The sequence below is a fragment of the Streptomyces lothianensis genome (genome assembly GCF_047779955.1).
GTDB lineage: Bacteria > Actinomycetota > Actinomycetes > Streptomycetales > Streptomycetaceae > Streptomyces.
The window spans coordinates 56,993-172,335 of sequence record NZ_JBLMKT010000072.1 but is presented as its reverse complement, the minus strand read 5'-3'; the positions used below and the strand labels follow the sequence as shown (position 1 = coordinate 172,335).

General features: G+C 71.8%; 95 protein-coding genes (2 of these 95 running past the window's edge). 66 read left to right on the top strand and 29 right to left on the bottom strand.

What is annotated here, in order from left to right:
- Together lysX and ACLF6P_RS25430 are read left to right on the top strand one after the other, a co-directional pair.
- A protein-coding gene (gene lysX, locus ACLF6P_RS25435) for a bifunctional lysylphosphatidylglycerol synthetase/lysine--tRNA ligase LysX (protein WP_415953258.1) crosses the window boundary here: on the top strand, positions 1-687 show its end. Its footprint begins 2,667 nt before the window's first position; the window shows 687 of its 3,354 coding nt (coding positions 2,668-3,354); its start codon lies off the left edge, out of view; the stop codon is at positions 685-687.
- Between the two features lie 106 nt (positions 688-793).
- Entirely contained in the window at positions 794-1,654 is an 861-nt protein-coding gene (locus ACLF6P_RS25430) for a polysaccharide deacetylase family protein (RefSeq protein WP_415953257.1), read from the top strand.
- A 94-nt stretch (positions 1,655-1,748) separates the two neighbouring features.
- On the opposite strand, the gene ACLF6P_RS25425 is transcribed toward ACLF6P_RS25430, so the two are convergent.
- The gene (locus ACLF6P_RS25425) at positions 1,749-2,426 is read right to left on the bottom strand and encodes a class F sortase (protein WP_415953256.1); all 678 of its coding nucleotides are present in this window, start codon (positions 2,424-2,426) and stop codon (positions 1,749-1,751) included.
- A gap of 333 nt (positions 2,427-2,759) precedes the next feature.
- Between ACLF6P_RS25425 and ACLF6P_RS25420 the strand changes: the two genes are divergently transcribed.
- Positions 2,760-3,245, top strand: coding sequence for a hypothetical protein (locus tag ACLF6P_RS25420; RefSeq protein ID WP_415953254.1), 486 nt, complete (start codon positions 2,760-2,762; stop codon positions 3,243-3,245).
- Between the two features lie 115 nt (positions 3,246-3,360).
- Here the strand turns inward: ACLF6P_RS25420 and ACLF6P_RS25415 are convergent, their stop codons facing one another.
- Positions 3,361-3,897, bottom strand: a complete 537-nt coding sequence (locus tag ACLF6P_RS25415) for a hypothetical protein (protein ID WP_415953252.1) — start codon at positions 3,895-3,897, stop codon at positions 3,361-3,363.
- Between the two features lie 380 nt (positions 3,898-4,277).
- Here ACLF6P_RS25415 and ACLF6P_RS25410 point away from each other — a divergent pair, with 380 nt between their 5' ends.
- The 3 genes from ACLF6P_RS25410 (at position 4,278) to ACLF6P_RS25400 (ending at position 8,585) form a co-directional block, all read left to right on the top strand.
- A complete protein-coding gene (locus ACLF6P_RS25410) occupies positions 4,278-5,288 on the top strand; it encodes an SCO0930 family lipoprotein (RefSeq protein ID WP_415953250.1) in 1,011 nt (336 codons plus the stop codon).
- Between the two features lie 325 nt (positions 5,289-5,613).
- Positions 5,614-6,426 (top strand): SAM-dependent methyltransferase, encoded by an 813-nt coding sequence (locus ACLF6P_RS25405; protein ID WP_415953249.1) that lies wholly within the window; start codon positions 5,614-5,616, stop codon positions 6,424-6,426.
- Positions 6,423-8,585, top strand: a complete 2,163-nt coding sequence (locus ACLF6P_RS25400) for a putative bifunctional diguanylate cyclase/phosphodiesterase (protein ID WP_415953248.1) — start codon at positions 6,423-6,425, stop codon at positions 8,583-8,585. Before ACLF6P_RS25405 ends, ACLF6P_RS25400 begins: the two co-directional genes overlap by 4 nt.
- Positions 8,586-8,672: 87 nt before the next feature.
- Here ACLF6P_RS25400 and ACLF6P_RS25395 read toward each other — a convergent pair whose 3' ends face one another.
- The gene (locus ACLF6P_RS25395; protein WP_415953246.1) at positions 8,673-9,566 is read right to left on the bottom strand and encodes a LysR family transcriptional regulator; all 894 of its coding nucleotides are present in this window, start codon (positions 9,564-9,566) and stop codon (positions 8,673-8,675) included.
- Between the two features lie 94 nt (positions 9,567-9,660).
- On the opposite strand from ACLF6P_RS25395, the gene ACLF6P_RS25390 reads away from it, so the two are divergent.
- From ACLF6P_RS25390 to ACLF6P_RS25380, 3 genes are read left to right on the top strand one after another with little or no spacing between them, the layout of a single operon-like run.
- Positions 9,661-10,386, top strand: a complete 726-nt coding sequence (locus tag ACLF6P_RS25390; protein WP_415953245.1) for a succinate dehydrogenase — start codon at positions 9,661-9,663, stop codon at positions 10,384-10,386.
- 2 nt (positions 10,387-10,388) lie between these two features.
- Positions 10,389-12,338, top strand: a complete 1,950-nt coding sequence (locus tag ACLF6P_RS25385) for a fumarate reductase/succinate dehydrogenase flavoprotein subunit (protein WP_415953244.1) — start codon at positions 10,389-10,391, stop codon at positions 12,336-12,338.
- Entirely contained in the window at positions 12,335-13,081 is a 747-nt protein-coding gene (locus ACLF6P_RS25380) for a succinate dehydrogenase/fumarate reductase iron-sulfur subunit (protein WP_415953242.1), read from the top strand. The genes ACLF6P_RS25385 and ACLF6P_RS25380 overlap by 4 nt, the downstream gene beginning before the upstream one ends.
- Before the next feature lie 98 nt (positions 13,082-13,179).
- On the opposite strand, the gene ACLF6P_RS25375 is transcribed toward ACLF6P_RS25380, so the two are convergent.
- From ACLF6P_RS25375 to ACLF6P_RS25365, 3 genes are read right to left on the bottom strand one after another with little or no spacing between them, the layout of a single operon-like run.
- The gene (locus ACLF6P_RS25375; RefSeq protein WP_415953241.1) at positions 13,180-14,034 is read right to left on the bottom strand and encodes a helix-turn-helix domain-containing protein; all 855 of its coding nucleotides are present in this window, start codon (positions 14,032-14,034) and stop codon (positions 13,180-13,182) included.
- Complete coding sequence (gene uvrA / locus ACLF6P_RS25370) at positions 14,031-16,412, bottom strand: excinuclease ABC subunit UvrA (protein ID WP_415953239.1); 2,382 nt, start codon at positions 16,410-16,412, stop codon at positions 14,031-14,033. Before uvrA ends, ACLF6P_RS25375 begins: the two co-directional genes overlap by 4 nt.
- A gap of 25 nt (positions 16,413-16,437) precedes the next feature.
- Positions 16,438-17,415: an MsnO8 family LLM class oxidoreductase gene (locus ACLF6P_RS25365; RefSeq protein WP_415953238.1), complete on the bottom strand. Its 978-nt coding sequence runs from the start codon at positions 17,413-17,415 to the stop codon at positions 16,438-16,440.
- Between the two features lie 174 nt (positions 17,416-17,589).
- Here ACLF6P_RS25365 and ACLF6P_RS25360 point away from each other — a divergent pair, with 174 nt between their 5' ends.
- On the top strand, positions 17,590-18,090 hold the full coding sequence (locus tag ACLF6P_RS25360; RefSeq protein ID WP_415953236.1) for a phosphatase domain-containing protein: 501 nt from the start codon (positions 17,590-17,592) through the stop codon (positions 18,088-18,090).
- A 147-nt stretch (positions 18,091-18,237) separates the two neighbouring features.
- Here ACLF6P_RS25360 and ACLF6P_RS25355 read toward each other — a convergent pair whose 3' ends face one another.
- A complete protein-coding gene (locus tag ACLF6P_RS25355; RefSeq protein ID WP_415953234.1) occupies positions 18,238-18,453 on the bottom strand; it encodes a dodecin in 216 nt (71 codons plus the stop codon).
- Positions 18,454-18,699: 246 nt separating this feature from the next.
- Between ACLF6P_RS25355 and ACLF6P_RS25350 the strand changes: the two genes are divergently transcribed.
- Positions 18,700-19,971 (top strand): extracellular solute-binding protein, encoded by a 1,272-nt coding sequence (locus tag ACLF6P_RS25350; RefSeq protein WP_415953233.1) that lies wholly within the window; start codon positions 18,700-18,702, stop codon positions 19,969-19,971.
- Positions 19,972-20,094: 123 nt separating this feature from the next.
- On the opposite strand, the gene ACLF6P_RS25345 is transcribed toward ACLF6P_RS25350, so the two are convergent.
- Positions 20,095-21,510 (bottom strand): amidase, encoded by a 1,416-nt coding sequence (locus ACLF6P_RS25345; protein ID WP_415953231.1) that lies wholly within the window; start codon positions 21,508-21,510, stop codon positions 20,095-20,097.
- Positions 21,511-21,863: 353 nt separating this feature from the next.
- Here ACLF6P_RS25345 and ACLF6P_RS25340 point away from each other — a divergent pair, with 353 nt between their 5' ends.
- Positions 21,864-23,300, top strand: a complete 1,437-nt coding sequence (locus ACLF6P_RS25340) for a benzaldehyde dehydrogenase (protein WP_415953229.1) — start codon at positions 21,864-21,866, stop codon at positions 23,298-23,300.
- A gap of 129 nt (positions 23,301-23,429) precedes the next feature.
- Here ACLF6P_RS25340 and trxA read toward each other — a convergent pair whose 3' ends face one another.
- Complete coding sequence (trxA, locus tag ACLF6P_RS25335; protein ID WP_415953227.1) at positions 23,430-23,849, bottom strand: thioredoxin; 420 nt, start codon at positions 23,847-23,849, stop codon at positions 23,430-23,432.
- A 148-nt stretch (positions 23,850-23,997) separates the two neighbouring features.
- Here trxA and ACLF6P_RS25330 point away from each other — a divergent pair, with 148 nt between their 5' ends.
- A complete protein-coding gene (locus ACLF6P_RS25330; RefSeq protein ID WP_415953225.1) occupies positions 23,998-25,434 on the top strand; it encodes a dihydrolipoyl dehydrogenase family protein in 1,437 nt (478 codons plus the stop codon).
- 109 nt (positions 25,435-25,543) lie between these two features.
- On the opposite strand, the gene ACLF6P_RS25325 is transcribed toward ACLF6P_RS25330, so the two are convergent.
- Both ACLF6P_RS25325 and ACLF6P_RS25320 read right to left on the bottom strand, forming a co-directional pair.
- The gene (locus tag ACLF6P_RS25325) at positions 25,544-27,898 is read right to left on the bottom strand and encodes a lysylphosphatidylglycerol synthase domain-containing protein (protein ID WP_415953223.1); all 2,355 of its coding nucleotides are present in this window, start codon (positions 27,896-27,898) and stop codon (positions 25,544-25,546) included.
- Between the two features lie 112 nt (positions 27,899-28,010).
- Entirely contained in the window at positions 28,011-28,352 is a 342-nt protein-coding gene (locus ACLF6P_RS25320; protein WP_415953222.1) for a tetratricopeptide repeat protein, read from the bottom strand.
- Between the two features lie 225 nt (positions 28,353-28,577).
- Between ACLF6P_RS25320 and ACLF6P_RS25315 the strand changes: the two genes are divergently transcribed.
- Complete coding sequence (locus ACLF6P_RS25315) at positions 28,578-29,708, top strand: methyltransferase (protein WP_415953221.1); 1,131 nt, start codon at positions 28,578-28,580, stop codon at positions 29,706-29,708.
- A 124-nt stretch (positions 29,709-29,832) separates the two neighbouring features.
- Positions 29,833-30,798: a pirin family protein gene (locus ACLF6P_RS25310; protein WP_415953220.1), complete on the top strand. Its 966-nt coding sequence runs from the start codon at positions 29,833-29,835 to the stop codon at positions 30,796-30,798.
- A gap of 305 nt (positions 30,799-31,103) precedes the next feature.
- Here ACLF6P_RS25310 and ACLF6P_RS25305 read toward each other — a convergent pair whose 3' ends face one another.
- On the bottom strand, positions 31,104-32,492 hold the full coding sequence (locus ACLF6P_RS25305) for a DUF6777 domain-containing protein (protein ID WP_415953219.1): 1,389 nt from the start codon (positions 32,490-32,492) through the stop codon (positions 31,104-31,106).
- Between the two features lie 168 nt (positions 32,493-32,660).
- On the opposite strand from ACLF6P_RS25305, the gene ACLF6P_RS25300 reads away from it, so the two are divergent.
- Positions 32,661-33,962, top strand: coding sequence for a streptophobe family protein (locus tag ACLF6P_RS25300; protein WP_415953217.1), 1,302 nt, complete (start codon positions 32,661-32,663; stop codon positions 33,960-33,962).
- A 17-nt stretch (positions 33,963-33,979) separates the two neighbouring features.
- Here the strand turns inward: ACLF6P_RS25300 and ACLF6P_RS25295 are convergent, their stop codons facing one another.
- Genes ACLF6P_RS25295 through ACLF6P_RS25285 form a run of 3 tightly spaced genes read right to left on the bottom strand, consistent with a single transcriptional unit; the run spans position 33,980 to position 38,257 of the window.
- Positions 33,980-35,014: a serine/threonine-protein kinase gene (locus ACLF6P_RS25295; protein WP_415953215.1), complete on the bottom strand. Its 1,035-nt coding sequence runs from the start codon at positions 35,012-35,014 to the stop codon at positions 33,980-33,982.
- Positions 35,014-35,895 carry an SH3 domain-containing protein gene (locus tag ACLF6P_RS25290; RefSeq protein WP_415953213.1) on the bottom strand — a complete coding sequence of 294 codons (882 nt, stop codon included), beginning with the start codon at positions 35,893-35,895 and terminating at the stop codon, positions 35,014-35,016. Before ACLF6P_RS25290 ends, ACLF6P_RS25295 begins: the two co-directional genes overlap by 1 nt.
- Before the next feature lie 10 nt (positions 35,896-35,905).
- On the bottom strand, positions 35,906-38,257 hold the full coding sequence (locus ACLF6P_RS25285) for an FHA domain-containing protein (RefSeq protein WP_415953212.1): 2,352 nt from the start codon (positions 38,255-38,257) through the stop codon (positions 35,906-35,908).
- A 305-nt stretch (positions 38,258-38,562) separates the two neighbouring features.
- On the opposite strand from ACLF6P_RS25285, the gene ACLF6P_RS25280 reads away from it, so the two are divergent.
- Positions 38,563-39,207, top strand: coding sequence for a hypothetical protein (locus ACLF6P_RS25280; protein WP_415953210.1), 645 nt, complete (start codon positions 38,563-38,565; stop codon positions 39,205-39,207).
- Positions 39,208-39,343: 136 nt separating this feature from the next.
- A complete protein-coding gene (locus ACLF6P_RS25275) occupies positions 39,344-39,955 on the top strand; it encodes a class F sortase (RefSeq protein ID WP_415953209.1) in 612 nt (203 codons plus the stop codon).
- A 381-nt stretch (positions 39,956-40,336) separates the two neighbouring features.
- Here the strand turns inward: ACLF6P_RS25275 and ACLF6P_RS25270 are convergent, their stop codons facing one another.
- The 5 genes from ACLF6P_RS25270 to ACLF6P_RS25250 all read right to left on the bottom strand — a co-directional run bounded on the left by ACLF6P_RS25270 (position 40,337) and on the right by ACLF6P_RS25250 (position 45,389).
- Positions 40,337-41,245 (bottom strand): potassium channel family protein, encoded by a 909-nt coding sequence (locus ACLF6P_RS25270; RefSeq protein ID WP_415953207.1) that lies wholly within the window; start codon positions 41,243-41,245, stop codon positions 40,337-40,339.
- Entirely contained in the window at positions 41,242-41,868 is a 627-nt protein-coding gene (locus ACLF6P_RS25265; protein ID WP_415953319.1) for a CBS domain-containing protein, read from the bottom strand. The genes ACLF6P_RS25270 and ACLF6P_RS25265 overlap by 4 nt, the downstream gene beginning before the upstream one ends.
- Before the next feature lie 198 nt (positions 41,869-42,066).
- A complete protein-coding gene (locus tag ACLF6P_RS25260; RefSeq protein WP_415953206.1) occupies positions 42,067-43,521 on the bottom strand; it encodes an MBL fold metallo-hydrolase RNA specificity domain-containing protein in 1,455 nt (484 codons plus the stop codon).
- Positions 43,522-43,533: 12 nt separating this feature from the next.
- Entirely contained in the window at positions 43,534-44,523 is a 990-nt protein-coding gene (locus ACLF6P_RS25255) for an Acg family FMN-binding oxidoreductase (RefSeq protein ID WP_415953205.1), read from the bottom strand.
- 185 nt (positions 44,524-44,708) lie between these two features.
- On the bottom strand, positions 44,709-45,389 hold the full coding sequence (locus ACLF6P_RS25250) for a response regulator (protein ID WP_415953204.1): 681 nt from the start codon (positions 45,387-45,389) through the stop codon (positions 44,709-44,711).
- Positions 45,390-45,617: 228 nt separating this feature from the next.
- On the opposite strand from ACLF6P_RS25250, the gene ACLF6P_RS25245 reads away from it, so the two are divergent.
- Positions 45,618-47,072, top strand: coding sequence for a glyceraldehyde-3-phosphate dehydrogenase (locus ACLF6P_RS25245; protein WP_415953203.1), 1,455 nt, complete (start codon positions 45,618-45,620; stop codon positions 47,070-47,072).
- A gap of 168 nt (positions 47,073-47,240) precedes the next feature.
- Here ACLF6P_RS25245 and ACLF6P_RS25240 read toward each other — a convergent pair whose 3' ends face one another.
- The 3 genes from ACLF6P_RS25240 to ACLF6P_RS25230 form a co-directional block, all read right to left on the bottom strand.
- On the bottom strand, positions 47,241-48,968 hold the full coding sequence (locus tag ACLF6P_RS25240) for a lectin-like domain-containing protein (protein ID WP_415953202.1): 1,728 nt from the start codon (positions 48,966-48,968) through the stop codon (positions 47,241-47,243).
- Between the two features lie 195 nt (positions 48,969-49,163).
- Positions 49,164-51,287, bottom strand: coding sequence for a COG1361 S-layer family protein (locus ACLF6P_RS25235; protein WP_415953201.1), 2,124 nt, complete (start codon positions 51,285-51,287; stop codon positions 49,164-49,166).
- 161 nt (positions 51,288-51,448) lie between these two features.
- Positions 51,449-53,431: an LPXTG cell wall anchor domain-containing protein gene (locus ACLF6P_RS25230; protein WP_415953199.1), complete on the bottom strand. Its 1,983-nt coding sequence runs from the start codon at positions 53,429-53,431 to the stop codon at positions 51,449-51,451.
- Positions 53,432-53,787: 356 nt separating this feature from the next.
- Between ACLF6P_RS25230 and ACLF6P_RS25225 the strand changes: the two genes are divergently transcribed.
- From ACLF6P_RS25225 to ACLF6P_RS25210, 4 genes are read left to right on the top strand one after another with little or no spacing between them, the layout of a single operon-like run.
- Positions 53,788-54,762, top strand: a complete 975-nt coding sequence (locus ACLF6P_RS25225) for a tellurite resistance/C4-dicarboxylate transporter family protein (RefSeq protein WP_415953198.1) — start codon at positions 53,788-53,790, stop codon at positions 54,760-54,762.
- The gene (locus ACLF6P_RS25220; protein ID WP_415953196.1) at positions 54,759-55,448 is read left to right on the top strand and encodes an ABC transporter permease; all 690 of its coding nucleotides are present in this window, start codon (positions 54,759-54,761) and stop codon (positions 55,446-55,448) included. The genes ACLF6P_RS25225 and ACLF6P_RS25220 overlap by 4 nt, the downstream gene beginning before the upstream one ends.
- A 19-nt stretch (positions 55,449-55,467) precedes the next feature.
- Positions 55,468-56,142, top strand: a complete 675-nt coding sequence (locus ACLF6P_RS25215; protein ID WP_415953194.1) for an ABC transporter permease — start codon at positions 55,468-55,470, stop codon at positions 56,140-56,142.
- A complete protein-coding gene (locus ACLF6P_RS25210; RefSeq protein WP_415953193.1) occupies positions 56,139-57,140 on the top strand; it encodes an ABC transporter substrate-binding protein in 1,002 nt (333 codons plus the stop codon). The genes ACLF6P_RS25215 and ACLF6P_RS25210 overlap by 4 nt, the downstream gene beginning before the upstream one ends.
- A 65-nt stretch (positions 57,141-57,205) precedes the next feature.
- Here ACLF6P_RS25210 and ACLF6P_RS25205 read toward each other — a convergent pair whose 3' ends face one another.
- A complete protein-coding gene (locus tag ACLF6P_RS25205; RefSeq protein ID WP_415953191.1) occupies positions 57,206-58,366 on the bottom strand; it encodes an ABC transporter ATP-binding protein in 1,161 nt (386 codons plus the stop codon).
- Between the two features lie 216 nt (positions 58,367-58,582).
- Between ACLF6P_RS25205 and ACLF6P_RS25200 the strand changes: the two genes are divergently transcribed.
- Both ACLF6P_RS25200 and ACLF6P_RS25195 read left to right on the top strand, forming a co-directional pair.
- Complete coding sequence (locus ACLF6P_RS25200) at positions 58,583-59,314, top strand: PIG-L deacetylase family protein (protein ID WP_415953189.1); 732 nt, start codon at positions 58,583-58,585, stop codon at positions 59,312-59,314.
- 63 nt (positions 59,315-59,377) lie between these two features.
- Positions 59,378-60,211, top strand: coding sequence for an enoyl-CoA hydratase/isomerase family protein (locus ACLF6P_RS25195; protein ID WP_415953187.1), 834 nt, complete (start codon positions 59,378-59,380; stop codon positions 60,209-60,211).
- A gap of 31 nt (positions 60,212-60,242) precedes the next feature.
- Here the strand turns inward: ACLF6P_RS25195 and ACLF6P_RS25190 are convergent, their stop codons facing one another.
- The gene (locus tag ACLF6P_RS25190; protein WP_415953186.1) at positions 60,243-61,130 is read right to left on the bottom strand and encodes an SDR family oxidoreductase; all 888 of its coding nucleotides are present in this window, start codon (positions 61,128-61,130) and stop codon (positions 60,243-60,245) included.
- A gap of 132 nt (positions 61,131-61,262) precedes the next feature.
- Positions 61,263-62,222: an NAD(P)/FAD-dependent oxidoreductase gene (locus ACLF6P_RS25185; protein WP_415953184.1), complete on the bottom strand. Its 960-nt coding sequence runs from the start codon at positions 62,220-62,222 to the stop codon at positions 61,263-61,265.
- Positions 62,223-62,307: 85 nt separating this feature from the next.
- Between ACLF6P_RS25185 and ACLF6P_RS25180 the strand changes: the two genes are divergently transcribed.
- From ACLF6P_RS25180 to ACLF6P_RS25135, 10 genes are all read left to right on the top strand, one after another.
- Positions 62,308-62,922 (top strand): helix-turn-helix domain-containing protein, encoded by a 615-nt coding sequence (locus tag ACLF6P_RS25180; protein ID WP_415953183.1) that lies wholly within the window; start codon positions 62,308-62,310, stop codon positions 62,920-62,922.
- A 161-nt stretch (positions 62,923-63,083) separates the two neighbouring features.
- Positions 63,084-64,106 (top strand): NADPH:quinone oxidoreductase family protein, encoded by a 1,023-nt coding sequence (locus tag ACLF6P_RS25175; RefSeq protein ID WP_415953182.1) that lies wholly within the window; start codon positions 63,084-63,086, stop codon positions 64,104-64,106.
- Between the two features lie 11 nt (positions 64,107-64,117).
- Positions 64,118-65,335, top strand: coding sequence for an acyl-CoA dehydrogenase family protein (locus ACLF6P_RS25170; protein ID WP_415953318.1), 1,218 nt, complete (start codon positions 64,118-64,120; stop codon positions 65,333-65,335).
- Positions 65,332-66,438, top strand: coding sequence for an acyl-CoA dehydrogenase family protein (locus ACLF6P_RS25165; protein ID WP_415953180.1), 1,107 nt, complete (start codon positions 65,332-65,334; stop codon positions 66,436-66,438). The genes ACLF6P_RS25170 and ACLF6P_RS25165 overlap by 4 nt, the downstream gene beginning before the upstream one ends.
- Positions 66,439-66,621: 183 nt before the next feature.
- Entirely contained in the window at positions 66,622-68,214 is a 1,593-nt protein-coding gene (locus ACLF6P_RS25160) for an ABC transporter substrate-binding protein (protein WP_415953178.1), read from the top strand.
- Between the two features lie 23 nt (positions 68,215-68,237).
- The gene (locus tag ACLF6P_RS25155; protein ID WP_415953316.1) at positions 68,238-69,203 is read left to right on the top strand and encodes an ABC transporter permease; all 966 of its coding nucleotides are present in this window, start codon (positions 68,238-68,240) and stop codon (positions 69,201-69,203) included.
- Positions 69,196-70,146 carry an ABC transporter permease gene (locus ACLF6P_RS25150; protein WP_415953176.1) on the top strand — a complete coding sequence of 317 codons (951 nt, stop codon included), beginning with the start codon at positions 69,196-69,198 and terminating at the stop codon, positions 70,144-70,146. Before ACLF6P_RS25155 ends, ACLF6P_RS25150 begins: the two co-directional genes overlap by 8 nt.
- Positions 70,147-70,244: 98 nt before the next feature.
- Positions 70,245-71,186, top strand: a complete 942-nt coding sequence (locus ACLF6P_RS25145; RefSeq protein WP_415953314.1) for an ABC transporter ATP-binding protein — start codon at positions 70,245-70,247, stop codon at positions 71,184-71,186.
- Between the two features lie 97 nt (positions 71,187-71,283).
- The gene (locus ACLF6P_RS25140; protein WP_415953313.1) at positions 71,284-71,940 is read left to right on the top strand and encodes an ABC transporter ATP-binding protein; all 657 of its coding nucleotides are present in this window, start codon (positions 71,284-71,286) and stop codon (positions 71,938-71,940) included.
- A 287-nt stretch (positions 71,941-72,227) separates the two neighbouring features.
- Entirely contained in the window at positions 72,228-72,422 is a 195-nt protein-coding gene (locus ACLF6P_RS25135) for a hypothetical protein (RefSeq protein ID WP_415953175.1), read from the top strand.
- Between the two features lie 30 nt (positions 72,423-72,452).
- Here the strand turns inward: ACLF6P_RS25135 and ACLF6P_RS25130 are convergent, their stop codons facing one another.
- The gene (locus ACLF6P_RS25130) at positions 72,453-72,812 is read right to left on the bottom strand and encodes a DUF779 domain-containing protein (RefSeq protein ID WP_415953174.1); all 360 of its coding nucleotides are present in this window, start codon (positions 72,810-72,812) and stop codon (positions 72,453-72,455) included.
- A 217-nt stretch (positions 72,813-73,029) separates the two neighbouring features.
- Here ACLF6P_RS25130 and ACLF6P_RS25125 point away from each other — a divergent pair, with 217 nt between their 5' ends.
- The 5 genes from ACLF6P_RS25125 to ACLF6P_RS25105 all read left to right on the top strand — a co-directional run bounded on the left by ACLF6P_RS25125 (position 73,030) and on the right by ACLF6P_RS25105 (position 78,909).
- Entirely contained in the window at positions 73,030-74,397 is a 1,368-nt protein-coding gene (locus ACLF6P_RS25125) for a hypothetical protein (RefSeq protein WP_415953173.1), read from the top strand.
- An 81-nt stretch (positions 74,398-74,478) separates the two neighbouring features.
- Positions 74,479-75,738, top strand: coding sequence for an AAA family ATPase (locus tag ACLF6P_RS25120; protein WP_415953172.1), 1,260 nt, complete (start codon positions 74,479-74,481; stop codon positions 75,736-75,738).
- Positions 75,735-77,063, top strand: coding sequence for a vWA domain-containing protein (locus ACLF6P_RS25115; RefSeq protein WP_415953171.1), 1,329 nt, complete (start codon positions 75,735-75,737; stop codon positions 77,061-77,063). Before ACLF6P_RS25120 ends, ACLF6P_RS25115 begins: the two co-directional genes overlap by 4 nt.
- Positions 77,064-77,138: 75 nt before the next feature.
- Entirely contained in the window at positions 77,139-78,071 is a 933-nt protein-coding gene (locus tag ACLF6P_RS25110) for a GNAT family N-acetyltransferase (protein WP_415953169.1), read from the top strand.
- A 154-nt stretch (positions 78,072-78,225) separates the two neighbouring features.
- A complete protein-coding gene (locus ACLF6P_RS25105; protein ID WP_415953167.1) occupies positions 78,226-78,909 on the top strand; it encodes a TOPRIM nucleotidyl transferase/hydrolase domain-containing protein in 684 nt (227 codons plus the stop codon).
- A gap of 68 nt (positions 78,910-78,977) precedes the next feature.
- Here the strand turns inward: ACLF6P_RS25105 and ACLF6P_RS25100 are convergent, their stop codons facing one another.
- Positions 78,978-79,787, bottom strand: a complete 810-nt coding sequence (locus ACLF6P_RS25100; RefSeq protein WP_415953312.1) for an endonuclease/exonuclease/phosphatase family protein — start codon at positions 79,785-79,787, stop codon at positions 78,978-78,980.
- A gap of 477 nt (positions 79,788-80,264) precedes the next feature.
- On the opposite strand from ACLF6P_RS25100, the gene ACLF6P_RS25095 reads away from it, so the two are divergent.
- From ACLF6P_RS25095 to ACLF6P_RS24980, 24 genes are all read left to right on the top strand, one after another.
- The gene (locus tag ACLF6P_RS25095; RefSeq protein ID WP_415953311.1) at positions 80,265-81,779 is read left to right on the top strand and encodes a xanthine dehydrogenase small subunit; all 1,515 of its coding nucleotides are present in this window, start codon (positions 80,265-80,267) and stop codon (positions 81,777-81,779) included.
- A 3-nt stretch (positions 81,780-81,782) separates the two neighbouring features.
- Entirely contained in the window at positions 81,783-84,263 is a 2,481-nt protein-coding gene (gene xdhB, locus ACLF6P_RS25090; RefSeq protein ID WP_415953165.1) for a xanthine dehydrogenase molybdopterin binding subunit, read from the top strand.
- A gap of 1 nt (position 84,264) precedes the next feature.
- Positions 84,265-85,065, top strand: a complete 801-nt coding sequence (gene xdhC, locus ACLF6P_RS25085; RefSeq protein ID WP_415953163.1) for a xanthine dehydrogenase accessory protein XdhC — start codon at positions 84,265-84,267, stop codon at positions 85,063-85,065.
- Positions 85,066-85,609: 544 nt separating this feature from the next.
- Positions 85,610-87,073 (top strand): sugar transferase, encoded by a 1,464-nt coding sequence (locus ACLF6P_RS25080; RefSeq protein ID WP_415953161.1) that lies wholly within the window; start codon positions 85,610-85,612, stop codon positions 87,071-87,073.
- Between the two features lie 100 nt (positions 87,074-87,173).
- The gene (locus ACLF6P_RS25075) at positions 87,174-88,502 is read left to right on the top strand and encodes a nucleotide sugar dehydrogenase (RefSeq protein WP_415953159.1); all 1,329 of its coding nucleotides are present in this window, start codon (positions 87,174-87,176) and stop codon (positions 88,500-88,502) included.
- Positions 88,503-88,608: 106 nt separating this feature from the next.
- Positions 88,609-89,838, top strand: coding sequence for a glycosyltransferase family 4 protein (locus ACLF6P_RS25070; protein WP_415953309.1), 1,230 nt, complete (start codon positions 88,609-88,611; stop codon positions 89,836-89,838).
- Positions 89,828-91,189 (top strand): YveK family protein, encoded by a 1,362-nt coding sequence (locus tag ACLF6P_RS25065; protein WP_415953157.1) that lies wholly within the window; start codon positions 89,828-89,830, stop codon positions 91,187-91,189. The genes ACLF6P_RS25070 and ACLF6P_RS25065 overlap by 11 nt, the downstream gene beginning before the upstream one ends.
- Positions 91,186-92,712, top strand: coding sequence for a Wzz/FepE/Etk N-terminal domain-containing protein (locus ACLF6P_RS25060; RefSeq protein ID WP_415953155.1), 1,527 nt, complete (start codon positions 91,186-91,188; stop codon positions 92,710-92,712). Before ACLF6P_RS25065 ends, ACLF6P_RS25060 begins: the two co-directional genes overlap by 4 nt.
- A 3-nt stretch (positions 92,713-92,715) precedes the next feature.
- The gene (gene asnB, locus ACLF6P_RS25055; protein WP_415953153.1) at positions 92,716-94,620 is read left to right on the top strand and encodes an asparagine synthase (glutamine-hydrolyzing); all 1,905 of its coding nucleotides are present in this window, start codon (positions 92,716-92,718) and stop codon (positions 94,618-94,620) included.
- Positions 94,617-96,815, top strand: a complete 2,199-nt coding sequence (locus ACLF6P_RS25050) for a bi-domain-containing oxidoreductase (protein WP_415953151.1) — start codon at positions 94,617-94,619, stop codon at positions 96,813-96,815. Before asnB ends, ACLF6P_RS25050 begins: the two co-directional genes overlap by 4 nt.
- Positions 96,812-98,785: an alginate lyase family protein gene (locus tag ACLF6P_RS25045; RefSeq protein WP_415953149.1), complete on the top strand. Its 1,974-nt coding sequence runs from the start codon at positions 96,812-96,814 to the stop codon at positions 98,783-98,785. Before ACLF6P_RS25050 ends, ACLF6P_RS25045 begins: the two co-directional genes overlap by 4 nt.
- Positions 98,786-98,820: 35 nt before the next feature.
- On the top strand, positions 98,821-100,359 hold the full coding sequence (locus ACLF6P_RS25040) for a right-handed parallel beta-helix repeat-containing protein (RefSeq protein WP_415953147.1): 1,539 nt from the start codon (positions 98,821-98,823) through the stop codon (positions 100,357-100,359).
- On the top strand, positions 100,352-101,620 hold the full coding sequence (locus tag ACLF6P_RS25035; protein WP_415953146.1) for an O-antigen ligase domain-containing protein: 1,269 nt from the start codon (positions 100,352-100,354) through the stop codon (positions 101,618-101,620). The genes ACLF6P_RS25040 and ACLF6P_RS25035 overlap by 8 nt, the downstream gene beginning before the upstream one ends.
- An 8-nt stretch (positions 101,621-101,628) precedes the next feature.
- A complete protein-coding gene (locus tag ACLF6P_RS25030; protein ID WP_415953144.1) occupies positions 101,629-102,840 on the top strand; it encodes a glycosyltransferase family 4 protein in 1,212 nt (403 codons plus the stop codon).
- Complete coding sequence (locus ACLF6P_RS25025; RefSeq protein WP_415953142.1) at positions 102,837-104,072, top strand: methyltransferase domain-containing protein; 1,236 nt, start codon at positions 102,837-102,839, stop codon at positions 104,070-104,072. Before ACLF6P_RS25030 ends, ACLF6P_RS25025 begins: the two co-directional genes overlap by 4 nt.
- Positions 104,069-104,863, top strand: coding sequence for a glycosyltransferase family protein (locus ACLF6P_RS25020; RefSeq protein ID WP_415953140.1), 795 nt, complete (start codon positions 104,069-104,071; stop codon positions 104,861-104,863). The genes ACLF6P_RS25025 and ACLF6P_RS25020 overlap by 4 nt, the downstream gene beginning before the upstream one ends.
- Positions 104,860-105,507, top strand: coding sequence for a PIG-L deacetylase family protein (locus tag ACLF6P_RS25015; RefSeq protein WP_415953138.1), 648 nt, complete (start codon positions 104,860-104,862; stop codon positions 105,505-105,507). Before ACLF6P_RS25020 ends, ACLF6P_RS25015 begins: the two co-directional genes overlap by 4 nt.
- A 4-nt stretch (positions 105,508-105,511) precedes the next feature.
- Positions 105,512-106,537 (top strand): NAD-dependent epimerase/dehydratase family protein, encoded by a 1,026-nt coding sequence (locus tag ACLF6P_RS25010; protein ID WP_415953137.1) that lies wholly within the window; start codon positions 105,512-105,514, stop codon positions 106,535-106,537.
- Entirely contained in the window at positions 106,534-107,850 is a 1,317-nt protein-coding gene (locus ACLF6P_RS25005) for a DUF4910 domain-containing protein (protein WP_415953135.1), read from the top strand. Before ACLF6P_RS25010 ends, ACLF6P_RS25005 begins: the two co-directional genes overlap by 4 nt.
- 5 nt (positions 107,851-107,855) lie before the next feature.
- A complete protein-coding gene (locus ACLF6P_RS25000) occupies positions 107,856-109,184 on the top strand; it encodes an MATE family efflux transporter (protein WP_415953307.1) in 1,329 nt (442 codons plus the stop codon).
- A 7-nt stretch (positions 109,185-109,191) separates the two neighbouring features.
- Entirely contained in the window at positions 109,192-110,139 is a 948-nt protein-coding gene (locus tag ACLF6P_RS24995; RefSeq protein WP_415953133.1) for a glycosyltransferase family 2 protein, read from the top strand.
- Positions 110,136-111,368, top strand: a complete 1,233-nt coding sequence (locus ACLF6P_RS24990; RefSeq protein WP_415953131.1) for a polysaccharide pyruvyl transferase family protein — start codon at positions 110,136-110,138, stop codon at positions 111,366-111,368. Before ACLF6P_RS24995 ends, ACLF6P_RS24990 begins: the two co-directional genes overlap by 4 nt.
- The gene (locus ACLF6P_RS24985) at positions 111,368-111,919 is read left to right on the top strand and encodes a dTDP-4-dehydrorhamnose 3,5-epimerase family protein (protein ID WP_415953129.1); all 552 of its coding nucleotides are present in this window, start codon (positions 111,368-111,370) and stop codon (positions 111,917-111,919) included. Before ACLF6P_RS24990 ends, ACLF6P_RS24985 begins: the two co-directional genes overlap by 1 nt.
- A 1-nt stretch (position 111,920) precedes the next feature.
- A complete protein-coding gene (locus tag ACLF6P_RS24980; protein WP_415953128.1) occupies positions 111,921-113,240 on the top strand; it encodes a glutamate-1-semialdehyde 2,1-aminomutase in 1,320 nt (439 codons plus the stop codon).
- Here ACLF6P_RS24980 and ACLF6P_RS24975 read toward each other — a convergent pair.
- On the bottom strand, positions 113,212-113,901 hold the full coding sequence (locus tag ACLF6P_RS24975; RefSeq protein WP_415953126.1) for a phosphatase PAP2 family protein: 690 nt from the start codon (positions 113,899-113,901) through the stop codon (positions 113,212-113,214). The two genes, ACLF6P_RS24980 and ACLF6P_RS24975, sit on opposite strands and share 29 nt — an antisense overlap.
- Before the next feature lie 311 nt (positions 113,902-114,212).
- Between ACLF6P_RS24975 and ACLF6P_RS24970 the strand changes: the two genes are divergently transcribed.
- The gene (locus tag ACLF6P_RS24970; protein WP_415953125.1) at positions 114,213-114,542 is read left to right on the top strand and encodes an SHOCT domain-containing protein; all 330 of its coding nucleotides are present in this window, start codon (positions 114,213-114,215) and stop codon (positions 114,540-114,542) included.
- A gap of 258 nt (positions 114,543-114,800) precedes the next feature.
- Positions 114,801-115,343, top strand: partial view of an HAD family hydrolase gene (locus ACLF6P_RS24965; protein ID WP_415953306.1) — the 5' portion only. The gene runs 192 nt beyond the window's last position; 543 of the gene's 735 nt are visible here — the first part of the coding sequence; it begins with the start codon at positions 114,801-114,803; its stop codon lies off the right edge, out of view.

Here is a 115,343-nt window from a genome sequence, read left to right as displayed (position 1 = left end):
GCCTACCAGGCCTTCGCCGACTACGACGTGATGCTCGACCTCACCCGCGAACTCATCCAGGGCGCGGCCACCGCCGCCTTCGGCACACCCCTCGCCCGCAGGACCGATGCGAACGGCCGGCTCGTCGAGCACGACATCTCCGGGCCCTGGCCCGTCAAGACGGTCTACGGGGCGATCTCCGAGGCACTCGGCGAAGAGGTCACCGCCGACACCACGACCGGCGCACTGCACCGGCTCTGCGATGCCGGCGGCGTCCCGTACACCGCAGAGATGGGCCGCGGCGATGTCGTTCTGGAGATGTACGAGCGCCTCGTCGAGGAGAGGACCGGGCTGCCCACCTTCTACAAGGACTTCCCCACCGACGTTTCCCCGCTCACCCGCCAACACCGCGGCGACCCGCGGCTCGCCGAGCGCTGGGACCTGGTCGCCTTCGGCACCGAACTCGGGACCGCCTACTCCGAGTTGACCGATCCCGTCGAACAGCGCCGCCGCCTCACCGCCCAGTCGCTGCTGGCCGCGGGCGGCGACCCGGAGGCGATGGAACTCGACGAGGACTTCCTCGACGCACTCGAATACGCGATGCCGCCCACCGGCGGTCTCGGGATCGGCGTGGACCGCCTCGTCATGTTCCTCACGGGCCTGACGATCCGCGAGACGCTGCCGTTCCCCCTTGTACGACGCCGCTGAGGCCTTCGCACCCTGGAGCGGTTCCAACAGGTGCTTCTGCCCGCGCCGCCACGGGGATGCCGTGTCGATGAAGCCCGTACGGCCTCGGCCGTGCGAGGTAATAGTCATGAAAAAGGAAGAACTGCTTCCGGGGCGCCGGGCGCTGCTGCGCGGCGCCGCGCTCGTCTCGCTCGCCGCGAGCGCGGGCTGCTTCGCCGGCAACCGGTCCGCACCCGCCACGTCCACCACCTCGGCCCCGGCCCCGGCGCCGGGCGCCCCCGCCCCCGCCGCCGCCCGTCCGCAGCAGCCCTCCGCGTACCGCCTCAGGCCCCTCACCGGCTACGGCGGCACGCGGCGTACCGGGATGCCCGCCGCGGTGCCCATCCGCTCCGCGCCCATCCTGCGGCTCGGCGGCCGCGAGCAGACGATGGTGCTCAGCTTCGACGACGGCCCCGACCCCCGCTACACCCCGCACATCCTGAAGATCCTGCGCAGGCACGACGTCCGCGCGATGTTCTTCGTCTGTGGCGAGATGGCCGTGGAATTCCCGGATCTGCTCCGGGAGATGACCGACGACGGGCATGTCATCGGCAACCACACCTGGAGCCATCCGCAACTTCTCAAGATCCGGCGCTCCGCGGTGCGCCGGGAGATCGAGTCCACCAGCGAGCTCGTGCACCGTACGGTCGGCAGCGCCCCGCTGTGGTTCCGTGCGCCCTACGGCGCGTGGAACCGTGCCGCCTTCGAGACCGGGGCCAGCCTCGGCATGGAGCCGCTGGCGTGGACGGCGGACTCGCTCGACTGGACCGAGCCGGGCACCCGCACCATCGTCAACAACGTGCTGCGCGGCGCCGGTTCGGGGGTCGTCGTCCTCAACCACGACGCCGGCGGAAACCGCAGCCAGTCCGTCCAGGCGCTGCGGATCTATCTGCCGCGCCTGCTCGACGAGGGCTACCGGTTCGGGCTGCCCAGGCGCAGGAACGTATAGAACGGTCCCCGCCTTTCCGGCGCAGGAGAAGGGGCCGGTCCCACGGAATTCCGTGCGACCGGCCCCTTCTTTCCCGCTTTCCGTTCCGCTGCGCTCAGGGCTTCTCCACCATCCGCGCGAACACCACGACATTCCCGTCGTAGCCGTTCTCCTTCGTGAATCCTCCGCCGCAGGTGATGACGCGCAGTTCCGGAGATCCCGTGGCGTTGTAGACCTTTCCGCCGGGGAAATCGGCCTTCGAGAACACCTCGATTCCGTACACCTCGAACATGACCACCTTTCCGTCCCTGCGGGTCACCTCGATGTGGTTTCCCTTCTTCAGGGAACCGAGCCCGTAGAACACCGCGGGCCCCTGATTGTTGTCGACATGGCCGACGATCACCGAGGTGCCCTTCTCGCCGGGCGAGACCGCACCCGTGAACCAGCCCGCCAGGTTCGGGTCCGCGGCCGGCGGGGCGTCCACCCAGCCGTCCGCGTCCAGGCCCACCGGCTGGATCGGCGCCTGCACCTGGATCTGGTCGATCCTGATGCGTTCCGGGATCGAGAACGGCAGCGGCTTCGGTGCGGAGCTGTGCGGCCGGTTCGCCGTCACCGTCCTGCCCGCCTCGGCCGCGGCCGCCGCGGCCGGCTGCGGCGGTCCCACGGCGAACTCGCCGGACCCGTTGCGGATCAGCGCGAGGCCGGTCAGCAGAACAAGAGCTATGACGCCCCAAGGCGCACGCTTCTTCTGCGTCTCCGCCTCCGCCTCCGGTGCGCCATGTGCCGAATCCATTCACATTCCCCTCTCGACGCGGCTGTTCCCACCACGCCGTACGCGCATGGAAGAACGCTAAGCGGATTGCGTATCCGCGGCGATCGGTCGGATGCGAACGGGTGGTGCCCGCGGGGCGCCTGCGCCATCCGAGTCGACTTGCCGAGAAGATTTCTGACGGTTCGTGACCTGCGAAGATGTCGATCACATGAAAATACGCTCGGCGTGTCGCTCACCGGTACGGCCCAGCCCCGAAATGCGGGCCCGCGCAGGGCGGCCGAGTCTCTGATCTGAAAGGCGCTCTCGCCGATTGACCGGGGAGCGTTCCCCGGGGCGTCTTTCGCGGAGGTCCACATGCGTACTACTCGTGCCCTGGCGGCCCTGGGCGTCGCCGGTGCTCTTCTCACACTCTCAGCACCGACGGCCGGCGCCTGGGACGGGAGCACCATCAGCGTCGACCCGACCGTCGCGGGCCGCGGAGCCCATGTCGCGGTGAACATCACCGCCCATGAATGCCGAAACGGCGGCACCGTGTCCTCGAACGCCTTCCAGAACGGCAGCGCGCCGCTGACCGGCACCTCCAACGGAGCCCACGCCAATGTGAAGGTCAGCCACAACGCCACGCTCGGCCGCCACAACGTCACCGTGACCTGCGGCGGCTCCTCGGTCACCAAGTCCCAGGCGCTGACCGTGATCGGTCCCGCCCAGGGCGGCACCGGCGGCTCCTTCCTCAGCCGCGCCACCCCGACCGACATCGCCATCGGCACGGGTCTGGTGACGGCCGCGGTCGCCGGCGGCGGCATGTTCTGGCTGCGCCGCCGTGGTGAGTCCAAGGCCTGAGCCACGAGGCCGGACACGCGTGCTCCGCCCCCGGGATCGCTGATCCCGGGGGCGGAGCACTGGCGTGGACAGGCGTATCACCGGCGTCCCCGTATGCAGGAGTGCTCGCCGTCCATCAGGAGTGCTCGCCGTCCGCGGGCCGCCGGCGCGAGAAGTGCAGCGCCGATCCCAGAGCGCCCGCGATGAGCGCGGCGCCCAGGGCGATCTCTCCGAAGTCGAGATCCCCGAAGCTGCCGCCGATACCGGCCTTCACGCCGTGATGGACCGGCGGATTCGTCGGTCGCCAGCCGCCGTTGTCGCGGGTGGCGATGGTCAGCTGGGTGGTGCCCGTCTCGTCCTTGCAGCGGAACTTCACCGTGTACGAGGCTCCGGGCTTGGCATCCCAGTCGACGACCGCGGTCGCGCTCGAGTCCGGCCGGATCGTGACGTCGTCGAAGACCGCGGAGGACACTCTCACGCGGCTCGGGCAGCCGTCGGCACGCAACGTCACCTGGCCGCCCGCCGCGACGGTGGACGGCGTGATGCTGAATCCGAACGAGGTGATGTCCTCATCGCCCGTCACCGCGGCCTGCGCCGTGGGCCCGGTGAGCGTCATGGCGCACAGGGAAGCGGGCGCCAGCAGGGCGAGCGGGACATTTCGTATTGCGTACATGGTCAAGTCCTCCGGGTCCCCGAGGAGCAGCCGCGGACTCTACCGCTGTTGCCGGAAATGCACCTCGATGCCCGAAACGCTAGGGATCCGCCCCCGCGGCCGCGATCGCAGTCGTACGAATGGGGCATTCGTCTGGGCCGTCGGGGGGACCTCGGGGCGTGTCGGGCGATGCAATTCGGCCATTCGACCCCGCCCGGGTTTCACGAGGTGCACGCGTCCGGTGCGACGCAGAGGGAACGCGCACGTCACAGGGGCGGCAGGGTCGCCCGGGGCAGGAAGTTCCGCAGTGCGTTGAACGCATCCGCCGCTGCTTTGCGTACCTAGGGCCATGCGCGGCGCATCCGGGCGGCGCGTCACCGAGCGTACCAGGGGAGTTCACCATGAGGACCTGGCGGAGCGCCACGATCGCGGCCACGGCAGCGGCCCTGTTGGTGCTGACGACGGCGTGCGGTCAGGGCGAGGAGAGCGGCGGGGCGAACAGCCGCCCGGCGGGCAATGCGGCGGCTGCCGACGGCGGGTACGGCGGCGCGTACGGAAGCGGCGACGGCGGCGCGGAGGGCGGATACGGCAGTGCCGGGGACGGCTACGGCGGATCCGGCGGCGAAGGAGCGGCCGGAGCCGAGCCCGCAGGGCGGCTCGCCGTGCGCACCGACGGGAAACTGGGTGAGCTGCTCACCGACAGCGCCGGCTTCACCCTCTACCGCTTCGACCGGGACACGGCCGACCCCCCGCAGTCCAACTGCGACGGCGACTGCGCGAAGGCCTGGCCCGTGGTCCTGGCCGAGGGCGCCGAACCACCGCCCGGCGTCGAGGCGGCGCTGATCGGCTCGGTGCGACGGGCCGACGGCGCCGAGCAGCTGACCGTCGACGGCCACCCCATGTACCGCTACGCCGAGGACAAGAAGCCGGGCGACAGCAACGGCCAGGGTGTGGGCGGCGCCTGGTACGCCGCGGCACCCGACGGGTCGAAGGCGGCGCCGGCGCCCGCGGTGGGCGAAGGTGCGGGCGAGGACGTGGCGGAGGCCGACCGTGCGGGGCTGTCGACCCGCAGGGACCCGGAGCTCGGCGAGATCGTCGTGGACCGGCGCGGCATGACCGTCTACCGCTTCACGAAGGACTCGGCCTGGCCCATGAAGTCGGCCTGCACCGGGGACTGCCTGGTGAACTGGCCGGTCGTCGAGCCTGTTGACAAGAGCGACACCGCGGGCATCCTCCGCAAGGGTTTCGTCACCTTCGAGAGGCCCGACGGCCTCAGCCAGCAGACCATCGACTGCTGGCCGCTCTACACCCACACCGCGGACAAGAAGCCCGGTGACACCAATGGGCAGGGCGCGGGCGGAACGTGGTATGCCGTCTCGCCCCAGGGCAAGCTGGTCGGAGCGCCCAAATAGCCTCAGGGGCACCTCAAGCGCTCCGTTCCTGACCGAAACCCGCAATACGGGCCGGTTCCTCCGCACCTCTCCGTGGTGCGGGAACCGGCCCGTATTGTTTGCCCGACGTCCTGCACCCGGATACCTGAATTCCATTGGCGCCGAACCACCGTGCAGGCGCCGGGAATTCATCTGCACGTGCAGCCGCAGGTGCACATGCCGGGGGCAGCGGCCGAGAACGGACGAGTGTTTTCCGCTTGGGGTCGACCCGTGGGCGGCGGATCAGTAGCCTCGCCTCGAACACCGGCTCGGTCACACGCCCGAGATGCCGAACAGGGAGAATCTGATGGAGCGACCCGCCTGGGCCCCGCGGGGCATCGACATTTCGGTGCCGAGCGTTTCGCGTATCTATGACTACTACCTGGGTGGTTCGCACAACTTCGAGTCGGATCGCGAAGCGGCCCGCAAGGCCATGGAGTTCATGCCGGGCCTGCCCAAGATCATGCAGGCGAATCGTGCCTTCATGCGGCGCGCCGTCGGCTACGCGGTGGAGCGGGGCATCACGCAGTTCCTCGACATCGGCTCCGGTATCCCGACGTTCGGCAACGTCCACGAGGTCGCACAGGGCCTGCACCCCGGCGCGCGGGTGCTGTACGTCGACCACGACCCGGTGGCCGTGGCGCACAGCGAGGCCGTACTGGACGGCAATCCGGACGCCGAGGTGCTCGCCGCGGACCTGCGGGGGCCCCAGGAGATCCTGGAGAGCCCCCAGCTGTCCGACCTGCTCGACCTCGACCGTCCCGTGGCGCTGATGCTCGTGGCGGTCCTGCACTTCCTCGAGGACGAGGACAAGCCCTACGAGGCGGTCGCCGCCCTGCGCGAGGCGCTCGCGCCGGGCAGCATGCTGATCCTGACCCACGCCTCCTACGACGGCATCCCGCTGTCGCAGGAGCAGGCCGGCGGGACCGTCGGGGTCTACAAGGACATCCGCAATCCGCTGGTCATGCGCGGACGGAGCGAGATCGAGCGCTTCTTCGAGGGATACGGGATGGCCGAGCCCGGACTTGTCTCCATGCCGCTGTGGCGCCCGGACGCACCGGTCGACCAGGAGGATCCGTTCGCCTTCTCCGGGTACGCGGGCGTGGGGCTGCTGACGTGACCGCAGCACAGGACCCGGCCGGGGCGGACGAACCGGACTCACGGCTGCGGCGGTTCGTCACGATATGGGGCCGCGCGGTGTTCCCGGTGACGGCGACCTCGCGCACCCGGGCCGAGTTCGAGAAGCAACTGCTTCCGCTGGCCGAGCAGTTGCGTGACGCGCTGACCGCCCGGAGCTTCGACCCGGCGGCCGGACGGCGCGTGGGTGCGGCACTCATCGAGGCGCACTGCACCGACCCCGAGGCGCTCGTGCAGACCCTTGACGTCGTCGACGCCTATCTCGTGCTCTACTGCGGCAGCGAGGAGGAGACGGAACGCGAGGCGCACCGGGCGCGCTCGGCGCGCCTGCAGCACGCCATGGCCGGAGGCTACGCCCAGGCGCTGCGCGAGCGGACCCGCGGCGAGCAGGAGGCCATCTCGCGAGCCGCGCTCACCGCGCGGCAGGCGGTCGCCGAGGCGCTGCACACCAGCGAGGCACGCTTCCGCGCCGTTTTCGAGGGCGCGGCCGTGGGCATCGGCATCGCCGATCTGGAGGGCAACATCCTCCAGGTCAACGAGGCGCTGAACGCGATGTTCGGCGCGGGCGGCAGGAGCGACTCGCTGCGCGGCCGCAAGGTCTCCGAATGGACGCACCCCGACGACGCACCCCACGTCTGGCGCCTCTACGAGGAACTGGTGCAGGGCCGCCGTGACCTCTACCGCGTGGAGAAGCCGTACTACCGCGCGGACGGCACGGTCCTGTGGACCAATCTGACGGTCTCGCTGCTGCGGGACGCCGAGGGCGAACCCCAGTACCAGCTGGCCCTGATGGAGGACACCACCGAACGCCGCCTCCTCAACCTCCGGCTGCGCTACGAGGCCACCCACGACGCACTCACCGGCCTGCCCAACCGCACCCTCTTCTTCGAACGCCTGGAGAAGGCCCTCGCCGCCGGCGGGGGACGCCGGTTCGGGCTCTGCTATCTCGACCTCGACGGCTTCAAGGCCATCAACGACAGCCTGGGGCACGCGGCCGGCGACCGGCTCCTGGTGGAGATCGCGGACCGCCTCCAGGCCTGTGCGACCCGGCCCGGCGAGATGGTGGCCCGGCTCGGCGGCGACGAGTTCGTGGCGCTGACCACCGGCGACGACACGGAGCAGGAGGTCGACGAGCTGGCCTCGCGGATCCTCAGCATGCTCGCCATCCCGGTCCGTATCGAAGGCCGTGAGCTGACCGTCCGCGGCTCCATCGGCATCGTCGAAGGGCCCGCGGGGGAGCGCAGCCCCGCGGAGGTGCTGCGCAGCGCCGACATCACGATGTACCGGGCCAAGTCCGCGGGCGGCAACCGCTACGAGACCGCCGACCCCGAGGCGGACGCCCGGACGATCACCCGCCACGGCCTGACGACCGCGCTGCCCACCGCGCTGGCGCGCGAGGAGTTCTTCATCGAGTACCAGCCGCTCGTGAACCTGCAGGACGGCAGCGTACGGGGAGCGGAAGCCCTGGTCCGCTGGTCGCATCCGCAGCACGGCGTGCTCAGCCCCGACCGTTTCATCCCGCTCGCCGAGCACACCGGCCTGATCGTGCCGCTCGGGCGCTGGGTCCTCGACCAGGCCGTGAACCAGGCCCGCGCCTGGCAGGAACGGCACGAGGACGCCGGTCCCCTGCGGATCAACGTCAACCTCTCCCCGCACCAGCTGCACTACCCGGGCCTGGTCTCCGACACCGTGGAGATCCTTCAGCGCTCCGGTCTGCCCCCGGGCTCGCTCTGCCTGGAGGTCACCGAGTCCGCCCTGATCGGTGCGGACGACGACCTCCTCAAGCCGCTGCGCCGGCTCGCCGAGATGGGCGTGGACATCGCCCTCGACGACTTCGGCACCGGCTATTCGAACCTGGCGAATCTGCGGCGCCTGCCGGTGAGCGTCCTCAAGCTCGACCGCTCCTTCACCCAGGGCATGCAGCGCTACCCGGTCGACCCGGTGGACCTGAAGATCGTCGAGGGCATCGTGGGCCTTGCCCACAGCCTCGACCTCTCGGTGACGGTCGAGGGCGTCGAAACCGGCGCCCAGGCCGAACAACTCCGCGAGCTCGGCTGCGACACGGCCCAGGGCTGGTACTACGCCCGCCCCGGCCCGCCGGACCGGCTGCACGAGCTGGCGCTGGTGGACGCGGTGGGCTGACTCGGCCCCCGCGGCGTCTGAGCAGATCCGACCGGAGGGTCGAATACGGGGAACCGGGGCGGAGCCCCGGTTCCCCCTCCCCCCGGTTCAACCCAGATGCCCGGTCAGCATCCGCTGCAGCTCACGAGCCGCCCGAGGCGGAGCCACATCGCTACGGTGGGCGAGGGCCACCGACCGATGCAGCCCGGGCCGCGTCAGCGGAGTGACCCGCAACCCAAGCCCCGCCCGCGTGGCCACCATCCGCGGCACGACCGCGACACCCAGCCCCGCCCGTACGAACCCGAGCACCGCGTCCATCTCCCCGCCCTCCACCGCGAACTCCGGCTCGAACCCCGCCGCACGGCACGCCCCGACCGTCAGCTCCCGCAGGTCGTAGCCGTGCCGGAACATCACGAGCGGTTCGTTCTGCAGGTCCGCGATCCGCACCGAGCGGCCGCCCCTGCGCCCCGGCGCGGGCACCGTCGGCGAGGAGACGACCACCAGGTCCTCGCGCAGCAGCTCCACCGTGGTCAGCGCCGGAGAGGGCGAGGGCAGCGGCAGCACGACCAGGGCGAGGTCGAGGGCGCCGCGCGCGAGACGGCGTACGAGATCGTGCGAGCCGCCCTCCTCGACCACGAGCCGCACCCCCGGATACGCGTCCCGGAAGCTCCGCAGGATGTCCGGCAGCAGCCCGGTGCACAGGCTCGGCGTCGCGCCGAGCCGTACCCGCCCCCGCCGCAGCTGCGCCAGCTCCTGCACCTCGAGGCGCGCCGTGTCCGCGTCCGCGAGGATCCGCCGCGCGAGCGGAAGAAGCGCCTCGCCCGCGTCGGTGAGGGCGATGTTGCCGCGCGCCCGGCTGAACAGCTCCGCGCCGAGCTCCCGTTCGAGGGTCTTGATCTGCTGGGAGAGCGAGGGCTGCGCCACATGCAGCGCCTCGGCGGCCCGGGTGAAGTGCCGGGTCTCCGCGACGGTGACGAAGTACTGGAGCTGCTGCAGCTGCATACCGCCAGCGTAGCCGCACGATAGGTGCAGCCTATGGAAATGAGCCGGATCATGTCTTGGACTGATGGCATATGTGGCCCCTACCGTCATCGGCATGTCTCTGGCAACGCGGCCCGACAAGGGCACCGCCCCAGGCGGGCGCCCCTCCCCGATGCGCTCCTTCTGGGACTCGACGATCGGCAAGAAGACCGTGATGGCCGTCAGCGGGCTCATCATGCTCGGCTATCTGGTCGCCCATATGACCGGCAACCTCAAGGTCTTCTTCGGCCCACAGGAGATGAACGACTACGCCCACTGGCTGCGCACCATGGGCGCGCCGGTCCTGCACCACGAGTGGGGTCTGTGGCTCGTCCGGATCCTGCTGGTCCTCGCGGTCGTCGCGCACGCCGTCTCCGCGTACCAGCTGAGCCGCCGTGACATCAAGGCCCGTCCCGCCAAGTACGTGCACCGGCGCAGGCGCGCGAGCTACGCGACGCGCACCATGCGCTGGGGCGGCATCATCCTCGCCCTCTTCATCGTCTGGCACATCCTCGACCTGACCACCGGCACCGTGCACCCGGGCGAGTTCGAGCACCTGCACCCGTACCAGAACGTCATCGACACCTTCTCGACCTGGTACGGCAACGTCGTCTACATCGTCGCCGTGACCGCCGTCGGACTGCATGTGCGCCACGGCTTCTGGAGCGCCGCCCAGACCCTCGGCGCGGGCAGCGCCCGCCGCGACAAGGCCCTCAAGGCGACCGCGAACATCCTGGCCCTGGTGCTGACCGTGGGCTTCGTCTCCGTCCCCGTCGCCGTCATGACCGGAGTGGTGAGCTGACCATGAGCACATACGCCAACTACGCGACGGGCGCCCCCGTCGCCGACACCAAGGCGCCCGAGGGGCCGGTCGAAGAACGCTGGGACACCCGCCGTTTCCAGGCCAGGCTCGTCAACCCGGCCAACCGCCGCAAGCACACCGTCATCGTCGTCGGCACCGGACTCGCCGGCGGTTCCGCGGGCGCGACGCTGGCCGAACAGGGCTACCACGTCGTCCAGTTCTGCTTCCAGGACTCCCCACGCCGCGCGCACTCGATCGCCGCACAGGGCGGCATCAACGCCGCCAAGAACTACCGCAACGACGGCGACTCCATCCACCGCCTGTTCTACGACACCGTCAAGGGTGGCGACTTCCGGGCCCGCGAGTCCAACGTCCACCGCCTCGCCCAGATCTCCGTCGAGATCATCGACCAGTGCGTGGCCCAGGGCGTGCCCTTCGCCCGCGAATACGGCGGTCTGCTCGACACCCGCTCCTTCGGCGGCGTCCAGGTCTCCCGTACGTTCTACGCCCGCGGCCAGACCGGCCAGCAGCTGTTGCTCGGTGCGTACCAGGCGCTCAGCCGCCAGATCGCCGCCGGCAACGTGGAGCTGCACGCCCGCACCGAGATGCTCGACCTGATCGTGGTCGACGGACGCGCCCGCGGCATCGTCGCCCGCGACCTCGTCACCGGGAAGATCGACACGTACCTCGCGGACGCCGTGGTCCTGGCATCCGGCGGCTACGGCAACGTCTTCTACCTCTCCACCAACGCCATGAACTCCAACGCGACCGCGATCTGGCGGGCCCACCGCCGCGGCGCGTACTTCGCCAACCCCTGCTTCACCCAGATCCACCCCACCTGCATCCCGCGCACCGGCGACCACCAGTCGAAGCTCACCCTGATGAGCGAGTCACTGCGCAACGACGGCCGGATCTGGGTGCCCAGGGCCAAGGGCGACACCCGCCCCGCCGCCGAGATCCCCGAGGACGAGCGCGACTACTACCTGGAGCGCATCTACCCCTCCTTCGGCAACCTCGTCCCCCGTGACATCGCCTCCCGTGCCGCGAAGAACGTCTGCGACGAGGGCAGGGGGGTGGGGCCGGGCGGACAGGGGGTCTACCTGGACTTCGCCGATGCCATCGAACGGATGGGCCGGGGAGCCGTCGAGGAGAAGTACGGAAACCTCTTCGACATGTACGAGCGGATCACCGCGGAGAACCCCTACGAGGTGCCGATGCGGATCTACCCCGCCGTGCACTACACGATGGGAGGCCTCTGGGTCGACTACGACCTGCAGACCAGCATCCCCGGCCTGTTCGCGATCGGCGAGGCGAACTTCTCCGACCACGGAGCCAACCGGCTCGGCGCCTCTGCCCTGATGCAGGGCCTGGCCGACGGCTACTTCGTCCTGCCGTCCACCATCAGCGACTACCTCGCCCGCAACCCGCACACCGCACCCGTCGGCCCCGAACACCCCGCGGTCCAGGAGGCACTGGCCGGGACGGAGGACCGGCTCAGCCTGCTGCTCGCCGTCGACGGCGACCGTACCCCGGACTCCTTCCACCGCGAACTCGGCGAGCTGATGTGGGAGTTCTGCGGCATGGCGCGTACGGAGGCGGGGCTGCGCAAGGCCCTCGAACGCATCCCGCAGATCCGCGAGGAGTTCTGGCGGCGGATCAAGGTGCCGGGCACCGGCGAGGAGTTCAACCAGTCCCTGGAGAAGGCCAACCGCATCGTCGACTACCTCGAACTCGCCGAGCTGATGTGCCTCGACGCCCTGCACCGCGAGGAATCCTGCGGCGGCCACTTCCGCGAGGAATCGCAGACCGCGGACGGAGAGGCCGAGCGCCGTGACGAGGACTTCTCCTATGCCGCGGCCTGGGAGTTCACCGACACGGGCGCTTCCCCCGTGCTCCACAAGGAAGAGCTGACCTTCGAATACGTACACCCCACCCAGCGGAGCTACGCATGAAGCTCACCCTGCGCGTCTGGCGCCAGCAGAACGCCGATGCCGATGGCGCGATGTCGACGTACGAAGTGGACGGGATCTCCCGGGACATGTCGTTCCTGGAGATGCTCGACACGCTCAACGAGGAGCTCATCCTCAAGGGCGAGGACCCCGTCGCCTTCGACCACGACTGCCGCGAGGGCATCTGCGGGGCCTGCTCGCTCGTCATCAACGGCGATGCGCACGGCCCCGAGCCGACCACCACCTGCCAGCTGCACATGCGCTCCTTCGAGGACGGCGACACGATCGACGTCGAGCCCTGGCGGGCCTCCGCGTTCCCCGTGGTCAAGGACCTCGTCGTGGACCGGACGGCCTTCGACCGGATCATCCAGGCCGGCGGCTACATCACCGCACCGACCGGCGCGGCACCCGAGGCCCACGCCACGCCCGTACCGAAGCCGAATGCCGACTTCGCCTTCGAACACGCCGAGTGCATCGGCTGCGGCGCCTGCGTCGCCGCCTGCCCCAACGGCTCGGCGATGCTCTTCACCTCCGCCAAGGTCAACCACCTCAACGTACTGCCGCAGGGCTCGCCCGAGCGGGAGAGCCGGGTGCTCGACATGGTCGGGCAGATGGACGAGGAGGGCTTCGGCGGCTGCACCCTCACCGGGGAGTGCGCGACCGCCTGCCCGAAGGGCATCCCGCTGCCGTCGATCTCGGCGATGAACAAGGAGTGGCTGCGCGCCCAGCGCAAGGCCGGGCGGTAGCTCCGGCAGGCTGTGACCTGACCTGACCTGACCTGACCTGACCTGACCCGGCCTGACCCGGCCCGGCCCGGCCTGAACGCCTCGGTCCGCGCGTCAGATCAGTTGCCGACCGCCCGCAGCGACCCCGGCCCGCGCCCGCCGAGCCGGTCGAGGGCGCGGGCGGTCGCCTCGTCGGCGGGCAGCCGGACGGTCAGGTACTGGCCGTCGGCCTCCGGCAGTTCGAGGGTCTCGTAGTCGAGCCGCAACTCGCCCGCCTCGGGGTGGACGAGCGTCTCCGTGCCGCTGCTCCGCGCCAGCCGACCGGATGCGGCGAGCCGCTCCGTGAACGCGGCGCCCACCGTGATCGTCAGCTCCTGGGCGAGCTCCAGCGTCTCCGGATCCTGCCGCGACAGGCCGAAACGCATGGCCTCCACCTGCTCGTCGGCCACCCGCTCCCAGTCGGGATAGGCCTGTCGGGCGCGTGGATCGGAGAGCAGGAAGCGGGGCAGGCTCGGCACCTCGGCGTCGAGGAGGCCGATCGGGCCCATGAGGCGCGCGTAGCCTCCCGTGTAAGCGGCCACCTCACCGACGTAGTTGACGACGACGGCCGGTGTGGGCTCCAGACGGCTCAGCAACGTCTGCACGGTGGCCCGTACTTCACGCCGCGGCTGGGCGCGGGCCGCGCACAGGAAGGCGGATTCGTCTCCCTTGAGGAGCCACCGCAGATGGATCCGTTCGTCCAGCGGCAGCCGCAGGGCATCGCACAGCGCGCCGAGCACCTGCGCCGAAGGGCGGCGGTCACGGCCCTGTTCGAGCCGGGTCAGGTATTCGACGCTGATGCCGGCGAGCAGCGCGAGTTCGCTGCGGCGCAGCCCCGGTGTACGGCGTCGGCCACCTTCGGGCAGGCCTACCTCGGCCGGTGTCACGGCCTCACGGCGGGTGCGCAGGAACGCGCCGAGTTCGTTGTCGCTCACCTGCCCGATCCTACGAGCCGCGCCGCCAGATATCCGGCGGTCCGGCTCCCGTCCGCCTGTGCCACCTCGGCCGGCGGCCCGGCCGCCACGATACGGCCGCCGTCCGTGCCGCCGCCGGGCCCCAGGTCGATCACCCAGTCCGCGCCCGCCACCACGTCCATGTCGTGCTCGACCACGATGACCGTGTTCCCCGCATCCACCAGCGAGTGCAACTGCCGCATCAGCACCTCGACATCGGCCGGGTGAAGGCCGGTCGTCGGCTCGTCGAGGACGTACAGCGTGTGACCGCGCCGGGCCCGCTGCAGCTCGGCCGCCAGCTTGATCCGCTGTGCCTCGCCGCCGGACAGCTCGGTCGCGGGCTGCCCGAGCCGCAGATGCCCCAGGCCCACGTCGAGCAGCGTCCGCAGGGTGCGGGCGGCGGCCGGGATCTCCGCGAGGAAGTCCGCGGCCGCCTCCACGGACAGATCGAGGACGTCGGCGATCGACCGCCCGCGGTAGGTCACCTGCAGCGTCTCGGGGTTGTAGCGGGCGCCCGCGCAGTTCGGGCACGGGGCGTACGTACTGGGCAGGAAGAGCAGCTCGACGGAGACGAAGCCTTCGCCCTGGCAGGTCTCACACCGCCCGCCCGCCACATTGAACGAGAACCGCCCGGCCTTGTAGCCACGCGCCTTCGCCTCGTCGGATGCGGCGAACACCTTGCGTACGACGTCGAAAAGCCCCGTGTACGTGGCGAGGTTGGAGCGGGGGGTACGCCCGATGGGCCGCTGGTCGACCTGCACCACACGGTCCACCGAACCCTCGACGCGCGCCGGGCCCGGCCCCGGCTCCCCGCGCAGCAGCGGCGCCAGCGCCTGGCCCACGAGCGTGGACTTGCCCGAACCGGACACCCCGGTCACGGCGGTGAACACCCCGAGCGGGAACTCGGCGTCGACGCCGCGCAGATTGTGCAGCTCCACCCCGGTGAGCTTCAACCATCCCGCGGGCGTACGCGGTTCACGTACGCGCGTCGTCCCGCGGACGAACAGGTGGTGTGCCGTCACGGACTGTGCGACGGCCTCCAGCTCGGCGACCGGACCGCTGTGCAGGACCCGCCCGCCGTGTTCCCCGGCGCCGGGCCCCACATCGACCAGCCAGTCCGCCTCGCGTACGACATCGAGGTGGTGCTCGACCACGAACACCGAATTGCCCGCGGCCTTCAGGCGGGCCAGCACCCCGAGCAGCGCCTCCGTGTCGGCGGGATGCAGACCGGCCGAAGGCTCGTCGAGGACGTAGACGACGCCGAACAGGCCGGAGCGCAACTGGGTGGCCAGGCGCAGGCGTTGCAGCTCGCCCGCGGACAGGGTGGGTGTGGGGCGGTCGAGGCACAGGTAGCCGAGGCCCAGTTCGGTGACGACGGCGATCCGGGCGAGCAGATCGGCGGTGAGGACCCGCACCGTCTCGTCGGAGCCATCGGCCGATTCGAGCAGTGCGGCGAGCCGGTGGAGGGGGAGCGCGGCGAGTTCGGCGATCGTATGGCCCGCGAAGGTGACGGCCAGAGCCTCGGGACGCAGCCGGCTGCCCCCGCAGGCCTGGCAGGGGGTGCTCTCCAGGAACCGCTCGGCCTTCGCACGCAGCGTCTGGCTCCTGGAATCCGCGAAGGTCTTCAGGACATGGTGCCGGGCGCTCATGTACGTGCCCTGGTACGGGCGTTGGATCCGCTCGGCATCGCGGACGGGATGCACCGTGACGACCGGTTGCTCCTCGGTGAACAGGATCCAGTCCCGTTCCTCCTGCTCCAGCTCCCGCCACGGCCGGTCCACGTCGTAACCGAGCGCGTCCAGGATGTCGCGCAGGTTCTTGCCCTGCCAGGCACCCGGCCACGCGGCGATCGCCCCCTCGCGGATGCTGAGCGAGGGATCGGGGACGAGCAGCGCCTCCGTGGTGCGGTGGACCCGGCCCAGGCCGTGGCAGGTGGGACAGGCGCCGGCGGCGGTGTTCGGCGAGAACGCGTCGGAATCCAGCCGCTCCGCGCCCGCCGGATGGTCGCCCGCGCGGGAGAACAGCATGCGCAGGGAATTCGACAGCGTGGTGACCGTGCCGACGCTGGAGCGCGAGGTCGGATTCGAGCGGCGCTGCTGCAGGGAGACGGCGGGCGGCAGCCCGGTGATCTCGCCGACCTTCGGCGCGCCGATCTGGTGGATCAGCCGACGGGCGTACGGGGCGACGGACTCGAAATAGCGGCGCTGAGCCTCGGCATAGACCGTGCCGAAGGCGAGGGAGGACTTGCCCGAACCGGAGACGCCGGTGAAGACGACGAGCTGATCGCGCGGAATGTCCACGTCGACGTGGCGGAGGTTGTGCTCGCGGGCGCCGCGGATACGGATGTACGGGTCGTGCATGGGGCTCTCCGGGGGTGGGCTCCCGTCATTGTCCCAGGCCGGCCAGGGTGCCGAGGCGGGTGAACGAATCGAGGAGCTCCGCCCTGTCGTACGTGGACGTCGTCACCATCACCTCGTTCGCACCCGTCCCCGTGATGACCTCCGCGAGCGCCGCCGAGACCTGAGGGGCCGTGCCGTACAGCTTGCCCTCCAGGCCCTGAGCGAACAGACCGCGCTCCTTCTCGCTCATCTCACGCGACAGCGTCACCGAGGCCGGCTCCAGGGCCGGGAAGACCCCGTGGGTGCGGGAGTACGCCATCGACCAGGCCTCGGGGACAAGGAGCCGACGGGCCGCCTCGGTGGTGTCCGCGACGGCCACCTCGCCCGCGATGATCACGTACGGTTCATCGGCCCAGACCGAGGGCTTGAAGCCGTCGCGGTAGCCCTCGATCGCCTTCCGCATCCGTTCGCGGCCCCGCAGGTCACCGATCACCAGCGGAAGCCCGGCCGCCGCCGCGATCCGCGCGCCCTCACCCATGGCAAGCACATACGGCGGTATGCGTCTGCCCTCCGCCGGATACGCGTGGACCTGGGGGTGTGCGGTCTGGGTGCCGGTGAGATAGCCGAGCAGCTCGTCGAGCCGGTCGGCGAAGTCCTCGGCATCGTCCATGCCGTGCCCGAGCGCCTTGCGTACACCGCCCGTGAACCCGAGGCTGCGGCCCAGACCCATGTCGATCCGGCCCGGATACAGCGCGTCGAGCACCCCGAACTGCTCGGCCACGACCAGCGGCCGGTGATTGGGCAGCATCACACCGCCCGTACCGACCCGGATCGTGGCGGTGGCCGCGGCGACGGCCGCCGCGAGCACCGTGGGGGCGGAGCCCGCCACACCCGGCACGCTGTGGTGCTCGGAGACCCAGAAGCGGTGGTAGCCGAGCGCCTCCACCCGCTGTGCGAAGGCCACCGTGTCCCGCAACGAGCGTGCGGGATCCTGGCCCGTCCGGGTACGGGAGCGGTCGAGCACGGAGAAACGCGTCCGTGCCAGGACGGAGGCGGCGGGATCGGCTGAGGCTGGGGCAGCGACCGGGGCTGAGGCATCGGCGGAAGTCACCTCCCGTACAACGCCGCCGGGCGTGGGAGATTCCCGGTGGGCGCCGGTGTCCGGCGGAACGCGCCGGACACCCCCTAGGGTGACCGCATGGCCGCCCCGCAGCACGCAGCACGACGTCCGGTCGCCGTCTTCGACCTGGACAACACCCTCGCCGACACCGCGCACCGGCAGCGCTTCCTGGCCCGCAGCCCCCGGGACTGGGCGGCCTTCTTCGCCGCCGCGCCGCACGACCCGCCGCTCGCACGCGGCATCGAGCTGGTCCTCGAGAGCGCCGAGGAGTGCGAGATCCAGTACCTCACCGGCCGTCCCGAGCGCTGCCGCGCCGCCACCGAGGAGTGGCTGGCCCGGCACGGGCTGCCCGCGGGCCGGATGCACATGCGGCGCGACAGCGACCGCAGGCCCGCCCGTGTCACCAAACTGGAGATTTTGCGCAGGCTGGCCCGCGGCCGCGAGGTGCGGATGCTCGTGGACGACGACGAGCTGGTGTGCGAGGCCGCGGAACGCGCAGGCTTCAAGGTCGTACGGGCGCGCTGGGCCCAGGACTCCCGGGCGCTGAAGGACGCGCAGGAGACCGAAGGCCGCACCTGAGCGCCGGGACCACGGCCACTTGGGCACCGGCGCCACGGTCGCCTGGGCACCGGCGCCACGGTCGCCTGGGCACCGGCGCCACGGCCGCCTGAGCACCGGCGCCACGGTTACCTGAACGCCGGCGCCACGGCCACCTGAGCGCCGGGACTACTGCGTGTCCTCCAGGCGGAAGCCCAGCTTCAGGCCCACCTGGAAGTGGGCGATCTCGTTGTTCTCGATATGGCCGCGCACCTGCGTGACCTCGAACCAGTCCAGGCCCCGCAAGGTCTGTCCGGCGCGTGCGATCCCATTGCGGATGGCCTGGTCGACGCCTTCGGTCGAGGTGCCGACGATCTCCGTGACCCGGTACGTGTGGTCCGACATGGCGGTCGCACTCCTCTCGGGGTGGTCACTCGGTCCACTCCACGGTGCCTGATCCCCGGGTGCCGCGCGAGACGGCGGCGCGCACGGAACGGCCTGGCTGCGTCTCAGATGTTGAGACAGGCCGCCCCGGACCCTTGACCGTCTCATTGGTGCAGACCAAACTCCAGGGCCACACCCGTTTGAGCGTTACCCGCGCTTTCCCCCACGTCGGGCCCCGTCATGTCCCCGTGCCGAAGGTGAAACCGCGTGAACCGCCGCACCCTTGCCCTGCCCCTCTCCCTGCTGACGCTCGCCTCGATGGCGACCGGCTGCGGCAGTCTGTCCCTCGGCGGCTCGGAGGACCGGGAGACGGTCACCGTGTGGCTGATGCAGAACAGCGCGAGCAAGGACTTCCTGGCGAAGTTCACGGAGGAGTTCGAGGCCGAACACAGCGACATCGACCTCGACATACGCATCCAGGAATGGAGCGGCATCGGCGAGAAGGTCGGCAAGGCCCTCGCGGACGACTCCCCGGACGCCCCGGATGTGATCGAGGTCGGCAACACCCAGGTGGCGCAGTACGTCGACCAGGGCGGCGTACTCGACCTCTCCCTCGAATCGCTGCGCGACCTGGGCATGAAGGACTGGCTGCCCGGTCTCGCCGAGCCCGGTGCGGTCAAGGGCTCACAGTTCGGTATCCCTTGGTACGCGGCCAACCGTGTCGTTCTCTACAACAAGGACCTCTTCGCGGACGCCGGCATCGACCGGCTGCCCCGCGACCGCGAGGAGTGGCTGGAGCAGACCGCACAGCTCAACTCGGACGGCAACCAGGGGATCTACCTGGCCGGCCAGGACTGGTACACGCTCGCCGGGTTCATCTGGGAGGAGGGCGGCGAACTCGCCGAGGAGGAGAACGGCGTGTGGACCGGCAGCCTCCACAGCCCCGAGGCGATCGCGGGCATGGACTTCTACCGGCGCCTGCAGTCGCTCGGCGACGGCCCGAAGGACGCCGACGAGCAGACCCCGCCGCAGGCCGAGGTCTTCGCGAAGGGCAGGGTCGCACAGATCATCACCGTTCCCGGCGCGGTGAAACTGATCGAGGAGACCAACCCCGAACTCGCCGGGAAGATCGGCTACTTCCCCGTCCCCGGCAAGAAGGACGGCCGCCCCGGCGCCGTCTTCACCGGAGGCTCGGATCTGGTGATCCCCGAGCGCACCGACCAGGAGTGGGGCGCGAAGGAGGTGGTCAAGGCGCTGGCCGGGGAACGCTGGCAGAAGGAACTCGCCACGACCATGTCCTACGTACCCAACAAAACCACGCTCGCCTCCGCCGTCGCCGCCAACCCGGGCGCCGCCGCGATGGCCGAGGGCGCGGCCCGCGGCCGGGCCACCCCCAACTCCCCGCGCTGGGCGGCCGTGGAGGCCGACAACCCGATCAAGCGCTACATGACCGAGGTCCTCATCGGCGCCAACCCGAAGCCGACGGCCCGCGAGGCCTCGGAGAAGATCACGGAAATCCTGGACCAGCGCGGCGAGTGAGGGTGACCGCCGACGCGGGTGGAGGCCGTCCGCCCCGGAGTCGGGCCATCCGCTGTCCGGCTGCGGGGGTGGGGCGAGGGCCCGGCCGCTGCCACGGGTCGGGCCGGCCGATGGGGGCCGGCCTCACCCGGGCCATTTCTCGTACCACTTGAGTTCGCGCTCCAGTTGGGCAGCGAGGGAGATCAGGCGGGGCTCGCTGTTCGCCGGGCCGAGGAGCTGGGCGCCGAGGGGGAGGCCGTCGGCGGTGAAGCCGGCGGGGACGTTCACCCCGGGCCAGCCCAGGACGTTCCACGTCCAGGCGTAGGGGCAGGCCGCGATCATCGCCTGGTCCGTGTGCAGGCCGCCCATCCGGGAGATCGTGCCGATGCGTGGCGGGGGAGTGGCCGTGGTCGGCGCGAGGACCACGTCGTACGAGGTGAAGAGCGCCCCCACCCGGCGCTGCAGCCGTGCCTCCGCCCACCGCGCGGCCCGCAGCGGAACGCCGCCGAGCAGCCGCCCGAGCCGGGCGGCCTCGCGGGTGCGGGGATCGAGCAGCGAGGGATCGGGTACCCGGTCCGCCCATTCGGCGATCCCGGCCGTTGCGCGCGGCACGAAGGTGAGGCCGATCCTGCCGTACGAGGGATCGGCTGCCTCGACGTGGTGGCCGAGGGCGGCGAGCCGTTCGCCGAGTGCGGTCACGGCCCTGCGCACCGCGGGGTGCAGCCGCTTGGGTGTGGCCGTGAACGGCATCTTCAGGGAGAGCGCGATGCGCAGCCGGCCGGGCTCGCGCCCGGCGGCCGCCGCGGCACCTATCGCGGGGGGTTTGTGCCGGTCGCCCTCGTGGCTGCCGCTCGCGCAGTCGAGCAGGAGCGCCGCATCGGCGACCGTGCGGGCGAGTGGGCCGTCGACCGTGATGCCCTGGAAGGCCTCCGCCTGAGGCCAGGAGGAGATCCGGCCGCGCTGCGGTTTGATGCCCACGAGATGCGTCCAGGCGGCCGGTATCCGTACCGAGCCCGCGCCGTCGGAACCGAGCGCGGCCGGTACCAGGCCCGCGGCGACGGCGGCCGCCGAGCCGCCCGAGGAGCCGCCCGGGGTGTGCCCCGTGTGCCAGGGGTTGCGGGTGTTGCCGAACGCGGGCCCTTCGGTGAACGGCCACTGGCCCAGTTCGCAGGTGTTGGTCTTGCCGACGATGACGGCGCCCGCGGCCCGCAGTCGCCGTACGGCCTCCGCGTCCTGCTCCTTGGCCGGGAAATCTCCGGCGCAGCCGAAGGCCGTGGGCTCACCCGCCACGTCCATGTCGTCCTTCACCGCGACCGGCACCCCCAGCAACGGCAGCCGCTCACCGGCCGCGAGGCGGGCGTCGGCCGCCCGGGCCTCGGCAACCGCGGCCTCGGTCCGTACCCGGCGGAAGGCGTTCAGGGAGGAGCGGGTGTCCTCGATCCGGGACAGGCACTCCTCGACGAGAGCGACGGAGGAGACCTCGCCGTCGGCCAGCGCCCGGGCGGTCCCGGCCAGGCCCGCGCCGGGTGTGTGCGGGCCTGCGCCGGTCGTGTGCGTCATGGGCCACCTCGGGGGTCGGATGCGCTTCGCGAGCACGTTACCCGTCGGTACGGATGCGGGGTAGGCATCACGGAGCCGAATCGGCCGTGGGGGCGGGCGGGCGGGTGGCAGGGCGTCGCGGAGCCGATTCGGCCGCGAGGTGGTCCCTCATCCGACCTGCCGTCAACTCCCCGACGCATGGGCACAGTTGTATGGCGAACATGCGTAGCAAGACCCCCCGATCCGGGGTCGCCGTGACTACGATGTTGCACGCTCAACCAGGTGGCGGTGCCCGCGGTTCGCGCACCGGGCACCACCGTCGGGTCCCCGCGTCGTACCCCGTCGGCGCCTCGTCGACAGAACGGAGCCAAGGCATGCCCCTGCTCGACCCGAAGACCTGGCAGTCCCGGCCGCTCGGCGGCGGCGAACACGCCGTCACCGAGCCCGCCACGGGCGAGGAACTCGCCACCGTGGACCTCGCAACGGCACAGGACGTGGCCACCGCCGCGGCGGCCGCCCGGGACGCCCAGGCGGACTGGGCGAGGACCCCGCACTCTGTGCGCGCGGCCGTCCTCCGCAAGGCCGGCGACCTGTTCACCGAGCACGCCGAAGAGCTCCGGGAGTGGCTGGTCCGCGAGTCCGGGTCGATACCGGGCAAGGCCGATTTCGAACTCCATGTCGCCGCCCAGGAGTGCTACGAGGCCGCCGCGCTCGCCTCCCGCCCCACCGGCGAGCTGCTGCCGAGCGAGGCACCTCGCCTGTCGTACAGCCGCAGGGTCCCCGTCGGCGTCACCGGCGTCATCGCCCCCTTCAACGCCCCGCTGATCCTGGCGATACGCTCCGTCGCCCCGGCTCTCGCGCTCGGCAACGCGGTCCTCCTCAAGCCCGACCCCCGTACGGCCGTCTGCGGTGGACTCTTCCTCTCCGCGGTCCTCGCCGAGGCAGGACTGCCCGAACACCTGCTGCACGTCCTGCCCGGCGGCCCCGACACCGGCCGCGCCCTGGTCGCCGACCCGCTGGTCCCCGTCATCTCCTTCACCGGCTCGACCGCCGCGGGCCGCGCCGTCGCCGAGGCCGCGGGCCGCCACCTCAAGCGCGTCCACCTCGAACTCGGCGGCAACTCCGCCCTGATCGTCCTGGAGGACGCCGACCTCGACGCGGTGATCTCCACGGCCGCTTGGGGCTCCTTCTTCCACCAGGGCCAGATCTGCATGACCACCGGCCGCCACCTGGTGCACGCCTCGCTCCACGACGCCTACGTGGAACGTCTCGCCGCCAAGGCCGATTCGCTGGCCGTCGGCGACCCGCACCGCGCGCAGGTCCACCTCGGACCGCTCATCGACACCGGCCAACTCACCAAGGTGCACGGCCTGGTGACCGCGAGCACCGCCCGCGGCGCACGCCTCGCGGCGGGCGGCAGCCACGAGGACCTCTTCTACCGGCCGACCGTTCTCGCCGACGTCGACGACCACACCCCCGCCTACGCCGAGGAGGTCTTCGGCCCCGTCGCCCCCGTACGGCCCTTCACCACCCTCGACGAGGCGGCCGCGCTCGCCGCGGACAGCGACTACGGACTCTCGCTCGGCATCGTCACGCGCGACACGGCACGCGGCCTCGCCCTCGCGGACCGCATTCCGACCGGCATCGTGCACATCAACGACCAGACCGTGAACGACGAGGCGGTCGCCCCGTTCGGCGGAACCGCGGCCTCCGGCACCGGGGCGCGGTTCGGCGGCGCGGCCAACATCGAGGCGTTCACGGACGTGCGGTGGACGACCGTACGCGGGGACGTGGCGGGCTACCCGTTCTAGACCGTTCTGGACCCGGGCTCCGGTCCCCGGGCTCCGGTCCCTCGATTTCAGCCTCCGGCCCCCGGCACGCGAAGAGGGCGCCCGTTCCGTGGAACGGGCGCCCTCCCGACGCGACTCAGGATGCCGCCGTCACTCCGGCTGCCCGTCCTGACCTGCCTGACCGGGCTGCCCTTCCCGGGCGGCCTGCTTGGCCTGCTCCTCGGCCACCTGCTTGCGGACCTCGTCCATGTCCACCTTGCGGGCCTGCCCGATCACGTCCTCGAGTGCCGACTCCGGCAGCGCACCGGGCTGCGCGAAGATCGCGACCTTGTCGCGGATGATGGCGAGCGTGGGGATCGACTGGATCCCGAAGGCGGCGGCGAGCTCGGGCTGCGCCTCCGTGTCGACCTTGCCGAAGACCAGGTCGCTGTGGCGCTGCGACACCTCTTCGTAGACCGGGCCGAACTGCTTGCACGGACCGCACCAGGCCGCCCAGAAGTCGATGAGGACGAAATCGTTCTCGGTGACGATCTCGTCGAAGTTTTCCTTGGTGAGTTCCAGGGTGCTCACGGTGTTCCTACCATTTCGCCGACGGCTGCTGGCTGCCCCGCACAACGGTGCGGGACGTGTGGGTATTCCGGGACGGGTTCCCGGATGTCCGTGCCGTCTCGACTGCCCCCTGTGGCCGCGGGCCACACCTGCCACCAGACTGCTGTTCATGGGACAGGCACATGTGGAGACGACCGAATACGACGTGGTGGTCATCGGCGCGGGTCCGGTGGGCGAGAACCTCGCGGACCGGGTGCGGGCCGCCGGGCTGAGCTGCGCGATCGTGGAGAGCGAACTGATCGGCGGCGAGTGCTCGTACTGGGCGTGCATGCCCAGCAAGGCGCTGCTCCGCCCGGTGCTCGCCCGCTCCGACGCCCGCAAGGTGCCCGGGCTCGGCGACGCCGTGCAGGGCCCGCTGGACGCCGGGGCCGTGCTCGCCCACCGCGACTACTTCACGGGCGACTGGAAGGACGACGGCCAGGCCGCCTGGCTCGACTCGATCGGCGTACGCGTCCACCGCGGCCACGGCCGCCTCGACGGGCCGCGCCGGGTCAAGGTCCGCAGCCCCGAGGGCGAACGCCATGTGCTGGCCGCCCGGCACGCCGTCGCCGTCTGCACCGGCACCCGCGCCACCCTGCCCGAGCTGCCGGGCCTCGCCGGCGCCGGTGCCTGGACCAGTCGCGAGGCGACCAGCGCCAAGGCCGTTCCCGGGCGCCTGGCCGTGATCGGCGGGGGGCCGGTCGCATGCGAGATGGCAACCGCCTGGCAGGCCCTCGGCTCCCGGGTCACGATGCTCGTACGGGAAGCAGGGCTGCTGCCGCGGATGGAACCGTTCTGCGGGGAACTGGTCGCCGAGGCGCTCGGCGAGGCGGGCGCCGACGTACGCACCAAGACCTCCGTCGCCTCCGTCGCACGCGAGAACGGCACCGTCACGCTGACCCTCGGCGACGGCTCCACCGTGGAGGCCGACGAACTCCTCGTCGCCACCGGCCGCACCCCGCGCACCGACGACATCGGCCTGGAATCGGTGGGCCTGACCCCGGGCGAGTACCTCGACGTGGACGAGAGCTGCCGGGTCGCCGGCAGCAGTTGGCTGTACGCGGTCGGCGATGCCAACGGGCGGGCACTCCTGACCCACCAGGGCAAGTACCAGGCACGTATCGCAGGGGCCGCGATCGCGGCCCGGGCCCAGGGCGTACCGCTGCTCGAAACCGACCGCTGGGGCGCGCACGCGGCCACCGCCGACCATGACGCCGTGACCCAGGTGGTCTTCACCGACCCCGAGATCGCCTCGGTCGGACCCACGCTCGCCGAGGCGGAGCGCGCCGGGGTCGACGTCCGCGCCGTGGACCACGACCTGGGCTCGGTGGCGGGCGCGTCACTGTACGCCGACGGCTACCGGGGGCGGGCGCGCATGCTGGTCGACGTCGACCGCGAGGTGGTCATCGGCGCGACATTCGCGGGGCCGGGCGCGGGCGAGCTCGTCCAGAGCGCGGCGATCGCGGTCGCGGGCGAGGTGCCCGTCGAGCGGCTCTGGCATGCGGTGCCGGCGTATCCGACGATCAGCGAGATCTGGCTGCGGCTCCTCGAGACGTATCGGGGCTGAGGCAGGGCGGGCCCGGGACGCCGGGCGGCGGGTGCGGGCGGGTGCGGGCGGGTGCGGGCGGGCCGCAGCGTGCGCGCAGGGCGGTGGCGGTGGCCCGCCCGCACCGCGCTCACAGCGCCTCCCGCTTCTGCAGCCACGTCGTGGCCACCCAGCCCGGCACGATCGGCAGCCAGAACGTGAGGAGCCGGAAGAGAATCACGGCCGAGAAGGCCGTCGAGCCGCTGATCCCGGTCGCCGCGGCCAGGCCACCGGACAGGACCGCCTCCACCGCGCCCAGGCCGCCGGGCGTCGGCACCAGCGAACCGGCCGTCTTGCCGATCAGGAAGACAACCGCGACCGTCGCGAACTGCACCGGCCTCTCGTCCTCGAAGGCGAGCACCGAGGCCCACAGCGCGGCACTGCCCGCGATCGGCAGCAGGAACGCGCCGCCCACACCGACAGCGAGCCGCGCCGGATCCCGGGCCAGCTCCAGCATCCGCGGACCCACATCGCTGAAGTACGGCTTCACCCGGTCGAGCGCGAACCTGCGCAGCCTGGGCACCGTGGCGACCACCACGGCCAGCAGCGCCACCGCGAGCAGCACGGTCACGATCACCGACGAGGGCGGCAGCTGGGCGCCCGTGGAGGAGCCCGACAGCGAGCCGAAGAGCATGACCAGGAGCAGGAACGCCCCGAACATCGCGATCTGCGAGGCCGCCATGCAGGTCACCGCGAGACCGGAGGCGATGCCCGCCTTCTGCAGGAAGCGGGTGTTGACCGCGATGCCGCCGATCGCCGCCGGCGTCACCAGCGTCACGAACGAGGCCGCGAGCTGGGCCAGCAGCAGCCGAACATACGGCAGCCGCAGGGGCACGAAACCGGCCAGGTTCATCGCGGCCGCCACATACGTCACGGCGGCACCGGCGAGTGCGAGCAGCGCCCACGGCCAGGAGATCCCGCGGAACACCTGCCCGATCGGCTGCGAGGCGAACTGCCCGATCAGGAAGTACACGGCCACACAGCCGCCGAGCGCGGACAGGATCGTGCGCGGCCGCAGCCGCTCGTAGACCACGGCCTTCGCGGGCGGCGCGGCCGGCTGGAACGCGAGGATCTCCTGGCCGACCTGCTCCATGACGCCCTTGTCGCGGCGCAGCCGTGAACGCGTCGCCAGGCTCAGGCCCGCAGGGCGCAGCAGCGGCAGCACGGCGCCGAGCGTGGCATCGCCGAGCACCTCACGTGCGGCGTGCACGGCCCGTTCCGGGGTGGACAGCAGACCGAGGGTGACGAGGAGTTCGGCATCGTCGAGCCGGTGCTGCAACGAGGTCGAGGCGACCCCGCCCGCCTCCAGACGCGTCAGCCATACGGTGCCGTCGTCCGCGGCGATGAACGCGTCCGCGGACATCCGGCGGTGGCTGATCTGGTGCGCGTGCAGATCCCGGGCGAGCCGCCACACCTCCCGCAGCAGCCCGTCCGTCAGCTCCTCGGGCCGCAGCCGGTCCAGGGAGCGGCCCGGCACATCCTCGTACGCGAGGAGCGTCGCATCGGCGTTGACCTTGCGTACGGCGGCCAGCCGCGGGGTGCGGATGCCGCTGTGCCGCACCGCCAGGGCGAGCAGGGTCCGCTGCTCGACCACGTGCTGCAGCGATACGAGCCCCTGGCTCTGTGCGGGCCTGCGCAGCCGCAGCCGCTGATAGAGGCGGTAGGCGAGGCCCGCGGTGATCCGGTCGCGGTCGAGGAGGGTGACCGTGAAGCGTTCACCGGTGACGGTGACGGCCTCGTAGCGCCGCGTACCGTCCCGGGCGTTGGCGATCCGGCGGCTCGCGACCGGCGGCAGATCCGTCTCGGCGAGGGCCGCCGCGACCTCCGCGTCCGTCGGGGAGGGATCGCTCGTGCCGCGCAGCCAGCGCACCGCGAAGGCCACGGCACGCCCGAGGAGGAACGTCAGGAGCATGCCGGGCAGCGTCGCCGTGTTCCCGACGAGCGCGGCGAGCGCGGTGATGGTGAGGCCGCCCCAGGCGGCATTGCGCAGCAGATCGCGGTCGGCGAAGCCGACGACGGTGATGAAGGCGACGACCGTGGCGATGTACAGGTGCAGGGGTGAGCTGCCGCCGGTGTTGCCGTGGGTCTGTGCGAGGGCCCGGTGCAATACGTCGGGGCCCGGGCCGAGTACGTACAGATTGATACCGAGCGCCGTGAGATACGCGAGGAGTCCGGCGAGCACTCCGTCGGTGACCAGCCGTGCCTCGCCGCGTATCAGGCGCTCCACGGCAACGAAGGCGGGCACCGCGGCCATCACGATGCCCGCCGCGAAGACGATCGGCGCGAGCAGCAGATCCGGGACGGCCCGCTGGAGGACGGCGAGGCCGACCACGAGCAGGAAGCCGACCGCCGTGAGGACCAGGCGGACCCGGTCCACGGGACGGCGGGCCGGACCCCGGCGCAGGGAGGTGGCCCCGCTGTCCTTCGCGTTCCCGCTCAGCGTCACAGTGCCAGCCGTCCGCCATGAGCCCGAGATCTCCGACGTGATGATCGTGGCACGCCCCGTGCCCGGCGGACCCGCGGCCTTAGCCCGGACGGGCGAGGCCCGGGCCTTGTGGCTACGTGAGGCTCGCGCCCAGCGCCTCTGCCAGGCGCAGCTGGCCCGCGGCCTCCTCGTCGCGGCCCTGGCGCTCCAGGGTGCGTCCCAGCATCAGCCGGGCGTAGTGCTCGACCGGGTCGAGGTCGATGACCCTGCGCAGCTCGGCCTCGGCGCGCGCGAGCTGGGCCGAGTGGTAGTACGCACGGGCGAGCAGCAGCCGGGGCGCCACCTGCTCGGGCACCTCCTCGACGAGCGAACCCAGCACCCTTGCCGCGGCGGCGTAGTCCTTCGCCTCGAAGAACAGCCCCGCCCGCGTCCAGCGCTCGGCGGTGCTTCCCTGCGTGTAGTACGTCTCCGTCACGGTGACCTCCTTTGCGCCGGGTCAACCCCGCCAGGTAGTTGAGTATTCCACTAGTCGCTTGTGGGGGTGCTGCGTCGGTACGGCACCGCACCGACGCGAGCCCGTCTCGTGCTGACGTCGAACCGGCCGCGTACCGGCGTCGAACCGGCCGCGTACCGGCGTCGAACCGCGAGCGTGCCGCCGTGGCACTCGGCGACCAACGGCTCGACTAGCCTGGTCGGCACGATGAACCGTCTGACCACGTCATGGGGCGACTACGACCTCACGCGCCACCCCGTCGACCCGCGCGACCGGCTCCGCGCCTGGGACGCCTCCGATTCCTACCTCCTGGAACACCTCGAATCCGTCGGTCTCGAAGGCCGGCGGATCGTCGTGCTCGGTGACCGTTGGGGCGCCCTCGCCACCGCCCTCGCCGCGTACCGGCCCACTCAGATCACCGACTCCTGGCTCGCCCGCCAGGCCACCCGGGAGAACCTGGAGCGTTCCGGCCGCACGGCGGGCGAACTCCTGAGCACCCAGGACCCGCGCCCGGACCGTATCGACGTCCTCCTTGTCCGCGTCCCCAAGAGCCTCGCCCTCCTGGAGGACCAGCTGCACCGCCTCGCCCCCGCGCTGCACGAGGGGAGCGTTGTCATCGGCACGGGCATGGTCAAGGAGATCCACACCTCGACGCTCCAGCTCTTCGAACGCCTCGTCGGCCCGACGAAGACCTCCCTGGCGAAGAAGAAGGCCCGCCTGATCTTCGCCACCCCCGACCCCGGCCTGAACCGCGGGCCCAACCCCTGGCCGTACCGCTACGAACTGCCCGCCGGCATCGGACCGATGAGCGGCCGCACGGTCACCAACCACGCGGGCGTCTTCTGTGCCGACCGCCTCGACATCGGCACCCGCTTCCTCCTCGACCACCTCCCCACCGGCGAAGGGCCGAGCCGCATCGCGGACCTCGGCTGCGGCAACGGCGTGCTCGGCACGTCGGCGGCGCTCGCCAACCCGGAGGCCGAAGTGGTCTTCACCGACGAGTCGTACCAGGCCGTCGCCTCCGCCGAAGCCACGTACCGCGACAATGCCGACGGGAAAGCCGAATTCCTCGTCGGCGACGGGCTGACAGCTCTGGCCTCCGGCAGCCTCGACCTGGTCCTCAACAATCCGCCGTTCCACAGTCACCAGGCCGTCACCGACTCCACCGCCCGCCGTATGTTCGCCGACGCCCGCCGGGCACTCAGGCAGGGCGGCGAACTATGGGTCGTCGGCAACCGGCACCTCGGCCACCACGTCACACTGCGGCGGATCTTCGGCAACTGCCGGACCGTGGCCGGCAACCCGAAGTTCGTCATCCTGCGCGCCGTCAGACGCTGAGCCTGCGGGCTCACGCCCGCAGCGGTGAAGTCTGCAGCGGTGAAGTCTGCAGCCGTGAAGTCTGCAGCCGTGAAGACTGCAGCCGTGAGCGACTTTGCGGCGCCCGGAAGCTACCTTGAGCGGCATGAGCAATCTTGATCGTGAGGCAGCCCTGTCCGTGTGCGGCGGGCGCGGTTTCGTGGTGGCCGAACCCGTACGCGAGCTCCTCGCCCCGCGCAAGGTGCAGCTCGGCGAGTCCACCGAAGTGCGGCGGCTGCTGCCGAACCTGGGGCGCCGCATGGTCGGCGCCTGGTGCTTCGTCGACCACTACGGCCCCGACGACATCGCCGACGAGCCCGGCATGCAGGTGCCGCCGCACCCGCACATGGGCCTGCAGACCGTGAGCTGGCTGCATCAGGGCGAGGTGCTGCACCGCGACTCCACCGGCTCGCTCGCCACCATCCGCCCCCGCGAACTCGGCCTGCAGACCACCGGATCGGCCATCAGCCACAGCGAGGAGACCCCCAGGTCCCACTCGCGGTTCCTGCACGGGGCCCAGCTGTGGACCGCGCTGCCCGAGGGCTCCCGGCACATCGACGCCCACTTCGAACACCACACGGACCTCCCGGCCGCCACCGCGGCCGGCGTCCACGCCACCGTCGTCCTCGGCACCCTGGACACGGCCACCTCACCCGGCGCCACCTACACCCCGATCGTCGGAGCCGACCTGGCCCTGGCCGACGGTGCCGAGACCAGCCTTCCGCTGGAGCGGGACTTCGAGTACGCGGTCCTGTCCATGTCCGGCGAGGTCCACGTCGACGGCGTCCCGGTCCTCCCCGGCTCGATGCTCTACCTCGGCTGCGGCCGCACCGAACTCCCCCTGCGCGCCGCCTCCGACTCCGCGCTGATGCTCCTGGGCGGCGAGCCGTTCGAGGAGGAGATCATCATGTGGTGGAACTTCATCGGCCGTACGCAGGAGGAAATCGAGCAGGCCCGCACCGACTGGACGACCGGCACCCGCTTCGGCGAGGTGAAGGGCTACGACGGCGATCCCCTCCCCGCCCCCGAACTCCCGCCGGTGCCGCTGAAACCACGCGGGCGCGTGCGATGACCTGTGGTTTCCGTGATCGAGGCAGTCACCGAAGCTGTACGGGCGGGCCCTCTCCGCGCAGCACGCGGAGAGGGCCCGCCGACATGTAGCGGCACGGCAACTGACGCCGGACGTGCGGCCGGTGAGGTATGCGGAGCACGCGAAAGGGTCCCGGCGGCGGCACCATCAGCACCCTGCAAGGAGTGCGGTGGCAGACGGCCCGGTCTCTCGTCGGTACACGCACGGATGGTGAGGGCGACCAGTCCGCCCGGGGCAGCAGCCGGTGCGCGGGGTCGTCACTGCTGGCGGGAAGCGGGGTATTCCGACTAACCCGAGGCGGTCGGGCGGGCGTAGAGGCCGGGCAGGGTCTCCGCCGTCTCTCCGTCTGCCGTCGCCCCGTCCGCCGACGGGCCGGTCGCGTCCGGCGGTGATGGGTCCGTCGGTGAAGTGTCGGTCGGCGACGGCGACGGCGACGGTGACGTGGGTGACGGTGAGGTGGGTGACGCCGTTGCGGGCAGGCAGGTGGTAGTGGCGTCCGGGGTGGTTCCCGTGGTGGGCGACGGTGTCGTACCCGACGGGCACAGTGACGGCGAGGGCGACGGAGACTGGGTGGTGGTCGTCGGCGAGGGCTCGGAGGTGGGGGGCGTGGTCGGCTTGTCCTTCTCGCCCGTGTCGCCCTTCTCCCGTTCGAACCACTTGCCGTTCCTGAGGTCCAGGACCACGAACACGTTCACCACCTGCGGCGCGGGAGCGACGGCGATCACGTTCGATGGCCGGTACTCGGGCCAGACATTGCCCTTGCGTTCCGCATCGCCCCGCAGCGCCACCGGGGGAGTCAGCGGATTGCCGCAGGCGCACCGCACCCGCGGCACGCCGTGTTCGTCGACGAGAACCGCGGTGCCCGCCTGCAGCACCGCCTGGTAGCTGTTGGCCGCGCCGTTCTTGTAGCCGTGGTTGGTGACCCGGGTATCCATGCGCAGCTGCATCGGAGTCAGCGACCGCAGATACGAGGGGACGTCGGACGCCTTGATGCCCGGCACCGAGGCGAACGCCTTGTTCTTGTCCGGCTCGGCCGTGAGCGTGCTGATCTGCTGTTCCACGTCACAGCTGGCGATGTTGCGCGTCCCGCCGTACAGGCCGGGGGTCGAACCCTCCACGCTGCGCGTGACGTTGGTGCCGGTCTCCGGAGCGCTGGGCAGCGTCGGCGGCGGTGCGGACGGGCGACTGTCGGGCTCCGAGGATTCGGTGAACGGGTCGATGCCCGTGGCGCCCGCGGCCTGGAGGAAGAACTCGCCGTCCGAGCCTGATGCGCCACCGCCGCTGCTGCCATCGTCCGGACGGGTGAGAACGATGACCAGCACGGTGGCCGCCACGATCGCGGCGGCGATGCCGGCCACCTTGGGCACAGAGCGCCACCAGGGTGTTCCAGGACCCTCGCCGGGGCCCTCGCCCGGGCCTTGAGCGGGACCTTCGGGGCCACCCCCCTTCCCGCCACCCGGGTCCCCGCCGCCAGTGCCGCCCTCACCGCTGCCCCCGCCCCCGCCGCTGCTGCCGCCACTGCCGCCACCGGTAGGCGGTTCCGGCGGGAGGGAGCCGGGCGGAGGTGTGGGGCTGAGCTCGGTGGGTGCCTCTGGTGCGGGTCCCGGACGGCCGCCTGACAGTGGGCCGGAAGGAGGACCGGTGGGGCGGTCTGACGGCGGCGGCTGGGAACTCACGGGTCTCTTCTCCCGGCGTGGCGATGTCGGTGAACGTGGATTGGTTCGTAATGTCAGATATTGCTTGATTTCGGCCTATTGTGCCCCTCGTCGTCGCCCTGTCCGCAAGCGGACGCGGTCGGCCCAGCACAGGAAGCGCCCCCGCCCCCGGATACTTAGCGTGGCAGCGTGAGCGCGCAGCAGACCAGAGATCAAAGTGGCGGGAGCCGGGCTGCCCACGGATGGCCACAGGCCGTCGTGGCAGTGGTCGTGGCACTGGCCGTCATGGCCGTGACGGCGGCGCTCGGCCTGTGGGCGGCGGGCGCTACCGACCTGCCGGGCGCCTCCTTCTGGCGGGTGGCCGCGGCGGTCGTCCTGATGGCCGCCGGCGGATCGATCTCGCTGACCGGCGACGCGAGCGCGATCGTCGGAGCGGACGCGGACCTCGCCGCACTGCCGCTCTCGGTCGCCCTCGCCGGGGCCCTGACCCTCGCGACCGGCTTTCTGCGGCCGCTGCGGCACCGGGCCGTCGCGGGCCCCGGCGAACTCGCCGGCTGGGCGGCGCGACTGGCCCTGCTGTGGGCCGCCGCACTCCTCGCACTGTGCGCCGGCGCCCGGTACACCTTCGACATCCCCGTCGACGACCCGACGGGCGGCCTCCTCACCGACGTACTCGGCACCTCGTCGCCCAGCATCGGCTTCCGCGCCGACTACGCCCTCAGCCTCGTCTTCGGCCTCCTGTGGCTCGCGGGCGTGCTCGTCCTGGCCCTGCTCGTCTCGCGTGGGGCGCCGCTCCCGGCCCGCCTCGTGCGCTTTCAGGAGTCGGTGCGTCCGGCCGCGTACGCCATGGTCGTCCTGCTCCTGGCCTACGTCGCCGTGGGGCTCGTCATCGGGCTGGTGGTCGCCGCGACCCGCGGTCACGCGGCTGAGACGTTCGCCGTCATTCTGCTGGGACTGCCCAACCTCGCGTGGCTCGCCCTCACCCTCGGCCTCGGCGCGTCCTGGGAAGGCCGTGTGGAGGGCCCCTTCGGCCTGCCCATGCCCCACGTGCTGGACCAGGTGCTGCGGAGCTCGTCCGATGCGACCCTCAATCTGCGCACGCTGTCGGAGCACGACGGCCGGGTGTGGTGGCTGGCTGTCGTCGCGGGGGTGCTGTTGCTCGGAACGGCCTTCCTGATGGCGGTCCGCTCACCCGCACGCGTGCGGCTCTGGCAGCACGCCGTCCACATGGCGGTGGCGCTCGCCCTCACCGTGCTGGCCGTCTGCCTGGTCGTCACCACCTCCGCACACCTCGGCCTGTCGATCCTCGGCATCGGCGACCTCGGCGGCGCGCTCTCGGCCGAGGTGGCCCTGCGCCCGCATCTGTGGACGGCGGTCGGCATCGCCACGGGCTGGGGCCTGCTCGCAGGCTTCCTCGGCGGCCTGCTGGCGCTGCCTGTCCGCCGCAGCGGTGAAGTACGGTCCGACTCCGCCTCGACGCCACCTGCCTGACGTACCGCCGCTCGGAATCAGCGGACGCGTCCGGGGAATACCGGCATCGCCCATCGAGGCGGTTCGGGCGGCGGATCCGGGGGAGCGGCGAGGCCGCGGAAGAGCGCGTCGACGCGGGTCGGCGCATGGCCGCCCGCGAGGACGCCCTCGCCGTCAGGGGGCTTCTGCGCCCCGGCCGAGCGCAGGTCGGACACGAACTCCAGACATGAGCCGTACCGCTCGCTCGGGGTCTTGGCGAGGGCCTTGGCCAGTACGCCGTCGAGGGCGCGGGGCAGATCGGGGCGCTGCGTGGTCAACGGAGGCGGCGGATCGTACTGGTGGGCCCAGAGCAGTGCCAGATCGTCGTCCCGCCGGAACGGCGGCGCCCCGGCCATCGTCTCGTAGACGACGCAGCCGAGGCTGTAGACGTCGCAGCGGCCGTCCACCGGGCGTCCGGAGATCTGCTCCGGCGCGACGTAGTCGAGCGTGCCGACGAACTGGCCCACCGTGGTCAGGCCGGTCAGCGACAGGGACTTCTTCGTCAGGCCGAAGTCGGTGAGGTAGACATGCTCCGGATGGTCGCTGTCCGTGCCCGCCGCGATGAGGATGTTGCCCGGCTTCACATCGCGGTGCACCAGCTCGTGGGCGTGCGCGGCGTCCAGCGCGGACGCCACCTGCGCGGCGATCCGCCCCGCCGTCTCGGCCGACAGCGACCCCTGACGGTCGAGCAGGATGCGCAGGTCCTGCCCGGGCACGTAGCGCATGGCGATGTAGAGGATGCCGTCGGCCTCGCCCGCCGCGAACACCGGCACGATGTGCGGATGGTCGATCGCCGCGGCCACCTGTGACTCATGCGTGAACCGCCTGCGGAAGGTGTCGTTGCGGGCGAGTTCGGGGGCCAGCAGTTTGAGGGCGACCGTCCGCTCCAGGCGCAGGTCGCGGGCCCGGTAGACGACCGCCATGCCGCCGCGGCCGATCTCGCGCTCCACGAGGTAGCCCGCGATCCGCCGCCCGATCAGCTCCGAGGGCCGTCCGTAGGCGATGCTCGGATCGCGTGCCGCGCTGCCGGCCATCAGGTCTCACCCCTCACCTCGGGACCTGTGGGCGGACGTGTCGATTCGGCGTCGTCGCCCCAGGCGCCGGGGGAGTCCGGCGTGTCGGGGGAGTTCAGGGTGTCGGGGGAGCCATGCGTGCCCGGGGCGTCGCCGGGTGCGCCCGCTTCGCGCAGCCGTGCGGAGTCGACGATCCGCGTCGGCTCATGCCCGATACCGCCTGTGCCGCCCGAACCGCTCGAACTGCCCGGTACGTCCCAGGCGCCCGGGCCGGTCGGACGGTCTGAATTGCCCGGAGCCGCATCCGGCCCGCCCGACGCCGCATCCGGCCCGCCCGACGCCGCATCCGGCCCGCCGGGCGCCGCATCCGGCCCGTCGGGCGCGGCGGAACCGGATCCACCCAGGGCCGGGTTCGGGCTCGGCGGCGCAGCGGACGCGAAGGCCGTCAGGCGGGTGCCGTCGCAGTACACCCAGCGCTCGTGCTCCGCGTCGTACAGCCACACCGACTCGCCGTCCACGACCATCCCCACGCGCAGCCCCTGTGTCCTGCGGTGGAACGCCTCTCCGTCCGCCTGCCCCCGCGACAGATCCTCCGCCGCGCTGCGGTACTGCCGCAGCGCCTCCTCGGCCCGTGCCATCAGCGGCCGCGGATCCGCCGCCCGGGTCAGCGGACGGCCGGCGTCCGGGGGCTGCTGCGGAACGGACACCAGGAGCCGCGCGTCGACCCAGGTCGCCCAGCCGTTCGCGCACTCCACCCGCGCCCAGTCGCCGCGCCGCTCCACCAGCCGCACCGGCAGCAGCGGGTCGAGTGGCTCGGACGGGTGCGACGCATCCGGTTCCTCCCAGGAGGGCAGCCCGTCCTGGGGGATCACATGCGTCGGGCGGAAGTCCCATGTGGTCATGGTCAGGCCCCTACTTCCGCATGATGGCGGGCTCATGACGCCGCAGCAGCCGCGCGACGGCGAAGCAGAACAGGACCGAGAGCGCGGCCAGCATTCCCATGTCGAGCAGCCACACCCCGGCGGAGTGCTCGAACAAGGCGTCCTGCGTCAGTGCGCCAGGGACGATCTCGGACAGGTCGACCGTGCCCGCCATGGCGCCAAGTGCCCAGCGTGAGGGCACCAGCCACGCCACCTGTTCGAGCACCGGCACGCCGTCCAGCTGCAGCAGCGCTCCGCAGAACACCACCTGGACGATGGCGAGCAGCACCAGCAGCGGCATGGTGACTTCCTCCTTGCGCACGAGCGCGGAGACGAGCAGACCGAGTGTCATCGCCGTGAACGACAACAGCGCCACCGCCAGCGTGATCTCCAGGAGGGGAGGGAGCAGCACACCCCGGCCGCCGGGTGCGTTCAGATCCACGCCGACGAGCGCGACCAGCGTCAGAACCACGGCCTGTACGACCGTCACCGCGCCGAGTACCGCCACCTTGGACATCAGATACGCGGATCTGGACAACCCCACCGCGCGTTCCCGCTGATAGATCACCCGTTCCTTGACCAGCTCCCGCACGGCGTTGGCCGCCCCTGTGAGCACACCGCCCACGCACAGGATGAGCAGGGCGTTCATCGCCGTCTCCTGGGTGAGACGGCTTCCCGCCAGGGCGCGGGCCATCGCGCCCATCACGAAGGGCAGCGCGATCATGATCGCGAGGAAGGTGCGGTCGGCGCTGAGAGCTGCCGCATATCGCCGTACGAGTGTCCCGAACTGCGCACCCCAGCTGCGGGTCCGCGGTGGCGGAGCAACGGCCCTTCTCGTGGCGGGGCTCGGGCTGCGCGGCTGAGTGCTGGAGCCGACGACGTACCGGCGGTGGAACACCGAGGTCCGGTACTCGTCGGCCCAGTCGCGTGCCAGGTCGGTCTCGAACGCCTCGAACGCCTCGGGCCACTGCTCGAAGCCGAAGAAGGCGAGGGTGTCGTCCGGCGGCCCGTAGTAGGCGATCCGGCCTCCGGGGGCCAGTACAAGGAGCCGGTCGCACATCGCCAGGCTGAGCACGCTGTGTGTGACGACGATGACGGTCCGCCCGTCGTCGGCGAGGCCGCGGAGCATATGCATGACCGAACGGTCCATGCCGGGATCGAGACCTGAGGTCGGCTCGTCGAGGAAGAGCAGCGACGGCTTGGTCAGCAGCTCCAGCGCCACGCTCACCCGCTTGCGCTGGCCGCCCGACAGGCGGTGGATCGGCAGGTCCTCCCGCTGTTCCAGGCCCAGTTCCCGGACGACTTCACTCACCCGGGCACGCCGCTCCGAGCGGTTCGTGTCCCCGGGGAACCGGAGCTCGGCGGCGTATTCCAGTGCGCGGCGCACGGTGAGCTGGGAGTGCAGGATGTCGTCCTGGGGCACGAGGCCGATGCGCTGGCGGAGTTCGGAGTAGTCGCGGTAGAGGTCACGGCCGTCGTAGAGGACGGTCCCCTGGTCCGCCGGGCGGAGGCCGGTCAGTGCGTTCAGCAGCGTGGACTTGCCGGCGCCGCTGGGGCCGACCACGGCCAGCAGGCATTTCTGGCCGACGGGGAACGAGACATGGTCGAGCAGCACTTTGCGGCCGTGGTCGACGGCGACCGCCAGGTCCTGCACGTCGAGGGAGACCTCGCCTGTGTCGACGAACTCCTGGAGTTGGTCTCCGACCAGACAGAACGCGGAGTGGCCGATGCCGACGATGTCACCGGGGGAGACCCGGGCGCGACCGACCGGCTGCCCGTTGAGGAAGGTGCCGTTGTGGCTGCCGAGGTCGGCGATCTCGTAGGTGCCGTCGGAGTGGACCTCGAGCTCGGCGTGGCGGCGCGAGACGACGAGGTCGTCGATGACCAGGTCGTTGTCGAGTCCGCGGCCGATGCGCACGGTGCGCATCGGGAGCGGACGTACCGTGGTCGGCCGGCTGAAGGTGCCGGTCGCCGAGGGCATCGAGACGGCGGACGGCCGCTCCGGCGCCGCGGGCGGCGCAGGGCCGTGGCTCGCCAGCACCGCGCGTGGCCCGTCCAGGGGGCTCCCGAACCGGATCTCGCTCCCGGGGCCGACACCCGACTCCTGGATGCGCCTGCCCCCGGCGAAGGTTCCGTTGGTGCTGCCCTCGTCCTCCAGGGTCCAGTGGTCGGCCACCGGCCGCAGCACCGCGTGGTGCCACGAGACCCGGGCATCGTCGAGGACGATGTCGCTCAGAGGATCGCGCCCGACGTGGTAGTCCCGGCCGGGGATCATCACCGTGGTGCCCGTGTCCGTTTCGAGGACGAGCACGGGCGCGGAGGGCGCGTGCGACGGCTCTCCCATGACCGAATTCTATCGATTGTTCCAGATATGCGCCTGGTCGCTTCGCCGACCCCGCAGTGCAGGCCCGGCTCAAGGCCGTGAGCAGCGGCCTCGATGTTCGTGTACGTCCGAGCTCATGTGGCGTCCTGCTGTTTCCGCGGTCGGCAGGGCTGAGGGGGTTCGAGGTTCGCTCGGGGCCGGCCCAGAGCCGGATGGGTGCAAGTCGGAGGGGCGGCGGCATGGTGCCACCGTTGATGTCCACTGTGTGACCAATAGTCGGATTATCAGCTCTTGAAATCCAAGATCCACGGCTGGAGGAACCACGCATGACCGCTTCGGCGCTCCGTCCGGTACTGTCCGCTTCCCTCACCGCGCTCACGCTCGGCTCGCTCGCCCTCGCCGGCGCGCCCGCCGCGTACGCGGTACCCGGTGACAACGGGGATGTGAAGGTCCACGACGAGCACACCGGCGAGTTCGACCAGCGCGACGACCCGAAGGTCTGCCGCTTCTATCTCGACGCCTTCAACTTCGACAGCGGGCAGGAGGTGACGTGGACGATCGCGCCGCAGCCGGCCAAGGCCGAGGGCCCGAACCTCGACGGTGCGCTCACCACGGACGCCAACGGCCACAAGCGCACTGGGCTTCTCAGCCTGCCCGACGGGATGTACAAGCTCGACTGGACCTTCGAGGGCGAGCAGGGCGCCGGCAAGCACAAGGTCTTCCGGGTCGACTGCCCCGATGACAACGGAGGGCCCGGCGGCGGAAACGGAAACGGAAACGGAAACGGCCACAAGCCGCCGCACGGGCCGGTCGGCGCGGGTGGCGGCGGTGCCGCGGACACCGGGACCCCTGCCGGTGACTCCGGCTCCGGCTTCGGTGTGGGTCCGGCCGTCGCCGTCGCCGGGCTGGCCGGCGCCGCAGGCCTGGTCCTCGTACGCCGTTCCCGGCGCCACCACAATGGCGCAGCGTAGGTCCGTCTCTCCGCGTGCGGCGGCCCCGCGCGGACGGGTTCCGACCCGTCCGCGCGGGGCCGCCCGGCGCCTACGCACCACCCGTCGGCAGCGTCGGCTGTGCAGACTTGCCCGCACCATCGCCGTCACGCTGACCTTGGTCGGCGGTGGGATCTGGTGGGCCTGCGACGAGAACCCGGCCGACCCGGCCATCGCAACCCACGGGCCGGGCTCCGACGGGGCGCGCAATGCCGGGGCGGGGGCCGAACCCTCCGTGCGGCCCAAGCCCCCGCCCGCGCCCCTGGCCCGCTCCCGCCCCACCGTCCTCGCCGTGCCTGCCGTCACCGTCGAGGCGCCCGTCATCCGCCTGGGCCTGAAGCCGGGCGGCGGACTCGCCGTCCCGCCCGTCGACAACCCCCGGGTCGTCGGCTGGTACGCGGACGGCGTCACCCCGGGCGAGCGCGGCACCGCCGTCGTCGTCGGGCACCGCGACACCCGCACCGGCCCGGCGATCTTCCTGAATCTCGACTCGCTGGACGCCGGCAACACCGTCCGAATCGCCCGCGCCGACGGCCGCGTCGCCGTCTTCACGGTCGACCGGGTCCGTACGTACGCCAAGTCGGCCTTCCCCGACAAGGAGGTGTACGGCGCCTCCAAGCGCCCCGAACTGCGCCTGATCACCTGCGGCGGAACCTTCGACCCCAAGACCGGATACGCGTCCAACGTCGTGGTCTTCGCCCACCTGACGGGCATCGATCGGAAGATCTGACCCGTCCGCCGCCCGCTCCGGGAGGCAACGCCACCCCCGGTGCCGTACGGAGCGTCGGCAGCGGCTCCCCGAACAGCTCCTGCACGTCCTGTTCCGGCGCCGGTTCACGGCGACGCGGCATGACGGCCGCCCGGCGCGCCGCGCCGGGCGGCCGTTCACGTGCCACCGGTACCGAGGGCCGCGGGGCCCGGCGCCGCCTCACTGCAAGGGACGCGCCGTCTCGCGCCCGCCGTGCTCCGGCGTCCGGGCCCGGTGACGCCGCCACGCCCGGGCGAGGTCGGGCATCCGGTGCACAGGCACCGGCAGACGCCGGTGGTCGACCAGGACGCTGGCCGGGCATCGCAGCAGCGGATCCCCTCGGCGTCTGAGCCGCCAACCGGTTCAGCCCGTCGTCCCCGTCCGACGGGAGCCGTTCGGGCCGGACGGCGGGGCATGGTCGGCGGCGTACGAAGCGAAGACCCGCCCGGTGGTGGCCCCGGTGCGCAGCAGCCGGTCGTCGAGGACCGCGGCCAGGTCGTCGAGGGCTGTCCGCAGCACCGACGCGGAGAGCCGTACGTCGGGATGCCGGGACCGGGCCGCCCGGTCCACGAGGCCGAGGGCGTGGCCGAGTTGGGCGGCCAGCGAGGTGTGCTCGTCCCCGTCGTAGAAGTAGTACGACTCGGGGTACTGCCGGAAGTCGACCGTGACCATGGCGACGGCGGAGGCCAGACCGTCCAGGAGAGCCGCTCCGCCGTCCGAGTCGAGAGCCCGCGTGGAGGCGCTGCTGCGCCGTACGTGCGACAGACGCAGGGCGAGGGCCCGGCGGCGGGCGAGGGCCGGATAGATGCCGAGGATCCAGGCGACGGTCGCGGACAGCAGGGCGAAGCCGACCAGCGCCTCCAGGGGACCGAGGACACGCAGCCAGCCGGAGGCGGGGGCGATGTCACCGAGGCCGAGCGTGGCAAGGGTGACCAAGGACATGTACAGGGCGTCGACCGGACCGGCGTGTTCCCCGGGGACGAGTTCGGGCGCGTACGAGAAGTCCTCCGGCATGCGCGGCCAGTAGACCAGCGCCCATCCGGCGGCGACGGTGAGCGCCCAGACCGCGCAGACCACGACCATGCCGACCGGGCCCGCGAGGCCTGCCGGGCGGCGGCTCGCGCCGAGGAGCGCGGAGAGCCGCCACAGCGACAGCATCACCAGGCGGCTCAGACCGCCGTGGCGGGTCGGGTGCCAGAGCGTGTGGAAGACGTCCCGGAGCACGAACAGGACGAGGGTGATGCCCGTGAGCGTCCAGAGCCAGCCCGTCACTGCTGCACCCCGGCCCTCCCGGTGAGTTCCAGCCGTACGTCGACCACACCCTCGACGGCCCGCACGAGATGGGCGGCGAGCGGGATGAGCGAACCGTCGTGGACATCGCCCGAGAGCGTCACCACCCCGTCCTCGGCACGGACGTCGACCCGGTGCCGGGAGAGCGGGAAGAAGGGCTCGATGACGGCGTGGCGGACCTCGGCGGCGAGCTCCTCGTCGGTGCGCAGGAACACCTTGAGCAGGTCGGTCCGGCTGACGATGCCCTGCACGATGCCGCGTTCGTCGACGACCGGGAGCCGTTTGACGCGATGGGCGGCCATCAGGCGGGCGGTCTGCGGCAGGGATGCCTCCGGTCCGATGACGATCGCGGGGGAGGTCATCAGGTCGCCGGCGCTGCAGGAACCGGCCTTCGCGGTGGCCTCCAGGTGCCGCAGCTGCTCGACAAGCCCGACGCGGTGGTCGTGGAACTCCTCCTTGAGCAGCAGGTCAGCCTCCGAGACGATGCCGACCACGCGGCCCTCCCCCTCGATCACCGGGACGGCGCTCACCGCCCACCGCTGCATCGTGTCCACGATCTCCTTGAACCGCGCCCCGGCCCGGACGGCGACCACCCGCTTGGTCATCACGTCGGCGACGGTGAAGCGGTGAGAAGTCCACGGGGTCTTCAGGGACTGTGGGGGCTGCGGGGTCTTCGGGGACTGTGGGGTGTTCGAGGACTCTGGGGCCCGCAGGGAGGGGCGGCCCTGCGGGGCACGCGGGGTCTGCGGGGTGCGCCGGGTCATGGGGCTCTCCTCAGCGGCCGGATACCGAAGGCGTCGGTGTCAGTGGACCAGAACCGCCTCGCCGGAGCGCGGTACGACGGCCGTCCAGCCGAGTTCGTGGTCGATGCGGTCACGCAGGCTCGCGGACGCGGCGGGTTCGCCGTGGACGAGGTGCGTGGTGTGCGGGGGCGGGGCGCCGCGCAGCCAGTCGATGATCTGGCCGGCGTCGGCGTGGGCGGAGAAGTGCGGTACGTCGGCGACCTCTGCCCTTACGGGGACGTAGCTGCCGAACATCTTCAGCACCTTGGCTCCGTCGACCAGATCGCGGGCCCGGGTACCGGCTGCGGCGAAGCCGACGATGACCACGGTGTTGCGCGGGTCGGGGAGCAGACGTGCGAGGTGGTGCAGGACGCGGCCGCCGGTCGCCATCCCGGCCGAGGAGACGATGACGGCCGGGCCCCGCACGCTGTTGATGTCGATGGACTCCTGGACGGTGCGCGCGGCCAGGAAGGGCTCCGGGCTGAGCGCGCCGGTGCCCTGGGCGAGGATTTCGGGGCGCAGCTCGGGGGCCTGGTCGCGGATGGCCTCGCGGTACACGTCGAGCGCGGCGAGCGCCATGGGGCTGTCGACGTAGACGGGGACCGAGCGGCCCAGCACGCCCCTCTCGCGCAGCCGGACGAGTTCGTGCAGGACGACCTCGGTCCGGTCGATCGCGAAGGCGGGGATCACCACGGTCCCGTTCCGCGCGACGGTCCGGGCGACGACGTCCGCGAAGGACGTACGGGCAGAGTCCTGGTCGTGGTGGCGGTCGCCGTACGTGGACTCCATCAGCAGCACGTCGGCGCCGGAGAACGGCTCGGGCGGACGCAGCAGGGGATGTCCGGGCCTGCCCAGGTCTCCGGAGACCGCCAGGCTGTGGCCGTCCTCCAGGGTCAGCCGGGCCCACGCCGCCCCCAGGATGTGGCCGCCGTGGTGCAGGCTCAGCCGGGTTCCGGCCATGATCTCCACGTCCTCGCCGACCGGCACCGGGTCGAAGAACGCCAGTACCTTCTCGACGTCGGACTCGTCGTACAGGGGTTTCGCCGGCCGGTGCTTCGACCAGCCGTGTTCGTTGGCGTGCCGTGCGGCTTCCATCTGGAGCCGGGCGCTGTCGCGCAGCACGATGCCGGCGAGTCGGCGGGTGCGGGGGGTGGTGAGGACCGGCCCGCGGAAGCCGTGCCGGACCAGGCGCGGCAGAAAGCCGCAGTGGTCCAGGTGCGCGTGGGTGACGACCACCGCGTGAAGGTCGGCGGCATCGCATGCGAGACGTTCCCAGTTGCGCCGGCGCAGGTTCGCGAAGCCCTGGAAGAGACCGCAGTCGACGAGGACGCGGGCATGATCGCTCTCCACCAGGAACTTGCTTCCGGTGACGGTCCCGACGCCGCCGAGGAATCTGAGCAGTGCGGGACGGGGCGGGGACGGGGCGGCGGCAGGAACGGGGACGGGCACAGGGGGCTCCTCCGGTATGGCCGACATGGCGGGCCTCCTTCACGCGAAGGTGAGTACCTCGGACACGGGCCGGCGCGGCGTGGCCCGGCCTCGGGGTCCGTAGCCGAGGCGGATCACCATGTGGACATGGCCCATGCCGGAAGCCGGATCCCGCGCCACGGACCGGAGCTCGGGCCATTCCAGGGGCTGGGACATCAAGGAGGTGGAGAGTCCGTCGAGGGTGGCCTGCAGCAGCACCCGGTGCAGCGCCTGCCCGGCCTTCAGCCAGTCCCGCGGGGTGTCCTCGGCCGTCCCCAGGAGTGCGATCCGCGGGTTCGCCTCGAAGCGTTCCGCGGTGCGGCCGGTGATCCGGCGACGCGTGTCGAAGTCGCGGACCGGCGCCGTGACGTCGTACTGGCGCGGTCCGAGGGCGTACGCCGGGATCCCCTCGGCTTCGTGGCCCGCGGCGCCACCGGTGCGGATCCAGGCGGCGACCTCTTCGCGTACCGAGTCGTCGGCCGCCTCGAACATTTCGGAGGCGTGCACGAGGTCGAGCACGGTGCGCGTGTGCCACGGCCCCGGGACCACGAGCCGGCAGCCCTCCAGGAAGGCCGCGGCACACAGGCCGTCCAGGAGCTCCTCGGGGAGTGGTTCCTTGGTGAACGGGAACCGGCTCGTGTGCCGCTCACGCAGTACGGGCCGCAGTGCGGCCAGGGCTTCCTCCTCGTGCCCATGGCCCGGCAGGAGGCGTACGTCGGCCAGATGCCACGTGTCGGCGGGGTCGGGGAGCAGCTGTACCTCGGTGCGCAGGCCGCGGTGTGCGGCGCCGACCCGCAGGCCGAGCAGCGCCGCACCGCAGCCGAGATGCAGGGCACGGTGGTGGGCATCCGCGTGCGACAGGGTCCGCGAGGGGTCTCCGTACAGCTCGACGGTGCCGGTTTCGCCGCGGTACACGAAACGCCACGGCTGTGCGTTGTGCATGGACGGCGCGGTGACGGCGTCCTCGGTCAGCGAGGTGACGACTGCGCGAGGCGGAGCGGTCGTGGCCACGGTTCCACCGTCCTGTCTGGGGGCGCCGGCAGGGCCGGGGCGGGTGTTTCCCGCCTGTACACCACGTTCGTCGGGGCGCGCCTTCGGTGGCGAGGGCCGAACGGCCCACAGCCGGGCCCGAACGGGAGCTCCGTGCCCGGGCCCGAACGGGACGCTCCGTGCCCGGTCCCGAACGGACACCCGGGTCAGGCGTCGTGCTCCTGCACTTGCGCGGCGATCACCGCCGCCTGTACGCGACGCTCCACACCCAGCTTCCCGAGGAGCCGCGAGATGTGGTTCTTCACGGTCTTCTCCGACAGATAGAGCCGGTGGGCGATCTGCCGGTTGGTGAGCCCTTCGCCGATGAGCTCCAGCACGGACCGCTCCCGTTCGGACAGCCCGGCGAGGCGTTCGTCCTGCGGCGGGGCGGCCTCCTCCGGGCCGCGCAGCGAGCGCATCAGCCGGGCCGTGGTCGCCGGGTCCAGCATCGACTGGCCGCTCGCCACCGTGCGGATGGCCGACAGCAGGTCGGAGCCCTTGATCTGTTTGAGGACGTACCCGGACGCGCCGGCCATGATCGCGTCGAGCAGCGCCTCCTCGTCGTCGAACGAGGTCAGCATCAGACAGGCCAGGCCGGGCATCCACGAGCGCAGTTCCCGGCACACCGAGATCCCGTTGCCGTCGGGCAGCCGTACGTCGAGAACGGCCACGTCGGGCTGCAGCGCCCGCCCCCTGACCAGGGCCTCGCCCGCGGTCGCGGCCTCGCCGACCACCGTCAGGCCGGGTTCGTCGTCGACAAGGTCGCGCAGGCCGCGTCGGACCACCTCGTGATCGTCCACCAGGAAGACCCGGATGGGCTTGTCGTTCGCCGCTGTCTGTGCGCTCATGGCGACCCCTGTGTGTTCGAGCGGTCCGCGGTCCTTGAGGGCATTGTCCGCCGGAGCGGCAGGACCTGACCAGGCGATGCTCGTGCCCACGGGTTAGGCGCCCCGATGCGCCCACCCGCAGGGCGGCTGTGCGAGGTGGCTGTGACGAGCCTGACTCCGCCCGCCGTCGAGGGCGGACCACCGGGGAGTTAGCATGTGAGCGCCGCCTAGCTCGAAAGATAGATTCCTGTGACTGTCAACGACGACTCGTTCACCAACTGGAAGCACCGCGAGGAGATCGCGGAGTCGATGATCCCGCTCATCGGGAAGCTGCACCGCGAGCGGGATGTCACCGTCCTGCTGCACAGCCGCTCCCTGGTGAACAAGTCGGTGGTCTCGCTCCTGAAGGCCCACCGGTTCGTGCGTCAGATAACCGGCGAGGAGCTCTCGGTCACCGAGACTCTGCCGTTCCTGCAGACGCTGGCCTCGCTGGACCTCGGCCCCTCGCAGATCGACATCGGCCGTCTCGCCGAGCAGTACCGCAGCGACGACCGGGGACTGTCCGTCGAGCAGTTCACCGCCGAGGCGGTGGCCGGTGCCACCGGCGACAACAAGATCGAGTGCCGCGAGGGCCGCGACGTCGTGCTCTACGGATTCGGCCGCATCGGCCGGCTCGTGGCCCGCCTCCTCATCGAGAAGTCCGGCTCCGGCAACGGTCTGCGCCTGCGCGCGATCGTCGTCCGCGGTGGCGGCGGGCGTGCCGCCGACGATCTCGTCAAGCGCGCCTCGCTGCTGCGCCGCGACTCGATCCACGGCCAGTTCCAGGGCACGATCACCGTCGACGAGGCGAACAGCACGATCACCGCCAACGGCAACGAGATCAAGGTGATCTACGCCAACGACCCCTCCGAAGTCGACTACACCGAGTACGGCATCAAGGACGCCATCCTCATCGACAACACCGGCAAGTGGCGCGACCGCGAGGGCCTCTCGCAGCACCTGCGCCCCGGCGTCGACAAGGTCGTCCTGACGGCCCCCGGCAAGGGCGATGTCCCGAACATCGTGCACGGCGTCAACCACGCGAGCCTCAAGCCGGACGAGCAGATCATCTCCTGCGCCTCCTGCACCACCAACGCCATCGTCCCCCCGCTGAAGGCGATGGACGACGAGTACGGGGTGCTGCGCGGCCACGTCGAGACGGTGCACTCGTTCACCAACGACCAGAACCTTCTGGACAACTACCACAAGGCCGACCGCCGCGGCCGCTCCGCGCCGCTCAACATGGTGATCACCGAGACCGGTGCGGCCTCGGCCGTCTCCAAGGCGCTGCCCGATCTGAAGGCGCACATCACCGGCTCCTCGATCCGCGTGCCCGTGCCGGACGTGTCGATCGCGATCCTCAACCTGCAGCTGGCCCGTGAGACCAGCCGCGAGGAGGTTCTCGACCACCTGCGCGAGGTCTCGCTGACCTCGCCACTGCGCCGCCAGATCGACTTCATCTCCACGCCGGACGCCGTCTCCAGCGACTTCATCGGCTCGCGCCACGCCTCGATCGTGGACGCCGGCGCGACCAAGGTCGAGGGCGACAACGCGATCCTCTACCTCTGGTACGACAACGAGTTCGGCTACTCGTGCCAGGTGATCCGGGTCGTGCAGCACGTCTCGGGCGTCGAGTACCCGACGTACCCGGCGGCTGCCGTCTGAGTCACCCGTACGTGATCCGGGCGCCCGGATCCAGGCGTACATGAGGGGCCGCCGCACTCAACCGGTGCGGCGGCCCTTCGGCGTGCCCGTGGGCCCGCCCCCCCCCGGCTGACCTTGCCGGACATCCGGCCGGACCAGACGCTCATCCTGTCCGGGCAAGACGCCCTTTCAGCCGCCCGCCTCGGCCCGTTTCGTCAGTGCCAGGTCCGCCTGCGGTCCGGTGACACCGCCGGGCGGACCGACGGCGGCGCTGGTGTTGTTGCCGGGAACCGGATCGTCCTGACGCGCGGTTGCGGTGACGGTGTTGAGTACGTCGCTGCCGTCGCCCTCGTACGTGGGATCGAGCCGGACCGTGATGGTCCAGCTCGTGGATTCCCCGACGGCGAGCGCGCTCTTCGCCGGGCAGGTGACGGTCTGCCCGCTGCGGGTGCACCCGTCGGGCGAGGCCAGGAAGGTGAGCCCGGACGGAAGGGCGTCCGTCACCGAGACATCGCCGGCGTCGGCGGGGCCCTTGTTGACGGCTGTCAGGGTGTACCGGAACGTCTCGCCGGGAGCCACCGGTCCCTCACCCACCGCCTCCTTCTGTGCGGCGATGTCGGCGGGGCCGTCCGTCACGGTGGTCTGCGTGGACGCGGAGTTGTCGGCGGCGTGGACGTCGGTCCGGTCGGCCGGGGCGGTGACGGTCGCCGTGTTGGTCAAGGTGGTCGGCGAGGACGGGGCGGTGCCGGTCACGGTGTAGGTCGCGGAGCCGCCCCGGGCCAGGTCGACGGTGGTGTCCAGGGGGCCGCTGCCGGAGGGCGCGCCGCAGGTGCTGCCGGAGGACGCCGCACAGGTCCAGGTGACGCCGGTCAGACCGGGCACGGCGTCGCGGACCCTGGCGGCGGTGACGGCGTTGGTGTCGTCGTTGCTCACCTCGACCGTGTACGTGACCTCGCCGGAGCCGGCCGGGACCGAGGCCGGGGTGCCGGACTTGGTGATCGACAGATCGACGGGGACGTTGACCTTGAGGTCGCCGATGTCGTGGTTGTTGGTGGCGCCACCGGTGGAGGCCGAGAAGCCGATCTTGAGGGTGGAAGGCAGCGAGGGCTGGTCGGTGATCCCCGTGATGTCGTAGTCGGTGATCAGTTCCTGCATCGTGGTGCCGGGTCCGGTGTTGGACGAGACCGTGAGCAGCACGCTCGATCCCGAGGGACGGACGAGCACCCGGACCGTGCGGTAGTCACTCTGGCCCGTGGTCTCGACGGTGCCGCCCGGGCCGGCGGCGGAGGTGGCGTACCGGTAGCCGGTGGTGCCGTCGCCGCCGCCGCGTACCACGATCTCGTTGGGGGCGTTGCCCGGCCCGCCGTTTCCCACCAGCTTCTGGGAGAAATTGCCGAACTCGTCGAAGCCGATGCCGAGGTAGGCCCCGGGCAGTCCGTCGTCCCGGCAGGAGGTGCCGCCGAGCCAGCCGGAACTCGAACGTGAGCAGGCATAGCCGAGCGCGCCGCCGAACTGGCCGACGCCATTGGCGGCCGCGCCGTTCGCGAGGAAGAACGCCAGGCCGTCGCCGCGTTTGCCGTCGTGCTGCCGCCCGCCCCAGGACGCGTAGTCGAACTCGGCGAGGAAGCCCAGGCTGGAGGAGAAGGAGTCGTTCATCTCCCAGCTGCCCGCCTGGTTGCCGGCTGCGCTGGTCAGCCGGAGCCAGCCGTCCGTCACGAAGGTGGCATCGCCCGATGTGGTGCCGGAGCTGCTGGGGCCGTCGAACGGCTCGTGCACCGGGAACTGGACCTGGGCGGCCCGTTCCGTCGTGCCCTGCGCGCCGTTCGTCGCGGCCGTCGCGGGGGGCGGGGCGTCCCGGGAGGGCGTGCCGGGGGCGGCAGCGCTCAGGGCGGCGGCCGTGAGGGCCGCGGTGCACATCGCCGCCAGGATGCGGGACCACCGGGCGTTTCGTCCGCGCGGTCGTGAGACTGAGGTGTTCTGCACGTTGAAACCGTTTCCTCGCCGGGAGCCCCGGCCGGTTTCCCGGCCGGGGCTGTCGCGTGTGCGGTCGCTGACCGCTGTCGCTGGTCGGTTCCGCGGGAAGGCGCGGAACGTGGTGGCCGTGGTGATGGGCTACGCGGGGCTGCCGGGGGTCGTGCTCGCCTCCTTGTCCACTTCGAGGTCGGCCTTCGCGTCTTCGACCTTGCTGCCCGGCACACCGGTGACCGTGCTGGAGTCGTTGCTGTTGTCCGGGTCGGCCGTGTCGGAGGAGACGGTGGCGGTGTTGACGATGTCGCCACCGTTGCCCGTGTAGTCGGGAGCGAGCCTGACCCAGACGATCCAGGTCTTGGACTCGTCCGGCCCCAGCGCGGCCTCGGGGCCACAGGTGACCGTCTTGCCGACGGCGGTGCACCCGCTCGGGGAGCGGTCGAAACCGAGGTTCTCGGGCAGGGTGTCGGTCACCTTGACCCCCGTCGCCTGGGAGGGTCCGTCGTTGGTCACCGTGATCTCGTACGGGAAGGACTCGCCCGGTGAGACGGGAGTGTCGCTGCCGAGCTTCTTGTCGGTCCTCAGGTCGGCACTGGGGTCGGCGGCCCCGCCGTCGGGCAGTGGCGCGGTGCTGGAGTCGTTGTCGCTGTTGGGGTCGATGTTCTCGGCTGTCACCGTGGCGCTGTTGACGATCTCGCTGCCGTCCCCGGTGTAGGACGGGTCGAGCTTGACCGTCAGCAGGTACTCCGCCTTCTCTCCGACCTTCAGCGGCGTGTTCCGGGAGCAGCGGACGACGTCACCGTCGAAGGTGCAGCCGGACGGGCTGGTGGACACGTAGGTGAGTTCCTCGGGCAGGTCGTCGGTGAGGGTCACGCTGTGCGCGTCCGAGGACGGGCCGTCGTTGGAGATCGTGATGAGGTACTGGAACTCCTCACCGGGCACGGGTGGGGTGCTGCCCACCGGTTCCTTGGTCAGGCTGAGGTCCGCCGTGGGCGGGTTGACCGTGTCGCCGGGAACGCCGGCGGCCTCACTGGTGTTGTTGGCCGTGTCGGGGTCGTCCGTCTCGGAGGTGACGGTCGCGATGTTCTGGATGTCGGAGCCGTCGCCGGTGTAACCGGAGTCCAGCTGCACGGTGAAGATCCAGGTCCTGGACGCTCCGGAGTCGAGGGCGGGCAGGATGCCGCAGCTGACCCGCTGGCCCAGCGCCGTGCAGCCGTCCGTGGAGGAGACGAAGGACAGCTCGTCCGGCAGGGTGTCGTCGACGCTGACGCTCTCGGCTCGGGAGGGGCCGTCGTTGGTGACCCGCACCGCGTACTGGAAGGTCTCGCCGGGGGCCACCGGGGTGTCGCCGACGGTGGTCTTGTCGATCCTCAGGTCCGCCTCGGGAGTGCCGACGAGAGGGTAGGCCTGGTCGGAGGTGTTGTTGGCGGTGTCCGGGTCCGCGGTGTCGGAGCTCGCCGTGGCCGTGTTGGGCAGGTCCTTGCCGTCGCCGGTGTACGACTCGTCCAGCTGGACCCTGAAGATCCAGCTGGACGATGCGCCGGGAGCCAGCACCGGTACGGGTCCGCAGGTGACCTTCTGCTCCGACTCGGTGCACTCGTCCGGGGAGGACACGTAGTTGACCAGATCCGGCAGCGTGTCCGTGGCCTTGACGTTGCGGGCGTCCGACAGGCCGTTGTTGGTGACGGTGATCTCGTACCCGAACTCCTCTCCGGGCGTCACGGCATCGGTCTGCACCACGGTCTTGGTGGTCGTGAGGTCGGCCTCCGGGTCGAAGGGGCCGGGTGGGACGACGGGGTCGTTCGTGTTGTTGTCCCCGTTGGGGTCCGTGGCGTCCGAGTCCGTGGTGGCCGCGTTCCCGAGGTCGTCACCGGTACCGTCGTAGGAGGGACTGATCCGGGCGACGAACGTCCAGGTCTTGGTCTCGCCGACCGCCAGCTCCGCTTCCGGACCGCAGCTCACCTTCTGTCCGACGGCGGTACAGCCGTCCTCCGAGGAAACGAAGGTGATGTCCGCGGGGAGCGTGTCGGTCGCGGTGACGTTCTTCGCCACCGACGGACCGTTGTTCTTCACCGTCAGGGTGTATGTGACGAGTCCGCCGGGCGGCACCGCCCGGCTCTCGCCGAACACGCCGGCCGAACTCGTCGAGGTCACGGCGAGCCGCGGCGGCAGCGCCGTCGCGGCCGGTGCGGCGCCCCACAGCGGCAGTGCGCAGGCGATCGCGCCCGCCAGCCAGGGCAGCGGTCTCCAGGGTCTCCTACTTGCCATCGGCATCGCTTCCAGTTCTCTCCGCCCCGGCTTGAAGGCCGGCGCATGCAGGGGAAGGGGAATGGGGGAGTGGAGCAGCCGCACCGGTTGTGCGGCGGTCGGTCGGCGCGGCGGCCACTGCGGTGGCCGCCGCGCCCGGTGGCCCGGTCGTGCGGGTCCGGTCAGGCCCGGCGCCGCCGCACGCCGACCACCAGTCCGGCGCCCGCGGTGAGCGTCAGTCCCGCCGCCCAGGGCAGCCAGCCGGGTGTTCCGTTCCCGGTGTCCGGGAGCGCGTGGCCGTGGTGGCCCTGGTGGTCACCGTGCTCGTCGCCGTGGTGCGTGGGTGACGGCGAGGGGCTGGGCAGGGGGCGGATGGGAACCCCGCAGTCGCCGGCCGCGCCCCGGGCCGCCGCCCCCACGCTCGCGGTGTTGTCCGCCGGATCCGGGTCGTCCACGGCGGAGCTCACGCGGGCGGTGTTGTCGACGGTGGCACAGTCGCCGTCGAAGTCCCGGTCGAGCCGGACGGTGATGCGGTATTCGGCCGATTCGCCGGGACCGAGCCGGTCGGAACCGCCGCAGGTGACCGTGGCGCCCTCGGCCGTGCAGCCGTCCGGCGAACCGTCGAAGGACAGGGCCCGGGGCAGGGGGTCGGTGACGGTGACGTCCCGGGCGGTGGACGGGCCTTGGTTGCGTACCGTCATGACGTAGGCGTAGGTCTCACCGGGGGTGGCCGCGTCGGTGCCGTCCGGGAGTTCGTACCGCTTGGCGAGAACGAGGTCCGCCGACGCGGGCGCGGGGCCGCCGTCCCCGCCCGGCAGTCCGGCGAGTTCGGCGGTGTTGTTCTCCGGGACCCGGTCGTCGGTGTCGGCCCGGGCACGGACCCTGTTGACCAGGTCGGAGCCGTCGCCGGTGTAGCCGGGATCCAGTCTGACGCGGATGGTGAAGGCGGTGTGCCCGTCGGGGGCGAGGTCCGTCGCTGCGGGGCAGGTCACGGTCGTGCCGTAGGCGCCGGCCTCGCCGGTGCATCCGTCCGGGGAGTCCACGAAGGCCAGCCCGTCCGGCAGCCGGTCGGTCAGCGACACCCCGGTGGCCTGCGAGGGGCCGAGGTTCACGGCGGTGAGGGTGTAGCCGAAGACAGTGCCCGGAACCACCGGATCCGGTCCGGTGAACTCCTTGCCGACGGCGAGGTCGGTGCGCGGGCGCTCCACCGTGCCGTCCGGCGGTCCGGCGCCGGGATGGGGGCCGGTGTTGTTGGCCGGGTCCGGGTCGAAGGTGTCCGACATCGCCGTGGCCTGGTTGCGGATGTCCGAGCCGTCGCCTGTGTAGGCGGGGTCGAGCCGTACGGTGACAACCCAGGAGGCGGAGTCCCCGGGCGCCAGCCTTGCCACCGGACCGCAGAGCACCTCCTGCCCGTCGGCCGTGCAGCCGTCCTTCGAGCTCACGAACGACAGGACCGCGGGAAGCTCGTCGGTGGCGGTGACGTTCGTCGCCTGAGCGGGGCCGTGATTGACCACGGTGATCGTGTAGTCGAAGGTCTCGCCCGGGGCCACGCCGCGAAGCAGAGGGGGTGCCAGGGCCGCCAGGTCCGCCCGGGCCGGAAGACGTTCGGGCCGGCTCAGCCCGGTTCCGTCCTGCGGTTCCGCCCGCTCGCCGCCCGGCTGTCCGTCCTGTTGTTTCCCGGCCTGCCCTCTCCCGCTCTTTTCCCTCCCACCCTGTTCTCCCCCGTCCTGTTCCCTTCCGCCCTGCGGCGCATCGGCGCGGTACTCGTCGGTGTGCCGCCCCTCGTCGTGCTGCTCGTCCGGGTCCTTGCTGAATCGTCCATGCTGCGCAGGGCGCCCGGAGGGGCGCGCCGGGCCTGGCTCGACCCGGGCCTTGGCTTCGCCGGCGGGGCAATCCGATGCGGTGGCGCGCGGAGTGCGCCGGACCGCACGTCTCTCGTCCGCCGCGCCGAACGGCTCCTCCTGACGGGCGGACGGTCCCGGCTCCCCGTGTGCGCAGCCGCTCCCGGAGGCCTCGGGCGGCGCGGCCAGGGCCCCGGGCGCCGGCAGCACGGTCGCGCCGGTGAGCGCCGCCCCCAGCAGCATGCCTGGAAGCACGCGCACCACCCTGCGCCGCAGGACGGCAGGTCCCGCCGCACCTGGTGCCTCCTTGAGATAGCCGCCCATGAAGGGCCCTCACTTTCCCGCACGAGGCCGACCGGCCTCAGTTCCCTGACGGACTGTTACGGGAAATATGCGCACGGTCACTTGTCTGTTGACTTATCGTCATACTCCAATCCGCGCAGCATGCACCTGAACGGTCCTCAGCCGTTGGTCTCCTCGCGGCGGCATCTGTGCGGCCGGCACTCGGCACGGATGGCCCGGCAGCGGTGCGCGCGGCACCCGGGCAGCCGAACCGGCCGCCGCGCCAGGCGGTCCGTCAGGACCGGCCGCCGCGCGGGGACCGCCGCCGCGCCCACCCGCGTCAGCCGATCGGTCCAGCATCCCCGGCGCGGGCGCGCCGCGGTGGGGATGGTGGGGGCATGAGCACGGGTGTGTCGACCCAGCATCGGCGGAGCCTCGTGCGCTGGTGGACCGAGCGCTCACCGGCCGCGGGCTCGGCAGTGATGGCCACCGGCATCATCTCTGTGGGGCTGCATCTGATGGGCCGGGAGACCCTCTCCCGCATCGCGCTCGCCCTCGGTTCGCTGCTGTGGTGCGCCCTCGCCGCCGATTTCGCCGGGCGGTTCCTCACCGACCGCGCCCGGTGGTCCCGTGAGGCCGACCGGCCGCCCGCCCTCACCGGTGTCGCCGCGAGCTGCGTCCTGGGCACCCGGTTCGCGCAGCTCGGGCGGCAGGAGCTCGCGATCGCCCTGCTGGTGCTCGCCGTGCTCGTCTGGCTGGTGCTGCTGCCGCGCGTCGTGCGCGATTCCGTCCGGCGGGTGCCGTTTCGCAGGATGCCGGGCGCGGTGTTCCTGGTGTGCGTCGCGACCCAGGGCCTCGCGGTGCTCGCGGCCGCGCTCGCACCGATGCTGGACGCGGCCTGGCTCGCCGGGGCCGGCTTCGTGGTCTTCTGGCTCGGCCTGGTCCTGTACGGATTCGCGCTGAGCCGATTCGACCTCCGCAATATCCGCCAGGGCGCGGGCGACCAGTGGGTGGCCGCAGGAGCGCTCGCCATCTCGGCCCTCGCCGCGGGGAAACTGCTCGCGTCCGGCGAGCTGGGCGCCGCGTCCGAGGACGTCCTGCGCACCACGTCCCTTGTCCTGCTCGGCCTCGACTTCGCCCTCTACCTGATGCTCGTCGCCTCCGAGGCCCGCTGGCCGCGACCGCGGTACGACGTACGCCGCTGGGCCACCGTCTTCCCGATGGGCATGACCGGCGTCGCCACCCTCACCCTGGCCTCCGCGGCCGACGAGGGCGGCCTGCAGGTGCCCGGCGAGGTCCTCGTGTGGTGCGCGGTCGCCGTGTGGTGCGTGGTTGCGGCGGGCGCGGTCCGTGCGGCGGCGAGGGCGGCATGATCACCCTCACCGAACCGCCCGACGACTGCCTCGCACGCAACGAGTGGATCTGCGGCGAGTATCTGAGCACGCGCAGCGAGATCCTGACCGATGCCGTCCTGCAGCATCTGCAGATCACCACGGTCTCCGTCCTCATCGGTCTGGCCCTGGCCGTTCCCCTCGCGGTCGCGGCCCGCCGCTGGAGGTGGGCGGCCGGACCGGTGCTCGGCCTGACGACCGTGCTCTACACCATCCCCTCGCTGGCGATGTTCTCGCTGCTGCTGCCCGTGTACGGTCTGTCCGCCGCGCTCGTCGTCGCAGGTCTGGTCCTGTACTCGCTGACGCTCCTGGTCCGCAACATCCTCGCCGGACTGCGCGCCGTCCCCGAGGAGACCCGGCAGGCCGCCCGCGGCATGGGCTACGGCCCGATCCGGCTCCTGCTCACCGTCGAACTGCCGCTCGCCGTGCCCGCCGCCATGGCGGGCCTGCGGATCGCCACCGTCTCCGCGGTCTCCCTGGTCACGGTCGGCGCCATCGTCGGCTACGGAGGGCTCGGCAATCTCATCTACGCCGGGATGAACACGTACTTCAAAGCCCAGGTCCTCACCGCCTCCGTGCTCTGTGTGGTGATCGCCGTCGCCGCGGATCTGGTGCTGCTCGGCGTACAGCGGCTGCTCACGCCCTGGCAGCGGGGGGCGCGCGGATGAAGCGGCGAGGGGCGCGCGGATGAAGACGCTGAGCGATACCTGGCACTGGCTGACCGACCCCGCGAACTGGTCGGGCGGCGACGGCGTCTGGCACCGGCTGACCGAGCATCTGCTGCTCACCGTGGTCTGCCTGGTGATCAGCTGCCTGATCGCCCTGCCCGTGGCCCTGGTCCTGGGACATCTCGGCAAGGGCGGCGCGCTCGCCGTGAACATCTCCAACGTGGGACGCGCCGTCCCCACCTTCGCCGTCCTCGTCCTGCTGCTGCTCACGCCGGTCGGCCGCTGGGGCCAGGGGCCGACGGTCGTCGCCCTCGTCCTGTTCGCGGTGCCTCCCCTGCTCACCAACGCCTACGTCGGGATGCGCGAGGTGGACCGCGGCATCGTGCAGGCCGCGCGCGGGATGGGCATGACCGGGCGGCAGCTGCTGTGGCGGGTCGAGCTGCCGCTCGCGCTGCCGATGATCCTCAACGGGGTGCGGATCGCCGCCGTGCAGCTCGTCGCCACCGCCACCATCGCCGCGCTCGCGGGCGGCGGCGGCCTCGGCCGGATCATCACCGCCGGCTTCAACCTGGCCTCCACCTCGCAGGTCGTGGCGGGCGCCGTCCTGGTGGCGGCCCTCGCCCTGCTCGTCGAAGGACTCTTCGAACTCGCCGAACGTCTGGCGCCCGGCTGGGCGCGGGGGAGGAGCGCATGAGACGCCCACGCACGAGCGGCCGTTTCCGCGCCCTCCTCGCCCCTCGTGCCCGCCGTGTTTCACGCGCCCGCCTTGCCCCCTTCGCCCTCATCGCCGCACTCCTGACCGGTTGCACCACCGGCCCCTCCCTGGAGAACCGGGGCGAGGTGTCCGCACCACCCGGCGACAGCAGGTCCCTGACCATCGGCTCGGCCGGTTTCACGGAGAGCGATCTGCTCGCCCAGATGTACGCGAAACTCCTCGACCGGGCCGGATACGGCACGACCGTGCTCACCGTCGCCAACCGGGAACTGTACGAACCGGCGCTGGAATCCGGCCAGATCGACATCGTCCCCGAATACGCGGCCACCTTCGCCGACTGGCTGAACGCGAAGGCCAACGGCGCCGAGGCGACACCCGTCGGCTCGCCCGACCTGACCACCACGATGAAGGCACTGCGGGAACTCGCCACGCCCCGCGGCCTCACCGTTCTCGACCCGGGCAGGGCCGTCGACCAGAACGCCTTCGCGGTCACCGCCGCCTACGCGGAGGAACACGGCCTCAAGACCCTCTCGGACCTCGGCCGCTCGGGCTTGAAGGTACGGCTCGCGGCCGGCGACGAATGCGTCAAGCGCCCCTACTGCCGACCGGGCCTGGAGGAGACGTACGGGATCGACGTCACCGCCGTCGACCCCAAGGGCGTCGGCACCACCCAGGCCAAACGAGCCGTCCAGTCGGGGCAGGACCAGATGGTACTGACCACCAGCACCGACGCCACCCTGGACGAGTTCGGCCTGGTGCTGCTCGCGGACGACAGGAAGCTGCAGAACGCCGACTACGTGGTGCCCGTCGTCAACCGGGCACAGGCCGGCAGCCAACAGGTCGCGGCGGCGCTCGGCAAGCTCAACACCGTACTGACGACGGCCGATCTGGCCGATCTGAACCGGCAGGTCGACAGCTGGCGGCGGCTGCCGGAGGACGTCGCCGAGGCGTACCTGAAGGAGAAGGGACTGCTGTAGCCGGTACGAGCAGGGGCCACCGGGCGGGAGGCGCCCGTCGTCCTGCGCGGCCGCCGTCGAGGAACCTAAGCGTCCGCCACCGAGTCGAAGACCACTTCGTCACGCCCCACCCCCAGCGCATCCGCGTCCACCGAGCGCCGCAGTGCCTCGTGCAGCTTCGCCGGAGTGAGCACGCCCAGGAAACGGGCGCCGTCGAGGACCGCGACCCAGCCCGCGTCATGCTGCAGCATCACACCGAAGGCGGTCTTCAGCGGGGCGCCCACCGGCACCCAGGAGTCCATCCGGTGCGCCAGCTCACCGACCTCGGCGTCCCCGGCGAGCGCCAGTTCGTCCACGCCCGCCCAGCCGTGCAGTTCGCCGTCCGCATTCACACAGACCGCCCAGCGGGCGTCCTCGGCCCGCAGCCGGGCGGCCGCGGCCGAGGCCTTCTCGTCCAGGCGGGCGAGCGGCGGCTGCTCCAGGTCGTCCGCCTCGATCCGGGTCACCGAGAGCCGCTTCAGGCCGCGGTCCGCGCCCACGAAGGCGGCCACGTACGGCGTCGCGGGACTGCCGAGCACGGCGCCGGGTGTGTCGAACTGTTCGATCCGCCCCTGCCCGTACACCGCGATCCGGTCGCCGAGCCGCACCGCCTCCTCGATGTCATGCGTGACCATCACGACGGTCTTGCGCACGCTCGCCTGCATGTCGAGGAACTGGTCCTGCAACTGCTCGCGCACCACCGGGTCCACGGCACCGAAGGGCTCGTCCATGAGCAGCACCGGAGGATCCGCGGCGAGCGCCCTGGCCACGCCCACCCGCTGGCGCTGCCCGCCGGAGAGCTGGTCGGGATAGCGCGAGCCGTAGGTCTTCGGGTCGAGACCCACCATGTCGAGCAGTTCCGCCGCCCGCGCCCTGGCCCTGGAGCGCTTCCAGCCCACGAGGGCCGGGACGGTGGCGGTGTTGTCGAGGATCGTACGGTGCGGGAACAGGCCCACCTGCTGGATCACGTACCCGATCCGGCGCCGCAGCCGCACGGGGTCGACCGTCGAGATGTCCTCGCCGTTCATGAAGATCGCGCCGCCGGTCGGCTCGATGAGCCGGTTGATCATCATCATCGTGGTGGTCTTGCCGCAGCCGGACGGGCCGACGAGCGTCACCAGTTCACCCTCGGCCACCTCGAAGGACAGGTCGTCCACTGCCGTGGTGCCATCCGCGTACCGCTTGGTCACCCGCTCGAACCGGATCATGCCCTCACGCTAGGAGCGGGCGTGCCCACCCGCACACCGGGACGGCCGCCCGGAGGTCTCATCCGGCCGCGGTGTCACACCGGGCACGGTCGCCGTCACCGGTGACCGATCGGCCCGCGCGGGCACCCTTCGCGGAGCCCCGCACATGGAGCGGAGCCCTGCGCACGGAGCGGAGCCCTGCGCACGGAGCGGAGCCCTGCGCATAGATTTGAGCGTATGAACGATCAGCTCACGCCCATGCCCGAGGACTGGCAGCGCGCTCTCGCCGTTGTCGCCCATCCCGATGACCTGGAATACGGCTGCTCCGTCGCGATCGCGCAGTGGACGGACGCAGGACGGGAGGTCGGCTATCTGCTCGCCACGCGCGGCGAGGCAGGCATCGACACCCTGGAGCCCGGGAAGTGCGGGCCGCTGCGCGAGCAGGAGCAACGCGCGAGCGCCGCCGTCGTCGGGGTCTCCACCGTGGAGTTCCTCGACCACAAGGACGGTGTCATCGAATACGGCACTGCCCTGCGCCGTGACATCGCGGCCGCGATCCGCCGCCACAAGCCCGAACTCGTCCTCACGCTCAACCACCACGAGTCCTTCGGCGGCCGTTTCCTCAACAGCCCCGACCACCGTGCCGTGGGCCAGGCCGCGATCGACGCCGTCGGGGACGCGGGCAACCGGTGGATCTTCCCCGAGCTCGTGGAGCAGGGGCTTGCGCCGTGGAACGGGGTGAAGTGGATCGCCATCGCCGGCGACGAGGAACCCACGCACGCGGTCGACGCCGAGCCCGGCTTCGAGCGCGGAGTCAGCTCCCTGCTCGAGCACCGGGCGTACATCGAGGCGTTGACGGACGAGGATCCCGCCGAGTACGCCCGCTCCGTCATCACCATGTCGAGCAGCTGGGTGGGTGACCGCTTCGGCGGGAAGCCCGCGGTCGGATTCAAGGTCTACGAGCGCTGAGCCTTCAGACCCTCGTGCGCGCCCCCTACCCTGACGCCACTTCGGAAACGGCAGGGGGCGCGGATGATCGACACCACGAGCACGGAGATCGCCGAGGGCGAGGAGCGGCTACGCCTCGACGTCGAGGACGGCCTCGGTGTCCTGACGCTCTGCCGGCCCGAGAAGCTGAATGCCTGGAGCTGGGAGTCCACCCGCCAGCTCGGCCTGTTCGCCGACCGGATCCGCTTCGATGACCGGGTGAAGGCCGTGCTGCTGCGCGCGGAGGGCCGCGCCTTCTGCGCGGGCATCGACATCACCGCACCCGGCGGCGCGATCGCCGGACGCTCCGGTGCCGAGCGCACCCGCAACTACTACGAAGGCCTGCGCTGGGTGCACGAGCGGATGCGGGTCTTCGCCGGACTGTCGCAGCCGGTCGTCGCCGCCGTGCAGGGATACTGCCTCGGCTTCGGCTTCGAGCTCGCCCTCATGGCGGACATCCGGGTGGCTGCCGAGGACGCGGTGTTCGCGCTCCCCGAGGCGCGGCTCGGGGTCGCCGTGGATGCGGGCGGCGATCTGCGGATCGCCCGGGACGCGGGGGCGGGCTGGGCGAAGTTCCTGGCCCTGACCGGCCGGCGGATCGACGCGGCGACGGCCGAGCGGCTGCGCCTGCTCCAGGTGGTCACCCCGGCCGAGGAACTGGAGAGGACCGCGCGATCGTTGGCGTCCGAGATCGCCGCGAACGCCCCGCTGGCCGTCCAGGGCATCAAACGAGACATCGACCGTTTCGCGGACGCGGGCCTCGGCGAGGCGCTGGAACACGCGGCCTTCGCCGCGGCCGTTACGCTCACCTCAAAGGACTCGCGCGAGGGGTACATGGCGAAGGCGGCGCGGCGGGCGCCGGAGTTCGAAGGGAAGTAGGGCAGCAGCGGGTCCGGGAGGAAGCAGCCGGTCAGGGGATGAAGGGGCCACGCCCCAACTGCTCCCGGATCGGCATCACTTCCGGCGTGGCCAGATCCCGCCGCTGCCAGTTCGCGCCGTCCACGACCAGCGTATGGCCGCTGATGAAACGGGCGTACGGGGAGGCGAGGAACGTGGCCGCCCAGCCCAGCTCGCGTGGCCGCCCCACCCGCAGCGCGGGCTGTCGGGCATCGGCGGTCCGTACGCGGTCGAGGTTCGCGCGGATGTCGGCGGTCATGTCCTCGTGCGGCATCAGGCCGGGCACCAGGCCGTTGACCTGGATGCCGTACGGCCCCCACTCCACCGCGAGCGACTCCACCAGGTTCTTCACACCGGCTTTCGCGGCCGCGCTGTGGGCGTAGCCCGGGCCGCCGGTCCAGGCGTACGAGGCGCCGATGTTGACGATGGATCCGGGTGCTTCGGCCGCCAGATGGCGGCGGCCGAACTCGCGGGCCATGAAGTAGGTGCCGTTGAGGGTGATGTCGACGACCGTGCGCCAGGCGTTCGGGGACATGTCCTCGGCGGGGACCGGGAAGTTGGCGGCCGCGTTGTTGACGAGGACGTGCGGCAGGCCGAAGGCATCCTCCGCCAGGTCGAAGACCTCCGCGATGCGGTCGGGGACCCGGATGTCGCAGGCGGCGGTCAGGACGCGCCCGCCGAGTGCGGACAGCTCCTCCTCGGCCGCCTCGAGGTGTTCGGTCTTGCGGCTCGCGATCACCAAGTCGGCGCCGAGGCGGGCGAATTCGGCGGCGATAGCCTTGCCCAGGCCCGTGCCGCCCCCGGTCACGAGGACGACGGTCCCGTCGTACGTTCCCGGGGGCAGGGCACTTGTGCCGGTGGGCGGTGGGGTGGGCAGACCGGGGGTGGGTGTCTCCGTCATGGCGTATCGGTACACCGGGGGCCCGCAATGGTCCATAGGGACCGGGGGCCCGGGGACATTGGGGGAGCGCGGGCCCTCAACGGTCCGCAGGCAGTGGAGACCCGCCCCGGGGAGTCCCGGGGCGCGGGCGGCTCACAGGTCCGCGAAGACCAGCTCCGCGTTGATCTGCGTGGCCGCCCGGTAGCCGGCGCTCGCCGCGTTGACGACCATCTCCGCCGGGCCCATCGCATTGCCCACGATCCACACGCCCGGCAGCGCGCTGCGGCCCGCCGCGTCCACGGCCGGGAAGGGGCCGAACGGCGTCTCCTGAACAGCGTCACCGGTCAGCTCGGGCAGCATCTCCGTGCGCGGCACCGGACGCGTCGCCGTGAACAGGACCTCGCGGGCGTGGAATGCGCCGTCCGCCAGGCGCACCCCCGTCAACCGGTCGTCCTCGACGACCACTTCGGCCACCTCGCCACGCACCACCCGCACCCCGGCCGTCTCCAGCTGCCGCCACTGGTCCTCGGGCAACTCCTCGACCTCGTGCAGGAACAGCGTCACGTCCTTCGACCACTGCGTGACGAGCAGCGCCTGGTGCGCGCCCATCTCGGGGCGGGCGATCACACCGAAGGCCCGGTCGCGCACCTCGTAACCGTGGCAGTACGGGCAGTGCAGTACATCGCGGCCCCAGCGCTCCGACAGGCCTTCGATCTCCGGCAGTTCGTCGACCAGACCGGTCGCGATCACCGTGCGCCGGCAGTGGACCCGCGTACCGTCCTCGAAGGTCACATCGACCTCTCTCTCGGCGTCGGGCTCCACCTTCGCCACCCGCGCCGAGACGATCTCCACGCCGTAGGAGACGACCTCCTCGCGTGCGATCCGCAGGAAGTCGGCGGGCGCCATGCCGTCCCGTGACAGGTAGCCGTGCATGTGGTCCGCGGGGGCGTTGCGCGGTTCACCCGCGTCCACGACGAGGACGCTGCGCAGGCTGCGTCCCAGGCCGAGCGCCGTACTCAGGCCGGCCGTTCCGCCGCCGACCACCACCACGTCGTAGGACCGCCGCAGTACCTGGCCGCCTTGAGTCGAACTGTGCATCGTGCTCCGGGTCATCTCGACCACCTCCGCTGCGAGCGTGCGCCGCCTCCGGCAGAATGGGCAAACGTTGTTGCCGTAATCGCAAAACTTCGGATGCTGGATGGTGACTGTGGCCGATCCCGGGGAAGAGATGGACGCGGTGCTCGCCGAGGTGGGGGCGCGGCTGCGGAGCATCCGCAAGGAGCGCGATGTCACGCTGGCCGGGCTGTCCGAGGTCACCGGGATCTCCGTGAGCACACTCTCGCGGCTCGAATCCGGGCATCGCAGACCGAGCCTCGAACTGCTGCTTCCGATCGCCCGCGCCCATCAGGTGCCGCTCGACGAACTCGTCGGCGCGCCGGAGGTCGGCGATCCGCGGGTGCGGGCGAAGCCGGTCGTGCGTGAGGGGCGTACGTATGTGCCGCTCGGCAGTCAGCCCGGAGGGCTGCAGGCCTACAAGATCGTTTTTGCGGGCCCGGACCCCCGGCGCGAACACGCGGATCAGCGCACCCACGAGGGTTACGAGTGGCTGTACGTCATCTCCGGGAGGCTGCGCCTCAGGCTCGCGCACCACGATGTGGTGCTCGGTCCGGGCGAGGCGGCCGAGTTCGACACGCGGGTACCGCACTGGTTCGACGCGGTGGACGGGCCTGTGGAGGTGCTGAGCCTGTTCGGGCCACAGGGGGAGCGGATGCATGTACGGGCCAGGCCCAAGCGGGCCGCGTCGGGGGACTGAAGGGTTGAAGGGCTGAGGGGCTGAGGGGCTGAGGGGGGAGGGGGCCGGCTGAGGGAGCTGGGGTGAGGTGGTGGAAAGTCGGCTCCGGACCGTTCCCAGAAGCCAAGCGACCGCTTAGTATGCGCGGGAGAGACAGTCCACCCCCTCTGTGGAGGCCCCGCATGCAGGCATGGCGAGTGCACGAGAACGGTGAGCCGGGCGAGGTGATGCGGCTCGACGAGGTGGCCGCGCCCACGCCCGGTGAGGGGCAGCTGCTCGTCAAGGTGCGGGCGGCCAATATCAACTTCCCGGATGCGCTGCTCTGCCGCGGCCAGTACCAGGTCCGGCCTCCGCTGCCGTTCACCCCCGGCGTCGAGATCTGCGGGGAGACCGGGGACGGGCGGCGCGTGATTGCCAACCCCGCCCTGCCGCACGGCGGTTTCGCGGAGTACGCCCTTGTGGACGAGGCGGCCGCACTGCCCGCCCCCGACGCGCTCGACGACGCCGAGGCGGCGGCTCTGCACATCGGCTACCAGACCGGCTGGTTCGCCCTGCACCGCAGGGCCGCGCTGCAGGCCGGCGAGACCCTCCTGGTGCACGCGGCCGCCGGCGGGGTCGGCAGTGCCGCCGTACAGCTCGGCAAGGCGGCCGGGGCGCGGGTCATCGGCGTGGTCGGCGGCGCGGCGAAGGTGCGTACCGCCGAGGAGCTCGGCTGCGATGTGGTGATCGACCGGCGCGGCGAGGACGTCGTGGCCGCGGTCAAGGAGGCCACCGGCGGCCGGGGCGCGGACGTGATCTACGACCCGGTGGGCGGCGAGGCGTACGCGCAGTCCGCGAAGGCCGTGGCCTTCGAGGGCCGGATCGTCGTCATCGGCTTCGCCAGCGGAGTCGTCCCCACGCCCGGGCTCAACCACGCCCTCATCAAGAACTACTCGATCATGGGCCTGCACTGGGGCCTGTACAACACCAAGGACCCGGCGTCCGTGGCCCGGTGCCACGAGCAGCTCACCGAACTCGCCACCAAGGGAGCCATCAAGCCGCTGGTCAGCGAGCGGGTATCGCTCGCGGGCGCGGCCGAGGCCGTGCAGCGGGTCGCCGACGGCGTCACCACCGGCCGCGTGGCGGTCGTACCGGACCCGGCCGCCGCGGCGGACGCGGCTTCCGTGCCGGACGCGGCTTCCGCGTCGGAAGGGGTGCAGGCATGACGGGCGCAGGCATCACGGACGCAGCCGGCCTCATCGCACGGACCCGGGAGCTGCTCGCCGCGCACCCGCCGGCCACCACCTCGCGCGCGGACTTCCTCAAGGCGCGTTTCGACGCCGGGCTCGCCTGGGTGCACTACCCGGAGGGCCTCGGCGGTCTCGGCGCCCCGCGCTCCCTGCAGGCAGTGGTCGACGCCGAGCTGGAGGCCGCGGGGGCGCCGGACAACGATCCGCGGCGCATCGGCATCGGCCTCGGCATGGCGGCGCCCACGATCCTCGCTTTCGGCACCCCCGAGCAGAAGGAGCGCTTCCTCGGGCCGCTGTGGCGTGGCGAGGAGGTCTGGTGCCAGCTGTTCAGCGAACCGGGCGCGGGCTCCGACCTGGCGGCGCTGGGCACGAAGGCCGTACGCGAGGGAGGGGGCACATCCCGCTCGAGCGAAGCCGAGAGTGGGGGAGACTGGATCGTCACCGGGCAGAAGGTGTGGACGTCGAACGCGCACAGCGCGCGCTGGGCCATCCTCATCGCCCGCACCGACCCCGACCTGCCCAAGCACCGCGGCATCACCTACTTCGTCTGCGACATGACCGACCCGGGCGTCGAGGTGCGGCCGCTGCGGCAGATCACCGGCGAGGCCGAGTTCAACGAGGTGTTCCTCTCCGAGGTGCGGATCCCCGACGCCCACCGGCTCGGCGAGGTCGGCGAGGGCTGGAAGGTCGCCCAGACCACGCTGATGAACGAACGCGTCGCCATCGGCGGGATGCGGCTGCCCCGTGAGGGCGGCATGATCGGCCCGGCCGCGGCCGCCTGGCGCGAACGACCCGAGCTGCGCACCCGCGATCTGCACCACCGGCTCGTCGGGCTGTGGGTCGAGGCCGAGGTGGCACGGCTGACCGGTGAACGGCTGCGCCAGCAGCTCGTGGCCGGGCAACCCGGCCCCGAGGGCTCCGGCATGAAGCTCACCTTCGCCCGCCTCAACCAGGAGATCAGCGGCCTGGAGGTGGAACTGCTCGGCGAGGAAGGCCTGTTGTACGACGACTGGACGATGCGCCGCCCCGAGATCGTCGACTTCGTGGGCCGTGAGGCCGGATACCGCTATCTCCGCTCCAAGGGCAACAGCATCGAAGGCGGCACCAGCGAGGTGCTCCTCAACATCGTCGCCGAGCGCGTCCTGGGCCTGCCATCCGAGCCGCGCACCGACAAGGACATCGCCTGGAAGGACCTGACCCGATGACGACGCCGCGCGATCTTCTGTACTCGGAGACCGAGGACGAACTGCGTGCGGCGGTCCGCTCGCTGCTGACCGACCGCTGCGCACCGGCACAGGTCGTCGCGCGCGCCGAATCCGGGGAGCCGCACGATCGCGACCTGTGGAAGACCCTCGCCTCGGACATGGGCCTGGCGGGACTCCTGGTGCCGGAATCGCTCGGCGGCCAGGGTGCGGGTGCACGGGAAGCGGCCGTCGTCCTGGAGGAGTTGGGCCGCCGCGTCGCCCCGGTCCCGTATCTGACCAGCGCGGTGATCGCCACCGAGACGCTCCTCGGCTGCGCGTCCACCGCGGCCGAGGAGCTCGTCGGTGCGCTCGCCGCGGGCCGCTCCGTCGGCATCCTCGCACTGCCCTTGTCGACGGCGCCCTCGGCCTCGTACGCGCGGATCGAGGAGACGGGCGGCAGGCTGACCGGCCGGATCACCGCGGTGGCGGACGCGGCGTCGGCCGATGTGCTGCTCGTCCCCGCGGGGAGCGGCCTGTACGCGGTCGACACGACCGCCGACGGTGTGCACCTGACCGCACAGACCCCGCTGGACCTGACCCGTCCGCTGTCGGTGCTGACCCTGGAGTCCGCTCCGGGGCGTCTCCTGGCAGCGGCGGGCGAGGCGGATTCGGCCGTCCGCCGGGGACTGCGGGCGGGAGCCGCGCTGCTCGCCTCCGAGCAACTCGGCCTCGCCGACTGGTGCCTGACGGAGACGGTGGCGTACACGAAGAGCCGCAACCAGTTCAACCGTCCGGTCGGTTCCTTCCAGGCACTGAAGCACCGACTCGCCGAACTCTGGCTGCAGACCGTGCACGCCCGCGCCGCGGCCCGCAACGCCGCCGACGCACTGGTCACCGGTTCGCACGAGGCGCCGCTCGCCGCCTCCCTGGCCCAGGCGTACTGCTCGCCGGTCGCGGTCCACGCGGCCGAGGAGGCACTGCAACTGCACGGCGGCATCGGCATGACCTGGGAACACCCCGTCCACCTCTATCTGAAGCGCGCCAAGACCGACTCCATCGCATTGGGTACGGCCGGGGCGCACCGTGAGGCGGTGGCCGAGCTCGTGGATCTGCAGGCCCCGTAGCCCCCTGGAGCCCCGTAGCCCCGCGGCCCACGCGGCGCCCCTGCCCGGTCATCACGGGGTAGGGGCGTCTTCGTATGCCCCGCCACCTGCGCCTATGTGCCCCCATGGCATCGTGCGTCGACCGCCTGGGGCATAATTGCGAACTGTTCGCAACAACAGTCGATCTTGAATAGAGGTAGGGGCATGCGAGGCGCGGCGATACGGGGAGCCGGGGCACTGGCCGCTCTGGCGGTCGGGGCGTCGGCCTGTTCCGCGCCCGGTGGGGGCGACTCCGGGACCGCGGGCGCCGGCGCCTCGGTGGTCGTCGGCATCGCGTACGAGCCGGAGAGCCTCAGTCCGCTGCTCGGCTACGGCAAGGACGGCAACTCGAAGATCTTCGACGGGCTGCTCACCCACGACGCCGGGATGAACCTGGAGCCCGCGCTCGCCGCCGAGCTGCCGAAGAAGAGCGCCGACGGACTCACGTACACGTACAAGCTGCGCGAGGACGTGAAGTTCAGCGACGGGAAGCCTTTCACCGCGAAGGACGTCGTCTACACCTACGAGACGATCCTCGACGAGAAGACCAACAACGCCTACAAGTCCGAGCTCGACGCGCTGGAGAGCGTGGAGGCGAAGGGCAAGGACGAGGTCGTCTTCCATCTCAAGTACCCGTACGCGCCGTTCGCCGAGCGCACCGTGCACGCCATCGCCCCCGCACACATCGCCTCGAAGCAGGACGTGAACACCGGCCCGCTCGGCACCGAACCCGTCGGCACCGGCCCCTACACGCTGGTGGACTGGTCCAAGGGCGAGAAGCTCACCTTCAAGGCCAATCCCGACTACTGGGGCGGCGCGCCGAAGGTGAAGAACTTCACCATGGCGATCATCAAGGACGACGACATCCGCGCCACCCGGCTGCGCAGCGGCGACCTCGACGGCGCCATCCTGCCGCCGAACCTGGCGAAGACCTTCGCCGGCGACAAGAACCGCAGGACATACGAGGCGACCAGCTTCGACTACCGCGTGGTGACGCTGCCGAGCGGCAACAAGGCCGCGGGCGACACCGCGATCCGCCGCGCCCTCGACGTGGCCGTGGACCGCAAGGCGATGGTCGACTCCATCCTCTACGGGGCGGGCAAGGAGGCCTACGGGCCGGTGCCGACCGACAGCCCCTGGTTCGCGAAGGGTACCGAGCGCGCCCAGGATCTGAAGCAGGCCGAGAAGATCCTCGACGAGGCCGGCTGGAAGAAGGGCTCCGACGGCATCCGCGAGAAGGACGGCGTCCGCGCCTCCTTCCCGCTCTGGTACGTCTCCGGCGACAAACTCCGCCAGGACCACGCCCTCGCCTACGCCTCCGACGCCAAGAAGGCGGGCATCGAGGTCAAGGTGCAGGCCGGCACCTGGGAGGTCATCCAGCCGAGGATGGAGACCGACGCGGTGCTCGCCGGCGGCGGCGCACCCGCCGACCCGGACTTCGACCAGTACCCGATGCTGCACTCGCGCTTCGTCGGCGGCAACGACTTCAACAACATGGCGTACTACGCGAACCCGGCCATCGACAAGGCCCTCGAAGCAGGCCGCAGGAGCGCCGACCCGGCCGAGCGCGAGGCCGCCTACGCCACGGTGCAGCGCGAGCTGACGAAGGACCCGGCCTACACCTTCCTCACCCACATCGACCACGTGTACGTCGTCGACGACGCCTACGGCAGCCTCACCACCCAGGTCGAACCGCACGACCACGGCTTCGCCACCGGCCCGTGGTGGAACGTCGAGGACTGGCAGCCGCAGAAGTGATCCCGCGCATCCCCTGGACGGCGATGGCGCGCATGACGGGACGGCGGCTCCTGGCCGCCGTGCCCGTCCTGCTTGCCGTCACCTTCGGGGTCTTCGCCATCGCCGAGGCCTCGCCCTTCGACCCCGTGCAGGCCTACGCGGGCATCGGCGGACTCACCGCCTCCGAGGAGACCCTTGACCAGCTGCGGGCCAACCTCGGCGTCGACCAGCCGCTGCTCAGCCGCTGGTGGGACTGGCTGAGCGCCGCGCTGCACGGCGACTTCGGCGACTCCCTGGTGATGCGCCGGCCCGTCGCCCAGGTCATCGGCGAGCGGCTCGGCTGGTCGGTGCTGCTCGCTGCCACCGCCTTCCTGCTCGCGATCCTCCTCGGCACGACGCTCGGCGTGCTCGCCGCCCGCCGCCCCGGCGGCTGGCTCGACCGGGCCGTCACCTCGCTCGCGTACGTACTCGAAGCGGCCCCGCCGTTCTGGCTGGGGCTGCTCGCGGTGTGGTTCTTCGCGCTGCAGCTCGACGTGCTGCCGGCGGGCGGCCTGACCGACACCGGCGCGAGTACGGTCACCGCCGGGCAGGTCGCCGGCCATCTGGTGCTGCCCGCCTGCGTGCTGGCCGTCTCGCAGCTGCCCTGGTTCGTCCTCTACGTACGCCAGGGAGTCGGCGACGCGCTCGCGGAGGATCCGGTGCGCGGGGCGCGGGCCCGCGGGATCGCCGAGCGGACCGTGCTGCTCGGGCACGCGCTGCGCTCCGGCCTCCTGCCGGTCCTGACCCTGATCGGATCACGCGTGCCCGAACTCATCACGGGGGCGCTCCTGGTGGAGACCGTCTTCAGCTGGCCCGGGATCGCGGCCGCCACCGTCGAGGCCGCCACCTCGGTGGACTTCGCGCTCCTGGCCGCGCTCACCGCGCTCGCCACGGCCGCGGTGCTGCTGGGCAATCTCGTCGCGGACCTGCTGTACGGGCTCGCCGATCCGAGGGTGGGATTCGATGGCTGAGACCACTGTGACAACCGAGGCCACGGAGACTGCTGAGAAGGCAAGGGCTGCTGGGACCGGCGCTGAGGCCACTGAGGCTGCCGGGACCGGCTGGCGGGTGCGCGGAGTGCGCCGCCGCTCCACCCGCACCTGGCGCGTGGGCAGTTCCGCCGTGCTTGTCGCGGCGATGGTGCTCGCGGTGCTGCTCGTACCGCCGCTCGTCCAGCTCGACGAGCAGGCCGTGGACCTCGCGGCCAAACTGCAGCCGCCGTCCCTCGCCCACCCGTTCGGCACCGACGACGTCGGCCGGGACCTGCTCCTGCGCTGCGTCTACGGGCTGCGGGTCTCGCTGCTCGTCGGCGTGGTCGCCGCGGTCGTGGCCACCGTGATCGGGACCGCCGTCGGTGCCGCCGCGGCGGCCGCGGGCGGGCGCGTGGACCGGTGCGTCATGCGCCTGGTCGACCTGTTCTCCTCCGTGCCGCATCTGCTGCTCGGCATCTTCATCGTGGCGATGTTCCGGCCCGGGGTGTGGCCCGTGGTGGTCTCGGTGGCACTGACGCACTGGCTGTCCACGGCCCGTATCGTGCGCGCGGAAGTCCTCTCGCTGCGCTCGCGCCCGTACATCGACGCGGCCGTCTCCGGCGGGGCCTCACGGTGGCGGGTCGCCGTACGGCATCTGCTGCCGGGCGTGCTGCCGCAGGCGGGACTCGCCGCCGTCCTGATGGTGCCGCACGCCATCTGGCACGAGTCCGCCCTGTCCTTCCTGGGCCTGGGCCTGCCCACCCACGAGGCGAGCCTCGGCACCCTCGTGCAGTCCGCGCGCGGCTCGCTGCTCGCGGGGGACTGGTGGCCGACGCTGTTCCCCGGCCTGTTCATCATCGTGCCGACCCTGGCGATCGCGGGCCTCGCGGGCGCCTGGCGCGAGCGGCTCAATCCGCGCCGCCGATCGGAGCTGATGCTGTGACGACCACGACGAGTCCGGCCTTCGACGGGCCTGCGAGGACCCCGGCGTCCGATGTATCTGCGGCGACCGGAGAGCCCGACGCGTCCGCGAGGACTCCGGTGCTCGACGTACGGGGCCTGTCCGTACGCTTCCGGATGCCCACCGGGCGCCCTGTCCGGGCCGTGACCGACGTCCGCTTCACGCTGCACGCGGGCGAGCGGCTCGCACTCGTCGGGGAGTCGGGCTGCGGCAAGTCCGTGCTCGCCTCCGCGCTGCTCGGGCTGCTCCCCGAGAACGCCGAAACCGCCGGTTCGGCGCTGCTCGGCGACGGGACGGATCTGCTCGCGGCCGACGAGTGGACCCTCGCGCGCCACGTCCGCGGCCGCAGGGTCGGTCTCGTACCGCAGTCGCCCGCCGCGCACCTCACCCCTGTGCGCACCATCCGCTCCCAACTGGAGGAGACCGTACGGGCGCTGCGGGGCGCCCGGCGCGCCGGGCTGCGCCAGGCCGCCGTCGAGGCCGCCGAGCGGGCCTCGTTCCCCGCCGGACATCTCGACCGCCACCCGCACGAACTCTCCGGCGGCCTCGCCCAGCGCGCCGCGACCGCGCTCGCCCTGATCGGCGATGCGCCGCTGCTGCTCGCCGACGAGCCGACCACCGGACTCGACCGCGAACTCGTCGAGCACACCGTCGACGAACTGGCCCGGCACACCGGCGACTCCCGCGCCCTGCTGATGATCACGCACGACCTCGCGGCCGCCGAGCGCATCGCCGACCGGGTCGCCGTGATGTACGCGGGCCGCATCGTCGAGATCGCCGCCGCCGGCGACTTCTTCGGCGCCCGCGGACCCCGCCACCCGTACTCCCGCGGGCTGCTCGACGCGCTCCCGGAACGGCGGTTCGAGCCCATCTCCGGGATGCCGCCCGAGCTGGGCGCGCTGCCGGAGGGCTGCGCCTTCGCCGAGCGCTGTCCGCGCGCGAGCGAGAAATGCCGGGTGCAGCCGCTGTTCGAGGACGCGGTGGCCTGCCATCACGTGGCCCTGGAGGCCGGACATGCCTGAGCCGATCGAGCCTGAACCGAACCTGCTTGAAGCGGACCTGCTTGAAGCGGACCTGTCTGAGCCTGACCTGTCTGAGCCTGACCTGTCCGAACCGCACCTGCTTCGGCTGGAAGCGATCACCGCCGGATACGAGCGTCACAAGCCGGTCGTCGAAGGCGTCTCGCTCACGGTGCGGACCGGCGAGGCGGTCGGCCTGCTCGGGCCCAGCGGCTGCGGCAAGTCCACGCTCGCCAAGGTCGCGGCGCTCCTGCACCGGCCCGAATCCGGCCGCGTCCTCATCGACGGCACCGAGGCGAAGGGCTGGCGCCACCGGGCGCCGCGGGCCCAGCGCACCTTCTTCGGCGTGGTCTTCCAGCAGCCCAGGCTCTCGGCCGATCCCCGCCTCACCCTGGCCGCCCTGATCGCCGAACCACTGCGGTCGGTCGGGCGCGCCGCCGAAGCGGCCGATGCAGTACGGGAGTTCGCCGCGCGTGTCGGACTCGGCGAGGACCTGCTCGGGCGTCGCCCGCACGAGGTGAGCGACGGACAGCTGCAACGGGCCTGCGTGGCTCGCGCGCTGATTCTGCGCCCGCGCCTGCTCGTCTGCGACGAGATGACCGCGATGCTGGATGCCTCCACCACCGCCGCGCTGGTCCGCGCCGTCGAGGACTACCGCGCCGACAGTGGCGCCGGACTGCTCGCCGTCGGCCATGACAAGGTACTGCTCACCCGCTGGTGCGACCGCGTGGTGCACTGGTCCGAGCTGGGTTCCTGATCCCGTACGGACCGGCCGAAGACCCGGCTGCGGATCGGCCGAAGACCCGGCTGCGGATCGGCCGAAGACCCGGCCGCGGGCCGGCCGGACCGACGACCCCGTGGCGCTCGAAGCCTTCCTCGACGCCTACGACCGGTGAGCGCCTGCGCCCCTACGAGGGCCGTAACTCCCCGTAACACACGTTCGGAGGACATGTCAGTGGGCCGGACGCCCCCTCCGCCACGCGAGACTTACGGCGGAAACGCCACGGTTGCTCGCGTGGCGGAGGCGCGTAGGGAGTCCGGACGATGGCCATTTCGGTGTCAGTTGTAGTACTGCTGCTCATCCTCGCGATCGTGTTCCTCCGCAACGGGGCACTGAAGGTCTCGCACGCGGTCGTCTGCGTCCTGCTCGGCTTCTACCTCGCGAGCAGCAGCATGGCACCCACCATCCAGAACGGTCTGACGGCCACCGCGGACATCGTCAGCAACCTCAACCCCTGAGGGCCGTCGACCCCGGGCGCCCCGGCGTGCTCAGGTGCCGAGCATCCGGGAGCGGATCAGAAACCTGACGCCTTCGGGCGCCTCCAGCGAGAACCCGCCGCCCCGGCCCTCGACCACATCGACGATCAGCCGGGTGTGGCGCCAGGCCTCGTACTGGCTCCTCGACATCCAGAACCCGACCGGCTCCGCCATTCCTTCGACGGCCAGCGACTCGAGCAGCACATCGGAGTCGCCGGTGCGGAACTCGCCCTCCGGGTAACACATCGGCGCGCTGCCGTCACAACAGCCGCCGGACTGGTGGAACATCAGCGGCCCGTGCCGGGCCCGCAGCTTCCGCAGCAGCTCGCCGGCCGCATCGGTGAGCTCGACACGCGGCTCCTGGGTGGTCATGGGGGCCTCCTCGACGGCCTCGACGGCGGCGGGTGGTCACCGGCCAGTCTTGCCGCTCAGGGCCCGGATGGCCATGCGCTGCCCGCGGCCGGAACGAGGGCGCGCATAAATCGATGGTGCGTGGTGCGCAGTTGCGGCTACGCTCGCCGACGATGATGACCTACGTTCCTTCCTCCGCCGACGGATTGGGGGTCGCGTCCGCTCCAGGTGAGTGCTGATGCTCACTGCGACCGAGACCCGATCCGAAGTCCCCTCCGCACCCGAGTCCGGTGCCGCCCGGCTCTCCTGCTGGCTGCGCGTGCGCGAGTTCGCCGTGCCGGCCCCCATGATCGATTCCGCCGCCGAGCGGCGTGCCGGCGGCGACTGGGCGGGCGCCTGCGCGGCCGCCCGTGTCGACGTCGATCTCGACCTGCGCCGCATCGCCGGTGCGTACGGCCGGGAGACCGCCCTCCGTATCCGCCGCGATCTACGGCACTTCGCCCCCGACCTGCTCCGCTGGCATTTCCCGCGGATCAGCCCCGACGGGCTGCTCCGTCCCGGCCTGACCCTGTCCCTCGCCCGGTATGCCACCGAGATCCCGGGCCGCAGGCCGCATCTCGTCGTACGCACCCCGCCCGCGTGGGCGGAAGCCGGGCAGCGCATCAGCCTGACGGTGTGGGACGGTGCACGCCCCCGCGGGTCCGCGCATCCCCATCCCCGGCCGAACGCGCGCTTCCGGCTCGATCTGCACCGGCATCTGTGGGATGCGCGCAGGGCGGGTGAGCTGCGTGAACGGGCCATGGGCCAGCCTCAACCGCTCATGCTCCAGGGGGACATGGAGCCGAACTGGGCCGTGCACCGCTGGGCCGACGAGGCGCGCCGCGTGCTTGCCGCCGAGGGGCGCGGGCCCGAAGGGCGGGTTGTGGTGTCCGCGGGGCGGGGGCGGCGGCTCGCGATCGACACGGGCGAGCGCCGCGTCACACAGGTCACCCGTGCCGCCGCGGAGAAGCACCCGCTGCTGCCCGATGCCGCCACCTGGGTGCCACCCGATCTGGAACTGCTGCGGGCGGGCCTGATCGACGCCGGGCAGCTGCACCCGCTGGTCGCCACGGCGCTCACCGACGCGCCCGTACGGAGGCGGCCGCCGCAGCAGCTTGGGGCCCCGCAGCTCGTCGACTGCCGAGGGGCACGGCACCGCATCGGCTTCGTGGACGGCCGGCTGGCCGCGCTCGACCACGAACCGGAGGAGCTGCGGCGCGAGGAACTCCTGACCGCCTTCGGCGGTCCGCCGATGCCGTGCCTGCAGGCCATCGATGTCGTCCACCGCCGTCCCGAGGCCCTGGACGGGGTACGCGAACGCCTCGCCCACGGCGATACGGAAGGCGCGCTCGCCGTCGTCGAAGGGCTGCTCGGACCCGAAGCGGTCCTGCGCGAAGGGCCGCTGCGCGAGGCCCTGGAGACCGCGGCGCTCCGGCGCATCGACCATGGCCTCTACCGGGCCGGGCTCGCCGGCCACCTCCCCGCGGGCAACCACTGGTGCCGCCGCTGCGGCCCCGGGCGCACTCACCCGCTCCACGCCTGCCTGCGCCACACCCGCCGGCGCTGACCTCCGCCGACTTCGGCGATCCACCGGGCGTACACCCGTACGGCCCGGAACTCCTCCTCGTACACACAAGGTGATCTCCACATGACACACGCACCCATGCCCATGCCCATGCCGCCGGCCAGGCCCGAACTCGACACCGCCGCCGACCTCCTGAAGCTCCTGGACGAGTCCACGACCGAACCGCGCCCCGACGACCAGCTCGCCGCCCTCACCCTCGCCGTCGCCGCCGATCTGCCGGTGCTCCTGTGGGGCGAGCCCGGGATCGGCAAGACGGCCGCGCTGACCCGGCTCGCCGAGGCGCTCGAACTGCCGCTGACCACCGTCATCGCGAGCGTCCACGAACCCTCCGACTTCGCGGGGCTGCCGATCGTCGGCGACGATCCGGCGGAGCAGGGCGTGCCGATGGCCCCGCCGGACTGGGCCGTCCGGCTCGTACGGGCCGGGAAGGGGCTCCTGTTCCTCGACGAGCTGTCCACCGCACCGCCCGCCGTGCAGGCCGCACTCCTCCGGGTCGTCCTCGAACGCCGCATAGGCGCGCTGCGGCTGCCGGACGGAGTCCGGATCGTGGCCGCGGCCAATCCGCGCGCCTCGGCCGCCGACGGCTGGGAGCTGAGCGCGCCACTGGCCAACCGGTTCGTCCATCTGCACTGGGCGCACGACCAGGAGGTCGTGGTCCGGGGCCTCGGCGGGGTCTGGCCGCGCGCCACGCTGCCCAGGCTCGACCCGCAGCGGCTGCCCGAAGCCGTCGCGTACGCCCGGCGCGCCGTCTGCGAGCTGCTGTCGGCACGCGCCGGGCTCGTGCACCGGCTGCCGAGCACCGAGACCCGGCGCGGCGGCGCCTGGCCCTCGCCGCGCAGCTGGGAGATGACGCTGCGACTCATCGCCTTCGCGACCGCGGCCGACGCGCCCCGCGAGGTGCTCTCGCTCCTCGTGCGGGGCACGGTCGGCGACGGACCCGGTTTCGAACTGCTCGCCTCCCTCGACCGGATGGACCTGCCCGATCCCGAACTGCTGCTCGCCGACCCGGCCTCGGCCGAACTGCCGGACCGCGGTGACCTGCGGCAGGCCGTACTCGACTCGGCGGTGGCCGCCGTACGGGCGCGTCCGGAGCGCGAGCGCTGGGACGCGGCCTGGGCGCTCCTGGTGCGGGCGTTGGAGGCCGGGGCGCCGGACCTCGTGGTCGTTCCGGCGACCACGCTCGCCTCGCTGCGGCGCGAGAACTGGCCGGTGCCCGAGGCGATCGAGCAGCTCGCCGGGGTGGTCTCGGTCTCCCGGGGCGCCGAGCATGCGGCGGCCCGGGTCAAGGCGAAGGCGGGGGCGGCGGCAGGTGTGGGCCGATGAGGAGCGATACGGGGACCGGCCTGGACGCCGGCCACGAGTCCGGCCCCCGTACGAGGCCGGAGACCGGCCCCCACGCCGGGCAGGAAGCCGGCACCGACGCTCGACAGGACGCCGGCCTCGACACCGGAAAGCTGTACGCGGCCCGGCTGCAGGCGGTCCGCGCCCGCCCGTATCTGGCGACTGCCCTGTTCGCCCTCCAGGTCATCCCCTCACGGTCCGTGCCCACCATGGCGGTCGACCGGCACTGGCGCTGCTATGTCGCCCCCGGCTTCGTGGACCGGATGCCCGTCGAGGAACTCGCCTCCGTCTGGGTGCACGAGGTCTCGCATCTGCTGCGGGACCACCACGGCCGCGGCGACCGGTACGCCCGGCGGCACGGGCTGAGCGGCTCGGCCGAGCGGCTGCGGATGAACATCGCGGCGGACTGCGAGATCAACGACGATGCGTACGGGGACGGCCTGGTGCCGCCCAAGGGGGCGGTGTGGCCCAGCACCCTGCGACTGGCCGACGGGCAGCTGATGGAGGAGTACCTGGGCCAGTTCCGCCTCGGCCCCGGCACCGAGCGTTTCGCCTGGCTCGACTGCGGCAGCGGCGCCGACGGACACGAACGGCCCTGGGACCTCGGACCCGACGGGGCGAGCGGACTGAGCGCGCAGGAACGGGACCTGGTGCGCTACCGGGTGGCGCAGGGCATCAAGGGGCGGCCCGGCCGCGCTTCGAAGGCCTGGGAACGCTGGGCGGAACAGGCGCTGCACCCGCCGCAGCCCTGGCGCGAGCTGCTCGGCGCGGCGATCCGCTCGGCCGCCTCGGTACCCGGGGCGGGCGAGAACTACACGTACGGCAGACCCTCGCGGCGCTCCGTGAGCCTGCCCGGCATCATCCTGCCGAGCCTTCGCCGCCGTCCGCCCCGCGTCAGCATCATCATCGACACCTCGGGCTCGGTCAGCGATGCGGAACTCGGCTCGGCGCTCCTCGAAGTCGCCGCCATCTCGCGCACGCTGGGTGGCCGCCGCGACCTCGTGAACGTGGTGCCCTGCGATGCCTCGGCGCGCCTCGTGCACCCGCTGTGCCGCGGCGCGGGCATCCCGCTGCTCGGCGGCGGAGGCACGGATCTGCGCGCCGGCTTCGCGAAGGTGCTGCGCGGCGGCCCGAAACCGGACGTGATCGTCGCGCTGACGGACGGCCAGACCCCTTGGCCCGCGCAGGCACCCCCGTGCCGGACGGTCGTCGGGCTCTTCCCGCGGTCCGGCTACGACGAGGACGACGACAGCGGGTACGTACCGGATCCCGTGCCGGGCTGGGCGAAGACCGTGGAGATCGGCTAGCCGGTGGGCGGGGGCTTCCTGCGGTGCGGGAAAACTGCGTTGCGGCGACCCGCCCGGCGGCCGAGAGTGAGCCGCATGACGACTCTGAGCGTGCGGCCCGCGAGTCTCGACGATGCGGACGCCGTCTGTGTGCTGCTCAACGATGTGGACGAGATCGAGGTGGGCCGCCGCGAGACGGCGGTGGGCGAGATCCTCGCCGAGTGGAAGCATCCCGAGGTCGATCTGCGACGGGACTCCTGGCTCCTTCACGAGAACGAACGGCTGGTCGGCTACGCGCTGCTGTGGGACGAGTCCGGCGGCGAACGGATCGACGCGGACCTCTTCCTGCTGCCCGGAAGCGCGGAAGCCACCCGCACGCTCCTGGAGTTGACGGAGGCCAGAGCCGTCGAACGCGCCGCGGCCAACGGCGCCCGCCGGGCGGTCGTGCACCAGGGGCTGCACAGCAACACCACGGCCGACCAGGCGGTGCTGCGCGCACGCGGCTGGCGGACCGTACGCCGGTACCACGTGCTGGAGCGCGCCCTGTCACCCGCCGAGGACACCATGCCCGAACCGCTGCCCGGGGTGTGTCTGCGGCCCTGCGCCGACGAGGCCGACCGGCGGACCGTACACGCGCTGCTGCAGGAGTCCTTCGCCGAACACTTCGACCACCAGCCGCGCACGTACGAGCAGTGGCTCCACGACATCGACGCGGACCACGCCGACTTCTCGCTGATCTGGATCGCCCGGGAGGAGTCACTGGGCGACGTCGCGGCGATCCGCACCCGCAACGACGGCATCGGGACCGGCTGGATCAGCAACCTCGGGGTGCTGCGCGCGGCCCGCGGCCGGGGCATCGCCGGCTATCTGCTGCGCTACGCCTTCTGGTACTACGCGGGCCTCGGACGCGAGCGGATCGGACTCGGCGTCGACACCGAGAACTCCACCGGGGCGCCCGCGCTCTACGCGCGTCATGGGATGCGGCCGGACTGCGCGGTGGACACCTGGGAAGTGATCATCCCGGTATGAGGGGGTGGGCGAGACGCAAGCCCACCGCCGGCTTCGGCGCGGCCGCCCACGGCGACGCCGATGTCATGGGCCCGCCGCACGTGACCCGCCACAAGGCGCCGATGCGCGCAAATAGCCTTGGCCTCCTGGGCGGCCGCGCTGCGAGACTGGATCCATGAACGACATGGGACAGTTCCGTAGCGCGGTCACCCAGTGGGCAGCACGGCCGGCGGGGGAGGAGTCGGCGGCCGGTGCGCGGGCCGGCGAACTCGCGGAACGGATCGGGCTGCGCACCGTCGTCCTGGTCGAGGGCGACAGCGATGTGCGCGCCCTCGACGCCCTGGCAGCGCGCCGCGGACGCGATCTCGCGGCCGAGTCGATCGCGGTGATCCCGCTCGGCGGCGCGACCAATATCGGCCACTTCCTCGCCCGCTGCGGGCCCCAGGGGCTCGGGCTCCCCACGACCGGACTGTGCGATGCGGGGGAGGTGCGCCACTTCCAACGGGCCCTGGAACGCGAAGGGTTCGGCATCGCGCACACCCGCGAGGAGCTGGAGTCCCTCGGTTTCTACGTCTGCGAGAAGGACCTGGAGGACGAGCTGATCCGCGCGCTCGGACCGGCCGGGGTGGAGCAGGTCATCGAGTCGGAGGACGAGCTGCGGCCCTTCCGCACCTTCCAGAACCAGCCCTTCCACCGCGGGCGCAGCATCGACCAGCAGCTGCGCCGCTTCATGGGCACCCATGCGGGCCGCAAGTCCCAGTACGCGCACGCCATGGTGCGGTCCCTCGACCCGGACCGGATTCCGCGCCCGCTGGAGCGGCTGCTCGCGCACGTCCAGGCGGATCATTCCGCTCCGTAGCCGCCGGATCCGCCCGGCGGCCGCCGGATCCGCCCGGCAGTCATCGGTTCCGGGCCGCTGTCGCGCCGCTACGCCGTGGGCGCGGCCAGTTCCACGTCGGTGTACACCAGGTTGTGGTCCGAATACGGGCTGAGCTGCACCCCGTTGCCGACGGCGGCCACTCCCCGGAGGAAGGTGTAGTCGAACTTGCTCATCCAGTCGGTGGTCGGCTCGCAGACCCCGCTGACGGGCGCCGTGGGATTGCACTGCGCATCGCCGTCCTCGGCCAGCTCCCACAGCACGGCCAGCTCGGTGCTGCCGGGCCGCGCGTTGAAGTCGCCCAGCACGATGGCGCGTTCGTGGCGGGAGACCTCGGTGGCGAGCACGGCGGCCTGCTCGGCGCGGACCTCCGCCTGCTGCCGCTGGGCCAGATGCGTGGCGAAGACCCGTACGGCCTCGCCGTCCACCTCCGTCGTGACCGCCAGATAGCCGCGGTCCTCGGAACCCCCGTCGGGATACTCGACGTTCACCGTGTCGGTGGCCGGCGCCGCCGTCAGGAGGGCCTGACCGAAGCCGCCCGGGTCCCAGGGGAGGCCGCCGCAGCGGTTCCAGCTGGTCATGACCGAGCCGTAGGCGACGTGGTAGTCGAGGCCGTGCAGGTTCTCCAGATGGTCCCGGATCGCCTTGACGTCCCGGACACAGGCCTCCTGCAGCGCGACGACCTGCGGCGCGTACTTCGCGATCTCCTCGGCGCGGCCCACATTGAAACCGGTGTCATTGCAGGGATTGCAGATGTTCCAGGTCATGACCCGGTTCGGGACGACCTCGCGGACCGCGTCGGGCGACAGCGGCCGCGCAGCGAGCGGGCCGCCCGGCGTGCTGGGGCCGGTCAGGGCCATCAGCGCGAGGACGAAGGCCCCCGCGAGCCAGCGCACACCCGTTCTGGACACCGTCACCCTCCTTGACTCCCTACTACGAGGCTATGCGAAGCCCCACGCGCACCGCCGCGCCGGGCACCCCTTGACCCCTCACGGCGCGAGCGACTACGTTGCGGGCCTCTGACCTGTGACGGCGCAAAGGAGGCGAGCCCCGGATGAACACCTACTCCGACCTCGGCCGCCTCGCCCAGCGCACCGCGTGGGTCCCTGGCCGTATCGCCCACGGCTGCTGACCCCGCCGCGCGCAGTGCCCTGCTGAGGCACCCTCCGGACTCCGCCGCGGGCACGCCGTGTCCCTCTGCGAGCACTGTCCGTGCCCTGCCGACGGCACCCTCCAGGCCCGTTCCCCACACCCTTTCCCCGGCGCGTACGCCCGCGCGTACCCGCCCCGCGCCCGCCGCGCCCCTGCCGCGCGGGCCGACACAGAAAGCTGGCCCGATCTTGGCCCGTATCACTGTCAACGGGAAGCCGACACCGCTCGCCCCGGCACCACCCCACACCACCGCGCTCGACTTCCTGCGCGAGCGCGGTCTCACCGGCACCAAGGAGGGCTGCGCCGAGGGCGAATGCGGCGCCTGCTCGGTGCTCGTGGCCCGCCCGGGCGTCGACCGGCCCACCGACTGGGTGGCCCTCAACGCCTGCCTCGTCCCCGCCGCGGCCCTCGACGGCCAGGAGGTCGTCACCTCCGAAGGCCTCGCCTCCGCCGCCGGTGATCTGCACCCCGTCCAGGAGGAGATGGCGCAGCGCGGCGGCTCCCAGTGCGGCTACTGCACGCCCGGCTTCGTCTGCAGCATGGCTGCCGAGTACTACCGCCCCGACCGCTGCTGCGCGACGGGCCAGACGCACAGCGGCCAGGAGGCCCCGCACGGCGACCATGCGGCCGCACGCGGCGACCAGGAGGCCGCGCACAGCGACCCGGAGCACGGGCCCAACGGGTTCGACCTGCACGCCCTGAGCGGAAACCTCTGCCGCTGCACCGGCTACCGCCCCATCCGCGACGCGGCCTTCGCCGTCGGCGCCCCCGCCGCAGACGACGAGCTCGCCCGCCGCCGCGACCAGGCCCCGCCCGCGCCGGCCTCCACCGCGTACACCCAGGACGGCAGGACCTTCGAGCGCAGGGACACCCTGGCCGAAACCCTGCGGCTGCTGCGGGAACGGCCCGAAGCGGTGGTGGTCGCCGGCTCCACCGACTGGGGCGTTGAGGTGAACATCCGCTCCCGCAGGGCGGAGCACGTCGTCGCGGTCGACCGGCTGCCCGAACTGCGCGACCTGCGCATCGAATCCGAGCACATCGAGATCGGCGCGGCCCTCACCCTCACCGAGATCGAGCGCCGCCTCGACGGCGAAGTGCCGTTGCTCGCCGAGCTGTTCCCGCAGTTCGCCTCCCGGCTGATCCGCAACGGAGCCACCCTCGGCGGCAACCTCGGCACAGGTTCCCCGATCGGCGACGGCCCGCCGGTACTGCTTGCCCTCGAAGCCTCCCTGGTGCTCGCCGACGCGGACGGCGAGCGCGAAGTGCCGCTCGCCGACTACTTCACCGGCTACCGGCAGAGCGTGCGCCGCCCCGGCGAACTCATCCGCTCGGTCCGGATCCCGCGCCCGCTCGCACCGGTCACGGCCTTCCACAAGATCGCCAAGCGGCGCTTCGACGACATCTCCAGCGTCGCCGTCGCCTTCGCCCTCGACATCGAGGACGGGACCGTCCGCACCGCCCGGATCGGACTCGGCGGAGTCGCCGCCACCCCGATCCGCGCCCGCGCCACCGAGGCGGTCCTGGAGGGCGAGCCCTGGACCGCCGGGACCGTCGAGAACGCCGCCCGGGTGCTGCGCGGCGAGGGAACACCGATGGACGACCACCGCGCCAGCTCCCTGTACCGCAGCGCGATGCTCGGCCAGAGCCTGAAGAAGCTGTTCGCCGAGCAGCCGAACGCACCGATCACCGAGGGGGCATAAGCCATGAGCCACCTGTCCGAGCGCCCCGAACAGCCCGTGGTCGGCCTTCCGCTGCCGCACGAGAGCGCCCACCAGCACGTCACCGGCACCGCGCTGTACACCGACGACCTGGTGCAGCGCACCAAGGACGTCCTGCACGCCCACCCGGTCCAGGCCAGGACGGCCCATGGCCGTATCACCGCCCTCGACACCGCGCCCGCGCTCGCGGTCCCCGGTGTCGTACGGGTGCTGACCGGCGCGGACGTGCCCGGAGTCAACGACGCGGGCATGAAGCACGACGAGCCGCTCTTCCCCGACGAGGTCATGTTCCACGGCCACGCGGTCGCCTGGGTGCTCGGCGAGAGCCTGGAGGCGGCCCGGCTCGGAGCGGAGGCCGTCGTGGTGGAGGTCGAGGAGCTGCCATCGGTGATCACCTTGGAGGAGGCGATCGCGGGCGACAGCTTCCACGGTGCACGGCCCGTGATGCGCACCGGCGACCTCGACGCCGGATTCGCCGACTCGGCGCACGTGTTCAGCGGCGAGTTCCAGTTCTCCGACCAGGAGCACTTCTACCTGGAGACGCATGCGGCGCTCGCCCGACTCGACGAGTCCGGGCAGGTGTTCGTGCAGAGCAGCACCCAGCACCCCTCCGAGACCCAGGAGATCGTCGCGCATGTTCTCGGGCTCAGCAGCCACGAGGTCACCGTGCAGTGCCTGCGCATGGGCGGCGGCTTCGGCGGCAAGGAGATGCAGCCGCACGGCTTCGCCGCCGTCGCCGCGCTCGGCGCGCGACTGACCGGCCGCCCGGTGCGGCTGCGCCTCAACCGCACCCAGGACCTCACCATGTCCGGGAAACGGCACGGATTCCACGCCCGCTGGAGGATCGGCTTCGACGCCGAGGGCCGCATCCAGGCCCTCGACGCCACCCTCACCGCCGACGGCGGCTGGAGCCTCGACCTCTCCGAACCCGTCGTGGCCCGGGCGCTCTGCCACATCGACAACACCTACTGGATCCCCAACGCCCGCGTCGAAGGCCGGATCGCGAAGACCAACAAGGTCTCCAACACCGCCTTCCGTGGCTTCGGCGGGCCCCAGGGCATGCTGGTCATCGAGGACATCATGGGTCGCTGCGCGCCCCTGCTCGGCCTCGACCCCACCGAGCTGCGCGAGTGGAACTTCTACCGCGCGGGCCACTGCACCCCGTACGGGCAGCAGGTCACCCATCCCGAACGGATCCCCGCCGTCTGGGAGCAGGTCAAGGAGAACGGCTCGCTCGCCGAACGCCGGTGCGAGATCGCCGCCTTCAACGCCGCGCATCCGCACACCAAGCGGGCGCTCGCGCTCACCGGCATCAAATTCGGCATCTCCTTCAACCTGACCGCCTTCAACCAGGGCGGCGCCCTCGTGCTGATCTACAAGGACGGCTCCGTCCTGATCAACCACGGCGGCACCGAGATGGGCCAGGGTCTGCACACCAAGATGCTCCAGGTGGCCGCGACCACCCTCGGCATTCCGCTGCACAAGGTCCGCCTCGCCCCGACCCGCACCGACAAGGTGCCCAACACCTCGGCGACGGCCGCGAGTTCAGGGGCCGACCTGAACGGCGCCGCGGTCAAGAACGCCTGCGAGCAGCTGCGCGGGCGGCTGCTCCAGGTGGCCGCCACACGGCTCGGCGCGAACGCCTCGGACGTACGGATCGTGGCCGGCGTGGCCCGCGCGCTCGGCAGCGCGGAGGAGCTGGCCTGGGACGACCTGGTGCGCACCGCGTACTTCCAGCGGGTGCAGCTCTCGGCCGCCGGTTTCTACCGGACCGAGGGGCTGCACTGGGATGCGAAGACGTTCCACGGCTCGCCGTTCAAGTACTTCTCCTACGGTGCCGCGGCGGCCGAGGTCGAGGTCGACGGGTTCACCGGCGCGTACCGGATCCGGCGGGTCGACATCGTGCACGACGTCGGCGACAGTCTCTCGCCGATGATCGACATCGGGCAGGTCGAAGGCGGCTTCGTGCAGGGCGCGGGCTGGCTGACGCTCGAGGACATGCGCTGGGACGCGGGGGACGGGCCGGGGCGCGGGCGCCTGCTCACCCAGGCGGCGAGCACCTACAAGCTGCCGAGCTTCTCGGAGATGCCCGAGGAATTCCATGTCACCCTCATGGAGAACGCCACCGAGGAGGGCGCCGTCTACGGGTCCAAGGCCGTGGGGGAGCCGCCGCTGATGCTTGCCTTCTCCGTACGCGAGGCGCTCCGCGAGGCGGCCGCCGCATTCGGTCCGGCCGGTGCGAGCATCGAACTCGCCTCGCCCGCGACGCCGGAGGCGGTGTACTGGGCGATCGAAGCGGCCCGCGGTCAGGCGGCCGAATCCGCCGGCACCGGGATCCTCGATGCCGATGCCGATGCCGATACCGATACCGATGCGACCGGCACGGAGGCCGAGGCGACCCATGCCGATGCCACCGACGGCACCGGGAGCACCGGAGCCGCGGCCGCAGCCCTGAGCGGTGCCTGACATGGCGTGGATCGCCGCGGTCGCACGGCTTCGGGCACGCCGCGAACCGGGCGTGCTCGTGACCGTCGCGACCGTGCGCGGTCACGCCCCGCGCGAGGCCGGCGCGAAACTCGTCGTGGGACGGGACGGCACCTGGGGCTCGATCGGCGGCGGGAACGTGGAGGCCGTGTCGATCGACCGGGCACGGGAACTGATCCAGGCGGGCGCCGTGGAGCCGGAGCTGATGGACTTCGCGCTGAACGACAAGGTCACCAACCGGCACGGAGTGCAGTGCTGCGGCGGCACCGTCCAGGTGCTGCTCGAACCGCTGCCGGTGACCGAGGCGGTGGCGGTTTTCGGCCTCGGCCATGTGGGCCTGGAACTCGCCCGCATTCTGGCCCGCCAGGACCTCGATCTGCACCTCGTCGACAGCCGCTCCGAGCAGCTCACCGAGGAGCGGCTCGGCGTCCTCGCGGACTCCGTCGCCCAGGTTCATGTCCACCACACGCCGCTGCTGCCCGAAGAGGTCCTCGGCCAACTGCCGCACGGCACCCACGTACTGATCATGACCCACGACCACGCCGAGGACGCCGCGCTGTGCGATGCGGCCCTGCGCACCCCGCGGCTCGGCTCGATCGGGCTGATCGGTTCGGCCGCGAAGTGGGCGAGATTCCGCAAGCGGCTCGCCACCGAAGGCGGTCACGGCGCGTCCGCCATCGATCGGATCAAGACACCGATCGGACTCGACGGAATCGGCGCCAAGGATCCCGCGACCATCGCCGTGAGCGTCGCGGCGGATCTACTGCGTTCCTTCGAGGCCTGAGCGCGGTTTTCCCCGTACTGCCACCGTGTCCCCGGCGTCCTCGCAGGTGAACGGCGATCTTCCACTCGAGGGCGCGGATGTGTGAAGGTGGTGAACCGTGTTCCCCGCTTCAAAGGTTGAGCACAAATTGCACACAACCCCCTCTCCAGGCGGGCCCTGATGGTCTAGATTGTCGCATCACACGCCGGGGACACGAACGACAAAGCGTGAGCTTTTGGCACGGCGGTACAGAACACGACACACATCATGACTCGGACATGACTGGGACATGATGCGGAGTGGACTCGCAGCGGAGTCCGAGCACGGTACAGACCACTGACGACTGTGTGACCGGCGCAAGGCACGGGGTGGAGCGGGGGCTTCGCGAGGAAACGAGCGGCGCGTAACGGGGGGCGGGGACCTCCCGTGGGAGCAACAGTGCGGGAGGCCCTGCCTCCCGGGGGGAGGAACCGTGTTGGGCGAGCACGTCGAACGCACTGGCGAACTGCGCGGGGGAGTGCGTGAAGGAGGGGTTGCCGACCCCCTTCCACCGGTACCGGCAGGGGTGAGCGACCCCCTGCCACCGGTAGGGGGCCGGTCGGCGGCCGGGGCCGTCCAACGGCCCGCGGACGACTGGGAACAGGGCTACCGCCGCACCGTGATCATCGCGGACTTCCTGGCCACGGCCTTCGTCGTGGCGGGCATCGGCGGCTTCTTCGGGGTACGGGACGAAGCCGACTGGTACGAGAAGTGGATCATACTCGCCTTCGGCACCGAACTCCTCGTCCTGGGCGCCCTCATGGTGAGCCGCTGCTGGGCGCCGGGAGTACTCGGCCAGGGCGCCGAGGAGTTCCGCCGTCTGGGACGGGCGGTGTTCATGGCGGCCGTCGTCCTCTCACTCGTCGGGATCGCCTTCACCTCACGCAACATCAAACTCTGGATCTTCGTCGCGATCCCGGCGATGGTGCTCGTCACCATGACCGTGCGCTATCTGCTGCGCCGCCGGCTGCACGCACAGCGCAAGCTGGGCCGCTGCCTGCGCCCCGTGCTCGCCGCCGGCAGCGCCGCGACCGTGCGCGATCTGATCGAACGCACCCGCAAGTACCCGCACCTCGGCTGGCGGGTGGAGGCGGTGTGCATTCCGGACGGCCCCGGCGGCGAAGGCGCCGACCTGGACGGGGTGCCCGTCGTGGGACGCCTCAGCGATGTCGCCCGGCACGTCCGCCGTGACGGCTACCGGGTCGTCGCCGTCACCCCGGACGCGCACTGGTCTCCCGAGCGCCTGCAGCGCCTCGCCTGGAACCTGGAAGGCAGCGAGGCGGAGATGGTCGTGGCCCCCATCCTCATGGAAGTGGCTGGGCCCCGCCTACAGGTCAATGCGGTGCTCGGCATTCCGCTGCTCGAGGTCAGCATGCCGGTCTTCACCGGCGGCCGACGGATCGTCAAGGCGATCGCCGACCGGCTGGGCGCGGCGGTCCTGCTCGTGCTGCTCTCACCCGTGATGCTGCTGGTCGCGCTCCTTGTCCTCATGGACAGCCGCGGCGGCGCGCTCTACCGCCAGCGCAGGGTCGGCAAGGACGGCCGCGAGTTCACCATCTTCAAATTCCGCACCATGGTCACCGGCGCCCACAGCCACCGCGCCGAACTGGCCGAGCGCAACGAAGGCGCGGGCCTGCTGTTCAAGCTACGCCGCGATCCGCGCGTGACCCGCGTCGGCGCGGTGTTGCGGCGGTACTCGCTCGACGAACTGCCGCAGCTGCTCAACGTACTCACCGGGTCGATGTCGCTGGTCGGCCCGCGGCCGCCGCTGCCCGAGGAGTCCGCCGCGTACGGACCGGACATCCGGCGGCGGCTGCTCGTCAAACCGGGCCTGACCGGGCTGTGGCAGATCAGCGGCCGCAGCGACCTGCCCTGGGAGGAGGCGGTCCGTCTGGACCTGCGCTACGTGGAGGACTGGTCGCTCGCCCTGGACGCGGTGATCCTCTGGAAGACGCTGCGTGCGGTGATCCAGGGCCAAGGGGCCTACTGACATGCGAGGGCGCCGTACCGGAACGCCGCACGGCGGCGCCATCCCGGACCGGTGCACGGACCGCGGGCCCGCCGGGCCTGCCGAGGGGGAGGTACGGGAGATGAGGATCAGCGTTCTGGGGCTCGGCTACGTGGGCTGTGTATCGGCCGCGTGCCTGGCGAGCCGGGGGCACGAGGTCGTCGGCGTGGACATCAGCCCGGCCAAGGTCGACCTGGTGCGCGCGGGCAGGGCGCCGGTGGTCGAGGAGCGGATCGGCGAACTGACCGCCGAGGTCGTCGCAAGCGGAGCGCTGACCGCCACCACCGACGTGCGTGCGGCCGTCCTGGGCAGCGAGGTGACGCTGGTCTGCGTGGGCACCCCCTCGGAGCCCAACGGCAGCCTGTGCACCACGTATCTGGAGCGGGTCACCGAACAGATCGGCGCGGCACTCGCCGAACGGGACGCCGCGGCGGCGCGGCACACCGTCGTCTACCGCAGCACCATGCTCCCCGGCACCTGCATGAACCTGCTCGTGCCGATCCTGGAGAAGCATTCCGGGCTGACCGCCGGAGTGGACTTCGGTGTCGCGGTCAACCCGGAGTTCCTGCGTGAAGGCACCAGCGTGCGCGACTTCTTCGATCCGCCGAAGACCGTGATCGGTGAACTCGACCCGGTGAGCGGCGAGGCGGTCGCCGCCCTGTACGAGGGCCTGCCCGGCGAGGTGTTCCGGGTGCCGGTGCCGACGGCCGAGGCGATCAAGTACGCGGACAACGCCTTCCACGGCCTCAAGATCGGCTTCGCCAACGAACTCGGCGCGGTGTGCCAGGCCCTGGGCGTCGACCCGCACCAGGTGATGGACGTCTTCCTCGCCGACCGCAAACTCAACATCAGCCCGGCCTATCTGCGCCCCGGCTTCGCCTTCGGCGGCTCCTGCCTGCCCAAGGACCTGCGCAGCCTGGTGCACGCGGCACGGCGGGCCGATGTCTCCGTGCCGATCCTGTCCCACGTCCTGCCCTCCAACTCCGACCATCTGCAGCGCGCCGTCGAACTGGTCGAACGCACCGGCAGGCGACGCGTGGGCCTGCTCGGCCTCTCCTTCAAACCCGGCACCGACGACCTGCGCGAGAGCCCGCTCGTCGAACTCGCCGAACGCCTCATCGGGAAGGGGTACGAGCTGAGGATCCACGATGCCAACGTCAGCCTCTCGCGGCTGCTCGGCGCCAACCGGGAGTACGTCGAGACCCGGGTGCCCCATATCGCCCAACTCCTCGTGGACTCCGTCGACGAGGTGCTCGACCACAGCGAGGTGTGCCTCGTCGGCACCAAGGACCCGGCGGTCCTCGACGCCCTGCCCCGGGGCGACGAAGGACCGTTCCTGATCGATCTCGTCCGCATCCCCGACGCCGCCGAGCGCCGGGCCGAACCTGGGTACGTGGGCCTTGTCTGGTGACTCCTCGACCGGCGGGTCTTCCGCCGGTGACCTTCCGTCCGGCGGTCGTCCCGCCGGTGGCCTCCCGTCCGGTGCCGCGCCCGGCGCCCGTCCGACCCGGCGCGCACTGATCCTCGTCGAGAACCTGTCGGTGCCCTTCGACCGGCGGGTCTGGCAGGAGTGCACGACCCTGCGCGACGCGGGCTGGGAGGTGCACGTCATCTGCCCCCGCGGCGGGAAACGCGACACCGAGGCCGAGGCCGTGATCGACGGGGTACGCATTCACCGCTACCCGCTGCGAGCCGCCACCGGCGGCCCCGCCGGCTACCTCCGCGAGTACGGGGCGGCGCTGTGGCACACCTACCGGCTGGCCCGCAAGGTCGGCCCGGTGCACGTCGTGCACGCCTGCAATCCGCCCGATCTGCTGTTCCTGCCGGCCCTCTGGCTGAAGCGGCGCGGATCTCGGTTCGTCTTCGACCAGCACGACCTCGTACCCGAGCTGTACCTGTCCCGCTTCGGCCGTGGCGAGGACCTTCTGCACCGCGCGGTGCGCGCACTGGAGCGCCGTACCTACCGGGCCGCGGACATCGTGCTCGCCACCAACGAGAGCTACCGGGACGTCGCCGTGAGCCGGGGCGGCAAGCGCCCCGAGGACGTGTTCGTCGTCCGCAGCGCCCCCGACACCGACCGCTTCCACCCGGTGCCGCCCGAACCGGAACTCAAGCGCGGCAAACCCCATCTCCTGTGCTACCTGGGCGTCATGGGCCCGCAGGACGGCGTCGACTACGCCCTGCGGGCGCTCGCCGCCCTCCGCGACACATACGGACGGACCGACTGGCACGCGGTGTTCATCGGCGCCGGTGACGCCTTCGACGCGATGGTGCACCTGTCCCGCAGCCTCGGCCTCACCGAGCAGGTGCAGTTCACCGGCCGTATCCCCGACGCCGAGCTGGCGCGCTACCTGTCCACCGCGGACGTCTGCCTCTCGCCCGATCCGTGCAATCCGCTCAACGACGTCTCGACCATGAACAAGGTCCTCGAGTACATGGTGATGGGCCGCCCCATCGTCTCCTTCGACCTCAAGGAGGCACGCGTCTCCGCGGGCGAGGCGGCCGTGTACGCGGCCGATGACGACGAGTCGGAGTTCGCCGCGCTCATCGCCCGCCTCCTCGACGATCCCGAGGAGCGGGCCCGGATGGGCAAGAGCGGCCAGGAGCGGATCGGCGGACCGCTGTCCTGGCGGAACTCGCAGGCCGCGCTCCTCGCCGCATACGAGGCGGCCTGCCGCGGCCGCACCCCGGCAGCCCCGGCAGTCTCGGCAGCCGCCCGGCGGAAGGGGGCGCGCCGTGGGAGATGACGCGATACGCCTGGCCACGATCGGGCAGATGATCCGGCGCCGCGGCCGGCTTCTCGCCGTCCTCGCCCTGGTGGGCGCACTCGTCGGCTACGGGGCCTCCCTGGTGTTCCCGCCGCGCTACACGGCCTCCGCCTCGGTGCTGCTCGCAGGGCAGTGGGAGGAGCGCGAACTCGCCACCCAGCAGGAGATCGCCACCAGCTCGGCGGTCGTCGACCGCTCCGCCGCGGCGCTCGGCTGGGGCATGAGCGGCCTCGAACTGAAGGAGGATGTCGCAGCCGAGGCCGCCGACGGCAACATCATCAGGATCTCGGGCACCGCCGACAGCCCGGAGCGCGCCCAGCGTCTCGCCGACCAGGTGGCAGCGCAGTACGTGGCCTTCGCCGCCGGCCTCGCCGGGGACACCGCCGACTCCGATGCCGCCCTGGCACCCGAGGAGCTGCGCAAACTCGTCGCACAGACCAGTCGCCGTATCACCGAACTCGCCGCCGCGGCCGACCCGGGCCGCAGCGTGGAGACCGTGCAGGGCCGCACCGAGCTCGAAAAGCTCCGTACGGCACTGCGGGACGCCATCAAGAAGCTCGACGAGGTCGGTCCCGCCACCAACAAGGCGAACCTGCTCGTCATGGGCCCGGCTGTCCGCCCGGACGGCGAGGCGCCTCCGACCCGGCTGCAGCTCGTCCTCGGCGGCGCGCTGCTGTTCCTCCTGCTGGGGGTCGTCGCCCATCTGACCGCCGCGCGGGTGAGCCGTCGGCTGCGCAGCGAACCGGAGATCGCCGCAGCACTCGGATCGGCCCTGCTCGGCTCGGTGGACGTGCCACGGGAGCGCTCCGCGCGGCGGCCCGAGGGCGGCGGCCTGAGGCTGCGCAGGTTCCTCGGCCTCGACGACCTCTGGGATGTACCCGTCCCGCAGGCCTCCGGCGGCGAGGCCGGTCGGCGGATCCGCTACCGGCGCGTCTGCACCCGGCTCCGCGGCCGCCTCGCCGCCTCCGCGCGACGGGTCCTCGTCCTCGTCCCCGAGGGTGACGCCGTGGCCCGCAGCGCCGCCGGGCAGCTGGTCGCCGAGGCGGGCGGCGATCCGGAGCTCGAGGTGGTCGAGGTGTCCGTCACCAGGCCGATGGTGCCCGAGCAGGCCACCGGATCCCAAGCGGTCATCGTCCTCAGCACCGGCAGCCGCACGGCCGAGGAGCTCGCCCAGATCGCCGAGGCCTGCGCGGATGCCCGCCAGGAACTCCTCGGCATCGTCCTGGCCGGAGCGGTCAGGACCGGTCAGGAGCCCGAAACCGACCGGCCTGCCGAAGAGACACCCGAACCGGTCGCCGTGGGCGCCGATCCGAAGGGGGGTACGGCATGACGGCACAACCGCCGGCCGAGCCGACATCCGCCGCGCCGCTCCTCGACCTCCAGGCGCTGGTCGTGGCCGTACGCAGAAGGCGCCGCCTGTGGTTCCTGCTCGGCGTGCTCGGTCTCCTCGCCGGCGCCACCGTGGCCGTCGTGCTTCCGCCGCCGCCGACCGCCGTGACCACGGTCCTCGTCGCCCACGAGGCGGACCAGCCCAGCGACCCCGGCACACTGATCAAGACGGACGCGGCCCTGCTCGGGACCACCCGCATCGCCGACCGCGCGCTGCGCTCCCTCGACCCCGCCGAACGCCCGGGGAGCGCCGAGGACTTCATGGAGGACTACGAGGGCCGCGGCCTCACCAACAACCTGCTGCAGATCGAGGTGCGGGCCGACAGCGAGGAGCTCGCCGAGGCACGGGCGAGTGCCCTGGCCGATGCGTTCATCGACGACCACGTACGACGCCTGCGGGAGGCCGCGGACGCCGAGGCCAAGTCGCTGCTCTCGCAGCGCGACCTCGCACAGGACCAGCTCGCGGACGTCAACCAGCAGATCGGCGCGGCGCCCCCGCAGAGCGACCCGGAGGCGGCGGCGGACCTCGAATCGCTCTACGCCCGCAGGGCCGAACTCACCGCACGGATAGCCGAATTCGAACAGCGCGCCGAGGAGGCGCGGATGGGCACACCTCGGCTGGTCGCCGGCACCCTGGTCGTGGACGCCGCCCGCGTCGTCGAGCACTCGCTGCCCACGACGGCCGCCACCAACGCAGCGATCGGCCTCGTCCTCGGCCTGGTGCTCGGACTCGCGCTCGCCGCGGTCGGCGCCGTGGTGCGCGACCGGCCCGTACTGCGCCGCGAGATCGCCGCGCACCTCGGCGCCTCGGTCATCGCCGAACTGCCCCGCCGCCTGGGCGGGCGCTGGGAGCTGCGGCGGACCCGAGCGGCCCGCGCACGGCTCACCGTGTCGCTGGCCCGCCAGGTCCGCGGCCGGTCCGAACCCGTCTCGCTCCTCGAACTCGGCGCCGCACGCCCCACGGGCACCCTCGCCCTGCAGCTCGCCGACGCCCTCGCCGCCGACGAACAGGTCGTGATCGTGGACGGACTCCCGGACCGCCGGCTCGCCCGGCGCAAGCAGCGCCCCGGCACCCCGACCGTCGTCGGCGGCGAACGTGCCGAAACGCTGCCCGCCGGGCTGCGCCGCATCGGCGTCGGCTCGGTGGCGCCCGGCACCGCCTGGACGGACCTCAGCCACCTCGGCAGCCGGACCGTGCTCGTCGTGCGCGCCGGGCACGGCGGCACCGCCTGGCTGCACACGGTGGCACGCCAGCTCGCGGACCAGCAGATCGAGGTGCTCGGCGTCGTCCTCATCGACCCCGACCCGCGCGACCGGAGCGACGGAACGCTGTGGGACGGGCACCGGCCCGCACCGCGCACCCGGATCGAACGCCTCGCCCGGCAGAACGGTACCGACCCGCGGCGCGTCAAGGAGCAGGTGTTGGCCGGCCGGGCCGCCGACGGCGAGCAGGAGGAGCACTAGTTCATGTGCGGCATCGCAGGTACCTACCGGTGGCCCGGCGGACAGGACATCACCACCCGCCTCACCGAGACGCTCGCCCACCGCGGCCCCGACGGCTCCGGCACCTACAGCCACCACGCAGGCGACGGCGAGGTGCACCTCGGGCACCGCAGGCTCGCCATCATCGACCTGTCGGAGACCGGCGCCCAGCCGATGACCTCCGGAGGCCTCGCCCTCACCTACAACGGCGAGCTGTACAACGCGCCCGAGCTGCGCGCCGAGCTGACGGCCGCCGGGGTGCGCTTCCGGGGCACCTCCGACACCGAGGTGGTCCTGGAGGCCTGGCGCCGGTGGGGCACCGACTGCCTGCCCCGGCTGCGCGGCATGTTCGCCTTCGGTGTCTTCGACGAGAGCACCGGTGAACTGGTCCTCGCCCGCGACCAGCTCGGCATCAAACCGCTCTTCCTGCTGCGGCGCGGCGAGGGCCTCGTCTTCGCCTCCGAGCTGAAGGCGCTCGCGGCGGTGACGGGCGGCCCGCTCGACGTGGACCACGCGGCGCTCGTGGCCTCGCTGCTCTACTACTGGGTGCCCGACTCGCGCTGCGCCTACCGGGAGGCGGAGAAACTGCCGCCCGGCAGCTGGCTGCGGTGCAGGCCCGACGGGCGCGTGGAGCGCGGCACCTACTGGAGCCTCAAGGACGTCGCCGCCGACGCAGCCGGTGCCGAACAGCCCGACCTGGCCGCCGTCATCGAGGACTCCACCCGGCGCCACATGCTGTCCGACGTGCCGGTGGCGACCTTCCTCTCCGGCGGCCTCGACTCCAGCTATCTGACCGCGCTCGCGGCCCGCCACCGGCCCGGGATCTCCGCCTACACGATCGGATTCCGCGCCCAGGACGCCAGGTTCGAGGCGATGCCCGACGATCTGCGCTACGCCCGCCAGGTGGCCCGCCGCTACGGAGTCGACCTCCACGAGATCGAGATCGCCCCCGACGTGCTCGACCTGCTGCCGCGGATGACGTACCACCTGGACGAGCCCATCGGCGACCCGGCCGCGATCAACACGTATCTGATCTGCTCGGCCGCCCGCGAGGCAGGCGTCAAGGTGATGCTCTCCGGCATGGGCGCCGACGAACTCTTCGCCGGCTACCGCAAACACCTCGCCAACCTGATCGCCCTGCGCTACCAGCGCATCCCGCGGCCGCTCAGGCGCGGGATCTCGGCGAGCGTGGACCGGCTGCCCGTCGCCACCGCACGCCGCGGCTACCGCTCGGTGCGCTTCGCGAAACGCTTCCTGTCCTTCGCCGATCTGCCGGAGGAGACCGCGTTCCGCCGCAGCTACACCATGTACGACCGGGCCGAGCTGCTCGCCCTCGTCGACCCTGACCTGGCCGGCGACGTCGACGACGTGCTCGCCGAGCACGCGGACGTCTACGCGGACAACGAACTCGACGACTTCGTCAACCGCATGTGCCTGGCCGACGCCCGGATGTTCCTGCCGGGCCTCAACCTCGCCTACACCGACCGCTCCAGCATGGCCGCCTCGATGGAGGTACGGGTGCCGTACGTGGATGTGGAGGTGGTCAAGGCGGCCTTCGCGGTGCCCGGCAGCCGCAAGATCGCCGGCCGGCAGAGCAAGGCCGTCCTCAAGGACGCGGCCGGCACCGTCCTGCCGAAGGAGATCGTCCACCGCCCGAAGGGCCTGTTCAGCGCACCGCTGCGAGCCTGGATGAGCCGTGACCTCGCGCCCCTCGTCCGCGAAGTCGTCAACGAGGGCGTGCTGGTGAAGAACGGTCTGCTGCGCCAGGAGGCGCTGCAGCGGCTCGTGGACGAGGACGCCGCGGGGCAGCGGGACTTCTCCAAGCATCTGTGGCATGTGCTGAGCCTCGAGTACTGGTATCGCGGCGCGACTTCTGGGGAGCTTCGGTGAAACAGGTGGTACAGAACTACAAGAGCGGCGAACTGGCCCTGCTCGACGTCCCGGTCCCGGGGTGCAAGCCGGGCGGCGTCCTCGTCCGCAGCTCCTACTCCCTGATCTCCACCGGCACGGAGATGATGAAGGTCTCCGAGGCCGGGATGTCGATGCTCGGCAAGGCCCGCTCCCGCCCCGACCAGGTGGCCAAGGTCGTGCAGAGCGTCGCCGCCAACGGTGTGCCCGCCACCTACCGCAAGGTCATGGGCAAGCTCGACTCGTACACCCCGCTCGGCTACTCGCTGTGCGGGATCGTCGAGGAGGTCGGCGCGGGCATCGACGACGTAAAGGTCGGTGACGTGGTCGCCTGCGCGGGCAACGAACACGCCCTGCACGCCGAGGTGAACTGGGTGCCCAAGCACCTCTACACCCCGGTCCCCGACGGCCTCGCCCCGCAGCACGCGGCCTTCGGCACGGTCGGCTCGATCGCGCTGCAAGGCGTACGCCAGGGTGAGCCGCAGCTCGGAGAGGTCGCCCTGGTCATCGGCCTCGGCCTGATCGGCCAGCTCGTGGTGCAGCTGCTCACCGCCTCGGGCGTACGGGTCGTGGGTGCCGATCCCGATCCGTTGCGCTGCGCACTCGCCGAACGACTGGGCGCCGTGTCCTGCGGCGATCCCGGCTCCGCCGCGGTGGCCTCGGCGGTCGCGGGACTGAGCGACGGCCACGGCGCGGACCAGGTGTATCTGGCCGCGGGCGGCGGCAGCAACCAGCCCGTCGAGCTGGCCGCCGCGCTCAGCCGCGACCGCGGCCGCGTCGTCGACATCGGCAAATGCCGCCTCGACCTGCCGTGGAACGCCTACTACGAGAAGGAACTCGACGTCCGCTTCTCGCGTTCCTACGGACCCGGGCGCTACGACCCCTCGTACGAACTCGAAGGCCGCGACTACCCGATCGGCTACGTCCGCTGGACCGAGCGCCGCAACCTCGCCTGCTTCCTCGACCTCGCGGCCCGCGGCCGCGTCGAGGTGGAGCCGCTCGTCTCGCATGTCGCCGACTTCGAGGACGCCGTCACCACGTACCAGAGCCTGAAGGACGGTGATCTGAAGGCGGTGGCCGTCCTGTTCCGCTATCCCGGGCACACCGTCCCCACCGAGGCGCCCCGGATCACCGTCCCCGCAGTGCCCGAGGTGCTCCAGGCGCCCGAGGTGCCCGCACCGCGGCGACGGCCACAGACCGGCCGCACCCCGGTGCGCCTCGCCTTCGTCGGCGCGGGCAACTACGCCTCCTCGATGCTGCTGCCGCACCTGACGGGACGCGAAGGCGTACAGCTGTCCACGGTCGTCACCACGACCGCGCTCTCCGCCGCCAACGCGCGCCAGAAGTTCGGCTTCGAGAAGGCCACCACCGATCTCGACGCCGTACTCGGCGACGACTCGGTCGACGCGGTGTTCGTGGTCACCCGGCACAGCTCGCACGCCGAGCTCACCCGCAAGGCGCTCCTCGCGGGCAAGACCGTCTTCGTGGAGAAGCCGCTCGCGCTCACCGAGGACGAACTCGCCGGGGTGCTCGCCGCGGTGGAGGAGTCCGGCAACGACCGGCTGCAGGTCGGCTTCAACCGCCGCTTCTCGCCGCTGCTGGGCGAGGCACGGCAGCGCTTCGGCCCCCGCGCCTCACCCGCGCACCTGCGCTACCTCGTCAACGCGGGCCGCCTCGATCACGGTAGCTGGTATCTGCGGCAGAGCACCGAGGGCACGCGCTTCACCGGCGAGGGCGGCCACTTCATCGACACGGCGAGCTGGCTGCTCGACGCCGACCCCGTCTCCGTGTACGCCCTCGCCCCGGCCGGCAACGAGGACCTGCAGATCCTGCTGCACTACCCCGACGGCTCCACGGCCACGATCAGCTACCTCACCACCGGCCCGTCCGGCTTCCCCAAGGAGAGCCTCGACCTCGTCGCCGACCAGAAGGTGCTCAAGCTCGACGACTTCGTCCGCGCCTCGGTGTACGGCCGCAGGAAGTGGGTCAGTTCGCGGTTGCCCAAGGCCAGGGACAAGGGCCAGAACGCCGAGCTCGCCGCCTTCATCAGGGCCGTACGCACCGGCGGGCCGATGCCCGTACCGCTGGACTCCCTGGTGGCCACCACCGCGGCCACCCTCGCCGTACCCGCCGCCCTGGCGAGCGGCGCGCCCGTGAGGCTGGCGAGCGCGCGATGACCATGAGCCCTGCCTGGTACGTGCGCCGGCTCTCCCGGATGGGCCCGGGGGAGATCGCCGGCCGCGCCGCCGACACCGTACGCCGGAGGCGCTGGCGCTCCGCGCCGCCCGACTGCCCCGACGTCACCGGCGCCCGGTTCACCGCGACCCTGCCCGAAGGGACGCTCGCCGACCTGCCCGCCGACGCCGTGAAACGCCTCGTCGCCGAGGCGGACCGGCTGCTGGCCGGGCAGACCGAGTTCTTCGGAGTGGTACGCGAGGACCTGGTCGCCCCCGACTGGTCGTACGACCCGAAGACCGGCCGGCACGCACCTCAGGGCTACTCCTTCGCACTGCCCTACCGCGACGAGGAACGCTCCGGGGACATCAAACAGATCTGGGAGCTGTCGCGGCACCAGTACCTGACCGTGCTTGCTGCCGCCTACGCCGTCACCGGCGACGAGCGCTACGCCCAGCGGGTGGCGGAGCATCTGCGCTCCTGGTGGGCGGCGAATCCGCCGCTGCACGGGGTGCACTGGATCAGCGGGATCGAGCTGGGCATCCGGCTGCTGTCCTGGGTGTGGATCCGCCGGCTCCTCGACGGCTGGCCCGGCGCGGCCGCGCTCTTCGAGGACAACCCGGTGGCGCGCAACCGGATCTGGCACCACCAGCGCTGGCTCGCCGCGTTCCCCAGCCGCGGTTCCTCGGCGAACAACCACGTCATCGCCGAATGTGCCGGTCAGGCCGCGGCGGCCTGCGCCTTCGACTGGTTCCCCCAGTCCGCACGCTGGTGCCGCGAGTCCCTGCGCCTGCTCGACCGGCAGCTGCGCCGCAACACCTTCCTCTCCGGTCTCAACCGGGAACTCGCCACCGAATACCACGGCCTGGTCCTCGAACTGGGCCTCGCGGCGCTGGCCGAGGCGGATGGCGCGCACGTCCCGGTCCCGGAGACGACCCGGCTCGTCCTGCTGCGGATGACCGACGCGCTCGCCGCCGTCGTGGACAACCGGCTGCGGCCACCGCGGCAGGGCGATGCGGACGACGGGCACGGCCTTGTCCTCGACGGCGGCGGCACCGACCGCTGGGGCTCGCTCCTGGCCACCGGGGAAGCCGTGTTCGGGCGGCAGCCCTGGTGGCCCGCCGTGGACGGCACCGACGTACGCACCGGACTGCTCGCCGCACTCATCGAGCGGTCCGAACGCACCGTGACCCGTCCGGCGGCCCGCCCCGCGCACTTCGCCGACGCCGGTCTCACCCTCCTGCGCGGCCCCGACGGCATCTGGTGCCGCTGCGACGCGGGACCGCACGGCTTCCTGTCCATCGCCGCGCACGCCCACGCGGACGCGCTGTCCGTGGAGGTCCGCCAGGACGGCGTCGACATCCTGGCCGACCCCGGCACGTACTGCTACCACGGTGAGCCGGCCTGGCGGCGGTACTTCCGCTCGACGCTCGCCCACAACACCCTGGAACTCGACGGCACCGACCAGTCCCTCTCCGGCGGCCCGTTCCTGTGGACGCGGCATGCCGTAAGCCGCGTCCTGGGCGTGGACACGGCCGAGGCACCCGGCGAGTCGGTGACCTCGTGGAGCGCCGAGCACGACGGATACCGGGACTCCGTGCACCGCCGCCGGGTGGAACTGGCGCCCAGGGAGCGGGAGCTGACCGTGTACGACGAGGTCCGCGGCCCGCGCCGCGAGGTGCGCCTAGCCTTCCACCTCGGCCCGGAGATCACCGCGGAGCTGACGGGCAGCCGCGCCGCACTCACCTGGAGCCGGGAAGGACAGGAACGCTCCGCGCTGCTCGACCTGCCCGCGCAGCTCACCTGGCGGGCCCACCGCGGCGAGAGCGACCCGCCGCTCGGGTGGTACTCGGCGGGCTTCGGCCGCAAACAGCCCGCCACGACGCTCATCGGCACCGGAACCGCCGACGGCACCCAGGGGTTCACGACCGTGCTCAGCTTCCGCGAGGCGGGGACAGGCCGCCGCCGATGAGAGGAGGACACGCCGGGATGACGAGAGGAGGTCGCATGCGGACGACATGGCGGCGCCTGGCGCTGCCCGCGGCACCCGTCGCACTCGTACTCCTTGCAGCGACCGGCTGCACGGGCACACCGGACACCCCGGCGAAGCCGGGCGGCGGATCCGCCACGTCCTCCGGCTCCCGGGTGTCCAAGCCCCAGGTGTGCGCCGACCCCGTCGAAGGCCCCGAGCAGGCCCCGGCAGGCGCCGTCACCATCGACCCCGCCGTGCCCGGCGACCTCGCCGCGAAGACCAGGAACAGCCCGCCCGGCACCACGTTCTGGCTGCGGCCCGGCACCCACACCCTGAAACCCGACCGCTACGCCCAGGTCGTCGCCAAGAAGGGCAACACCTACCTCGGCGCCCCCGGCGCGGTGCTCGACGGACAGCGGAAGAACAACTACGCGTTCAGCGGCACCGACCCCGATGTCACGATCCGCCACCTCACCGTCCAGGGCTTCGCCGCACCCCACAACGAAGGCGTCGTCAACCACGACATGGCCGACGGCTGGGTGATCGAGCACAGCACCGTCCAGCGGAACTCCGGCGCCGGACTGATGGCCGGAGCACGCCAGAAGGTCCGCGGCAACTGCCTGCGCGACAACGGGCAGTACGGCATGAACGCCTACAAGACCGGCGACTCCATCAAGGACCTCGTGGTCGAGGGCAACGAGATCACCGGCAACAACACCGACGACTGGGAGAAGCAGCGCCCCGGCTGCGGCTGCACCGGAGGCATCAAGTTCTGGGCCGTGAACGGCGCCGACATCCGCGGCAACTGGGTCCACGACAACCGCGGCACCGGCCTGTGGGCCGACAACAACAACAACGACTTCCTCATCGAGAACAACCTCATCGAAGGCAACGACGCCGCCGCCGTCATGTACGAGACCAGCTACAACGCCGTCATCAGGGGCAACACCATCCGGCGCAACAACTGGGTCCAGGGCCGCACCTACGCCGAACGCGGCGACGCGTTCCCGTACGCGACCGTCTACATCTCCGAATCCGGCGGCGAACCGCGCATCGAGGCCCGCACCGACCGGATCGAGATCGACGGGAACCTCCTGGAGGACAACTGGAACGGCATCACCCTCTGGGAGAACGCCGATCGCTACTGCAACAGCCCCGCCAACACCTCGAGCGGCTACTGCACCCTCCTCGTCGAGGACGTCGAAACCTGTGCGCAGCCGGGCATCAAGAGCCCTCCGCTGTACGCCGACTGCCGCTGGAAGACCCAGCGCGTGGACATCCACGACAACGAGTTCCTCCTCGACCCCACCGTCCTCAAGTGCTCGGGCCGGTGCGGCCGGATGGCGGTCATCGCCAACTACGGCACCTATCCGGACTGGTCCCCGTACAAGGGCGGCAAGATCGCCGAGGCGATCACGGGCAAGCAGGACAATCGCTGGTACGACAACGCCTACCGCGGCCCGTGGACCTTCCTCTCCGGCGACATGAGCCGGACGGTCAGCGCCGAGGAATGGCGCAGCGCACCCCAGCGGCAGGACACCGGAAGCACCTTCGAGGCAGGTACCGGTGGCTGAGACGAACCACGACCTCGCACCCGCGGGCCGGCCGAAGGCAGTGGGCATCGCCTGGGGGCTGCTCGCTCTCAACACCCTCGGCTCCGCGGGCGCGGAGACCATCATCCCGCTGCCGCGTTCGCTCATCCAGATGGTCACGATGGGCGCGCTGGCCGTGGCGTTCGTGCTCGCCCTGGTCGTCAACATCCCGCTGCGCATCCGCCCCAGCGCCTTCGTGCTGCTGCTCACGCTGCTCCTCGTACCGAGCCTGATCTCCAGCAGCAGCCTGGAATCCGGCTTCGGTGCGCTGTTCCGCTGCGCCCGCCTGGCCCTCTTCGTGGCCACGTTGTGGCTGCTGAGCCGCTGGTGGGACGGCAGCCTGGGCCTGGTCCGCAGCCACATCCGGACGTACTTCGCGGTGCTCTGCTCCGCGGCCGCCGGTCTGCTGATCTCGCCGGGAGCCGCGCTGCCCGACCTTTACGGCGGCCGTCTCGTCGGCGCGCTGTGGCCGCTCACCCCGCCGCAGATCGGCCAGTACGCGGCCGTGATCACCGGGCTCACCGTGCTGCTCCTGATCGGCCGCCGCATCAGCGGGGCGAGCGCGGCCGCCGTCATCGTGCCCGCGCTCGTCCTGCTCGCACTGACCCACACCCGAACCGCCACCGTGGGACTGCTGGTCGGCCTAGCCGTCGCCACCTGCTCGCTGCTCGCGACAAGTGCCGCCGCCCGCCGGTTCTTCACCTGGACGGTCGTGCTCGCCACCGTGGCCGCGGTGGCGCTCTCCTCGGCGATCGAGGCATGGTTCCTGCGCGGCCAGAGCGAGGAGAACTTCAGCAGCCTGACCGGCCGGGCGAAGGTCTGGGACGCCCTGCTCGCGGCGCCCCGCACCACCACGGAGGAGCTGTTCGGCAAGGGCCTCGGCGACAAGTCCTTCGACGGACTGCCCATAGACAACAGCTGGCTCGCCGTCTACGACGAACAGGGCCTCACCGGCACGGCCATCGTCGCCGCGATGCTGCTCACTCTCGGCGCCGTCGCCCTGCTGCGGCCGCCTTCGACCGCCCGGGCCTGCGCGCTCTTCCTGATCAGTTACGTCGCCCTCTCCTCGTACACCGAGGCCGGGCTGGGCGACGCCTCCTCGTACCTGCTCCACCTGGCGCTCGCCGCCTCCCTGCTCGCCACGCCCGCCCCGGATCCGTACGCACCTCAGCCCGCCACACAGCCGGAAGGACGGTCCGAAGTGCTCCGACCACCCCGTATCCCGCGCTGGGCCAGGAGGTGAGCCCCGGCATGCACATCCTCGTGGTGCACAACCGCTACTCCTCGGCTCAGCCGAGCGGCGAGAACCGGGTCGTCGACGAGGAGACCGCCCTGCTGCGCTCGGCCGGCCACCGCGTCGAGCTCTTCGAGCGGCGCAGCGACGACATCCGCACCCGCTCGCTCGCCGGCAAGGCCGCCGTGCCGCTCCTCGTGCCCTGGAATCCGGCCGTCCGCAAGGAACTGACCGCGCATCTGCGCGCCACCCGCCCCGACGTCGTGCACATCCACAACGTCTTCCCGCTCCTGTCGCCCGCGGTTCTCGCCGCCTGCGCCGATGCCGGGGTGCCCGCCGTCGCGACGCTGCACAATTACAACCAGATCTGCGCCCCGGGAACGCTGCGCCGCGACGGCGCGACCTGCACCGAGTGCGTGGGCTCGGCGGCCGCCCTGCCCGCCGTCCGGCACGGCTGCTACCGCGGCTCCCGCCTCGCCACGGTCCCGGTCGCGGTGAGCATGACCGTCAACCGGCGCCGGTGGCGGTCCGGCGTCGAGCAGTTCCTGTGCATCTCCGGCGCACAGCGCGATGTCCTCGTACGGTCCGGAATGCCCGCCGAACTGCTCACGGTCAAGCACAACTTCGTCCCCGACCCCGGCATCCGCCGCACCGGCCCCGGCGCACATCTGTTGTACCTGGGGCGGCTCGCGGAGACGAAGGGTATTCCGCTGCTGATGGCCGCCTGGGACAGGCTTGCCGCGGACGGCGGCGTGGGGGTGCCGCTCGTCATTGCCGGAGCGGGACCGCTGGAGGACGAGGTCGGCGCCTGGGCGCGGGGCCGCGCGGACGTGCGCTACGTCGGCCTGTACGACCAGGAGCAGTGCAACGAGGCCGTCGCCGAGGCGGTAGCGGTGCTCGCCCCGTCGCTGGCCATGGAGACCTTCGGCCTCGTGGTCGCGGAGGCGATGGCCGCCGCGGTGCCCGCAATCGCGGCCGCGCACGGCTCGTTCGTCGAACTCGTCGACGACGGCCGCACCGGGCTCCTGCACCGGCCGGGCGACAGCGCCGACCTCGCCGAGCACATCCGCGAGATCGCCGCCGACCCGGAGCGCAACCAGGAGATGGGCCGGGCGGCCCGGCTCCGCTACGAACAGGGCTTCAGTCCGGCGGTCGGCCTGAAGCGCCTGGAGGACGCGTACCGCACCGCGGTCGCGGCTCGGACACAACCGATGGGGGGCAGGACATGACACGTTGCCGGCTGTGCGGCTCGGCGGCCTTGTCGAGCATTGTCGATCTGGGGGCGACCCCGCCCTGCGAGAGCTTTCTCGCCGCGGATCAGCTGGACGATCCGGAGCCCGCGTACCCGCTGCATCTGCGGGTCTGCGAGGAGTGCCGGCTCGCCCAGCTGCCACCGCTGATCACACCCGAGGAGACATTCACGCAGTACGCGTACTTCTCCTCGTACTCGACCTCCTGGGTGGAGCACGCACGGAGCTTCGTCGAGACGGCGGCCGAGCGGGCGGGGCTCGGGCCGGAGTCCTTCGTGGTGGAGGTGGCGAGCAACGACGGCTACCTGCTGCAGCATGTCGTCGAGCGGGGGATCCGCTGCCTGGGCATCGAGCCCTCGGTGAACGTGGGCGCGGCGGCCCGGGACAAGGGCGTGCCCACGCACACCGCGTTCCTCACGCAGGAGACCGGTACGGCGGTACGCGAGGAGCATGGGCAAGCGGACCTCGTCGTCGCCAACAACGTCTACGCGCACATCCCGGACGTCGTCGGCTTCACGCGGGGCCTGCGAGCGCTGGTCGCGGACGACGGCTGGGTCTCCATCGAGGTGCAGCACCTGCTGAGCCTCATCGAGCAGAACCAGTTCGACACGATCTACCACGAGCACTTCCAGTACTACACGGTCGCCTCCGCGATCCGGGCGCTCGCGAGCGGCGGACTGGCCCTGGTGGACGTGGAGCTGCTGCCCACGCACGGCGGCTCGCTGCGGCTGTGGGCGCGGCCCGCGGAGGCGGCCGGTGAGCCGTCGCATCGGGTCGCCGACGTACTCGAACGGGAAGCGGCGGCCGGGCTGGAGACGGCGGCCGGATACGCCGCCTTCGCCGCGCGCGTGGCAAAAGTGCGCCGGGACCTGCTGCGCTTCCTCATCGAGGCCGCCGAACGCGGCGAGAAGGTCGTCGGCTACGGCGCCCCGGGCAAGGGCAACACCCTCCTCAACCACTGCGGCATCCGCCCCGACCTCCTCCCGTACACGGTCGACCGCAACCCCTACAAGCACGGCAGGTTCACACCCGGCACCAGGATCCCGGTGCTCGCGCCCGAGCGGATCGCCGAGGACCGGCCCGACTACGTCCTGGTCCTGCCCTGGAACCTGCGCGACGAACTCGTCGAGCAGCTGTCCTATCTGCACGAATGGGGCGGCCGTCTCGTCATCCCGATTCCGGAACTCAGCATTGTCGAGGTCAAGGCATGAAGGTCGTTCTCTTCTGCGGCGGTTACGGGATGCGGATGCGCAGCGGCGCCTCGGACGACGCACCCAAACCGATGGCGATGGTCGGACCACGGCCGCTGCTGTGGCATGTGATGCGCTACTACGCGTACTTCGGGCACACCGAGTTCATCCTCTGCCTGGGCTACGGCGCCCACCACATCAAGGACTTCTTCCTCAACTACGAGGAGACCACCTCCAACGACTTCGTCCTGCGCGGCGGACGCACCGAGCTCCTGTCCACCGACATCGCCAATTGGACGATCACCTTCGCGCAGACCGGCATCGAGTCCCCGATCGGCGAGCGGCTGCGCCGGGTGCGCCACCACCTCGACGGCGACGAGATGTTCCTCGCCAACTACGCCGACGTCCTCACCGACGCCCCGCTGCCCGAAATGATCGAGAGCTTTCGCCGACGGGACGCGGGCGCGTCGATGATGGTGGTGCCGCCGCAGTCCTCGTTCCACTGCGTGGACCTCGGCGAGGACGGGCTCGTCGGCGGCATCACCGCGGTCAGCGAGCTGCCGCTGTGGGAGAACGGCGGCTACTTCGTGCTCCGCCAGGAGATCTTCGACCACATACCGGAGAACGGGGACCTCGTCGGCGACGGCTGCGCCGAACTCGCCAAGCAGGGACGCCTGGTGGCGCACCAGCACCGCGGCTTCTGGAAACCGACCGACACCGTCAAGGAACGCTCCGCCCTCGACGCCGCGTACACCAGGGGCGAGCGGCCCTGGGCACTGTGGGAGCGGGCCACGGCGGAGGTGCAGGCGTGATCCGGCTCGAAGCCGCGCCCCTGCGGCGGATCGTCGCCGTCGGCGCGCACTGCGACGACATCGCGATCGGCGCCGGCGGCACCCTGCTCGCCCTCTGCCAGGCCCACCCCGGCCTGCGCGTCGACGCCCTCGTGCTCAGCGGCGGAGGCACCGCACGCGAGCAGGAGGAACAGGCCGCGCTTGCCGCCTTCTGCCCGGGCGCCGAGCTGCACCTGACCGTGCACAAGCTCCCCGACGGACGGCTGCCCGCGCACTGGGACGAGGCGAAGAGCGCCGTCGAGGAACTGCGCGCCCAGGCCGACCCCGACCTCCTGTTCGCCCCGCGCACCGACGACGCCCACCAGGACCACCGCTCACTCGCCCGGCTCGTCTCCACCGCCTTCCGCGACCACCTCCTGCTCGGCTACGAGATCGCCAAATGGGACGGCGACCTCGGCCGTCCGGTGGCCTACCAGCCGCTGTCGCCGCAGACCGCCGAGCAGAAGGTACGGCTGCTGCACGAGCACTACCCCTCGCAGCGCCACCGGCCCTGGTTCGACCGGGAGGCCTTCCTCGGGCTCGCCCGGATCCGCGGCATCGAATGCCACGCCCGCTACGCCGAGGCGTTCGCGGTCACGAAACTCACGCTCAACCTGGGAGGCTGACACCTTGCGCGTACTGCTCACCGGACACCAGGGCTACCTGGGCACCGTGATGGCCCCGGTCCTGACGGCCGCAGGCCACGACGTCACCGGCCTCGACGCGGGCCTGTTCGCCGACTGCGTCCTCGGCCCGGCACCGGCCGACCCGCCGGGCCACCACGTCGACCTGCGCGACCTCACCGCCGAACACCTCGCCGGCATGGACGCCGTGATCCACCTGGCCGCCCTGTCCAACGATCCGCTCGGCTCCCTGGCACCCGAACTGACCTACGACATCAACCACCGGGCATCCGTACGCCTGGCCCGCCTCGCCCGCGAAGCCGGGGTACGGCGCTTCCTGTACGCCTCCACCTGCTCGGTGTACGGCGCGGCGGGCGGCGACGAACTCGTCGGCGAGGACGCCCCGCTGCGCCCGGTCACCCCGTACGCCGAGTCCAAGGTGCGCGTCGAGGACGATCTGCACGAGCTCGCCGACGCGGACTTCACCCCCGTCTACATGCGCAACGCCACCGCCTTCGGCCACTCGCCACGGCTGCGCGCCGACATCGTGCTCAACAACCTGGTCGGCCACGCGCTTTTGTCCGGCGAGGTGCTCGTGCTCTCCGACGGCACGCCCTGGCGTCCCCTGGTGCACGCCGCCGACATCGCCCGCGCCTTCACCGCCGCGCTGAGCGCGCCACGGGAGGCGGTGCACGACCGCGCGTTCAACATCGGCAGCGAGCGCAACAACGTCACCGTCGCCGAGATCGCCGAACAGGTCGCCGAAGCGGTCGACGGCTCCAAGGTGGTGATCACCGGCGAGACCGGTGCCGATCCGCGCTCCTATCGAGTCGACTTCTCTCGCTTCCGCGGTGCGGTCCCCGGCTTCGACTGCGAGTGGTCCGTGGGGCGGGGCGCGCGTGAACTCGCCGACGCCTACAGGGAGTTCGCACTCACCCAAGAGGACTTCGAACAGCGCTTCACCCGACTCGCGGTGCTGCGCTCGGCGACCGAGGCCGGCACGGTGGACGAGAGCCTGCGGTGGCGCCGATGACCGAGCCCGGCGACCGGCATGCAGCTCCGGCCGGCGAGCAGATGCACGCCCTCGTGGAGCGGCTCTACCCGCTCTGCCGCAGTATCACCGGCGACGGAGTGCGCGCCACCCTGGACATCATCGGCGAGTACCTCCCGCTGCGCGTGCACGAGGTGCCGACGGGCACCCGGGTGCTCGACTGGACGGTGCCCAAGGAGTGGAACATCCGCGAGGCCCACATCACCGCCCCGGACGGCCGCCGCGTCGTCGACTTCGCTGATTCCAGCCTGCACGTGCTCGGTTACAGCGTGCCCGTCTCGGCCACCCTGCCCCTGTCCGAGCTGTGCGAGCATCTGCACACCCTGCCCGAACACCCTGACTGGGTGCCGTACCGCACCAGCTACTACGCCGAGACCTGGGGGTTCTGCCTGGCCCAGAACGCCCTCGACGCGCTGGAGGACGGCGACTACGAGGTCCGGATCGACTCCACTCTCGCGGACGGCCACCTCACCTACGCCGAGCATGTGATCGAGGGCCAGGTGCCCGAGGAGGTGATCGTCTCCTGCCATGTCTGCCACCCGTCCCTGGCCAACGACAACCTGGCCGGCATCGCCGTGGCCGTCTTCCTGGCCCGCGCGCTCGCCGAACAGGCCCGGGAGCAGGCGCAGCCGCCGTACTACACGTACCGGTTCCTGTTCGCTCCCGGCACCATAGGCGCGATCACCTGGCTCGCCCGCAACGCGGAGCGCGTGCACCGGGTCAGGCACGGGCTCGTCCTCGCCTGCGCCGGTGACCGGGGCGAACTCACGTACAAGCGGAGCCGACGCGGCGACGCGGAGATCGACCGCGTCCTGCGGCATGTCCTCGACACCTCCGGGCGCCCGCACAGCATCAGGGAGTTCACCCCCTACGGCTACGACGAGCGCCAGTTCTGCTCGCCCGGCTTCGACCTCGGCGTCGGTTCCCTCACCCGCACCCCGTACGCCGGCTATCCCGAGTACCACACCTCCGCCGACAACCCCGACTTCGTCTGCCCGGAGGCGATGGCGGACACCCTGGCCGTCTGCCGTGAGGCCTTCGCCGTACTCGACCGCAACCGGTACTACACCAACCTCAGCCCCTACGGCGAACCACAGCTGGGCAGAAGGGGCCTGTACGCATCCCTCGGCGGACGCAGCGACGCACAGCAGGCGCAGATGGCGATGCTCTGGGTGCTCAACCTCGCCGACGGCGAGCACAGCCTCCTCGACATCGCCGAACGCTCCGGGCTTTCCTTCGACACCCTCGCCGAAGCGGCCGCCGCCCTGGGCGGCGCCGGACTGATCAAGGCGTGAGCGCGATGACCGCCGAGCGGGAGCAGACGAAGGCGGCGGACGCGCCGGGCCGGGCGCGACCGTCCAACGCCAGGAAGGCCGTCATCGGCCGCCTGTCCTGGGGCCTCGCCGACCAGGCGGTCTGCAGCATGAACAACTTCGTCGTCGGCATCTTCGTGGCCCGCTCCCTCGGCCTCGCCGCCTTCGGCGTGTTCAGCCTCGCCTGGGTGACGTACGGCGTGCTGCTCAGCATCTCCCGCGGTCTCGCCACCGATCCGCTCATGGTGCGCTTCAGCGGGGTGCCGACGGCTTCCTGGCGCGCGGCGGCCGCCCGCTCCACGGGTACGGCCGTGAACGTGGGCGCGGCGATCGGCCTGGCCTTCGTGGCGGGCGGCCTCGCACTCGGCGGCCTGGTCGGCCCGGCCTTCGCCGCGCTCGGTGTCGTCCTGCCCGCCCTGCTGCTGCAGGACGCCTGGCGGTTCTCGTTCTTCGCCGCGGGCACCGGCCGGAAGGCCTTCGTCAACGACGTCCTCGCCAGCCTCACGCTCATCCCGGCGATGGCGGTCGCCGCCCGCGTCGACACCGTGACCGCCTTCGTGTGCGCCTGGGGTGCGGCCGCCGCCGTGGCCGCCGCGTACGGCTGCTTCCAGTCCGGCATCCGGCCGCATCTGACCGGTACCCGCGGCTGGCTGCGAGAGCAGCGCGACCTCGGCTACCGGTACCTCGTCGAGAACGTCGGCGTCAGCGGGGCCGGCCAACTGCGGGCCTACGGGCTGGGAGCGATCGTCGGGGTCAGCGCGGTCGGCGTGATCCGCGGCGCGGAACTCCTGCTCGGCCCTTTCCTCGCCATCCTGATGGGCCTCTCCCTGGTCACCGTCGCGGAAGCCGCACGCGTCCTGCGACAGGCCCCGCACCGCCTCACCCGCTTCTGCTTCCTGCTCGGCGCCGGCCTCGCCGGCACCGCGCTCCTGTGGGGCGGTGCGCTGCTCCTGCTGCCGGACGGGGCCGGGGAACTCGTCCTCGGCGAGGTCTGGCACGGCGCATCGCAACTGATCGTGCCCGCCACGCTCGGCGTCGCCGGATCCGGCCTCGGCGTCGGCGCGGCCGCCGGGCTGCGCGCGCTGGCCGCGGCCCGGCGCAGCCTGCGCTGCCAGCTCTTCGCCTCCACCTGCTACGTCGGCGGCGGACTGGGCGGCGCGGCCCTCGGCGGCACCGAGGGATCGGCGTGGGGCGTGGCCGCCGCCACGGTCTGCGCCTCCGCCGTCTGGTGGCTGCACCTGAGAGCCGCCGCACGCGAACACCACCGCTCCCATCCCCGAGAGCACGGCACCACCAACCCCCCTGGTACGAAGTGAGGACGTCATGACGGCTCAACCCCGGCTCAGCATCGGCCTTCCCGTGTACAACGGCGAGGAGTACCTCGCCGAATCGTTCGACGCCCTGCTGGGCCAGACCTACGAGGACTTCGAGCTGGTCGTCTCCGACAACGCCTCCACGGACGGCACCGAGGAGATCTGCCGCAAATACGCCGCCCAGGACTCCCGAATCCGCTACATACGGCTGCCCCGCAACATAGGCGCCTCACCCAACCACAACTACGTGTTCACCGAATGCCGCGGCGAACTCTTCAAATGGGCCTCGCACGACGACCTGTACGCCCGCGACCTGATCGGCCGCTGTGTCGAAGCACTCGACGCACGCCCGGACATCGTCCTCGCGCACAGCGGACAGGCGGTCATCGACGCCGACGGCACGGTCAAGGTGCCCTACGAATACGGCCTCGCCACCGACTCGCCCCGCGTTCCGGAACGCTTCCGCAGCCTCCTGTTCGAGCCCGGCGGCGACGACTTCTACGGCGTCATGCGCGCCGACGTGCTGCGGCGCGTGAAGCCGATGGACAGTTACCACCACGCCGACCGCACCTTCGTGACCGAGATCGGCCTGCACGGACCCTTCCACCAGGTCCCCGACATCCTCTACTTCCGCCGCGACCACCCCACGCGAGCCGAACGCGCCAACCCCTCCAAGCGCTCCCGCTGCATCAACCTCGACCCGCGCCGCGCCGGACTCCTGCACCCCACGCCACGGCTGCTCGCCGAGTACGTATGGGGCTTCATGTCCGCGCTCAGGCGCGCGCCGCTCAGCGTGGCCGAGCGGCGCGCCTGCCACCGCCACCTCGCCGCCTGGCTGACCAGCCGGGCCCGGCCCGGCGCGGGGGAGCGGGTCGAGGACCGCGCCCCCGTCGACCCGGCCGCGCTCACACTGCGCCTGGACGACCTGGTCGCCGGCCGCGAAGGGCGGCAGGCGTGACGCCTGTGCGCGTGGGTGTGTTCGGGCTGCTCGGCTCCGGGAACGTCGGCAACGACGGCTCCCTGGAGGCCGTACTCGGATATCTGCGCACCCAGCACCCCGAGGCGGTGGTGGACGCGATGTGCGGCGGCCCGCGCACGGTCACCCGACGGTTCGGGATTCCCGCGCGGCGCCTGCACTGGTACCGCGACGAATACCGGACCGCCTCCCGCGCGGGCGCCCTCCTGGGCAAGGCGTTCGGCAAGCTGGCCGACGCCGTGCGCACCGCCGCCTGGGTGCGCCGCCATGACGTGGTGATCGTGCCCGGCATGGGCGTCCTGGAGGCGACCCTGCCGCTGCGGCCCTGGGGCTTCCCGTACTCCTTGTTCCTGCTGTGCGCGAGCGGGAAGCTGCTGCGGACCCGCGTCGCCCTCGTCGGCGTCGGCGCGGACACCATCGCCGGGCGACCGACCCGGGCCCTGGTGCGCTGGTCGGCGCGGCTCGCCGCGTACCGCTCGTACCGTGACGAACACTCCCGCGCGGTGATCGCGGCGATGGGCGTGGACACCACGCGGGACCCGGTCCACCCGGACCTCGCCTTCGCGCTGCCCGCCCCCACCGGGAGCACGGGCGCGCGCGGCCAGGTCTGCGTGGGCGTCATGGACTTCCACGGCAACAATGACGAGCGGGCGCGCGGCGAGGCGATCCGCCGCCGCTACCTGGAGGAGGCCACCCGCTTCGTACGCGCCCTGGCCGACGAGGGCAGGCGGGTACGGCTGCTCACCGGGGACACCTGCGATACTCCGGTGGCCGAGGCGGTCATCCGCGCGGTGGACTCGCCGCTGGTCAGCGCCGCCGAAGTCACCTCGCTCGCCGACCTGATGGCCGAGACCGCGGCCGCCGACACGGTGGTGGCGACGCGCTACCACAACCTGATCTGCGCCCTGCGGACCGGGACCCCCACGCTCGCCATCGGATACGCCGCCAAGAGCGAGATCCTCATGGAGGGGATGGGACTCGGCGCGTACACCCACCCGGCGCGCGAGATCGACGCCGACCGGCTCATCGAGCAGTTCCGCATGCTTGAGAAGCAGTCCGAACAGGTGCGGGAGCTGCTCTCGGAACGAAACCGCGACATCGACAGGCAACTGAGCGGCCAGTTCGACCGGTTGACCGCCGACCTGTTCCCCACCGGCCTGCTCACCGCCGGCCTGTTCCCCGCACCTTCCCCCTCGCACCGGGAGCCCTGATGAGAGTGTCCGAAGTCCCGGAGATATCCGGCGCGTTCCTCTTCGAGCCGACCCCGTTCGCCGACGAGCGCGGCTTCTTCTGCCGTACGTTCGACGCCGAGGCGGCCCGTTCGGCGGGCATCGACCCCGACGCCTTCGTCCAGGACAGCCTCTCGCGCTCGGTACGCGGCGTCGTGCGCGGCCTGCACCTGCGCTCCGGCGCCGGCGAGGCCAAGCTGGTGCGCTGCTCGTACGGGCGGATCTTCGACGTCGTCGTGGACCTGCGCCCCCAGTCGCCCACGTACCTCGGCCTGGCCACCTTCGAACTGTCCGGCGAGAGACAGACGAGCCTGTACATCCCGGCGGGCTGCGCGCATGGCTTCCAGGCGCTGACCGAGACCGCCGACACCTCCTACCGGATCGACCGGCCGCACGACCCCGCCGAGGACGTGACGATCGCCTTCGACGACCCGGAACTCGCCATCTTGTGGCCACTGCCCCCCACCGCGATGTCCCGGCGCGACCGTGAGGCGCCGGGTCTCGCCGAAGCGCTGAAGCACCAGGAGACCTGAAGTGGACACCGAAGACTTCCGGCTGCCCCGCTCACGCCGGGCCAACGAACGTCTGCACAGCCTGATCCCCGGCGGCGCCCACACCTACGCCAAGGGCGACGACCAGTACCCCGAAGACCTCGCGCCCGTCATCAGCCACGGCCGCGGTGCCCACGTCTGGGACATCGACGGCAACCGCTACATCGAATACGGCTCCGGGCTGCGCTCGGTCAGCCTCGGCCATGCCCACCCGCGAGTCACCGAGGCGGTACGCCGCGAGCTCGACCGCGGCAGCAACTTCGTCCGCCCCTCGGTCATCGAACTCGAAGCCGCGGAGCGCTTCCTGGCCACCGTCGAGACCGCCGAGATGGTGAAGTTCGCGAAGAACGGCTCGGACGCGACCACCGCCGCGGTCCGCCTCGCGCGCGCCGTCACCGGACGCCCGCGGGTGGCGCTCTGCGCCGACCAGCCGTTCTTCTCCACCGACGACTGGTTCATCACCACCACACCCATGTCCGCCGGAATTCCGCCCTCCGGCCTCACCGTCACCTTCCCGTACGGGGACCTCGCCGCCACCGAAGACCTGCTCGCCCGGCACGAGGGCGAGATCGCCTGCCTGATCCTCGAAGCCGCCACGCAGACCGAGCCGCCACCGGGCTATCTGGAAGCCCTGCGCGACCTCGCCCACCGGCACGGCTGCCTCCTCGTGCTCGACGAGATGATCACCGGCCTGCGCTGGTCCGAGGCGGGCGCCCAGGGCCTCTACGGGGTCGTCCCCGACCTCTCCACCTTCGGCAAGGCGCTCGGCAACGGCTTCGCGGTCTCCGCGCTCGCCGGACGACGCGAGCTGATGGAGCGGGGCGGGCTGCGCCACACCGAAGAGCGGGTGTTCCTCCTTTCCACCACGCACGGCGCGGAGACCCACGCGCTCGCCGCGGCGATGGCCGTGCAGTCCACCTATGCCGAGGAGGGCGTCACCGGGCAACTGCACGCCCTAGGCGAGCAGTTGGCGACCGGCGTCCGCGATGTGGCGGCGAGCACGGGTGTCGCCGAGCACGTGGTGGTACGGGGCAGGGCCAGCAACCTGGTCTTCGCGACCCTCGGCCCGGACGGCCGGCCCTCGCAGGAGTACCGCACCCTGTTCCTGCGCGAACTGCTCGCAGGCGGTGTACTCGCGCCGTCGTTCGTGGTCAGCAGCGCGCTCACCGAGCAGGACATCAGGCACACCGTGGACGTGGTGGGCCGTGCCTGTGCGGTGTACCGCAAGGCACTCGACGCCGAGGACCCCGGGCCGTGGCTCGGCGGACGCCCCGTCAAACCGGTGTTCCGGCGCACCGCGTGACCTCCGCGCCGCGTGCGGTCCGGTCCACCAGCCACCCGGTGCCCGGCACCACCACGAGCGCGGTGCACCAGCCGCCGAGCGCATCGGTCGGATAGTGCGCGCTGATGGCGACCTGGGCCCAGCCCATCGAGAGACCGGCGGCCAGGGACGCGGCCAGTACGAGCAGCGTCCCGGCCGTCCGGCCGAGCCCGAGCCGCCCGGCCAACAGGAGGGCCAGGACGAGGGCGAAGGCGGTGAGGAAGGCGGTGTGCCCGCTCGGATACGACAGATTGCCCTCGCCGTGAATCGTGCGTGCGACCAGGGGCTTGACCACGACCACCGTAGCCACGGTCGCACCCGTCGCGGCCACGACGAACACAGCCGCCCGAGGATCCCGCAGCAGCACAAGGCCCGCCACGGCGAGCGCCACCAGCGCGACCGCCCCGGCCGGATCCCCGAGAAAGTCCACACCGACGGCGACCCAGCGCCACGGCGGCCGTACCGCGTCCGCGGTCGGGGCAACGAACCAACGGTCCACCCGTCCTGGCGCACGATGGCCCGCGTACACCATCCCGACCACGGCGACGACGGCCGCCGCACACCCCGCGATCACCCCGAGCGCACCGCGCAGCCGCACGGGCAGCACGGCACGCTTCGGCCCACCGGCCAGACCATCCAACACACGAAACCCCCGGAGTGGGTGCGGGCCGGAACCTGCGCGCCCAGCCGACGAACCGGTCAGATGCACGTGATTGCACCCGATTGCGTACTTGCCTGCCACGATATCCAACTCGGTGCGCATTGCTGCGCGGTGAACCCAGCGCCGCGGTGCACCCCCTGGTGGCAGGCCGGGAGCCCACGCCCCGAGTGGCTCAGGTGGGGACCGATCGGCCCTGTGCGGGGCCTTCTGCGTCGGGCACCGTGGAGTGGTGGAACCGCCTGGCGCCACGGCGCCAGGGTGGTGTTCGCCCGATGTCGGGAGCGTGAGCGGTCATGATGTTCTGGTACGGCGACGGCATGAACGGGTGGGGCTGGTTCGCGATGTCGGCCGGCATGGTGCTGTTCTGGGTTCTTCTGATCATCGCGGTGGTGTTGCTCTTCCGCTCGCTCGACCGCGCCGCGGACCGGCCTGCGCGCCGGCCCGGCGGGTCGGGGGCGTCGGGCCCGGCGTCGGGCCCGGATACTTCCTCCGACTCCGACTCCGACTCCGCCCCCGCCTCTGCCCCGGCCGAGAAGATCCTGGGGGAGCGGCTCGCGCGCGGCGAGATCGACGGCGAGGAGTACCGCAAGCTCCTCGGCATTCTGCGGAACGGACTATCGTGAGACTCGCAGGCATGGGCGACCCGGACGGCTCCTACCAGCTTGTCGGCCCCAGGAGGCGGACCGCCCCGGTCCGGCGCCGGAAGGAAGAGCCGCCGCCCCGAGGAGCTGCCACCGCGATGGGCCTGCGGCCGTCCGTTCCCGCCGCGAGGAGAGGGCCATGACGGAGTCCGGATCACCACAGCACACGGATGCCGGTTCTCGGCCGTGAGCGGGTCGGCCAGGCCCCAGGCACCGCAGCCCGGACCCCTTCCGGGCGCCTTGGTGCTCGACACCGACGGCGTCCTCCTCGACTCCGCCGCGCTCCACGCCCGCGCGTGGAAGGAAGCCTTCGATCCGTGTCTCGCCGCCTGGTCCGAGGACGGCCGGAGCCAAGCCCCCTTCGACTCCGACGCCGAATACCGGCGGCACGTCGACGGCCGTCCCCGCCACGACGGCGCAGAGGCGTTCCTGACCTCCCGTGGGCTGCACCTTCCCTCCGGAACACCCGAGGACCCACCCGGCTGCGACACCGTCCGGGCGGTCGCCGCCCGCAAGGACCAGCTCTTCGGAGCACTCGTCGAAGACGGCGGTGTACCGGTGTACCCGGACACCGCGCCGGCCCTCGAAGCCCTGCGCCGCGCCGGTGTCGCCTGCGCCGCCGTGTCGGCCTCACGCCACGCCCGCCCCCTGTTGCAGGCGCGGGGACTCGACCGGCTGCTCGCCGCGGTCGTGGACGGTACGGACGCCGCCCGGCTCCGGCTCCCCGGCAAGCCCGACCCGGCCCTCTTCCTGCACGCTGCCGGCCTCCTCGGCGCCCGCCCC

What these genes read in the sequence shown, in the direction of transcription:
- ACLF6P_RS25430 (WP_415953257.1), top strand. Translation starts at nt 794, where the DNA reads ATGAAAAAGGAAGAACTGCTTCCGGGGCGCCGGGCGCTGCTGCGCGGC.
- ACLF6P_RS25425 (WP_415953256.1), bottom strand. Translation starts at nt 2,426, where the DNA reads ATGGATTCGGCACATGGCGCACCGGAGGCGGAGGCGGAGACGCAGAAG.
- ACLF6P_RS25420 (WP_415953254.1), top strand. Translation starts at nt 2,760, where the DNA reads ATGCGTACTACTCGTGCCCTGGCGGCCCTGGGCGTCGCCGGTGCTCTT.
- ACLF6P_RS25415 (WP_415953252.1), bottom strand. Translation starts at nt 3,897, where the DNA reads ATGTACGCAATACGAAATGTCCCGCTCGCCCTGCTGGCGCCCGCTTCC.
- ACLF6P_RS25410 (WP_415953250.1), top strand. Translation starts at nt 4,278, where the DNA reads ATGAGGACCTGGCGGAGCGCCACGATCGCGGCCACGGCAGCGGCCCTG.
- ACLF6P_RS25405 (WP_415953249.1), top strand. Translation starts at nt 5,614, where the DNA reads ATGGAGCGACCCGCCTGGGCCCCGCGGGGCATCGACATTTCGGTGCCG.
- ACLF6P_RS25395 (WP_415953246.1), bottom strand. Translation starts at nt 9,566, where the DNA reads ATGCAGCTGCAGCAGCTCCAGTACTTCGTCACCGTCGCGGAGACCCGG.
- ACLF6P_RS25390 (WP_415953245.1), top strand. Translation starts at nt 9,661, where the DNA reads ATGTCTCTGGCAACGCGGCCCGACAAGGGCACCGCCCCAGGCGGGCGC.
- ACLF6P_RS25385 (WP_415953244.1), top strand. Translation starts at nt 10,389, where the DNA reads ATGAGCACATACGCCAACTACGCGACGGGCGCCCCCGTCGCCGACACC.
- ACLF6P_RS25380 (WP_415953242.1), top strand. Translation starts at nt 12,335, where the DNA reads ATGAAGCTCACCCTGCGCGTCTGGCGCCAGCAGAACGCCGATGCCGAT.
- uvrA (WP_415953239.1), bottom strand. Translation starts at nt 16,412, where the DNA reads ATGCACGACCCGTACATCCGTATCCGCGGCGCCCGCGAGCACAACCTC.
- ACLF6P_RS25360 (WP_415953236.1), top strand. Translation starts at nt 17,590, where the DNA reads ATGGCCGCCCCGCAGCACGCAGCACGACGTCCGGTCGCCGTCTTCGAC.
- ACLF6P_RS25355 (WP_415953234.1), bottom strand. Translation starts at nt 18,453, where the DNA reads ATGTCGGACCACACGTACCGGGTCACGGAGATCGTCGGCACCTCGACC.
- ACLF6P_RS25345 (WP_415953231.1), bottom strand. Translation starts at nt 21,510, where the DNA reads ATGACGCACACGACCGGCGCAGGCCCGCACACACCCGGCGCGGGCCTG.
- ACLF6P_RS25340 (WP_415953229.1), top strand. Translation starts at nt 21,864, where the DNA reads ATGCCCCTGCTCGACCCGAAGACCTGGCAGTCCCGGCCGCTCGGCGGC.
- ACLF6P_RS25330 (WP_415953225.1), top strand. Translation starts at nt 23,998, where the DNA reads ATGGGACAGGCACATGTGGAGACGACCGAATACGACGTGGTGGTCATC.
- ACLF6P_RS25315 (WP_415953221.1), top strand. Translation starts at nt 28,578, where the DNA reads ATGAACCGTCTGACCACGTCATGGGGCGACTACGACCTCACGCGCCAC.
- ACLF6P_RS25310 (WP_415953220.1), top strand. Translation starts at nt 29,833, where the DNA reads ATGAGCAATCTTGATCGTGAGGCAGCCCTGTCCGTGTGCGGCGGGCGC.
- ACLF6P_RS25295 (WP_415953215.1), bottom strand. Translation starts at nt 35,014, where the DNA reads ATGGCCGGCAGCGCGGCACGCGATCCGAGCATCGCCTACGGACGGCCC.
- ACLF6P_RS25290 (WP_415953213.1), bottom strand. Translation starts at nt 35,895, where the DNA reads ATGACCACATGGGACTTCCGCCCGACGCATGTGATCCCCCAGGACGGG.
- ACLF6P_RS25285 (WP_415953212.1), bottom strand. Translation starts at nt 38,257, where the DNA reads ATGGGAGAGCCGTCGCACGCGCCCTCCGCGCCCGTGCTCGTCCTCGAA.
- ACLF6P_RS25280 (WP_415953210.1), top strand. Translation starts at nt 38,563, where the DNA reads ATGACCGCTTCGGCGCTCCGTCCGGTACTGTCCGCTTCCCTCACCGCG.
- ACLF6P_RS25265 (WP_415953319.1), bottom strand. Translation starts at nt 41,868, where the DNA reads ATGACCAAGCGGGTGGTCGCCGTCCGGGCCGGGGCGCGGTTCAAGGAG.
- ACLF6P_RS25260 (WP_415953206.1), bottom strand. Translation starts at nt 43,521, where the DNA reads ATGTCGGCCATACCGGAGGAGCCCCCTGTGCCCGTCCCCGTTCCTGCC.
- ACLF6P_RS25250 (WP_415953204.1), bottom strand. Translation starts at nt 45,389, where the DNA reads ATGAGCGCACAGACAGCGGCGAACGACAAGCCCATCCGGGTCTTCCTG.
- ACLF6P_RS25240 (WP_415953202.1), bottom strand. Translation starts at nt 48,968, where the DNA reads ATGTGCACCGCGGCCCTCACGGCCGCCGCCCTGAGCGCTGCCGCCCCC.
- ACLF6P_RS25235 (WP_415953201.1), bottom strand. Translation starts at nt 51,287, where the DNA reads ATGGCAAGTAGGAGACCCTGGAGACCGCTGCCCTGGCTGGCGGGCGCG.
- ACLF6P_RS25230 (WP_415953199.1), bottom strand. Translation starts at nt 53,431, where the DNA reads ATGGGCGGCTATCTCAAGGAGGCACCAGGTGCGGCGGGACCTGCCGTC.
- ACLF6P_RS25225 (WP_415953198.1), top strand. Translation starts at nt 53,788, where the DNA reads ATGAGCACGGGTGTGTCGACCCAGCATCGGCGGAGCCTCGTGCGCTGG.
- ACLF6P_RS25220 (WP_415953196.1), top strand. Translation starts at nt 54,759, where the DNA reads ATGATCACCCTCACCGAACCGCCCGACGACTGCCTCGCACGCAACGAG.
- ACLF6P_RS25215 (WP_415953194.1), top strand. Translation starts at nt 55,468, where the DNA reads ATGAAGACGCTGAGCGATACCTGGCACTGGCTGACCGACCCCGCGAAC.
- ACLF6P_RS25210 (WP_415953193.1), top strand. Translation starts at nt 56,139, where the DNA reads ATGAGACGCCCACGCACGAGCGGCCGTTTCCGCGCCCTCCTCGCCCCT.
- ACLF6P_RS25205 (WP_415953191.1), bottom strand. Translation starts at nt 58,366, where the DNA reads ATGATCCGGTTCGAGCGGGTGACCAAGCGGTACGCGGATGGCACCACG.
- ACLF6P_RS25200 (WP_415953189.1), top strand. Translation starts at nt 58,583, where the DNA reads ATGAACGATCAGCTCACGCCCATGCCCGAGGACTGGCAGCGCGCTCTC.
- ACLF6P_RS25195 (WP_415953187.1), top strand. Translation starts at nt 59,378, where the DNA reads ATGATCGACACCACGAGCACGGAGATCGCCGAGGGCGAGGAGCGGCTA.
- ACLF6P_RS25190 (WP_415953186.1), bottom strand. Translation starts at nt 61,130, where the DNA reads ATGACGGAGACACCCACCCCCGGTCTGCCCACCCCACCGCCCACCGGC.
- ACLF6P_RS25185 (WP_415953184.1), bottom strand. Translation starts at nt 62,222, where the DNA reads ATGACCCGGAGCACGATGCACAGTTCGACTCAAGGCGGCCAGGTACTG.
- ACLF6P_RS25180 (WP_415953183.1), top strand. Translation starts at nt 62,308, where the DNA reads ATGGTGACTGTGGCCGATCCCGGGGAAGAGATGGACGCGGTGCTCGCC.
- ACLF6P_RS25175 (WP_415953182.1), top strand. Translation starts at nt 63,084, where the DNA reads ATGCAGGCATGGCGAGTGCACGAGAACGGTGAGCCGGGCGAGGTGATG.
- ACLF6P_RS25165 (WP_415953180.1), top strand. Translation starts at nt 65,332, where the DNA reads ATGACGACGCCGCGCGATCTTCTGTACTCGGAGACCGAGGACGAACTG.
- ACLF6P_RS25160 (WP_415953178.1), top strand. Translation starts at nt 66,622, where the DNA reads ATGCGAGGCGCGGCGATACGGGGAGCCGGGGCACTGGCCGCTCTGGCG.
- ACLF6P_RS25155 (WP_415953316.1), top strand. Translation starts at nt 68,238, where the DNA reads ATGGCGCGCATGACGGGACGGCGGCTCCTGGCCGCCGTGCCCGTCCTG.
- ACLF6P_RS25150 (WP_415953176.1), top strand. Translation starts at nt 69,196, where the DNA reads ATGGCTGAGACCACTGTGACAACCGAGGCCACGGAGACTGCTGAGAAG.
- ACLF6P_RS25135 (WP_415953175.1), top strand. Translation starts at nt 72,228, where the DNA reads ATGGCCATTTCGGTGTCAGTTGTAGTACTGCTGCTCATCCTCGCGATC.
- ACLF6P_RS25130 (WP_415953174.1), bottom strand. Translation starts at nt 72,812, where the DNA reads ATGACCACCCAGGAGCCGCGTGTCGAGCTCACCGATGCGGCCGGCGAG.
- ACLF6P_RS25125 (WP_415953173.1), top strand. Translation starts at nt 73,030, where the DNA reads ATGCTCACTGCGACCGAGACCCGATCCGAAGTCCCCTCCGCACCCGAG.
- ACLF6P_RS25120 (WP_415953172.1), top strand. Translation starts at nt 74,479, where the DNA reads ATGACACACGCACCCATGCCCATGCCCATGCCGCCGGCCAGGCCCGAA.
- ACLF6P_RS25115 (WP_415953171.1), top strand. Translation starts at nt 75,735, where the DNA reads ATGAGGAGCGATACGGGGACCGGCCTGGACGCCGGCCACGAGTCCGGC.
- ACLF6P_RS25110 (WP_415953169.1), top strand. Translation starts at nt 77,139, where the DNA reads ATGACGACTCTGAGCGTGCGGCCCGCGAGTCTCGACGATGCGGACGCC.
- ACLF6P_RS25105 (WP_415953167.1), top strand. Translation starts at nt 78,226, where the DNA reads ATGAACGACATGGGACAGTTCCGTAGCGCGGTCACCCAGTGGGCAGCA.
- ACLF6P_RS25100 (WP_415953312.1), bottom strand. Translation starts at nt 79,787, where the DNA reads ATGGCCCTGACCGGCCCCAGCACGCCGGGCGGCCCGCTCGCTGCGCGG.
- xdhB (WP_415953165.1), top strand. Translation starts at nt 81,783, where the DNA reads ATGAGCCACCTGTCCGAGCGCCCCGAACAGCCCGTGGTCGGCCTTCCG.
- xdhC (WP_415953163.1), top strand. Translation starts at nt 84,265, where the DNA reads ATGGCGTGGATCGCCGCGGTCGCACGGCTTCGGGCACGCCGCGAACCG.
- ACLF6P_RS25075 (WP_415953159.1), top strand. Translation starts at nt 87,174, where the DNA reads ATGAGGATCAGCGTTCTGGGGCTCGGCTACGTGGGCTGTGTATCGGCC.
- ACLF6P_RS25060 (WP_415953155.1), top strand. Translation starts at nt 91,186, where the DNA reads ATGACGGCACAACCGCCGGCCGAGCCGACATCCGCCGCGCCGCTCCTC.
- asnB (WP_415953153.1), top strand. Translation starts at nt 92,716, where the DNA reads ATGTGCGGCATCGCAGGTACCTACCGGTGGCCCGGCGGACAGGACATC.
- ACLF6P_RS25045 (WP_415953149.1), top strand. Translation starts at nt 96,812, where the DNA reads ATGACCATGAGCCCTGCCTGGTACGTGCGCCGGCTCTCCCGGATGGGC.
- ACLF6P_RS25040 (WP_415953147.1), top strand. Translation starts at nt 98,821, where the DNA reads ATGCGGACGACATGGCGGCGCCTGGCGCTGCCCGCGGCACCCGTCGCA.
- ACLF6P_RS25030 (WP_415953144.1), top strand. Translation starts at nt 101,629, where the DNA reads ATGCACATCCTCGTGGTGCACAACCGCTACTCCTCGGCTCAGCCGAGC.
- ACLF6P_RS25025 (WP_415953142.1), top strand. Translation starts at nt 102,837, where the DNA reads ATGACACGTTGCCGGCTGTGCGGCTCGGCGGCCTTGTCGAGCATTGTC.
- ACLF6P_RS25020 (WP_415953140.1), top strand. Translation starts at nt 104,069, where the DNA reads ATGAAGGTCGTTCTCTTCTGCGGCGGTTACGGGATGCGGATGCGCAGC.
- ACLF6P_RS25005 (WP_415953135.1), top strand. Translation starts at nt 106,534, where the DNA reads ATGACCGAGCCCGGCGACCGGCATGCAGCTCCGGCCGGCGAGCAGATG.
- ACLF6P_RS25000 (WP_415953307.1), top strand. Translation starts at nt 107,856, where the DNA reads ATGACCGCCGAGCGGGAGCAGACGAAGGCGGCGGACGCGCCGGGCCGG.
- ACLF6P_RS24995 (WP_415953133.1), top strand. Translation starts at nt 109,192, where the DNA reads ATGACGGCTCAACCCCGGCTCAGCATCGGCCTTCCCGTGTACAACGGC.
- ACLF6P_RS24985 (WP_415953129.1), top strand. Translation starts at nt 111,368, where the DNA reads ATGAGAGTGTCCGAAGTCCCGGAGATATCCGGCGCGTTCCTCTTCGAG.
- ACLF6P_RS24970 (WP_415953125.1), top strand. Translation starts at nt 114,213, where the DNA reads ATGATGTTCTGGTACGGCGACGGCATGAACGGGTGGGGCTGGTTCGCG.